Below are 87,959 nucleotides of genomic sequence, written 5' to 3' on the forward strand. Positions count from 1 at the left end.
CACCGTCCGATTGGACAGATAAAATATTCACTAATTTAATTCAACCAACAGGTAATATCTGCTATTTTTGCATACAATTATAAGAACAAACAACAATTATGGAAACAGCAAAAGTTTACTACACAGACCTACGTACCTCTCCTACTTCCAACCTGCTTGACAAGATGGAGCGTCTGGTGAAGCGTGCCGGCATCGAAAAACTACCTCTGAAAGACAGTTTCGTCGCTATCAAAATCCACTTCGGCGAACCAGGGAACCTTGCTTATCTGCGCCCCAACTATGCGGCACGCATGGCAAACCTGCTGCGCACGAATGGCGCGAAACCTTTCCTCACGGATTGCAATACTCTCTATTCCGGCCGTCGTGCCAACGCCGTAGACCATCTGCAAAGCGCAATGGAGAATGGCTATAACCCCATATCCGCCCAGTGCCAAGTGATCATTGCCGACGGGCTGAAGGGTACGGATTGCCGGGAAATCCCCTTGGATGGCGAATACTGCCCAGCTCCCAAGATAGGCGCTGCCATTGCCGACGCCGACATCATTATCAGCATGAACCACTTCAAGGGACACGAACAGGCAGGATTCGGCGGCGCCCTGAAGAACTTGGGCATGGGATGCGCCAGCGTGGCAGGCAAACTGGAACTGCACTCCGCCGCCCAGCCCAAGATTGAGACGGAGAACTGCATCGGCTGCAACATCTGCGTAAAACACTGCGCCCACGACGCCGTACATCTGAACGCCGGACGCAAAGCGGAAATAGACTACGACAAGTGCGTGGGTTGCGGACAATGCGTCGCCTTGTGCCAGCACGATGGTGCCGTGATGGGCGCTGGAGATACCTCCGAACGGATGAACTACAAGATTGCCGAATACTCACTGGCAGTGGTGAAGAACAAGCCGAACTTCCACGTCAGCTTCATCATGAACGTGTCGCCGGAATGCGACTGCTGGAACCATAACGACGCCGCCATCATCCCCGACCTCGGCATCCTGGCTTCCACCGACCCCGTGGCGCTGGACAAAGCTTGTGCCGACATGGTGATTCAGGCACCCATCCTGCACACAGGAAACGCCCTGTCCGCCGGACATGAGCACGACGACCTGTGCGGGCACGACAAGTTCCACCTGATGCATCCGGATACGGACTGGCTGGCAGGATTGCGTCATGCCGAGAAGATCGGATTGGGCACAATGAATTATGAATTGGTGAAGATTTAATGCTTTTTACCCTAAAATGCCTTCATAACAACCATGTAGATACAGAATTTATAGGGATTGATACAATACTTTAAACGGAATGTGTACGCTTCCCCTACTTTTGTATCTCGAAAAGAGACCGATTAATCATCAAATAAAACTTAAATAATAGAATAATGGAAAAGTCAGTTAAACTCTACTCTTTATCGTTCAGTAACGTAAAAACCTATTTGTTCGCACTCCTGTTCGTTGCAGGAAACATCGCATTGCCGCAACTTTGCCATGTGGTACCCCTGGGAGGACCGACGTTACTACCCATCTATTTCTTCACGCTGATTGCCGCCTATAAATTCGGCTTCCGCGTAGGACTGCTGACTGCATTGGTTTCTCCGATGATCAACCATCTGCTGTTCGGTATGCCCGCCGCAGCCGCACTCGCCGCCATACTGGTGAAATCGAGTTTGCTTGCCGGCGCAGCCGCACTTGCCGCACGTCACACCAAGAGCATATCACTGATGGCATTGCTTGGTGTCATCCTGGCTTATCAGGTAGTAGGCACAGCCTTCGAGTGGGCATTGTGTGGCAACTTCTTCACTGCCGTGCAAGATTTTCGTATAGGCGTTCCGGGTATGTTGATACAGTGGTTCGGCGGCTATGCCCTGCTGAAAGCCATCTCCAAGTATTAATCGCAAGACTTACCCCATAACGTATGGCAAAAACAATGGAAGAAGTGATGGAACGCTTCCGCACAATCGAGTTCCACGATGATTTCGACCTCATCGTGGCAATCGCGAACGGCGGAATCGTTCCCGCAGGCATCATCAACCAGCGGCTACAGAAGGAGGTGCACTTGCTACGCATCAACCTGAGAGACGAATATCAGCATCCCAAGTACGATGCTCCCCGCCTGCTGGCACCGATAGATTTCGATTTCAAGGACAAAAGCATCCTGCTGGTGGACGACCGGATAAAGACCGGCTCCACCATCCGCCTGGCATGCGAACTGCTGAAAGGAGCACGTCTGATAAAGACATTCGCAGTAAACGGCACCGCCGATTATGCCTTGTTTGATGAAACATGTTTCAAGTTTCCTTGGATAATATAAGAAAATCACTAACTTCGTGCCGGATTAACTCATGGTAGATTCTTGAAATGGAAACAAGAGAAAACAACCGGTTCACGAAGAAGTACCCCATCGGTTTCGCCCTGAGTGGCGGCTTTATCAAAGGCTTTGCCCACTTGGGGGTGATGCAGGCTTTGCTGGAACATGACATCAAGCCCGATATCCTTTCGGGTGTGAGCGCCGGCGCTTTGGCCGGCGTGTTCTATGCCGACGGTAACGAACCGCACCGGGTGCTGGATTTTTTCGCCGGACATAAGTTTCAAGACCTAACCAAACTGGTCATCCCCAAAGTGGGACTATTCGAGTTGGAAGAATTTATCGACTTCCTGAAGTCCAACCTGAAAGCCAAGACAATGGAGGAGTTGCTGATTCCTCTCATTATTACGGCGACCGACCTTGACCACGGACGTTCCGTCCAGTTCTACAAGGGGTCGATAGCCGAACGTGTAGCAGCCTCCTGCTGCATGCCCGTACTCTTCTCACCCGTAAAAATAGAGGGCACGTACTACGTGGACGGAGGCGTACTGATGAACCTTCCGGTCTCCACCATCCAGAACGTTTGCAACCGCGTGGTGGCAGTCAACGTCAGTCCGCTCATGGCAAATAAATACAAGATGAACATTGTGAGCATTGCCATGCGCTCCTATCACTTCATGTTTCGCGCCAACACTTTTCCGGAACGCGAGAAGGCGGACCTGCTGATAGAACCTTACAACCTGGACGGATACAGCAACACCGAGCTGGAGAAAGCGGAGAAAATATTCATGCAAGGATATGACGTCGCCAACACCCTGTTGGAACGGCTGAAGGAGAGCAAAGGTTCCGTATGGAAAGAAGAAACTATTGTAAAACCATAAAAGTAAGAAGATGGGGAAAGAAGAAAAAATCGTTATCTATCAAGTATTCACGCGCTTGTTTGGAAACAAACAGAATCACTGCATCCACAACGGAAGCATAACCGAAAACGGCTGCGGCAAGATGGCGGACTTTACCAACAAGGCACTGGCCGAAATCAAGAAGCTTGGAGCCACCCATATCTGGTACACCGGCATCATAGAGCATGCCACGCAGACGGATTACCGAATCCATAATATACGTCCCGACCATCCTGCCATCGTGAAAGGAAAAGCAGGCTCGCCATATGCCATCAAGGATTATTATGACGTAGACCCCGACCTGGCAAACGACGTACCGGGACGCATGAGGGAATTTGAGAATCTGGTGCAACGTACACACCGCAACGGGCTGAAAGTGATCATCGACTTTGTTCCCAACCACGTAGCACGTCAGTATCATTCGGATGCACAACCGGACGGCACCTCCCAGCTGGGAGCCAATGACGATTCGGCATACGCATTCAGCCCTTACAACAATTTCTATTACATTCCCCAAGCCGAATTGCACGGGCAGTTCGACATGAAAGGCGCTGCCGCCGAGCCCTACAAGGAATATCCGGCAAAGGCAACCGGCAACAATCGCTTCGATGCCTATCCCAACATAAACGACTGGTACGAAACCATCAAGCTGAACTACGGCGTGGACTATCAGAACGGCGGGACACGGCACTTCAACCCTATCCCCGACACTTGGCACAAGATGCTGGACATCCTCCTCTTCTGGGCGGACAAGCGTATCGACGGTTTTCGTTGCGACATGGCTGAGATGGTGCCGGTGGAGTTTTGGGAATGGGTGATTCCTCAGGTGAAGGAGAAACATCCAGGCCTGCTGTTCATCGCCGAGGTCTACAATCCGGCGGAATACCATAACTACCTGTTCCGCGGCAAGTTCGACTACCTGTATGACAAAGTGGGACTTTACGACACGCTCCGCAACGTCATCTGCGGATATGATTCCGCCACCGCCATCACCCGTTCGTGGCAACAACTGAACGGAATCGAGAAACGGATGCTGAACTTCCTGGAAAACCACGACGAACAGCGCATCGCCTCCGACTTCTTCGCCGGAAACCCGCGCAAGGCAATTCCGGGACTGATTGTCTCAGCCTGCATGAACACCAACCCGATGATGATCTACTTCGGACAGGAGTTTGGAGAACCAGGCATGGACTGCGAAGGATTCAGCGGCAGAGACGGACGGACCACCATCTTCGACTACTGGAGCGTAGACACCATCCGTCGCTGGAGAAACGGCGGCAACTTCGACGGAAAAATGCTGACCGAAGAACAGAAGAAACTGTATGGCTGCTATCAGCGCATCTTGACGCTTTGCAATGAAGAGAAAGCAATAACCAGCGGCGAATTCTTCGACCTGATGTATGCCAACGTCAACGGCTGGCGTTTCAACGAGCACAAGCAATATGCCTTCCTGCGCAAGGCAGGCAATGAGTTGCTGTTCATCATCGTGAACTTCGACCATGTCTCGGTGGATGTAGCCGTAAATGTTCCGGCACATGCCTTCGACTTCTTGCAGTTGCCACAGATAGACACTTATCCGGCAACCGATTTGCTGACGGGCAAAACGGAAAACATCAGCCTCCTGCCCTACAAGGCTACGGAAGTGGCACTGGAAGGCTACAGTGGCAAGATACTGAAAATAAAGTTTTGAAACCACAGTTATTCCGACTGACGGAAACCACCTTTTTTTGCCTCACGGGACGGATTTTTTCGTCCCGTGGGATGAAATCATTCATCTCGTGAGACGGATTTTTTCGTCTCGTAAGGCGAAATCATCCATCCCACGAGACGAATCCGTTCCTATCCCTGTCCTCCTGCTTCCAGCATTTCCTTTATCCGATACAGTCGGTTGATGGCTGGATTATAGAATGCATCCGGATAATGCGCCCGGATATCATACAGGTTCGCTTGTATATACAGCCTCAGATTCACAATATTTTCAGACTCACTGAGTCGCAACTCATTAGGGAACTGTCCGTTTTCAGCCCATTTCATCAGAGCGTTTATGCTCTCCTCATCATATTGATATTCCATACGTTCGCTATAAATTATAGGACAAAGATACGAACTAATGAAAAAAAGTCTTTGTTTCCGCGAACATTTTCTTTGCATCGATGTTATATAGGTGTGTTTTTCATAGTATTAGATATAAGATTAATTACAAGAGACGTACTCGCTTGCGACAAGTAAGTACATCAAAAAAAACAGAAGCGTCTGTTGGATTGATAAATGTGTAAAAAGCATCGGTTTACCAGAGCCGATGCTTTTTTTGTCCCTGTTTGTAGCATGTTAGAAAAATTATGCGTAAATTTGTCAGATAATAAGGAATATATTGTTATGAACATCCCTGTTATTCTCCACTTCTTGAAAGAAGTGTCCGCCAACAACAACCGCGAATGGTTCAATGCTCATAAGGACTTGTACGAAGAAGCCCGCCATGAATTTGAGAACCTGTTGTCGGCTGTCATCGCCCGAATCTCGCTTTTTGACGAAAGCATTCGCGGCGTACAAGCCAAAGATTGCACTTATCGTATTTATCGCGACACGCGCTTTTCGCAGGACAAGACCCCATACAAAACCCACATGGGCGGATATATCAATGCCCACGGCAAGAAATCGGACCACTGCGGCTATTACGTCCATCTGGAACCGGACAATTGCCTGCTGGCAGGAGGCAGTTATTGCCTGCCACCGAAGACCCTGAAAGCCGTGCGACAGGCGATATATGACAACATTGACGAATTCCGCGGCATAGTAGAGAACCCCGCTTTCAAACAATACTTCCCCACAATCGGCGAAGACTTCCTGAAAACGGCTCCCAAAGGGTTTCCCAAAGATTTCGAATACATACACTATTTGAAATGCAAGGAATATACCTGTTATTGCCACCAGCCGGAGAGCTTCTTCACCGAACCGGATAGTCCGGAACGTATCGCGGAAATATTCAAAGAGATGAAGCCCTTTGCCGATTTCCTGAACTATACGATTGATGATTTCGAATAAAATTGTGACTATAAATAACTAACTTAAAACATTAAAGCTATGGTAGTAGATAGATTAGAAAACTTAGACAAATACGTATCGCTGAACCCTCTGTTCGCACAAGCCGTTGAATTCCTGCAGTCACACGACTTAAACGCCATGGAAGTGGGCAAAACCGAACTGAAGGGCAAAGAGTTGGTTGTAAACGTGGCTCAGACCTCTCCCAAGACTAAAGAACAGGCCAAACTGGAAACACATAACGACTTCATCGACATCCAGATACCGCTTTCAGGACCGGAAGTGATGGGCTATACCGCCGGAAAAGATTGCGTGCCTGCCGATGCCCCCTACAACGCAGAAAAAGACATCACTTTCTTCGAGGGGCTGGCAGAAACCTACATCACCGTAAAACCCGGAATGTTTGCTATTTTCTTTCCACAAGACGGACACGCTCCCGGCATTTCTCCCGATGGAGTGAAGAAAGTCATCGTGAAAGTGAAAGCATAACCTATTCCAATCCAAAAAATCATCCTTTATGGAAACATTGAATTTAATCAAAAACGACCCTTGGCTGGAACCCTATGCAAACGCCATTATCGGCCGCCATCAGCACGCATTAACCAAAGAAGCCGAGCTGACAAACAAAGGGAAACAGACCTTGTCTGACTTCGCCTCAGGATATTTATATTTCGGCTTACACCGCACGGCAAACGGATGGATCTTCCGCGAATGGGCACCCAATGCCACGCAGATCTTCATGGTCGGCACGTTCAACGACTGGAAGGAACAGAAGAAGTATAGCCTGAAGCGCAAAAACAACGGCAATTGGGAAATCAAACTTCCCGCCGACGCCATAAAGCATGGTGACTTGTATAAGCTCATTATACATTGGGAAGGTGGTTGCGGAGAACGTATCCCCGCCTGGGCCACCCGTGTCGTGCAAGACGAACAGACCAAGATCTTCAGCGCACAGGTATGGGCTCCGGAAAAACCCTACAAAGTCAAGAAGCGCACGTTCAAACCGTCCACCAACCCGCTCCTGATCTACGAATGCCACATCGGCATGGCGCAACAGGAAGAAAAGGTAGGTACATACAACGAATTCCGCGAGAAAGTGCTCCCGCGCATAGCCAAAGCCGGATACAACTGCATCCAGATCATGGCCATTCAGGAACACCCCTACTACGGCAGCTTCGGTTATCACGTGTCCAGCTTCTTTGCCGCCTCCTCCCGTTTCGGTACACCGGACGAGCTGAAACAGCTGATTGACACGGCACACGGATTGGGTATCGCAGTAATCATGGATATCGTCCATTCGCATGCCGTGAAAAACGAAGTGGAAGGATTGGGCAATTTTGCCGGCGATCCGTGCCAATATTTCTATTCCGGCGGACGCCGCGAGCATCCGGCTTGGGACTCGCTCTGCTTCGACTACGGAAAGAATGAAGTCCTCCATTTCCTTCTCTCCAACTGCAAATATTGGCTCGAAGAGTATGGATTCGATGGGTTCCGTTTCGACGGCGTGACCTCCATGCTCTATTACAGCCACGGACTGGGCGAAGCCTTCTGTAACTATCAGGATTATTTCAACGGCCATCAGGATGACAATGCCATTTGCTACTTGACGCTTGCCAACAAGCTGATTCACGAGGTGAACCCGAAAGCGCTGACCATCGCCGAAGAGGTGTCGGGCATGCCCGGACTGGCTGCCAAAATTGAAGACGGCGGCTATGGATTCGACTACCGCATGGCAATGAACATCCCTGACTATTGGATCAAGACCATCAAAGAAAAGATCGACGAAGACTGGAAACCGTCCAGCCTCTTCTGGGAAGTGACCAATCGCCGTAAGGATGAAAAGACAATCTCCTACACAGAGAGCCACGACCAGGCCTTGGTAGGCGACAAGACCATCATCTTCCGCCTGATAGATGCCGACATGTACTGGCACATGCAGAAGGGTGACGAAAACTACATCGTCAACCGTGGTATCGCCCTCCACAAGATGATACGCATGCTGACAGCGACCACCATCAACGGCGGTTACCTCAACTTCATGGGCAACGAATTCGGACATCCCGAATGGATTGACTTCCCGCGCGAAGGCAACGGTTGGTCTTGCAAATACGCCCGCCGCCAATGGGACTTGGTGGACAACAAAAACCTCACCTACCACTACATGGCGGATTTTGATGCGGACATGCTCAAGACGATCAAAAGCATGAGAACCTTCCAGACGACTCCCATTCAAGAGATCTGGCACAATGACGGCGATCAGGTATTGGCATACATGCGCAGAGACCATATCTTTGTATTCAACTTCAATCCGAAGCAATCGTTTATCGGTTACGGTTTCCTGGTACCTCCCGGAACGTATGAGGTCGTATTGAATACGGACAACCCTGCTTATGGCGGCAACGGATTAACGGATGATACCGTAAAACACTTCACCCTGCCCGACCCGCTGTATGCAAAGGAGAAAAAAGAATGGCTGAAGCTCTATCTCCCTGCACGTACTGCGGTGATACTGAAAAAGGCCAAATAAAAGATAAAGAGGGGTTACACGCTTTCCATTGGAAGAGGGCGTGCGAATAACGCCTGAAGTGGAATATTTACCCCTGCTACAACTATCTATGAACAGCCCCCAAAAGTTAGAGACATAAAACTTTTGGGGGACTTTATGTATAAACGCCATATGGAAAGATTAGTGATGGCAATTTATTTCTGAAAGACATATATTTACGTATCATATCATAAATAAATAGTTTATGCTCAAACTCCGCTGTGTAGTAGAACGAATCACATACCAGAATCCCGAAAACGGATATTCGGTAATGAGAGTCAAGGTCAAAGGATACGATGACCTTGTAACCCTTGTTGGCAACCTGCTGGAGGTACCGGCAGGGAGCGTATTGCTATGCGAAGGAAACTGGAAAGTGGATAAGCGATACGGCAACCAATTCGTGGCAGAGAGCTGGGAGGAAGTCATGCCTGCCACCATCTACGGCATAGAGAAATATCTGGGTAGCGGATTGGTGAAAGGCATCGGCCCGAAGTTCGCCCAACTTATCGTCAGCCGTTTCGGATTGGAAACCATTGACGTGATTGAGACCAACATTGAACGACTCTATGAAGTGCCCGGCATCGGTAAGAAACGGGTGGAAAAGATAGCAGAGAGTTGGGAAAAGCAGAAAGACATCAAGAACGTGATGCTCTTCCTGCAAGGTTATGGAGCCAGCACCGCATACGCAGCCAAAATCTACCGGCAATACGGGAAAGAGAGTATCGATACCGTAAAAGCCAATCCTTACAAACTGGCAGATGACATTTGGGGAATCGGCTTCAAGACCGCAGACAGCATAGCTGCCAAGATGGGTTATGAGAAGAATGACCTGCGCCGTTGCAAAAGTGGCATTACCTACACACTCAGCCATCTTTCCGAAGAAGGACACGTCTATGCCGAAGAGGAGCAACTCCTGAAAGCAGCCATCGAATTGTTGGAAGCCGACGAAGAACCCATCCGTCAGGCAATGGCAGAAATGTTACAAAGCGAAGACTTGATACAAGACGGTGACGCTCTGTATATGCCACCCTTCTATTATGCCGAAGTAGGAACAGCCAATCGCCTGAGTGGACTATTGAATAATACGGAAAGCAATCTCTTCCAAAGGACATTAGACATTGATGCTATTTCCAAAGCCTCCGGCATCGAATATGACGAAGTGCAAGTGGAAGCCATCCGCGAAGCAGTCGCATCCAAGGTAATGGTGTTGACAGGTGGTCCAGGTACAGGAAAGACCACCACCACACAAGGAATCATCGCAGCCCTGAAGAGTATGGGACTAAGTATCCTGCTTGCCGCACCTACAGGACGTGCCGCCAAACGCATGAGCGAGGCGACAGGTATGGAAGCAAAGACCATCCACCGACTTTTGGAATACAATCCGAAAGACGGCTACAAGCGCAATGACGAAAAACCGTTGGAAGGAGATGCGCTCATCGTGGACGAATGTTCCATGATAGACATCATCCTGATGAACAACCTGATGAAAGCCTTGCCTGCGGATATGCGCCTTGTATTGGTGGGCGACATCGACCAGTTGCCCAGTGTGGGTGCCGGAAACGTGCTCCGTGACATCATTGATTCCGAAAAGATTCCCGTCATCCGTCTGACACGCATCTTCCGACAGGCACAGGCCAGCCGAATCGTCATGAGTGCCCATGCCATCAACAAGGGACAATTTCCCGACATCAGCAACGGCAAGCAGACCGACTTCTTCTTTATACAGATAGAAGAACCGGAACAGGTGGCTGAAACTATCGTCAAATTGGTAAAGGAACGCTTGCCCAAAGCCTATAACCGTCCGGCAAGCGACATCCAAGTCCTTACTCCCATGCAGCGGGGTGTGGTCGGTGCAGCCAATCTGAACACAGCCTTACAAGCCGTACTGAACACCTCCCAGTTGGCACTGAACCGCAGTGGCTATTCCTTCCGCCAAGGCGACCGGGTGATGCAACTTCGCAACAATTATGACAAGGATGTGTTCAATGGCGACTTGGGATATGTGGAAAAAGTGAACTTGGAAGACCGAACTTTGCAAGTGGACTTCGATGGCAAGTTGGTGGAGTATGAAGTCTCGGAGCTGGACGAACTGACTTTGGCATACGCAACGACCATCCACAAGTCGCAAGGATCGGAATATCCCATAGTCGTTATGCCGGTTTTGATGACCCACTATGTGATGCTCCAACGCAATCTTATCTATACAGGTATCACCCGTACCAAAAAAATCTGTGTATTGGTAGGGACGAAAAAGGCATTATCCTTCGCCATCCGTAATATGTCGGTGCTGAAACGTAACACGAAATTGAAGGAGCGGCTTAATCCTGCATTGACACAATCCGGCAGTGCCACACAACCTAAAGGATATGTGCTTCCTATGCAAACAGACTATGATATGGTGGCAGAAGCGAGAACCGAATATGGGAAAAAGTAGAATCATCACATCATATTTATATGACACTCGTGAGCTTATAACTTCTCTTGATTTGGGAAAGATAGTAAACAAGAGAAAAGAGTTATTGAGCATTTTTGGAAAAGCCCTCAATGTAACAAGATAAGACAAAAATATAACACCAAGAGCCTGTTTGAATTTTCTTCAACCTTCTTTTGAGAGTTCTTTTTGAAGGAAATTTAAACAGGCTCTAATACTAAATGCAAAAATAGTTGCGTTTAGTAAGCAAAAACACTTCATTACATAGCCGTTTATCGCTTCGATCAGTCCACACACCCTTTTGCCAAAAACCTTGTACCGGATTTTCATTCTTCTCGTCCGTAGATGCCTAAACCGGAGGAGAATACGATATTTCTTCTTAAAAACCGATGTTGGATACTCCTATATTTAATCTGTTCTCAGCTAATTGTCCAGGCTGTATCTTTGCACCATATAATGATTCCCATGACAGCAAAAGGATATTACCAATACACATACTTCTTACACTTATTACATTAATTTTATGGCAACAGTAAAAGCAAAATTCCGCACTTCTTCCAAACCCGGCAAGGAGGGAACATTGTTCTTTCAAGTAATCCACGACAGGATTACAAGACAGATAGCTACCGGCTATAAGATATTCGAACATGAATGGGATACCGCCGGTTCGGAAATCATCCTGACAGACAATGATCCATTGAGACACGACTACCTATTGTCGGTGAAGGAGGCATTGGCTGCGGAATCCTCAAAATTAAGAGGCATCATTACCCGCCTTGATAAAACGGGTAACAACTATTCGGTAGACAAGATTGTAGAACTTTCCAATGGATCTAAAGACGATGACGGCTTCATCGGGTTTGCCCAAAAGCTCACCAGCCAATTGAAACAGATCGGTAAGAAAAGAACAGCCGATACTTACACCACCGTCTTAAGCAGTTTCAAGCGTTTCCGGAAAGAGCAGGACTTATTTTTGGATGATGTGGACTCCGCCCTGATAGTAGAATACGAAACGTGGCTCAAAGAGAACGGAATCTGCAAAAATACGGTTTCCTTCTATATGCGCAACCTACGAGCTATCTACAACCGTGCAGTAGAAAAGAAACTGACCACGCAACGATTCCCGTTCAAGTACGTCTATACCGGAATTGATAAGACCGTCAAACGTGCTGTGACTATAAAAGTCATCCGGCAGATCAAGGAACTCGACCTTACCCTCTCCCCCCTACTCGATTATGCCAGAGACCTCTTTATGTTCTCTTTCTATACGAGAGGTATGTCCTTCGTGGATATGTCATATTTGAAAAAGAAAGACTTGCAGAATGGAATCCTGACCTATCGTCGGCAGAAAACCAACCAACAGCTCTCGATCAAGTGGGAACAACCTATGCAGGATATAATCGACAAATATGATACGGCAAGCAGTCCTTATCTGTTGCCCATTATCCGCGACATGGACAGGGACAAGCGGAAACAATACAAAAACGCCTCGCATTTGGTGAACAACAAGCTAAAGAAAATCGGGGAACAACTTGGCCTGGGGATTCCCTTGACAAGTTATGTCGCGCGGCATACTTGGGCGAGCATTGCCAAAAGTAAAAACATACCGGTTTCCACCATCAGTGAAGCCCTGGGACATGATTCGGAAAGAACCACGAGAATCTATTTGACATCGTTAGACACCTCGTCTGTGGATAAAGCCAATTCGATTGTATTGAAACTATTTACCGACAAATAATCAAAAAAGAAGCATTTTGCGCAATCCAATCAGTCTATATCACAAGTTGCCGTTTTGCAGAATAAAACGGCAACTCTCTCATTAAGAGAAGTATTACAAGCGCAAAATTAGAGAAAAAGACGGAATCGCCCAAAGAAATACATAAAAATTTATATTTTTGAATGTTGACTTGTTTTATAAAAATATGAATATGTTTTGCAAATAATCAAATACGATATTATTTATCCGTTGATAATCAACTCCATTCTACTTTTTCGTACTTCTCTTAATGAGAGAAGTACGAAAAAGAGGGTGTTTTCCCTCGGATATTACCTTATATAATAAGGTGGAATTTATAAGATTGATGAATATGAATCAAACTCGGGCAGAAGCCCGAACTTTTACGACATATGTTTGTAACTGCATAATAATCAATAGATATAGCGATTATGCAGGACTAGAGAATATATCCTGAACCGAAAAAATGCCTACGACAGAGATTGAAAAACAGACACGATGGTTTGTCATGCGAGACTTGAAACGCCCTAACGCCAAACTGCCGGCTTACAAGTTTTTGCGTGAGGAAGGATTTGAAGTATTTGTCCCCATGAAGCCACAATTAATCACCAAACACGGCAAAAAAGTGGTCGAAGATGTTCCTGTAATACGGGATTTGCTGTTCGCCCATACCGACAAGAAGAGGCTTGACCCCATCGTTGCAAGGACGGAGACTTTGCAATACCGCTTCATGCGAAATTGCGGACGTGCACCGATGATGGTCCCCGATGATGAGATGGAACGTTTCATCGTTGCGGTCAGCTCCTCGAATGACACCAAATATTATTTGCCGGAAGAAATTACTCCCCAAATGTACGGGCGTAAAATCCGTATCGTAGGCGGTCCCCTCAATGGTTATGAGGGGAGCCTGATTACCACCCGAGGCTCCAAAGTGAAACGCCTTATGATAAAATTGCAAGATTTCTTTGCAGCAGGCGTGGAAGTTAACCCTGAATACATACAATTTATATGACAATGATTACAAACTGTTTTCCCGGCCTGTCCGCAACTGCCACTTTTTGGATGGCCAATTCCATTACGGTATTCGGAGTATGCGTGCTTTGCACCGGCCTGCTCATTCCGCAAATATTGCTTATATCCTTCCGCAAGCGGTTGTTCGACCAGCCCGATGAACGGAAAATTCACCAAGGGGTAGTGCCAAGGTTGGGAGGTATCGCCTTCAAACCTGTCGTCTTTTTTTCCATAGCGCTCATGCTCGGTCTATGCCAATTCTTTGGCTATGGCAATATGTTCGACGGGGTATCTACGGAAAGCTGTTCTTTGGCATTTAGCTTCTGCTGTGTCATGCTGTTGTATTTGGTGGGGATGGCGGACGACCTGATAGGTATACGTTATAAAGCCAAATTTGCCGTACAGATCATGTGTGGGATGATGATGATAGCCGGGGGAATGTGGATATGCGACCTGCATGGACTGTTGGGAATCCACGAATTGGCAGAGTGGTTCGGTTATCCGCTTACCATACTCGTCATCGTCTTCATCATCAACTCCATCAACCTGATAGACGGCATAGACGGACTGGCATCCGGGCTTTGCGGCGTGGCGACACTTTTCTACGGGATGGTATTCTTCCTGTTGCAGGAATACATCTATGCCGTGCTTTCATTCGCCACTCTCGGGGTGCTTGTGCCGTTCTTCTACTATAATGTATTCGGGGATGCCAATAAGCAGAAAAAGATATTCATGGGTGACACCGGCAGCCTTACAATCGGCATGGTACTCTGTGTGTTGAGTTTAAAAATCCTCCTATGTCCGCCGACAAGTATCCCGGACGGTTTCCCGAATCTGCTGGTCCTCGCATATTCACCGCTGTTCATTCCGTGCCTCGATGTCGTGAGGGTCTATCTGCACAGGGTGCGCAACGGGAAAAACCCGTTCCTGCCCGACAAGAACCATATCCACCACAAGTTGCTTTCTGTGGGAATGCGCCAACGCGCCGCTATGGTAACCATCATATCCTTTTCGCTCCTGTTTACCCTGTGCAACATTTGGCTGTCCATGTACATGGAGATTACCCTGCTGTTAGCTGCGGATGTCGTGATATGGACATCGGCAAATATATGGCTGACACATAAAATTCATAAAATCAACAGGAAACTATAGTTATAATCGAGAATATGAAATTTTGCAAAACGATGATTGTAGCAGCATCCGTCCTTGTATTAGGCGCATGCTCCACTTCTAAAGAGATTACCTATTTCCAGGACCTACGCCCCGGAGAAAGTGAACTGACGCTTGTTTCCCCGACGGAAATCAAGATTATGCCGAAAGACAAACTGTCCATTCTGGTAAACAGCCAGGATTTGAGGCTGACCAACCTTTTCAACCTGCCGGTTGCGTCACAACAGATAGGTCAGGAAACGTCATCCAGCTCAAGCCGTGGCGTGTCCGGCTATACAGTCGATTCCAACGGAAATATAGACTTCCCTGTTTTAGGGGCTATCCATATTGAGGGCATGACCCGCGAAGAGGTCGCCGCGCATATCAAAAAGGAATTACAGTCGCACGACCTGGTCAAAGAACCGGTGGTCACGGTGGAATACATGAACCTGACCGTATCGGTCATGGGCGAAGTGAACAAGCCCGGTCGATACAATATAGAAAAGGACCATGTGACGATTTTGGACGCATTGAGCCAGGCAGGAGACCTCACCATTTACGGCAAACGGAACAAAGTACTGGTTTTACGGAATGAAGAAGGCAAGCAGCGTGTCTACGGGGTGGATCTCCGGTCGGCAAGCCATCTCTATTCTTCCCCCGCCTACTACCTGCTACAGAACGATGTCGTTTATGTGGAGCCTAATGATACAAAGGCTCGCCAAGCCACTGTCAATGGGAACAATGTCCGCAGCACCTCTTTCTGGCTGTCCCTTGCCTCCCTGCTGACCACCATCGCCGTATTAATTGCCAAATAACATTAGAAAATGACTATACCAAAGAATGCTTCTGCACAGAACCAACAGGATTTCATCCGCATACAAGACCTATTTTATCTCTGTCTCAACAAGTGGCACTGGTTTGTACTTTCATTGGCCGTGTGCCTCGGTGCTGCCGTTTGGTATTTGCTGACCACGCCGCCGGTTTATACCCGTTCCGCTTCTATCCTTATCAAGGATGACTCCAAGGGGAAGTCCACTTCCGGCGCGATGGAGGACTTCGCCGATTTCGGCATGTTTGCCACCAGCACGAACGTGAACAACGAAATGGGGACTTTGCAATCCCCCGACCTGATGCGTGAAGTGGTTTCAAGATTGAACTTGAACATGGACTATCACACGGACGGACGTTTCCACCGTCAAACCGTGTACGGGGAACAGTTGCCGGTCAAAACCATCCTTGTGGATTTCCCGGCAAACCAGGCGGCCGCTTTCACCATGCAATTAAAAGATGGGAATGTGACCTTGTTCGATTTCAAGAAGGATGAAAAAAGCATTAACGGAAGTTTCACAGGTACATTGAACGATACCATCTCCAGCCCCGTCGGAAAAATCGTGATACAGCCTGACTCTTCCTACGAAAAAGAGGAAGAAACACTTTTATATGTTTCACATGTACCCATACAAAGTGCCGTAGCGGCTTATTCGATGAACTTGAGCGTGTCACAAAATGATGAAAAGTCCAATATTATCACCCTTACTTTCAAGGATGTTTCCACACAGCGTGCGGAAGATGTACTGAACACATTGATAGCCGTTTACAATGAAAACTGGGTAAAGGATAAGAACCAGATAGCAGTCAGCACCTCCATGTTCATCAACGACCGTCTGGGAGTGATAGAAGGGGAACTCGGCAATGTGGACAACGACATTTCCTCTTACAAAAGCGAACACCTGCTCCCCGACGTACAGGTGGCGGCAAGCATGTACATGGCACAGGCGAACGAGGCGAACGCCAGCATCAAGGAACTGAACAATCAGGCATACATGGCGCGTTACATCCGTAATTACCTGACGGATGAGACCAACAGGTTCCGCCTGCTTCCTGCCAGCTCCGGCATTGAGAACTCCAATATCTCCACACAGATCAGCGAGTACAACAACCAACTGATGGAACGCAACAGCCTTGTCTCCCACAGTAGCGTGAAGAACCCCTTGGTCAAAGAGATGGACGCTTCCCTTCAAGCGTTGCGAAGCGCATTGGTCACCTCCATCGATAATCAGTTGGTGGCACTGAACGCTCAGATAAAGAGTCAGCAGAATTATAGCGGACAGGTCACTTCGCAAATAGCTTCCAACCCCAACCAAGCAAAATACCTGCTCAGTGTGGAACGCCAGCAGAAGGTAAAAGAGTCTCTTTATCTCTATCTCTTGCAAAAGCGTGAGGAAAATGAACTTTCGCAGGCGTTTACCGCCTATAATACCCGTATCATCACCATGCCCGGAGGAAGCATGATTCCTACCGCTCCGGTGAAGAAAAACATCCTGCTGATGGCATTCGCCCTGGGATTACTGGTACCTGTGGTTGTCATCTTTATGATGGAGAACATGAATACGGTGGTTCGCGGACGCAAAGACCTGGAGCACCTTACCATTCCGTTCGTGGGCGAAATACCGCTCAGTTTCCGTAAGAAAAAGAAATTCTCCCGGCAGCCACAAGAAAAGGAATGCGTGGTGGCAGTCAAGGAGAAGAGCCGCAATGTCATCAACGAGGCATTCCGCGTGGTACGTACTAACTTGGAATTCATGCAAGACAAGGAAAGCGAATCCTACGTCATCATGCTTACTTCCGCCAATCCGGACAGCGGAAAGACCTTCATCTCTTTCAACCTTGCCGCCAGCTTGGGCATTAAAGGGAAACGGGTCCTTGTCATTGACCTTGACTTGCGCAAAGGTTCTTTGAGCCAATACGCAGGCAGCCCCAAGAAAGGTATCTCCGATTATTTGGCTGGTGACGTGAAAGACATCAAGGAAATCATTGTCCGGCCTTCCGAAGACGCCAGACTGGAAATTATTCCGGTGGGAACCATACCGCCCAATCCCACGGAACTACTCTTCTCCGAGCGTTTGAACCAATCGATTGCCAAACTTCGTAAAGAGTATGACTATATCTTTATTGACTGCCCGCCGGTTGAAATCGTAGCGGATGCCACCATCATCAGCCAATTGGTGGACATGACCTTGTTTATTATCCGGGCTGGGCGGCTTGATCGAAGCATGTTGCCCGAAATTGAACGCTTCTACACGGATAAGAAATACAAAAACATGTCGCTTATCCTCAATGGAACGGACGGCGGAAGCGGACGTTACGGGTATAAATATGGGTATAAGTACGGGTATACTGGCTATACAAAAGAAGAATAACTACCATGTGGCCTTTCAGAAAGCGTACCAGCCTTGCCGATAGCGGTATCTTCCGGGGATTTACCGACTGGCACTGCCACCTGCTCCCTGGAGTGGACGACGGTGTGCAGACGATGGAGGAAACCTTGCGAATCCTCTCCCTCTATGAGGATTTGAAAGTAAAGGAAATCTGGCTGACACCGCACATCATGGAGGATATACCCAATACGACAGCCGCTTTAAAGGCACGTCTCGAGGAACTGAGAGCCGCTTACCAAGGTAACATTACGCTGCATCTCGCTTCCGAGAATATGCTCGACACTTTGTTCGAGGAGCGGTTGAATAAGAACGACCTCCTGCCGTTGGGAAAAGACGGGAAACATCTATTAGTGGAGACCTCCTACTTCAATCCTCCAATGGGACTGAGCAATATTCTGCTCCGCATCAAGACAAAAGGATATGTCCCCGTATTGGCGCACCCCGAACGGTATGTGTATATGGATGAAAACGATTACCGGACACTGAAAGAGATGAACGTGATGTTCCAACTTAATCTTTTTTCATTAGTTGGCGCGTATGGCACTGGGGTAAGGAAGAAAGCCGGATGGCTGATGAGAAACGGCTTCTACAATCTGGCAGGTAGCGACACGCACAACCTTGCCGTTTTAGAAACAATCCTATACAAACAAAGATTACCACAAACCGGCCACGAACAGGTGTTCAAAGCCGATTTATGGTAATCAAGAGACGAATCAGACAGCCGGTTCAAGATCGCGATACTCCCTGACCGCATCAAAGCCGGGACAACAAGGCTTCTTCGGATCAAGGTCGGAATGGCCTACAATCAGCGCTTTCGGATAACGCTTATGCAAGTCACCGAGCAATTTCCTGAGCGCCGCCTTTTGGGCAACGGTACGGGTGTCGCAAGGAGTCTTGCCGTCACGGGCAAGCCCTCCCACATACGCCACGCTGATGGAGTGTCGGTTATGCAGCTTGCAATGCGCTCCGGTACATTCTTCCGGCCTTCCGGGTTCAATCGCCCCGTCCGTAGGAATCACGTAGTGGTAGCCGCAGCCCGACCAACCAAGGGAACGGTGGTAGCGGTCGATGTCCGCCATCCGCAGGGCACTGCCCACTTTGTTGGCGGTGCAGTGCACGACAATCAGTGTAATGGTTCTCATAAGTTGCTTCCCAGTGCCCCTCCTGCGGCGCCACTGATGATCAACTCGAGGATTCTCACGATGTAGAGCAATATGCTCTTCCAATTTGTTTTCATACGCTTTGTTTGGAAAAAGATAAATAATATGAATTTCATGTCATGAAGGATTAACCGGCAGCAGGCTGTCGAAGCCTGCCGCCTGCATGTTCAGTAATTTCAGCCAAACGGGTTTTCATCCAGGTCTCCATTGCCTCCACCCGTACCGGTAGAACCGGAACCACCGGACGAACTTCCCGTACCGGTCTTGGTAGCAGCCAGGTCGATGATGGTCTCTCCGGCTTTCTCAGCCTTCAGCGTAGCGGTCTGGGCCATGCGGCTTGCCACAGGGTTGAATTCGGCACGGCCGATGAGGTTCTCGAAGTCCGGTCCCGGGTGGAACAGGATTTTCACCGCCTTGATATTCTTGGCAGTAAACTCCTTGGCGGAAGCGGCACCCGTGCTGCTGAGTGAGATACTGAATGTCCCGAGTTCCCCAAGGACAATCTTGTTCCCACACAAGAGCTGTTCTACCAGGCACTCGCAGGAATCGGACAAAACACCTTTCACTGTGCCGCGGCTGTAAACGCCGTTATGGTCGGCAATGTGGCGAGCGAATCTTTCAATCGTCCAGGTTTCATTCACTTGAGCTTTTGCATAAGCCTTTTCAGGCTGTTCCGGTTTCAACGGATTACGCATCATGTAAACACTATAGTCAATCATACATTAAAAGGATTAAAAAGTAAAACAATAAATTATATAACTCTCAACGCGCGTCTCAGAATATCAAAAAACTATGTCAGAAGCATTTGGCAACCGATTGTTTCCTGTTTCTGTTGCAAATCTACAACCATTTCGCACGTTTGGGGAAGAATCGCAAAAAGTCACAAAACATTGCAAGGATTCACAAAAACAGTTACCTTTGAACCTTGGAAATTGTTTTAATTTTCTTTTTAAGAGCCTGTTTAATTTTGTTCAGCCTTCTTTTGAGAGTTCTTTTTGAGGATGTTTTTCTGTTTTTATGAGGAGCATAGCGGGCTATGTGACAAGGGGAAACAGGTAAAATCCGCAAAAAACAACGCTCGGAAGGAAGCTGAAAGAAAATCAAAGCAGTTTCTTACAAAAAGCAAAAAGCGAAATGACGAACAAGGAAAAATACATGGCTGAACTTCGCAATCAACACCCCGATGATCCGGAAGAATTTCTGGAATTTTGCAGCGTGTTCCACAATTACGATAAGGCCAAGAAGTATGGAGATATTCTCTATACCTGCACTACTTATGCCGATATAGCCAACAAGGCGGTTCGCCTTATGTACATCAATGGTGATATAGATGACACGAGAGCCAAAAGCGAGAAGTTCCTCAACTTGCTCATGCCTTTGGCCTGCCTCGACACCAAGGGCAACGGCCATGCCGCCGTATATCACGTCAAACAGATGTTAGACACGACGAATGCACGAGAAGAACGCAAGAGACTCGAAGCCGAACGTCGTAAAATCTGGCAAGCCTCACAAGAGGGAGCAAACACACAGCCGACAGTGCCGTTCAGTAAAATCATCATTGAGATCACCGACCCTGAAAGCATGCGCCTGTTCATCGCCTTCCTTCAGTCGGCAGGAACCAAGTTCAGCGTGACGGAAAACAGGTTTTTCCATGGGCTTACCGCCACAGACAGGCCTAAGGAGTGTATCGCCATTGAAGAGGCATCCCCATGGCTTTTCAGGGCATTCACGGATTTGCAGCTTCACTGTCCCGATGCCGCCACATGGATTTACAGTTTCCAAAGCGACTGGATAACCCGTGACGGCATCACACTCTCAGAAACCGTAGAACTTATCCAGCAGGAATTGTCATGAACACCCTACAAATTCTGACCGACACCCTCCGTAGCATAGAGGAAGAAATGGGCATCCGCATCAGGCTGGCGGAAACCCGTCGTGGGCATCTCTTCCCGGAAGTAGATTTGAATACGGGCGAAGTCACGTTCAATACCAAACTACGTGCCCTCGTCACTCTCTACAACTATATGTTACTCCATCCCGACACGGGTTGCGATGCCATCTCGCTCTATACCTTATATAATATGTATACGGACCGTTGCCAGTACGATGAAGCGGAAGAGGCACTGGCCCGTCTTGCGGAAGTGTTGCCCCTGTTGTTCGCTCATGGCGGCAAAAGAGACAGGCTCACCGCCCAGTCGGTCGATTTGCAGATTGTCTTCATCCTGCTCCACGAGTGTGCCCACCTGCTGTTCCATGTCAATGGCGACTTGCGTGCCAAGATACTCGGCAATGTGCGCCAACGCATAGAAGACATGCAGATAGACACTGCCGGCATCCCCGACCGCATGCGTACCTATATCGAAAGTTTCATCCCCGAGGATTTGCCTGAAGCATTACATAAGGAGATGATGCAGGAAATTTCCGAGAAGATGGAACAATATTCTAATGAGATATTTGATTTTTCTAAATACCTTGACCCCAACGACGATTCCATGCTTGAAGAGTTCGGATGCGACCAGGTGGCGTGTGGTCTTGCCCTCGCACGGTTCATCGGCCTCAATCCCAAAGGCGATGCCGTAATGGAGGCCGCCATAGAGATGTTCATGGCACTCTACATCCTCAACTACGACCGCTGTTTCCGGTCCATCTATGCCGGACAGTGCGAGGAGCGCATGGTGGAGATGCCACGCATTGCAGGCGCACGGCATGCCAACCTGCGCGGTTTCATCTATGAGGTGTTTCTTGAGCATGCTAACCGGGAGATCGCACGTGAGTTCCTTCGTCAGGCGGAAGCCCGTGACGAGGGCGGCAAACGCCTCATGCTCCCGTCTGTATTCGACCATCTGGCAGACATGATGTTGCTGCAACATAGCGAGGAGGGAAAGCCCCAGCGCACCCGTGCCCTGGAGCTCGAGAAGCGCTTTGCTGAGGTAGAGGCGAAGATACTTGCCCTGCTGCTGGATACTTAAGATACTTGGCCAGGTATCTAAAGATACTTGGGCGTTTATCTAAAGATACTTTAGTATTTATCTAAAGATACTTGAGCATGTATGCTTAGATACCTTGTTATTGGAAATTTGTTTGGCCAATCTCTTGTCTTGACGGAATAATTATTTTATATTTGTGTTGCTATAAAACAAAAACATTGGAGAAATGATGATCAGCATTGCAAATCCGATATACGACGCTGTATTCAAATACCTTATGGAAGACAGCCGTGTGGCGCGTACTATCCTGTCCGCACTCTTGAAGCGTGAGGTCGTGGAGCTGGAAATGCGCAAGCATGAATATACCAATAACAATCGGGATAAGATTTCCATGTTCCGCATTGATTTTGGTGCCAAGGTCAGACAAGACGACGGTAGTCTGAAACTCATATTGATTGAGTTGCAAAAAACGTGGGTAGAGACCGAGACACTCCGGTTCCGCCAATACCTCGGTACGCAGTATGCGGATCCTGACAATATGCAAAAGAACGGAAGCTATGCAGAATATGGCATACCGATGGTGACAGTTTACCTATTGGGACACCGTGTAGGAAACATAGAAGAACCCGTGGTTTATGTACGCCACAAGGCATACAATTACGATGGGGAGGAGGTTACCAAAGGGATTCCCGATCCCTTTGTGGAAAGCTTGATTCATGACAGCATCATCGTACAGATTCCCCTTCTGCACGGTTATGTGGGCAACAGGTTAGAGGAGATATTAAGCATATTCGACCAGACGAAGAGGGCTCGGGACAATGCCCAGGTACTCAATATAGACGAGGACAAGTATAGTGGCGATGCTGAGATGGAATATATTCTTCACCGACTTCTGTCAGCCGCTTCCAATGCAAAACTAAGACAAGACATGAATGTAGAAGACGAATATTTCTCTGCTATAGAAAACCGCGATACGGCTATCATGATGCGTGATAAAAAGATTGCCGAACAAGATGCGCAGATTGAAGAGAAAAATGCACAGATTGAAGCAAAAGATGCGCAGATTGAAGAGAAAGACGCACAGATTGAAGCAAAGGATGCAGCCTTGTTTGCCTCTGCAAAGGCTCTAAAGAAAGCTGGTCTGTCCGATGAGCAGATAAGAGTCTTGACAGGACTTACTCTCTGAGCGTACAGGAAAAGAGTTCAAATATATTTTTTCTTTATGAGATGTTTAATCTCTGTACTTAATCATATCTTTTTAGAAAAGTAACTATAAAATTGTGCGTATGATAACCAGTGCAAGTCTTCAAACTGTGAAAATTTTGCAGTATCCCATGGAGGTACAAGAGGCAGCTTTGCCACTTGTTATTTGGCTCATCATAGGAGTATTTGCCCTTTTAGCCGGGATTATCTATGCCACGAAGACAGAACCGGTAAAACTGACAGGTATATAGATATCAACAAAGCGCAAGATGTCATCTTCCAAGACAAGTTAAACTGCATGTTCGAGATAGCCAAACTATTGGGAGTTACTTTCATTGAAGCGAAGGCCACATTTCTGGAAGAGCGAAAAATGGAAATGTCAACGGATGGCGAATTAAAGTATAAATGGGTCGACATGGCTTTGCAGGTTCAAAAGGAGGAACAGCAGAAATATGCCAAAAGATATGAACGGAAAGAAAGATTTTCGGGAGAATTCACCAAGGAAGGTTATCAAAAGGCACTCGAAAAAGCACAAAAATATGGATTAGTCAACGATGCGGACATACAATATCTACTAAGGCAAAGAAACCCGGATGAACCTAACTCCATCTTGCAACAATCCGTCAAAGTCGAAATGACAAAAGAGTTGAATACGCTTTTGGAATGTGCCATAAGCCTGAACATATTGCCCGGTGTTTTTTCGCTGAAAGGTCATACGAAAGAAGTCATTTCCAGCCGAAAGTTGATTGTGCTGGAGTCGAAACTGGTGTTTTAAGGTTATGAACGATCTGGGATGTATTTGGAAGTTCCGAAAAAATATTCTATCTTTGTCAAAACAAGATTCATGTTAATTTATGGGTATGACAATAACAAGGGAAGAGGCTTTAAAGAGATTAAAAGCAACCAAGAAGGCTAAACAGCAACGAATAGAAATCCTAAAGAAGAGGATGTGCGAAAAGTGTAAAGCCAATACTGGGGAAGAGCCTCAACATGTTGTATTTATATGATTCATCCACTTTCATTGGATAATATCAATCGTAAAGCTCCTTACAAAGTTGAACTGGATGAAATGACAGGATCTTATGATTTTGTTACTCATTGTGGCGTACAGATAAGTATCGCCTTTGAAAATGATTTCCTTATACAAACAGATGTATCCTATCAGCTTATTATAGGTAATTCTAATCAGAAAAAATCGCCTCGTGACCATAAATTGCAGTTGACCATTTTGACTATTATTGAAGAGTTCTTTCGTAAGAATCAGGCTGCAATGCTGTATATTTGTGAAACGGGCGATGGAAAATAACAAATGCGTAATCGGCTATTTAAATATTGGTTTGATTCGTATGAGTTCAATTCTAAATTTTCTTTATATACTACCCATATCATAGATGAAGAGGGCGTTCCTAATTTTGCCGCACTCATTCTTAGAAACGACAATCCTAAAATTGTTGAAGTCGTGACAGAATTCACCCAAACAGCAAAGCTCCTTCGAGAAAAGCCTAACGAAGAAAACTGCCAATAGATAGAACCTGTAAGGAGATTAGTAATCGTGGTGTACTTACATCAACTTTAAAGGTTAGTTTAACCGTATTTTCGTAAGCATTCTATTAAGTTTATAATAGTGACAATCGCTATTGTTATATGTAGAAGTTTGATACCTCTAGTTGTTCGAATGCTTACTTTCGAATCTTCGATAAACCATAAATTAAACTTGACGACAATGCCGTAAATTCCAGTTTATTTCGGTAGTCGTGTTTCCTCCGACAAATTGTCAAAACTATATTTTGATTTCCAATTACATACGTCATGGAAAATAAAACCACCACAGAGTCACGTGTGAAAAAGACGTTGCTCAATGCCCGTGTCAACCTTATATTCTATTTCTTGACACTTGCATTAAGTTTCTTTTCGCGCAAGATATTTCTCGACTGCCTCGGAGCAGATTTTGTAGGTTTGACAGGTACGCTTCAGAATTTGCTCGGTTTTCTCAACCTTGCCGAGTTAGGTATCGGTTCTGCTATAGGATACGTGCTCTACAAGCCCTTGTTTGAACGGAACCAAGAGAAGATAAATGAGATTATTTCCGTCATGGGCTATCTCTATCGGTGCATAGGCATCATGATATTGAGTGCCGGATGTGTACTTGCCTGTTTTCTGCCACTGATATTCCCCAATAGTACTACGGGGTTTGATATACCGCTTATCTACTTTGCCTATTTCTCCTTTCTCGCCTCCTCGCTCATCGGTTATTTTATCAATTACCGACAAAACCTGCTTGGAGCCGACCAACGCAATTATGTAGTCACGGCATATTTCCAGTCAGCAAATATCATCAAGACCCTTATTCAGATGTCTCTTGCCTATTATACGCATAGCTTCTATCTGTGGGTATTGATAGAACTTCTTTTCGGTATCATCTATTCATTCATCCTCAATTGGAGAATCAACCTGACTTATCCGTGGTTACGGGCAGAAGTGCGGTTAGGTAAGGCTTTGTTCAAGAAATATCCGGAGGTGATGAAATATACGAAGCAGCTGTTCGTACAGAAAATAAGCTATTTTGTACAGTATCAGACAGCCCCGTTCCTTATATATTCTTTCGTCAATCTTCAGATTGTTGCATTTTATGGAAATTATACAATCATTACCGATAAACTGGCACAATTTGTAAATTCCTTCCTTGAAAGTTCTCAAGCAAGCATCGGAAATTTGATTGCCGAAGGCAACCGAACTAAAATATTGCAGTTATTCTGGGAATTGCTGAATATGAGATACTTTGTTGGAGGTGTATTTTCATTTTCCATTTTCATATTGCTTGAACCATTTATATCCATTTGGTTAGGGCATGAATATATCCTTCCTAAGATTGTGTTATATCTTGTCGTTTTGAATGTGTTCATCAGTTACACACGAGGTGGAGTAATGCAGTTCCTATTCGGATATGGAATGTTTTCTGATATCTGGGCACCACTTGCAGAGATTATGATAAATTTAAGTGTCGCTATAGTGTGTGGCGCAAAATGGGGATTGCCCGGTATATTGTTAGGAGGACTTACAAGCCAAGTATTAATAGTGGGTATTTGGAAACCATATTTTCTATTTTCCCAAGGATTTCGTGAACCTGTGTGGACATACTGGAGAGGATTGTTTATAATGCTTCTATGTGTCATGTTTCCTGCTATTTTGATCATCAAGTTTATAATACCCTTGTTGTCAATAAATCCATCAGAAAATTATTTATCATGGATGTTATATGCATTACTAAGTATCATTAGCTATGCTACAATATTGCTGTTATTAATGTATAGCTTCAATTCTGGAATGAGAAAATTCATAAATAGATTCATAAAAAAAATAGAAGATGTTCAATAGATTAAGAAAATTGTGCGGAAGATATATGCGAGCATTGTTGCCGCGTAAACTTTATAAACTTATTGCCAATGGAGCAATTATTGTACCAGCATATTATAAAGATATTATAGCTGATGCAGAAACAAATTTTGACTTGTCTTTAGAAGATACAGATGACAAGGCAGTTCTATTGATGCGAAAATATGCACATATTATAGATAAAGGATTGCATAGGGTTGATGCCTCGCCTGGTCACAGTAAAAAATATTATTCTATACTTAAAAGTCTTATTGAAAGATTGGAAAAGACAGAGTATGCAACCGATTCTACTCTCACATGGGCTAAAAGCAAAATTGTAGCATACGAACATCTTCAGGTAAAGGATAATTTTATTCCCTTACGAGGCGAGAAGCCAACAATAAATGTATCCTTTGAGCAATTGGAAGGATTAATAATGGCACGTCGTTCCAATCGTTCATTTTCCTTAAAGAAAATTTCTGATGAAGACGTAATAAAATTAAAGAAATTGGCAAACTGGGCTTCCAGTAGTTGTAATAAACAGCCCATTGAGATTTATGCGACCAATAATCCTGAATTATCAAAGGAATGTCTCAAATATTGTAAAGGAGGAACTGGATTTAGTGAATTTATTCCCTCTTTTTGGGTATTTACAGCAAATATAAGGGGATATGTGTGGCCCAGTGAAATCTTTTTGCCATCAGTAGATACTTGTCTTGGGGTTCAAAATATAATGTTGGGGGCAACTACATTAGGTCTGTCTGCAACAATACTTTCATGGGCACAAAAGGATAAGAATGAAGAACGAAAAATGAGAGAACTGCTTCATATTCCTGTTCATCATCAGATTATAATCTGTGCAGTAATGGGGTATGCGAATATTGTTAACCAAACTCCAGAAAGGAAAAATATATGAGAATCTTGTTAATAAATCAATATTCCGGGAATAAGGGGGATAGGGCTGTACTTTATGCAATGTGCCATATTCTTAAATCAATATATCGCGATGTAGAAATAACTGTTTCAACATCAGAACCGGAGTTATGGAATGGGTACAAATACTATCCGTCTGAAGGTATCAGGTTTGTACCATGGGGATGGGATTATGATAGAGTGAAGAAATATAAATTCTATTGGAGATTTCTGAATAGATTCAAAAAATACACATTTACGCTTCTCCGTGAATCTTTTATGAGAAATGTATCTCTTGCTCGTTTTTTGGCTAATCCTGAATTTAACAAAGCATTAAAACAATCAAATGTAGTGATAAGCGTGGGAGGACATCATTTTACTACAATGTTGTCACGCGATTTAGTCTCAAGCATTAACTTTGATGCAATGGTGGCTTCATCATATAGGAGACTGATATGCTTCTCCCAATCTTTTGGACCATTCGATTTTCATAATCCTAAAAATCGGTTACTTACTCAACGTCTATTATCTAATAGTATATTAATGCCTAGGGAAGAAAAATCTGTCGAGGAAATCCACACATTTTTGGGTAAAGAGGAAGCAGCAGTTATACCGACCTACGAAAGTGTACTGACATTGGCAAACCATATACAGTATCTTCCGATAGAGCAAAGAGACAATGCGGTTGGAATTGCTATTTATTGTACGCAATCCCGAACCGTTGAAGAACGAAAGCATTATCAGCAAACAATCGCAAATTTTTGTAATTATATAATAGATAAAGGTTATTCGATACGCTTTTTCCCAATGGAGATAAAAGGCTCTGCTCCTGATGACCGTGGTTTCATTGCTGAAATAATCGCCAAAGTGCTTCGGGCAGATAAATGTTTCATATACGAAGATGATATGGAAACACTGGAGCATTTAGAGGAAGTATCCAAATGCAAGATATTCCTTGGGCATAAAACACACAGTACCATATTTGCCCTTGCTACCGGAACTCCATTAATAGCATTGGCATATCATCCCAAGACAATCAGGTTCCTTCAGCAATTTGATATGGCATTAAATGCGATTGATGACAAACAACTTTCAATTCAAGCTTTAATACAAGTATTTGATAGACTAAATACCAATTTGGATGAAATAAGTCAATTAGAATTCAATCGTTCTCAAGAAAAAGCAAAAAAAATTAGTTCGGATTTAATGACTGCAATAAATATATTATCACGATGAAAACAATAATGTTGGTTTTTGGCACACGCCCTGAAGCCATTAAGATGTGTCCACTGGTTAAGGAGTTTCAAAAGCACACAGAACAATTTAAGACTATAGTATGTGTTACAGGTCAGCACAGGGAGATGCTTGACCAAGTGCTTACTATCTTTGATATAAAGCCTGACTACGATCTCAACATCATGAGACAGGGACAGGATTTGTATGATGTTACGGCTCGTGTGCTTACGGGAATGCGAGACGTACTCAAAGAATGCTGTCCGGATGTGGTTCTGGTACATGGCGATACAACCACCTCCACGGCAGCAGCCTTGGCTTCATTCTATATGCAGGTACCCGTAGGTCATGTAGAGGCAGGGCTTCGCACACACAATATTTATAGCCCATGGCCAGAGGAAATGAATAGACAGATTACGGGACGAATAGCCACTTATAACTTTGCGCCCACACCTTTGTCAGAGAAGAATCTGATAGCCGAAAGTGCCCAAGGGAAAATCTATGTTACAGGTAATACTGTCATTGATGCTTTGCAGATGGTCGTTGACAAACTCAGAAATGATGTGGTTCTTTCCTCGAAGCAAGAGCAAATTCTTGCCACAGCTGGCTACAACATTACGCGACTTGGCAAAGGCAAGAAACTTGTACTTATCACCGGTCACCGACGCGAAAACTTTGGCGATGGCTTTATTCGCATGGTAACAGCCATGAAAGATCTTTCTGAAAAATATCCAGAAGTGGATTTCGTGTATCCCATGCACCTCAATCCCAATGTGCGCAAACCTATCCATGAGGTATTTGGAGAAAATCTCACTCGATCCAATTTTTTCTTCATTGAGCCATTGCAATACTTAGAGTTTGTCCATCTAATGAGTAAAGCTTATATTGTGCTTACCGATTCGGGAGGCATTCAAGAAGAAGCACCCGGGCTCGGAAAGCCGGTGCTTGTGATGCGCGATACTACAGAACGCCCTGAAGCTTTGGAAGCAGGAACTGTAAAACTTGTCGGTACCGACTATGACAAAATTGTTCATGAAGTGTCTGCACTTATCGATAATTCGGAATACTATAAAAAAATGAGCCATGCAATCAATCCTTACGGAGATGGAAAAGCATGTGCCCGGATAGTAAATGCCTTAAGATAATATACGATGAGACTATTGATGATTGCTACAGGGTATCCGCCTTGTCTCTTCTCAGAAAATTTGTGTAATGGGAAATTAGTAATGGCCTTACTGCAAGCAGGGATTGAAGTGGATGTTATTTCACGTATCGATGAAGGTCCTGCATACGGAACTGATTGGACGGAACCATGGGACATGCTTAAACCGACGGCTCACACTATCACTTATGAATCAGGGAATAGAATCCAACGAATTGCGGATGTTGTTTATTCAGGTTTAATAATGGAAGGAAGTTTTGTGCCCGGTGTACGTTGGATGCGACGAGCTTATGAAAAAGCAGTTAAACTCATATCAACCACTCAATATGATGCTATTTTAACCCGTTCTCCTAATGATACAGCACATTTCATTGGCGAAAAGTTAAAAAAGAAAACAGGAATTAAATGGATTGCCAACTGGAATGACCCCGCCGCACCAATATGGCCTGGATTATATAAACATGATTATACAGCTAAAGAGCAGAAACGGAAAATGATAGAGACAGCCCGGTTACTTAAATCTGCTGATATTAATACATTTCCGTCAGATAGCCTTAAACAGCATTTTATAACATTCTTCCCATTTTTGAAGGAACAAAAGACCATAACAATACCACATATTGGCTTGTGCCAGAAGTTTTGGCCTCTATCAGTTCAAAGAACTAATGATTGCAAGTTAAAGTTGCTCCATTCCGGCAATCTTTCAGTGGAACGTAATCCAGAGACGACTTTTCAGGCTTTACGTTACGTTATTGATAGCGGTTTTACTAATTTGGAGTTTCACATAATGGGGCATATCAATGATTATACATCACAATTAATAAAGAAATACAGCCTTCAGGATTACGTAAAATGTATCGGTAGTTTTTCATATATGGAAGCATTATCTAAAATGCAAACTTATGACATCTTGGTACTTCTCGAAGCTAAATTAGAAAAAGGTATTTTCTTCGCAAGTAAATTCACAGATTATCTGCAAACCGGGTTACCGATTTTGGCGATTTCTCCAGCTAATGGATTTGCAGTAGATATGCTACTAAATCAAGAAGGTGAATTTTTAGCCGATAATCAGAGTGTTGATTCCATTGTTGCTTCCTTAAATAAAATAATTGCAAGATGGGAAAAAGGCGTCCTTGCCGATTGTGCCTCCAATAAACTATATGAAAGAGTCTCTCCTGAGGCAGTAGTTAAACTATACAAAACTCTAATTTAGCAAAAAATGTTTGTCAATTGTAAAGGATACAGATATGACATTGCCTTATTGCGCATATTGTGCATTGTAGTGGTGGTATTTTTCCATGGGTATGCACCTTATTCCCTCTAATATTTTCATTAATGGCATTCATCATTTCATGGGGACTGACATGGCTTTTACTTAAAACTCGTTTTGGTAAATTTCTTATAGGATGAAAAATTTGCTCCGTTATGCACATTGTGTATGGTTAAGGATAATGGCGTGTAAAGCGCGAAAGTTTCTACCGGATAGGCATATATTGATTGTTGCTCCTCACCCCGATGACGAAATAATAGGATGTGGGGGATTGATAGCTCGTCTGGTGAAAGAAAATAAAGCACCCCATGTTATAATCATGACTGGAGGAGAAGGCTCTCACCAAGGATGTTGTAGCACTTCATCCGATGACATAGTTACGGCACGTCGCCGACTGACCCGTAATGCTGCTGCCATTGTAGGATTGCCGATTGAGAATATTCACGAGTTGAATTATCCAGACGGAGGCATTTCCATGGATAATGCGGAAACTGACAGGTTGAAAGCGTTGATTGACCAATTGCATCCCGATACAATTTTAGTACCTCATTGGGGAGAAGGTTGGAGTGACCATATTCAAACTGCTGAAATAGTAAAACAGGTAGTACCTCGATCTGCTAAACTTTGGATGTACTGTGTATGGGTATGGTACTATAATGTGTGGCGTGATTTGGATTGGAAAAATGCAGCACAATTATGTATGACTCCTGCCGAACATCGGATTAAACTCGAGGCTATGGATGCTTATATACGCCCTTTGGCACCATGCGGCAAACCGTGGAGCGGAGTGTTGCCGAAAATATTTGTGAAAGCAAACAGTTGGAATAGAGAACTTTATTTTAATACAAAATGAGTAAATTGCAGCAACAGGCAATTGTTATAGGAGATTCGTTTAACAATACGCTTGGTTTAATTCGGAGTCTTGGAGAAGCGAAAGTAGATATCGTCTTGCTGCTTGTGGGTGACGATCGTCTGTTTGTTTCAAAAAGTAGATATTTGAAAAAATCACAGATTTTCCAAATGAAAACTATCAATGACTGCTTACCTACGTTGCTTCGTATTACAGACAAGACGAAACAACAGACAATCATTTGTACAAATGACATTGCAGCCCAATATATAGATGAGTATGAAACCACCCTTTGTTCCCTGTATATAACTCCGATGAAAGGAAAACATTTAGGAAATCTACTAAATAAAAATGAACAATGCCGTTTAGCCGAAAATTGCGGCTTGACAGTACCACAATCAATCATCTATAATCGTAACGAAGATTTCCCTATTGTTTCATACCCAATATTAATGAAACCAGCCAATAGCAATACAGGAGAAAAATCCGATATACATATTTGCTACTGCCCAAAAGATGTCAATAAAGCACTTTCTGCAACATCTACTTGCAAACAATTCATTATCCAAAAGTTTATTGAAAAAGAATACGAAATAAACCTCATCGGTGTCAGTACCGTTAATGGCGTATATATTCCTGGAGGCATTCGGAAAATCCGTCATTATCCTACAATCTATAGCCCATGCTCTTTTGGAGTATTCCAATCAGTAGAAAACTTGAATGTAGATGTTCATCCGATATTAAAATTAATGCAACATGTAGGATATCATGGACCATTCAGTGTGGAATTATTACATAAGGATGAAAAAAATTATTTTATGGAAGTCAATTTCCGTCATGATGGTCTTGCCTATGCCGCTACCGCAAGTGGAGTGAATCTTCCTGCAATGCTGTTCAACAACCAAACTGTTCCCATGACGGTTAACAACACATACATGATGGATTTATCAACAGACTACTGTCATGTCAAGGATGGAACCTTATCGCGCAAATATTGGTTTTATGATTTCAGGAAAACAAAATGCCAATTGAATTTCAATCGCCATGACCCGATGCCTACATTTTGCTATTATATCCATAAATTGAAACATCTTTTTGTGAAATGAATGTATTAGTATGTATCCCTTGCCTAATGACAGGAGGAACCGAAATTCAGACACTTAATCTGGTGGAGGCTCTTATCACCGCAGGACATGAAGTGACAACAGTCTGCTATTTTGAACATTCCACAAACATGGTGGAACGTTACAAGCAAACAGGAAGCAACGTATGCTTATTGAGTCCTGAGGGGAAAAGACCTGTAGGGATAACAAACACGGTTATTTTCTTGTACAAGGGGTTACACCGTGTATTGAGGGAAGTAAAACCCGATGTGGTACATGTGCAGTACATGGCACCAGGCGCCATCCCTATTATCATATTACGTCTGTTAGGCATCAAGCGCATAGTAGCTACGGCTCATACGGCTGCTGACATCTATCCTTCTTTACGATTATTACACTTCGTTTCGCGACATATACTTACTGCATTTCAATGCATTACAGAACGAGCAGAGAAATCGTTCTTCGGAAATTCGCAAATGTATAAAGCTGAAATGAAGTTAACCCGACATGGCAATCATTTTACCATTTACAATAACTTGCCCCCTTATATTTCCATTGCCAATAAAGAACAACGAATCGGCAAAGTGGTAACCATAGGAGTTGTAAGCCGCCTGGAGCCTATCAAGGGAATGGATTTGGTAGTGCCTGCTTTTTCTAAAATTCATGCCATGAATCCAAATACGCACTTGCTGGTAGTGGGTGATGGCTCGCTACGTCCACTAATGGAGCAACAGAAGAATAATGCCGAATTGAATGAAGTCGTTAAGTTTGCAGGCGTACAACCACAGGAGGCTTTGCAAACATATTATGACAGTATAGATGTCTTGTTGATGCCTTCGCGCAGCGAAGGATTCGGACTGACTGCAATAGAAGGAATGGCACGGGGATGTGTAGTGGTTGCGGCAAATACCGGAGGATTACCGGAAGTGGTAAGTGATGGTAAGGTAGGTTTGTTGCATGAACCGGAATCATCGGATTCGCTTGCAGAAAAAGCCATACGGCTTGTAGATGACAGGGAATTGCTTATGACCATGAAGCAGAATGCCATCGATTATGTAGCAAGGTTTTCATTTGCACATTATTCTGAATTAATCAATAACTTGTATTCGAAATTGTAATTATGGCTATTGTCATTAACGCAATAATCACGGTCATACTTCTGTACTATGCCTATAAGTATGCTTCCGGTGGTACGATGATCATAAAACATCCGTTTGAAGCTGGCGCATATTATGAATGCAACCATAACCTGTCATTTATGATATTTAGCGTAATGACGGCAATGGTGTTTTTAGGACCGCTGTCTTTGGTGAAATATGCTATATGGATATTCTTCCTTCTGTTAATGTCTCGCCGATGGGTAAAAAAATGGGATGTCGTGATGACCATATATCTGGCGTTTATTATGTGGAACCTCTATACGCTTACCTATTCCCGTTATGTATTTCAAGGCTGGATGATGATTGTCAAGTTTTGCCTACCAATACTCTATTTCTGGATGGGGTATAATGCCATAGAGGAAGAGCTTGACTTGTGGGTATTCCTAAAGCGTACAATAATAATCTGTGTGACATATTCATTTTTAATCGGTGGATTCTCGGCAAAACTGACAAGTCCGCTTTACGGTTTTCTTTGCTATGGAACCGGAGGAACATTTGTTGCATACGCTTCTTTGGCAGACTTTTATGCAATACTAATAGGCATTCCCGTAATGCTGTATGTTTTTACGTCTGAAAAGAAATATTTATATGCAGCAGGTCTGTTGTTTTTATCATCGATATTGGAGAGTGTGCGAACAGGCATCGGCGCATCCATTCTTGGCCTTTCACTTCTGTTTTTAGTCTATAAAAAAGGACGGGCTGTTCCGGTCGTGATGCTTTTGATAGCACTCTTTGTTGGCTCCGTATTCCTTGTCAAACCCGTAAGAGAGAAAATGTTTGGCAAACAGGCTGAGACCGTTACAATAAGTAATGTAGGCAAGGCTAAAATCGAAACTAGCGGACGCGAATACCTGTGGGAAAGGATAATGAATCACTGCTACAATCCAAATCCCGCGTTCGGTAGTGGCTGTGGTGGAGCCTTGGGATGGCTGAAAGACATAAACAGTAAGGGAGGATTGGTTCTTATTCATTCTGATTGGGTGCAGATGATGTCGGAATCAGGCAATATAGGCTTGTGGCTTTATATTGTGTTTGCCGTATTCATGCTGTTTAAAGTGTTGGCCATCACATGGAGGTATAGGAACAATAAGAAATTGACACTCTTGGGCGGTACAACCGCAGGAGCCTTTGCCGCCTGTTTCTTTTGCATGGGATTTGACAATGTCATCACATACGCCCAACAAGGCTATGTACTGCCGTTTATGCTGTTCGGCATATTTCTTAAGATAGTTGACTTGACTGAGAACGGAGAATTTGAAGAAGAAATAATTCCATAATATTTTGAATTAATGATATCTGTTGTTATACCTTTATATAATAAGGAAAAGAGCATTGCGCAGACACTGGAATGCGTGCTCAATCAGACGTACAAGGATTTTGAGGTAATTGTAGTGGATGATGGCAGTAAGGATAATAGCGCTGCTATTGTGGAGGCATTCAATGACGAAAGAATACGATTAGTGAGGCAGAAGAATGGTGGTGTGAGTACTGCGCGTAATCGTGGCACAGCAGAGGCACGTGGTGAGTATGTGGCTTTTCTTGATGCTGATGATGTATGGAAACAGAATCATCTGGAATCTATTGCAAATCTGATGCATCAATTTCCTAAGAGCAGAGCGTGGGCTACGTGCTATGTCAATAACCTAAATGGGAAGTACCATCAGATTATTCTAAACAAGCTGCCTTTCAATGGAGATACAGGTTTGTTAACCAATTATTTTGAAGTATGTAGTTGCTCCCATCCCCCCGTATGGAGTAGTGCCGTATGTGTTGAGAAGTCCTTGCTACAAGAGATTGGCGGTTTTCCTGTGGGGGTTACTTCAGGTGAAGACTTGCTGACCTGGGCCAGAATTGCAATAAAAACCGACTGGGTATATACAAAGAAAGCGACAGCAGTTTATATGATGCCAGCTACAAATTCATTTACAGAAAGGCCAACTCGCCCAAATGATGAAGGAGACCCTGTTTGCGATGGACTGAAATTATTACTGAAAACGGAGTATTCAAGAAAACATGAATTGAGGCATTTCATAGGTCGTTTCTACAAAATGAAGGCTAGTACGAACTTGCGGTATGGTGATAGGTGGAAGACCATTTGTGAATGTATGAAGTCACTTGTTTATAGGCCGTTTGCGAAAGAAACTTATCCTATATTGCTTCTTGCCTTGATGCCAGGATTTATTCAGAGAAGGATTTTCACCATCCATTCTTACGATAAAGTAGCTGAAATCAAAGATGTAAAAAGACTAATAGGGAGGTAAATATGGGTTTTTCGAATTTAGTTATTCATTGTCTGAATACAATGGAATTAATGCTTTAAAATGAGATAAACGATTAGTATAAAATATGAGTTACATGAACAGAATATGGTATTATGTATTTCGTTGGTATGCTGTAGCAATAAAGCTGATTAGCCAGAAGGGGTATGACAAATGGATTGTAAGAGCCCATAAGAAAGCGGGTGTCATTTTTATTGGAAGTCCGGAATACATTGACTCACATTCGCATTTAGACCCATCTGGAGGATTGACCATAATGGGGGGGGTAGTTATTTCTACTAATGTGATAATCCTTACACATGATTGGTCTTTTCTAAGAGGGTTGATAGCTATCAATAAGGTTAATGAATGTATTTCTTCATTTCATGCTCTTGCTTATAATAGCGTCAGCATTGGAGAAAATAGTTTTATCGGTGCTGGAGCCGTGATATTACCTGGTACCAAGATTGGAAAATCTTGTATCATTGGGGCCGGGTCTGTTGTGAAAGGGAATATTCCTGATTATTCTATTGCAGTCGGTAATCCTTGCTAGATTATCAATGACACGCGAAAGTTTGGGGAAAAAATTTTAGTTCGGTCGAAAGAATCATGAATATCTATTTTAAATATTTACTGTCTTTGCCAAAATCATTATGGTTTAACTTCCGCCACCTGCCACTGAAACAGGCGCTGAAGTTACCGTTTTATGTCCGCTATGGAACACGCGTCAGCGTTAAAGGACGAATAATAATTGAAGATGATAATCATATAGGTATGGCTATGATTGTCATTGGATCCCATGAAGCTGATGTCTCGGACCCCAAGCATACGACTTGCCTGACTGTGGAGAAAGGTGGCGAACTGGTGTTCCAGCGTACAGCCCATATCGGTCTTGGTACGAAAATATTCGTGAAAAGTGGGGCTAAAATGTACCTCGGAGACAATTTCGCCGTAAGTGCCAATTCACAGTTTGTATGCTACAAAAGCATTTCCATGGGACGAGATATACAGTTCGCATGGGACTGTCTGGTAATGGACAGTGACACACATTCTATTTTTAGTGGTGTAAATCCATATCAAAAAATTAATCCTGACAAAGAAGTGAGGATAGATGATAAAGTATGGATTGGATGCAGAGTGACCATATTGAAAGGCACACATATACCGGCTAATTGCGTTGTGGGTGCGACCAGTTTTGTTTCAGGAACACAATTTGAAGCCAATAGCCTTATTCTTGGCTCACCGGCTAAATCGGTCAAGAAAATCGGAGGATGGAAATTATAAACAAGCGCAAGCCGAGAATACTGATGATAGCACCTCTGCCCCCTCCCGTGCATGGCTCCAGCATGGTGAGCCAAAGTATTCGAGACAGCAGGATGCTGAACGAAACATTCAGGATGGATTTTGTGAATCTTTCCACTTCACGCACGATGGAGGAGATTGACAAAAGGTCGAAGATACTGTATGTGAAGAAAGCGATAAGGTTTATGGGAGCATATGCCCAAACCTTTTGGAATTTAGCCACTCGTCGTTACGACCTGTGTTATCTGGCTATCACTTGCCATGGGGTGGGATTTCTGAAAGACGCTCCGTTCGTGCTGTTATGCAAACTATTCGATAAGAAGGTGGTAATACATCAGCATAACAAGGGAATGGCGAAAGACGTGGACAAGGCTGTTTACAAATGGTTGTTCCACCGGGTATATAAGAATTCAAAAGTAATTTTGCTCTCTTGGCATCTTTATGAAGACATAGCGAGAGTGGTTGCGAAAAACAATGTGATGGTGTGCCATAACGGTATTGAGCCTACTGTAGAATGGCCTTTTGAGAAGTACGAAAATGAAAAGCCGCATATCCTGTTTCTGTCGAACCTAATCATTGAAAAGGGGGTGCTTGTGCTCCTTGATGCACTGAAAATACTGAAAGGCAAGGAACTTGGTTTCATCTGTGATTTTGTGGGTAGCGAAACAAAAGATATGGATGCTGTGAGATTTGCCAAAGAAGCAAAGGAGAGAGGGCTTGATGACGTGGCTATTTATCATGGAAGAAAATATGGTAAAGAAAAAAAGAAATATTTTCATCAAGCAGACATCTTCGCTTTTCCAACATTCTATTTCAATGAATGTTTCCCATTGGTCAATCTTGAGGCCATGGAATATGGACTTCCCGTGATTTCAACAAATGAGGGAGGCATACCTGACGAGATAATCAACGGGAAGAACGGTTTTGTGGTGGAAGCTGAAAATGCAGAGATGCTTGCCGGTTCTATTGAAAAACTGATTATTGACAAACCATTGAGAAAGACCATGGGCAAGGAAGGCAGAAAAATGTTTATCAAACGTTTTACCATCAATGAATTTGAGATATCCATGAAGAATTGTCTTTGGAAATGTATTCCAGAAAAATGATTACCAAATACTTTAATATCAACTACGAAATGGAGCGTGCAGAGGTGCACAGAGCCATTGAGCGAAAAGTAAAGGAAGATAAGGCTGATTATATCTGCGTAGCCGATGGAGTCATCCTGAACATCGCCAACAGGAAACCGGAGTATCTGAAAGTGGTGAATGGTGGAATGTTCGCCATCTGCGACAGCAGCTATGTACCACTTTACTTGCGCTGGATTTACGGTAGGCATTATGAGCAATATTGTGGAAGCCAAATCTTCATAGACATTGTACGCTGCCGGAAATACCGGATGATTTTCATGGGAACATCCCAAAACACATTGGACGGACTGAAAGAGAACTTGAAAAAGGAGAACCCGGAGGTGGAAGGGATGCAGTTCGTGGAATTACCCTATAAAGCAGTGGAAGATTTCGATTATGAAGGCATTGCCAAAGAGATAGAAGCCGATGAAGCGGACATCATCTGGATTGCGTTAGGCGCACCCAAGCAGGAAATATTTATGAGCAAGCTGAAACCGCACCTGAAACGAGGGGTAATGATTGCGGTGGGAGCCGCTTTCAAGTTCTATAGCGGAACGGATGTCAAACGTGCCCCACAATGGATGATAAAATGCCATTTGGAATTTGTACACAGGATATTCAAGGAGCCGAAAAAACAGTTGAAGCGGTGCAGCATGATTCTACTGACACTACCCCAACTGCTGGTGGAAGAGACAATGCGTAAACATAAAAAAGAAAATGATATGGAGTAAAAAATAGTATATCCTGAAAGCAGAAACGAGCAAAAAAGATAAACAAATAAACTAACGAATTTGAATGTTAAACAGACTGGAGGATACCAAGCTATTATATATGTCCGGTATCTTCCTATTTATTTTATAAATTAATGAGAGACATTGCATTGATTACAGGCATAACTGGACAGGACGGTTCATTTCTTGCCGAGTTTTTATTAGAAAAGGGGTATGATGTACACGGTACCATCCGGCGTTCATCGGTGGACTATCGGGAACGCATCGCTCATTTGGAGGGGCATCCAAATTTCCATTTGCATTACGCCGACCTCGGCGATTCGATGAGCATCCTACAGGTCGTGAAGAAAGTGAAGCCAACGGAAATATACAACCTTGCCGCACAGAGCCATGTGCAGGTATCATTCGATGCGCCTGAGTTCACGGCAGACGTGGATGCTACGGGCGTATTACGAATATTGGAAGCCGTGCGCCAGTGCGACCTGACAGATACTTGCCGTATTTATCAGGCTTCCACCTCCGAGCTTTACGGCAAGGTGGAGGAAGTGCCGCAGAACGAGAAGACACCTTTCCATCCTTACAGCCCCTACGCTGTGGCGAAACTCTATGGCTACTGGATTGTAAAAGAATACCGTGAAGCATACAACATGTTCTGCTGTTCGGGCATCTTGTTCAACCATGAGAGCGAACGGCGTGGGGAGACTTTCGTAACACGTAAAATCACACTGGCTGCCGCACGTATCGCACAGGGCAAGCAGGATTGCCTCTATCTAGGTAATTTGGATTCACTGCGTGACTGGGGTTATGCTAAGGATTATGTAGAATGCATGTGGCTGATACTGCAACATGACACCCCGGAGGATTTTGTGATTGCCACCGGTGTGCAGCATACGGTACGTGAATTTGCAACGCTCGCTTTCCGTTATGCGGGCATCGAACTTCGTTGGGAAGGGGAAGGAATACAGGAGAAAGGAATAGACGTAAAGACAGGAAAAACAATAGTGGCCGTGAGCGAGGATTTCTACCGTCCGACGGATGTGGTCAATCTTTGGGGCGACCCGACCAAGGCAAAGAACGAACTAGGATGGAATCCGCAGAGTACTTCCTTTGAGGAACTGGTGCACATCATGGTGACACATGACATGCAGAAAGTGACAGCGGAGCATGTGGCCAACGTGATGCGGACAAACTTAGCCGAATATTTGGAGAAAGGAATCGTGAAATGATGGAGAAAGATGCGAAAATATATGTGGCAGGACACCGGGGGATGGTAGGGTCTGCCATCCTCCGTGAACTGCAACGGCAGGGCTACACGAATATCGTCACCCGCACGCACAAGGAACTGGACTTGACCCGTCAGGATGAAGTGGAAAAGTTCTTTGCAGAAGAAAAACCGGAATATGTGTTCCTTGCCGCTGCCAAAGTGGGAGGCATCATAGCCAATCAGTCGGCATTGGCGGATTTCATATACGAGAACATGATACTGGAAATGAACGTCATCCATGCGGCATGGCAAAACGGGTGTAGGAAATTAGAGTTCCTCGGCTCATCGTGCATCTACCCGCGCATGGCTCCACAACCTATGCCAGAGTCGTGCCTGCTGACTTCGGAGCTAGAGAAGACCAACGAGGCATACGCTTTGGCAAAGATTTCCGGGTTGAAGTATTGCGAGTTCCTGAATCGCCAATACGGCACGGACTACATCAGCGTGATGCCCACTAACCTCTACGGGCCAAACGACAACTATCATCCGGAACATAGTCATGTACTGCCGGCCCTTATCCGCCGTTTCCATGTGGCGAAAGAACAGAGACTGCCCTACGTGACCTGCTGGGGCGACGGTAGTCCGTTGCGTGAGTTTCTGTACGTGGATGACCTCGCCAATTTGTGCGTATTTTTGATGAACACGTATAGCAGTAATGAAACAGTCAATGCCGGAACCGGCAAAGAGTTGACGATAAAAGCCTTGACAGAACTGGTGGCAAAAATCATCGGCTATGAAGGGGAAATCCGCTGGGATACTACCCGTCCGAACGGTACGCCGCGCAAGTTGCTTGACGTGTCGAAAGCCACGGCCTTGGGTTGGACGTATAAGACGAAGCTAGAGGACGGCATCCGCCTCGCCTATGAGGACTTCTTGCACAATCCCATGCGAGCGGAAAGATAAACGTTCGATAGTCATTCCAAGATTCGAAGGTGTGTCATAATGCCCGAATTGAAAGAATCACCCCTGCCACAATAGCTGTAGGGGTGACTTTCTTAAAAAAGGCATTTTGACACACCTTCTTTCTTTATTAACTCAATGATATATCGGTTGTACACCCATGTACACCGCCCCAAAAAGTGTGTACACTTTTCCGCGCATTTGTACTCACAAAGTGATGCTAAATGCACGAACCGCTTATAAACAGCTTAGGCTGCAACGCCCTATTACTCAAAGCGTTACAGCCTAACTGTCGGATTATATTAGAGTAGCTCTTACTCTTCGATTGCAGCCTGCGCCGCCGCCAAACGTGCGATAGGCACGCGGAACGGAGAACAGCTGACATAATTCAGACCCACCTTATGGCAGAACTTCACAGAAGAAGGTTCGCCACCATGTTCACCACAGATACCACACTTCAGTTCCGGACGGATGGCACGGCCCTTTTCAGTAGCCATACGAACCAACTGCCCTACTCCATTCTGGTCGAGCACCTGGAACGGGTCTACCTTCAGGATCTTCTTCTCCAGATAGATCGGGAGGAAGGAAGCAATGTCATCACGTGAATAACCGAACGTCATCTGAGTCAAGTCGTTTGTTCCGAATGAGAAGAACTCGGCAGACGAAGCAATGCGGTCGGCAGTCAGGGCAGCACGCGGGATTTCGATCATAGTACCTACTTTGAAATCAATGCTATCCCCTACTTCTTCAAACAATTTGGCAGCCTCAGCACGGATCACCTCTTCCTGTTGCTTGAACTCATAAAGAATACCAGTCAACGGAACCATGATTTCGGGATGTGTATCTACGCCTTCCTTCTTCAGTTCCAGAGCGGCGCCCAAGATGGCGCGAGTCTGCATCTGAGTGATTTCAGGATAGGTATTACCCAAACGGCATCCGCGATGACCCAACATCGGGTTGTGTTCGCAAAGCGATTCTACACGCTGCTGGATATATTGCAAGCTTACACCCATAGCCTCTGCCATTTCCTGCTGGCCCTTCTGATCGTGGGGAACGAATTCGTGCAAAGGAGGATCGAGCAGACGCACGGTCACCGGACAACCTTCCATAGCCTTGAAGATGCCCTTGAAGTCATCCTGCTGGTAAGGCAGGATCTTGGCCAAAGCCTTGCGGCGTCCTTCTGCATCCTCTGACAGAATCATCTCACGCATAGCCTTGATCTTTTCACCTTCAAAGAACATGTGCTCCGTACGGCAAAGACCGATACCTACTGCACCAAAGTCGCGTGCAACCTGTGCATCATGCGGAGTATCTGCATTGGTGCGAACCTGCAATCTGGTATATTTATCAGCCAACTTCATCAGCTCGGCAAAGTCACCGGAGAGTTCAGTAGCCTTGGTTTCAACCTTACCTTTGTATACTTCACCCGTGCTACCGTTCAATGAAATGAAGTCACCTTCTTTCATCACTACGCCGTCTACTTCGACTGTTCTTGCCTTGTAGTCAATATTCAATGCGCCGGCACCGGAAACACAGCACTTACCCATACCACGAGCTACCACAGCTGCATGTGAAGTCATACCACCACGAGCCGTCAAGATGCCCTCGGCTACAGCCATACCTGCCAAGTCTTCGGGAGATGTTTCAATACGAACCATAACCACACGCTTGCCCGCAGCACGCCATTCGGCTGCATCGTCTGCAAAGAACACAATCTGTCCGCAAGCGGCACCCGGAGAAGCCGGAAGGCCACGAGTCAGCACCTTGGCTTGCTTCAGAGCCGACTTATCGAATATCGGATGGAGAAGTTCGTCCAACTTGTTGGGCTCGCAACGCATCAAAGCTGTCTTTTCGTCGATCATGCCCTGACGAAGCAAATCCATAGCGATCTTCACCATAGCGGCACCCGTACGCTTGCCGTTACGAGTCTGGAGGAACCAAAGTTTGCCTTCCTGTACGGTGAACTCCATGTCCTGCATATCGCGGTAGTGATTCTCAAGCTTGGTCTGCAGGGCATCCAGTTCCTTATAGATTTCCGGCATCGCCTCTTCCATAGAAGGATACTTGCTGGCACGCTCTTCTTCGCTCACACCTGCCAATTCTGCCCAACGCTGAGAACCGATCTTCGTGATCTGTTGCGGAGTGCGGATACCGGCAACCACGTCTTCACCCTGAGCGTTGATCAGATACTCACCGTTGAAGAGGTCTTCACCTGTTGCCGCATCACGGCTGAAGCAAACACCTGTAGCAGAGGTATCACCCATGTTTCCGAATACCATAGCCTGTACGCTGACTGCCGTACCCCATTCGTCAGGTATTCCTTCCATCTTACGATAGAGGATGGCGCGTTCGTTCATCCAAGAGTTGAACACGGCGCAGATGGCACCCCACAGCTGTTCGTAGGCGCAGGTCGGGAAGTCTTTTCCGGTCTGTGCCTTTACGGCAGCCTTGAACCGCTTCACCAGTTCTTTCAGGTCTTCCACTTCCAGTTCGTTGTCCAGTCTCACGCCTTTGGCATGCTTCACTTCCTCGATGATGGCTTCGAAGGGGTCGATGTCTTCCTTATTGGTCGGCTTCATGCCCAATACCACGTCACCATACATCTGCACGAAACGGCGGTAGGAATCCCAAGCGAAACGGGCATTGCCGGTCTTGCGGATCATACCCTCCACTACTTCGTCGTTCAGACCCAGATTCAGGATGGTATCCATCATACCCGGCATGGAAGCACGGGCACCCGAACGCACCGAAACCAGCAACGGATTCTCTACGTCACCGAACTTAGAACGCATCAGCGTCTCAACATGGGCAATGGCTGCTTCTACTTCTTCCTTCAACAGGGCTACCACTTTCTCCTGTCCCATTTCATAATATTCTGTACAAACCTCTGTAGTAATCGTAAAGCCCGGAGGAACCGGAACTCCAATCAAGTTCATTTCGGCGAGATTCGCGCCTTTACCTCCCAACAGATTTCTCATGCCGGCCTTTCCTTCTGCCTGGCCGTTACCAAAGGTATAAACTCTTTTTTTGTCCATAATAAAAATTTAAAGTTTTCTAAATGTGATTTTTTCTGTCCGCAAATCTAAGGATATTTCATAGACTACAAAACTTTTTCTACAAAAACTTTCGATAAAAATGCAATTTCGACATTGCAATCCTGAATATTTCCTTTTGATGAGAAATATCACAAAAAAAATGGCTACATTTGCAACATAATTTATTAGACTGGTGTAAAAGTGGCAAGAAAAAGAAAAGAACTTCCCCTGCTGGAGAAGGTGACAATAACGGATGTGGCTGCCGAAGGAAAAGCCATCGCAAAAGTCGACGATTTGGTCATTTTCGTACCCTACGTCGTTCCCGGAGACATAGTAGACCTGCAAATCAAGCGGAAAAAACATCATTATGCTGAGGCTGTGGCAGTGAAGTTTCACGAGTATTCGAGCGAAAGGGCTGTCGCATTCTGTCAGCACTATGGTGTATGTGGAGGTTGCAAGTGGCAGATACTCCCCTATACCGAACAGATCAGGTACAAACAGAAGCAGGTGACGGACAACCTGACCCGCATCGGGAAAATAGAGCTTCCGGAGATCTCTCCCATCCTTGGCTCGGAAAAGACACAGTTCTACCGGAACAAACTGGAATATACGTTCTCCAACAAACGCTGGCTGACCGAAGAGGAGGTGAAGCAGGAGGTGAAGTATGACCAGATGAATGCCGTGGGATTTCACATCCCCGACGCTTTCGACAAGGTATTGGCGATTGAGAAGTGCTGGTTGCAGGACGACATCTCCAACCGTATCCGCAATGCCGTACGCGACTATGCCTACGAGCACAACTACTCGTTCATCAACCTGCGGACGCAGGAGGGCATGCTTCGCAACATGATTATCCGCACGTCCTCCACCGGAGAACTGATGGTGATCCTCATTGCCAAGATAGAGGCGGATGGCGAGATGGTCCTGTTCAAGGAGCTGCTGCAATACGTGGCTGATACGTTCCCTGAAATTACTTCACTTCTATACATTATTAATAATAAGCAGAACGATACTATCACCGACTTGGATGTCTATACGTTCAAGGGCAAAGACCACATCTTCGAAGAGATGGAAGGCTTGCGCTTCAAGGTGGGACCCAAGTCGTTCTATCAGACCAACTCGGGACAGGCGTATAATCTCTATAAGGTGGCGCGCAACTTTGCCAGGCTGACCGGAAAGGAACTGGTGTACGACCTCTATACGGGCACGGGAACCATCGCCAACTTCGTCTCCAAACAGGCGCGGCAGGTCATCGGCATCGAATATGTGCCCGAGGCCATCGAGGATGCCAAGGTAAATGCCGAAATCAACGGCATCAAGAACACCTTGTTCTTTGCCGGAGACATGAAGGACATGCTGACGCAGGACTTCATCAACCAGTACGGTCGTCCGGACGTCATCATCACCGACCCTCCCCGTGCGGGCATGCATCAGGATGTAGTAGACGTCATTCTGTTTGCCGAACCGAAACGCATCGTGTACGTCAGCTGCAACCCGGCAACACAGGCGCGCGACCTGCAACTGCTTGATATCAAGTATAAGGTGACGGCAGTGCAGCCGGTAGACATGTTCCCCCATACTCATCATGTGGAGAATGTGGTGCTGCTGGAACTGAGAGACGAACCCAAAGAAGCGGTACTTTAATCCCCTATAGCCAACCCTTAATTCACCATCAACGTGGCAAGAAAAAAAATAGTAGCAAGAGCCCGTACGCAGTATACGGACTATATGGTAAAGGAACCAATGGAACTTATGGAGTTTCTGGCTGCAAGGATGCCGGACGCCAGCCGTACCAAACTCAAATCACTGCTCAGCAAGCGGGTCGTGTTTGTAGATAAAGTGATCACTACCCAATATAACTTCCCCCTCAAGCCCGGCATGAAAGTACAGATCAGCCGGGAAAAGGGCAAAAAGGAGTTTAACAATAAGTTGCTGAAGATTGTGTATGAAGACGCATATCTCATTGTAGTGGAAAAGATGCAGGGATTGTTGTCCGTCAGCAGCGAACGGCAAAAGGAGCGTACTGCCTACCACATCCTGAACGAATATGTCCAACGCTCGGCAGGGCGTAACAACCGTGTCTACATCGTCCATCGCCTTGACCGCGACACTTCGGGCCTGATGATGTTCGCAAAGGACGAGAGGACGCAACATACCCTGCGCGACAACTGGCACGACATCGTGACCGACCGCCGCTATGTGGCGGTAGTGGCAGGAGATATGGAAAAGGATGCCGGCACAGTGATGTCTTGGCTCACAGACCGCACTCTGTATGTCTACTCCAGCCCGACGGACGACGGAGGTCAGAAGTCCATCACACACTATCGCACCATCAAGCGCGCCAACGGCTACTCGCTGCTGGAACTGAATCTCGAAACCGGACGCAAGAACCAGATCCGTGTGCACATGCAGGACTTGGGACATCCTATTGTGGGCGACGGGCGCTACGGCTTGGAAGACGTCAACCCCATCGGACGCCTGGCTCTGCATGCGTTCAAGCTCTGTTTCTACCACCCGGTGACGGGAGAACTGATGGAGTTTGAAACGCCCTATCCGGGTGAGTTCAAGAAGCTGGTTCTGAACAGGACGGCAAACAGATAAGACAGATAAGGCAAATAAAAACGAATGACCACAGATTGGTTTTGAAACAGAAGAAAGAAACAAGAAGGAATAAGGAATATGTCCTTTTTATTTCCTTCTTCTGTCAGAAAACTGAAAACCTGTGGTCATCCGTTGTATCTGAGCCGGCAGTGTGCCCCTCAGCTTTCGGAAAGCCCGACGCTGTCTCTGCTATTTATAATAGTTTGCATCGACAAACGCCACGATAACTCCGTCCAACTTGCCGGAAAGGTTGTGCTCGCGCACCCATACATTATCGAAAAAGACGCGATCGTTACCGCCATAGTCCAGTATCAAGCCTTCCATTGAGTTGTCTATCCACGCCCAGTCAAAGCGGTAAGAGCTTTCATAAGGCTTACGCCCGTCTATCGGTTTATACTTGAAGGTCTCCTTGCCACTGCCGTTCCGCGAAAATTCAAGATAGTGCTCACAAAGCTCATTGTCATTGGTTTCATACTCCTCGACCCATACCCTGTTGCACAGCTTTTCATCGCTATTCCTCAAGTAATCATCGGTGTAATATTCATCACCGCAAGACGACAGTCCGATAACAACCATCAATAAGAGAAGTATTTTCCCTACATTCAAAGTCTTCATACATTCATTCGTTTAGTTAATACTTGCGGACAAAAATACAAAAACATATCGAAAAACCTCAATATTTTGCCTGATATTTCTTATAGAAAATCAGAAACAGGACAAAACCGACCAGAGCGAAAGGAACTCCTGCCAGTGCCGGATAGCGGTATCCGAAGCCGACCGCCATTCCGCCGACGTAGGCTCCTATCGCATTTCCCAAGTTGAATGCCACCTGCACGCAGGCGGCTCCCAGCATTTCCCCACCCTTTGCCACGCGGATGATCAGTATCTGCTCGGGGCTGGAGACGGCAAACAGACCTGCCGTGCATAGGCACATCAGCAGTGCGGCCAACCCTGCGTATGGCGAAAGGAAGAACAGCAGCAACAGTACCACGGCTATCAGGGCTTGCACCACAGTACCCACCTTGCCGGGTGTATAACGGTCGGAAAGCCGCCCACTGACCAGATTTCCCACTACCATGCCGAAGCCCGCCAGAACCATCAGTCCCGTGATGCTCCCGACACTGAATCCGGAAACATCGGTAAGCATCGGATTGATGTAGCTATACCAGCAGAAGATGCCTCCGTTTCCCAATGCCGTCGCCCCAAGGATGAGCCACGGAGCCGGAGTTTTCAGAAAACGGAACTGTCCTTTGAAACCGGTATCTTTCAGCCCCTCTACATGGGGCACCCAGCGCCAGATATAGTAAAGGATGATCACTCCCCAACAGCCCACCAGCAGGAAGGTTATACGCCAGGAGACCATGCTGCTCAACGAAGTGCCCAGCGGAACCCCGAACAGGTTGGCGACGGTCATCCCGGCCACCATGATAGAAACGGCTTCCGAACCTTTCCCCTCATCGGCCAGTTTGTCGGCAACGATGGAACCGACCCCGAAATAAGCGCCATGAGGAAGACCGGAGATGAAACGCGCCAGCAGCAGTACCCAATAGTTAGGAGCCAGCGCCGCACATATATTTCCTACCATAATCAGTGTCACCAATGCCAACAGGATGTGTTTCAACGGATGTTTTCGTGCCAAGACCAAGGCCGGTGCCCCGACACAGACTCCCAGTGCGTATGCCGAGATGAAATGTCCCGCCACGGGAATACTGATGTCCAAGTCCTTGGCTACGTCAGGCAGGATGCCCATCATGACAAATTCGGCAATCCCCAATCCCAAGGTGCCGAACGCTAATGCAATAAGACTCTTCTTCATACCTATTTTACCTTTTAAAAAACAATCTTTTTTACCGGGGCGCAAAGGTAGTGGTTTTTCGCAACAAACGTTCTTCGGACGAGACAAATATCAGATATCAGACCGCATCTTGCGCACTGAAATTTGCCCATCTCCGATATTCTACGTACTTTTGAATGCATAAATACGCAGAATTATGAAACTGATACATACCAGCGACTGGCACTTGGGCCACACCCTCTATAACTACGACCGCAGCCGCGAGCAGCAAGCATTTCTGGAACAGCTGGCACGCATCGTGGCGGAAGAGAGACCGGATGCAATGGTCGTCAGCGGAGACATCTACCACTACTCCACCCCCTCGGCAGCCACACAGAAGATGTACACGGACGGAATGCTACGGATTCACCGCGCCTGTCCGGAAATGACCATTGTCGTAACCGCCGGAAACCATGACAGCAGCTCGAAGCTGGAGATAGACAGCAGCCTGTGGAACCACTTCGGAGTGAAGGTGGTGGGCAACATCGAGCGGACCCGCGAGGAGGTGAACCTCGAAAAGCACATTGTGCCCGTGGAAGACGAGGACGGGGACCTGAAAGGATACATCGTCGCCGTCCCCCACGTCTACCCGCAGAATTTTCCGATGCTGGACACGGAGACACCGCGCGAGGAGCGGCAGGCACGCTTCTTCCAAACACTGCTGGACGAGGTGGAGAAGATGAACACAGCCGAAGTGCCCGTTGTCCTGACGGCGCACCTCTCCATCGAAGGCAGCGACCGGACCGGCCATGACGAAGCAATTGGCGGAATAGAATACGTCCCCATCGGTTCGCTGGGCAGCGGATACGACTACCTGGCACTGGGGCATATCCACTGCCCGCAGAACATCCGGAGCGACCGCTTCCATGCGCGCTACTGCGGCACTCCCCTGCCGGTCAGCTTCGACGAGACCTATCCCCACTCCGTCTCCATCGTCGAGGTCGGGAGGCAGGTGGCTCCGCAGGTAAGGACCGTGCAGATAGAGAATCCCATGCCGCTCGTCACCCTGCCCCGGGAACCGGCGGACTTTGAAGAGGCGGTCAGGCTGCTGGAAGAGTATCCCGCCGACCAGCCCGCCTACATCCGGCTGAACGTCCTGATAAAGGATTACCTGGCATCCGACTGCAACGAACGGGCATCGAACGCGGCAAAAGGGAAAAGTTGCCGCTATTGTTGCATCAAGCCCAACCGCGAGAAGACGGCTCTGGCCGACAAGGCACACCATCTTTCCCTCCAGGAGATGCAGGAGATGTCGCCGCTCGAGATAGCCAAACTCTACTATCAGGAGACGGAAGGGGAAGAGATGGACGAGGAACTCTGCGAGCTTATGAATGTCGCCATGCGAAGGGTGGCGGAAAACAAATAACCTGCGCTGACACGCACAACCCGGATATGAATCATGAAACTTCAAAAACTGACCATAAAGAACCTGGCATCCATAGAGGACGCCGTCATCGACTTTGAGAACGGGCCGTTAGGCGAGGAATCGCTATTCCTCATCTGCGGCGAGACGGGAGCCGGAAAAACGACACTGCTCGACGCCATCTGCCTGTCGCTCTACAACGAAACGCCCCGCATGGACCGCGCGGAAAACGAGAGGTACAGGGACGTGGGACAGAGTTTTTCCGCCAAGAAAGAGGAGATCGCCATCAACGACAGCCGCCAGCTGATGCGGCGGAATACCAATGAGGCATGGACCGAGCTGGAGTTTATCGGCTCGAACGAGGTGCCCTACACCGCCCGGTGGTACGTGGCACGCGCCCACCGCAAACTCTCCGGCGCCATCCAAGACACCAAGTGGACACTGGAAAACCGGAAGACGGGCATCACGCTTTCCCGGAAGAATGAGATAAAGGCGGAAATACAGGCTGCCATCGGACTTACCTTCGAGCAGTTCTGCCGCACCACCCTGCTGGCGCAAGGCGACTTCACCAAGTTCCTGCAAAGCAAGGAGAGCGAAAAGTCGGACATTCTGGAGAAGCTGACCGGAACCGGCATCTACTCGGAGATAGGCGCCTGCATCTACGCCATCACCAAAGAGAAACGTACGGACTACGAAAACCAGAACCGGAAGCTGGAAGGCATACGCCTCCTGACCGAAGAGGAAACCGCCGAGATAGACCGGAACATAACGGCACTGAATGCCGAAATCAGCGGATATGCCGCGCAAAAGAGTACGGCAACCCTGAAAAGCGACTGGCTGAAACGGCATGCCGAACTCCTACTGAACCTCGAAAAGCAGCGGAAAGAGTGGGAAGCCCGCAAGGCGCAATTGCAGTCGGACGACTTCCGCCGACGGGAACTGCTCGTCAGGGAGTGGAACAGCACCGCAGAGGCACGCAACCTCCTCTCCTCGCTCCGGCAGCAACAACGGCAGCAAGAGAGCGACCGTGCGCACGCCGAAGAGATGAAGCTCCGGTTCGTACGCCTCAGCAACGGGCGCATCTGGCTGGAAGAGAACCGGACGGAGCAACAAGGCAAACTGCTCCGCGCCGAGGAATACCTGGAAGCCCAGGCGCCGTTCCGTAGCATGTACGAACAGAGCCAGTCCATTGCCGCCGACCTCAACCTCATACTCTCTGCCCGCCGGCGCATCGCTGCCTGTGAGAAGCAGGTGTCCGCCCTGACCCGACAACTGCCCGCCACCGAACGGGAACGCACGGAGCAGGAGAACAGCTTCAACCGGAAGAACCGGGAGAACCAAGCCAAGCAACAGGAAATAGACCGCCTGAACGCGCAACTCGCCTCCATGAACCGGAATGCCTTGCAGGCAGAGAAGGATACGTTGGAGGGCGAAAGGGAGAATCTGCAGAAGGCACAGAATGCCTTGCTCGTCCTGAAAGAGAAGCAAACGGCACTGGAGGCGGCCAAGGAGTACGAGAAGTCGCTGGAACAGAAATGGCAGACTTGCCACTCCCGGCACGCCGGACTGCAAGCCGACTTCGACCGACGGAAAAGCGCGTACGAAGAGCTACGGACGCTGTACGACAAGCAGAAAGAAGCCGTAGAGGAATGGGCGAAAGAGGCGCGCGCCCGTCTGTCGGTGGGCGACAACTGTCCGGTATGCGGACAGAAGATCACGTCGCTCTGCAAGGACGAGGATTTCCAGTCCGTGCTCATACCCATCCGGCAATCCTTAGAGGTCAAAGAGAAGGAGTATAAGGAAGCGGAACGCGCCCTGAACAGCAACCGCACCGAGTGCAAGACCTACGAAGAGATGACTGCAAACAGCCGCACCGCCACCGGAAAGGCGCAGAAGAGCTACGACCTCGCCTGCACCGAAGCGCAAGAGAGATGCCGCCGTTGCCTGACCGGCGAGCTGACCGACGGTACCCCTGCCGCATTGGAGCAACTGGCGCAGAAGAACAAGCTGGCACTCGAACAGATCCACGCCCGACTGGACGAAGTGCAGAAACTTGCCAACCACATCGCGCAACGGCAACGCGAGAAAGACGAACACCAGACCACGGTAGAAATCGCCCGAAAAGATTTCGACCGCATCGACCGGAAGCTGACCACGCTGAAGAACGACATCGCCAACCAACAGCTGCTGCAAGAGAACGAGAAAGAGACCATCCGCACCGCCTTCGAGCGCGTCAGCCCGTTGCTCTTGTGGGACGGTTGGCAGACGGAATGGGACGCCTCTCCCACCGCCTTCATCGAGCGCTTGCAGAAGTCCGCAGGATATTATAGGATGGCGCAGGAGAAGCAGACCGAACTGAAATCCGCCATCGCCCTCGTCACCCAAGAGCTGGACAACATATCCGCCGCTCGGGAGATTGTCTGCGAAGCCTTTCCGGAGTGGAGAGACCTCCCCGCCGAAGAGAAACAGGAGACGAAGAACCTGGCAGCAGCCTGGAACGCCCTTGTCTCCGACGCCGGAGGACTGAAACAAAGCATCGTGTCCGTCCGCAGGAACATCGGTGAGCTGCAATCCGGACTGGCAGCCTTCTATGCTTCGCATCCCGACACGGACGAAGCACGCCTCATCGCCCTCTCCTCCCACTCCGGCGAGTACATCGAGGGAATGCGCGCAGAGCTGCAACGCCTCAAGGAGGAAGAAGTCGCCGCGCAGACCGCTTTCCGGCTGACCACCGTCCAGCTGGAAGAGCATCTGGAGAAGAGACCCGTCATGGAAGAGGGCAATACGCCGGAGAGCCTTGCCGAGTTGCTCCGCCTCTTGGAGGAAAAGAGTGCCACAGCGACCCAGACCGTCCTGCGCATGAAAATACAGCTGGAAGAGAACGCCAAGAACATCGCCCTGATCAAGGAAGAAAAGAGGCGCGCGGACGAACTGCGGGAGGTCTACCTGAAATGGGACCGACTGTGCCGGCACTTTGGCGACGAGAAAGGAAAGAACTTCCGGAACATCGCCCAAAGTTTCGTGCTGAAAGAGCTGCTCAACGGTGCCAACTCCTACCTGCAACGGCTGACGGACCGCTACGAACTGGAATGTCAGGCCGGTTCGCTCACCATACTGCTGCGCGACTTCTATCAGGGAGGCGCGGCACGTCCCGCCTGCACGCTGTCGGGCGGAGAGAGTTTTCTGGTCTCGCTGTCGTTGGCGCTCGGCCTCTCCTCGCTCAGCCGCCACAGCCTGTCGGTAGACACGTTGTTCATCGACGAGGGATTCGGCACACTGAGCAGCGACTACCTGAACACGGTGATGGACACGCTGGAGAAACTGCATCAGATGGGAGGAAAGAAAGTGGGCATCATCAGCCACGTGGAGGGACTGCGGGAACGCATCAAGACCCAGATACTGGTGCAGCGCATCGACAATTCGAGAAGTGAGATCAAGACGCAAAGAACGACGTAAACAGTCGCGAAAGCTACATTCCGATTATCCGTTTTGCCTATTGCGGCAATCGGAAAATCCCTTGCTCATCGCTTCTGCATTCTCCGCGGCTGTCATACTTTTGCGGCCAAAATTAAAAGCACTAAAGTATGAACCAATCAATGATTGTATGGTGCATGATAGCGGGAGTGCTATTGTGTGCATTTGTATTCAGAGCCATAGAACAGTATTATGCCGAATGCCGCCGCAACGGACGCAAACCGATGCATTTGTTGGAAATCGGTAAAGAAAGGGAAATATTCTATATTCCGGGAGATGTTGAAGATGATGAGTTCGAGGATTTGTAAGGCGAATGACGTGCCGGGCAACCTCCCTGTCCGCGAAATCGCGGTCTTTCTTGCCGACTATGCCTCGTTGTTATCAGGATGCGGGGCGACCTGCATACGCATAGAAAAGAATGCCCGGAGAATGGCAGCTGCTTTTGGAGTAGGATTCGACATTACCCTAATGCCTACTCATGTATATGTGTCGGTGTGGGGCAAGGATATGTCAGATACGAGTGTGATCATCCGCAAGACTGCAAGTTGCGGCATTAGCTTCAACCTCAATGCCCTCTTGAGCCGTCTGAGTTGGGAGGTGGCGGACAATCATCTTGACTTCCCGACGGCCGTTGAACGCTTTGAGCGGATACGGGAGACCAAGCCGACCGGGAAGTGGGAGGTCCTGTTTCTGACAAGCTTTGCCAATGCCTCGTTCTGCCGTCTTTTCGGCGGCGATGCCGTGGCTATGCTCATTGTCTTTGCATCGACCCTTGCCGGTTACAGGCTGAAACAGATCATGCTGGAGGACAAACGGGATGTGCGTCTCACTTTTTTGTGTGCCGCTTTCTTTTCCGCCGCCCTCAGTGCCGGAGGACATATCTTCGACATCGGCACAACACCTGAGATAGCATTGGGGACGAGTGTCCTGTATCTCATTCCGGGGGTTCCGTATATCAATGCCGTCAGCGACATGATAGACCGCCACTACCTGTGTGCGTTCAGCCGGTTCCTGGATGCCACCATCCTCACCGCCTGTCTGTCCGCAGGATTGTGTGCCGGAATGTTCATATTAGGATTAAAATGGTTTTAGACAGCTTATGTAATTAGACAGCTTATGCGATTAGACAACTTATGTGGAATGATATATTAATAAATATTTTAGAGGACGGATTGTTTTCAGCGATAGCAGCCATCGGTTTTTCCAGCATCAGCAACACGCCACGGCGTGCCTACCTGACCTGCGCCCTGATTGCCGCAGCCGGCCATTCTATCCGTTACGTTCTGACTTTGCCCGAACTTGAAGGGATGCATATTATCCCCGCCAGCACGGTAGCGGCATTTGCCATCGGTGTGCTTGCCGTGCTGTTCGCTTCACGCATCAAGTGCCCTGCCGAAGTCTGTTTCTTCCCGGCTTTGTTGCCCATGATACCGGGAATGTATGCCTACCGCACGATAGAGGCACTGCTCTCCTGTCTGTACCACACGCAGGAGGAAGCCTTCGGGCATTATTTCTATCTACTGACCTACAACGGACTGACCAGTGCGTTCATCATTTTAGGAATGGTCGTAGGAGCCACTATACCGGTGTTCCTGTTCAAAAAACTTTCGTTTACGGCTACGAGATAAACTTATTATCACTATCTTTGTATTATTATGGAATTAAGACAGTTAAGATACTTTGCCAAAGCCGCCGAGACACTGAACTTTTCTGATGCGGCAAAAGCCCTCAACATAGCGCAAAGCTCGCTATCGCAACAGATAAAGCAATTGGAAGATGAACTGAACGTACAGCTTTTCCTGCGAAACAGCCATTCCATACGCCTGACCGAGGCCGGAGAAGAGATGCTGCCCTTCGCCTTGCGAACTATCCATGACGCCGAGACCTGCGCAGACAGGATACACGATTTGCAGAAATTGCTGACCGGCACGCTGAACATCGGCATCACCTATTCTTTCAGCCCGATACTGACCGAAACGGTAATCTCTTTCATGAAGATGTATCCGCACATCAAACTCAACATCATCTACAAGCCCATGAGCGAACTGATGGAGCTGCTTGCCAAACGGGATTTGGATTTCGTGCTTGCCTTCAAGCCTACGAAACCGGTGGCTGATGTGGAATCGCACATCTTGTTCCAAAACAGCCTGTCGGCCATCGTCAGCAGCACTCACCCGCTTGCCTCAAAAGACAAAGTCACTCTGGCAGAGCTTGGGAAATATGAATTGGCATTGCCATCGAAAGGATTGCAGGCACGGAACGCATTCGACAGCCTTGTGACTACGTACAACGATTTCCAGATTCGTATCGAACTGAACGAAGTGAACATCCTGCTGAAACTCATACGCCAGACCCACTTGGTGACCGTGCTTGCCGAAGACTCCATCTATAATGAGTGCGACGTGAAAGCTGTTCCCCTTGACGTACCGGACAACGAAATGATAGGCTGCGTCCATATCCTCAAGGACACGTATCACAAACATTCCATGAAAGAGTTTATACGATTATTGAGCGAATCGCTCATCGTCAAGAAGCGGCAGAACTCATGGATATAACAGCTTTTTAAGCAAAATTTAAACAGCTTCTAAAGCTGCTCTAAGATGAATTACGTACTTTTGCACCGTTATAAAATCAAAGAGACAGATGAAAAAGTTCAGTAAAGGAGTCCGGTTTACTCCTAAAAACTATTCCGACGAAGTAGAAGCCAAGATACAACGCTATAAGAGAGAAGGTTACAAGCTCCCGTTGCGCCATCTGCTGCGCACCGAAGAGCAACTGGCAGGCATACGCGAAAGCGCAAAAATCAATACAGCCCTGCTGGACTACATCTCGGCAAACATACGCGAAGGCATGTCCACCGCAGAAATCGACCACATGGTCTATGAGTTTACGACCGACCACGACGCCATCCCCGCCCCCTTCCTGTACGAGGGATTCCCGAAAAGCGTGTGCGTAAGCATCAACGACGTCGTCTGCCACGGCATCCCGAGCACCAAGGAGTTCCTGCGCAGTGGGGACATCGTGAACGTGGATGTTTCCACCATCTACAAAGGTTATTTCTCGGATGCCTCGCGCATGTACATGATCGGTGACGTGAGACCCGAATGGCAACGCCTGGTGCAAGTGGCGAAAGAGTGCCGCGACATCGGCGTGCAGGCTGCGCAACCGTGGGCACGCCTCGGCGACGTGGGAGCCGCCATCCAGGAACATGCCGAAAAGAACGGCTATAGCGTAGTGCGCGACCTTTGCGGACACGGCGTAGGCATCAAGTTCCACGAGGAGCCGGACGTGGAGCACTTCGGCAAACGGGGCACGGGCATGCTCATCGTGCCGGGCATGACGTTCACCATTGAGCCGATGATCAACATGGGAAGCTACGAAGTCTTCATCGACGAGGCGGACGGATGGACCGTATTCACCGACGACGGACTACCCTCGGCACAGTGGGAAAGCATGCTTCTGATTACTGAAAACGGAAACGAAATCTTGACGGAATAAATATGGAGTTCGTTTTTCTACTCATCGGAATGGCGGCAGGCGCAGGAGTGGGCTATCTCACCGCCGGACGAAAAAGCGCCGCCCTGTCAGCCCAGCTGCAAGCCGCCCGCGAACGGGAAGAGCTGATGGCGCGTACTTCGGAAGAGCGCATCGCCCGCGAACATGCCGTCACCGCCGAACGGCTGTCGGAACAGGAGAAATCGTTCAACCTCAGGCTGATGGAACAGCAACGGCAATGGGAAGAGCGGCTGAGGCTACAGACAGAAGAGGCGGAAGCCCTGCACAAGCGCATGAGCATCGAGTTTGAAAACCTCTCCAACCGCATCTTCCAGAGCAAGACGGAGGACTTCACCCGTCTGAATGCCGAGCATCTGAACTCCCTGCTCCGTCCTTTGGGCGAAAACCTGAAAGACTTCCGCGAAAAGGTGGAACAAGTCTACAGCACCGAAGCCAAGGAGCGTTTCTCGCTGGGCGAACGCATCAAGGAGCTGGTGGACCTGAACAACCGCCTCAGCGAGGAGGCGAACAACCTGGCGCGTGCCCTGAAAGGCGACTCGAAGATGCAGGGCAACTGGGGGGAAATGATTCTGGAGCGTCTGCTTCAGGCATCCGGCCTGATTGAGGGTAAGCACTACTTCCGGCAGGAGTTCCTGAAGGACGAACGGGGCGAGATGCTCACCAACGAGGAGAGCGGACAGAAGATGCAACCGGATGTCTTGGTCAAGTATCCCGACGACCGCGAGATGATTATTGATTCCAAAGTCTCCCTCACCGCCTACAGTGCCTATACCTCTGCCGAAGACAAAGACGAAAAGGCGCGCCTGCTGAAAGCGCATCTGCAATCGGTGCGTGCCCACATAGACGAGCTAAGCCGGAAGGACTACTCCCGCTACGACATCAAGGCACCGGATTTCGTCATGATGTTCATCCCCACCGAAGGGGCTTACTTGCTTGCCATACAGAGCGACAGCAATCTTTGGGAATACGCCTACGATAAGAAAGTTGTGCTGATGAGTCCTACGAATCTCATCAGTGCCCTGCGCCTCTCCCTCGACCTCTGGAAGCGGGAGAATCAGGTGAAGAACGTGCAGGCCATCATCAAACGGGGCACAGCGTTATACGAGAAGATTGTCGGCTTCACCGACACCTTCCTGAGCATCGGCGACAGGCTGACTGGGCTGCAAAGAGATTACGACCGTGCCTTCAACCAGCTTTCCGACGGAAACGGAAGTGTTGTCAGACAGGCGGAAATGTTGCGAAACATGAGCCTCACCCCCAAGAAACGAATATCGGCCAAACTGCTGCCCAAAGATGAGGCGATGGAGGAAGGAGAAGAGACGGCGGACGGAGAGATGTAAGTTGATAAGTTTGTAAGTTGCCGTACTAATGCGAGTAACTTAAAAACTCAAAATCTATTGACCTTTAACTCCTAAGAACAGAAATATTCTCAGGATATTTCTGTTTGACTATAAAATTATTTGTTTGCCAAAATATTCTCCACATCTTTTTTAAGTGCTGGAATATGTCTTATAATCAAACTCCAGAGAAATTCGGTAGTAACACTATCATATCCATGAATTACTCTGTTTCTAGTATGAATAATCGCTTTAGCATTTGGCAGTTTAAAATTAGGGTCAACTTTCAATATTCGATTAATGGCTTCTCCCATGATTTCTACATTTCGTTCAACAGCCCGTTGCCTAAGCATATCCTTTTGAAAATCTTGAAATAGCTTGGAAACATTAGCAAAATAGCTTTCTACTTCGATAGTTGCATTAAGTACATCAATCAAATGCTTTTCAATATATTCATCCATAAACCAACCGTTTAGACTTATCAATATTTTTCCTCAATATAGGATTGCGAATTGCCTTATCTTCCAATAAATCAACTTCCCTGCCCAACAAATCTTCCAATGAAAGTTTAAAATCAAAGTAGTTATCTGCGTAATCCTCCAAATCCACTTTGTCAAAGTCAACAACCATATCCACATCACTTTTTTCGTTGAAACGATTGGTTAGAATAGAACCAAAAACAAATAACTTCCCCACCTTATGCTCCTTGCACAAAGCAATGATTCTCTGAATATTGTTTTCAATCAGTTTCATATAGTTTATCCTTTCGATACAAAAATAATAAATTCTAATGTATCTAACAACTAATCAAAGTGATAAAATACAAATCTTGCATTTCGGAAACACGCCGTTTTTTTCACCTCACGGAACGCTTTTTCTCGTCTCGCGAGACCATTCTTTTCGTCTCACGAGACTATTTTTTTCGCCTCGCGAGACTGTTTTCTTCATCTCACGGGACGAATCTCTTCATCTCCCTATCGAGAAGCATCAGAAGCCCACAATTTTATTTCTTAGGAAGCACCCGGAAGAGTACAATATACCCCAGTATCCCGGCAACGACAGTACCACACAACACACCGAACTTTGCCTGGTTCAGCAGCTCCGGATAAGCACCGGCAAACGACAGGTTGGCTATGAACAAAGACACCGTAAAGCCAATGCCGCCCAGCAGTGACACACCGGCTATATTCTTCCAATTCATCCCCTCGGACATGCGGACAAGCCCGCTCTTGATGGAGAGCCAAGTAAACAGGTAGATGCCCATAAACTTACCCAACAGCAGTCCCAAACCGACAGCTATAGCTACATTTCCGACAACATCTCCACCCCCACTGAACACCACGCCTGCATTGGCAAAAGCAAACAAGGGAAGTATCACAAAGTTCACCGTCCCATGCAGGTTGTCTTCCAAAGACTGCAAAGGGCTGATGACACAGTCGGAAGCCCGCTCCACCTGCTTTAAAGTCGCAATCTGCTCGTTGGTCAGGACGATGTTATCGGACTGCATGACCGGGAAGGTGCCGATAATGGAACGGATACGCCTTATGTATTTGCCCGCATTCAGCCGCGGACGGGCGGGTATGACGAATGCCAGTATCACACCGGATATGGTGCTATGGATGCCCGACTGCAGGAACAGATACCAGATGATCAGCCCAAAGAACAGGAAAAAGATTTTCTGCGTCACGCCCCGCTTACCCATATAATATAGGAAAGCATAAAGCACAGCTGCCGCAATCAGATAGCCGTATGCCACCTCCGCGCTGTAGAAAATGGCAATCACCAGAATGCCGCCGATGTCGTCTACCACGGCAAAAGCCGTCAGGAATATCTTCAGGCTCAGCGGAACCCGATTGCCCAGCAGACTCAGCACACCCAGCGAGAAGGCAATGTCGGTAGCCATCGGAATGGCCATACCCTGTGTCTCGGGCGTGCCGGAAGCGACCAGAAACGAATAGACTATCACGGGAAATATCATGCCCCCGCATGCCGCAATGAACGGCAGGATCGCTTTCCGGAACGAAGAAAGCTCCCCTACCAGCAACTCACGCTTTATCTCCAAGCCTACGGCCAGAAAGAAGACGGTCATCAGGCAGTCGTTGATGAACTCTATCATCGTCAGGTTGTGTCCGCCGTGCGAGAGCAGGTTGAAGTCTCCGACACGCAAATGCAACTCCTGCGACAAGAAGCTCTGATAGATCGGAGCCAGCGAAGAATTAGCAACAACGGCAGCAAGGATGGCCGCCAAAAACAAAATGGTCGCCGCCGCATTCAGCGACGAGAGTTTTTTCAGGGAACGTAGGGTAATCATTCTCTATCAGATTTAAGTATTAATTCAAGTTTCTTAAGTTAAAATATTGTATCTCACCAATTAAGATTCTGCACTTCATCGATCAGCACTCTGCACATCGTTAATTAAAGCTCTACACATCATCGATTAATGCACTGTACGTCATCAGTAAAACACTTATATCATCAATAAAACACGATATATCATCAGTAAGACACTATATATCATCAATCCAGCTTCAAGACGGCAAGGAACGCCTTCTGCGGCACTTCGACGTTACCGATCTGCTTCATGCGCTTCTTTCCCCTCTTCTGCTTCTCCAGCAACTTGCGCTTACGGCTGACGTCACCTCCATAACATTTTGCCGTCACGTCCTTGCGCACAGCCTTGATGGTCTCGCGGGAAATGATCTTGGCACCGATGGCTGCCTGTATGGCGATGTCGAACTGCTGCCGCGGAATCAGGTCTTTCAGCTTCTCGCACATGCGGCGTCCCAGTTCGTAGGCATTGTCGAAGTGGGTCAGCGTGGAAAGGGCATCCACCGGCTCGCCGTTCAGCAGGATGTCCAGCTTGACCAGCTTGGAGGGGCGGAACCCGTGGGCATGGTAGTCGAAGGAGGCATATCCCTTAGAGATGCTTTTCAACTTATCGTAGAAGTCGATGACGATTTCGCCCAGGGGCATATCGTAGTAGATCTCCACGCGATTGCCCGAGATGTACTCCTGCTTCACCAGCTCGCCGCGTTTTCCGAGGCACAAGGTCATGATGGGGCCGATATAGTCGGTGGTCGTGATGACGGAAGCCCGGATGTAAGGCTCTTCGATGCGGTCTATCATTGTGGGATCGGGCATGCTGCCGGGGTTATGCACCTCCGTCATGTGTCCCTGCTTGTCATAGATGTTGTAGGAAACGTTCGGCACTGTGGTGATCACGTTCATGTTGAACTCCCTGTCGAGGCGTTCCTGCACGATCTCCATGTGCAGCAGTCCGAGGAAGCCGCAACGGAATCCGAATCCCAATGCCAGCGACGACTCCGGCTGGAAGGTCAGCGAGGCATCGTTCAGTTGCAGTTTCTCCAAAGAAGAGCGCAGGTCTTCGAAGTCCTCCGCCTCAATCGGATACACACCGGCGAAGACCATCGGTTTCACCTCTTCGAATCCGGCGATTGCCTCCGTGCAGGGGCGAGATATGTGGGTGATGGTATCGCCCACTTTCACTTCCTTGGAGGTCTTGATGCCGGAGATGATGTATCCCACGTCTCCTGTGCGCAACTCCTGGCGTGGCACCATGTCCATCTTGAGCACGCCTACTTCGTCGGCATCATATTCCTTTCCGGTATTGAAGAATTTCACTTTGTCTCCCTTGCGGATCACGCCGTTCACAATCTTGAAATAGGCGATGATGCCGCGGAAAGAGTTGAATACAGAGTCGAAAATCAGCGCCTGCAAGGGGGCTTCCTCGTTGCCTTCGGGATGGGGTATGCGTTCGACCACTGCTGCCAGTATCTCTTCCACGCCCATGCCTGTCTTGCCGGAGGCACGGATGATGTCGCTACGCTTGCAGCCGAGCAGGTCTACGATTTCGTCTTCCACCTCTTCGGGCATTGCGCTTGCCATGTCGCATTTGTTGATGACGGGGATAATCTCCAGGTCGTGTTCGATGGCCATGTAGAGGTTGGAGATGGTCTGTGCCTGCACGCCTTGCGAGGCATCCACTATCAGCAGTGCTCCTTCGCAAGCGGCGATGGAACGGGAAACTTCGTACGAGAAGTCCACGTGTCCCGGAGTATCAATCAGATTCAGAACATATTTCTCACCTTTGTACATGTACTCCATCTGGATGGCATGGCTCTTGATGGTAATCCCTCTCTCTTTCTCCAAATCCATATCATCAAGCATCTGGCCCTCGGTTACCTGTATCGTATTGGTAAACTCAAGCAAACGGTCTGCCAAGGTAGACTTGCCGTGGTCAATGTGGGCTATAATGCAGAAATTACGTATATTCTTCATCTTCTATCTTATTCTTAAAATATATCTTTTATATCATTTATTACTAAACATTCTTGTCCAAGCACCGGCTTTAATCGGCAGGACTCCAAGCACAGCTAATCATGGCTTTATGCCGGACAACTTCCCTTTTTTTCTGCAAAAATACGAAAAGTCTGTAGAAATGAAAATATTGTGTCAATGAAAGTTTGCCGCACGGCATCAATAAGTGCACAGCATCAACAAATGCACGGCAATCCGCTTTATTGATCCGTCCGGATGCGCTGCAGCAACGCCACATCTTCGAAGTGCCCCTCCACACACAGCCAGTCCTTCAGCACTCCGCACTGTACGAATCCGCAGGAGGCGAACAGGTGCAGGCTTGCCTCATTGTCCGTAGCAATATGGGCGATGAGCTGCCTCAGGCGCAGAAAGTCGAAGACATAATCACAAAGCAGGGTCAGCGCTTCCTTGGCATACCCTTTCCCGCGAAACTCTTTCCGGAGCACAATGCCCACTTCTCCGCGCGAATGCATCGGGACGAAATCCGTCACGTCGATCGTGCCTATCGGACGGCCGTCTTCAAGGCGCACGATGATCAGGCGCAGCTGTTTGTCGGCAAACATGTCGCATTGCGAATCTTGCAGGTATTGCTTCATCACGTAGCGCGAATAGGGTACGGTAAAGTTGCTGATATCCCATTCTTGCGGGTCGTTCTCCATTTCGTAGATCAGTTCCAGGTCTTCCGGCTCCATGGCACGGAGGCGGACATGATCGCTTATAAAATAGTTATGTTTCATTGTCGTATATCGTATTCTTTGTCAGATATAGTATTCTTTATTATATGTATTATATGTAGCATTCTTTGTCATACATAGTATTTCTTTGTCTGATGTAACACTTTTTGTCTGATGTAACACTCTTTGTCATACATAGCATTCTTCGGGAGTGACCAGTACGCGGCTCTCCGGATTATAGATTCCGAGACGCAATCCCGTCTGGCGATGGAGGGAGAGCAAACGAATGATTGTCGAGAAAGAGAAGGCGCGGCAGTCATAGACCACGTGCGTAAACCCTTTCAGTGAGATGAACATGCTTCCATGCCCGTCGGCAGAAGAGGTTTCGTTGGAGACTACAAAATGGTGCCTGCCGGTCAGCCCGTTGCGTTTGAACAAGGCACGCAGGCTGCGGACCGCTGCTTCTTCGCCAAAAACAAGAAAACGGGGAGATTGCGGATACTGCCATCGGGTGGTCCCTTTACTTCCGGAAAAGGAGGCATGCTTCAGAGAAAGTAATGTTAGTTTCAGGAAAAGCATCGACAAACGGATATACATTTGCAGACGAATGCCCGCCCGAACCAGCATACGACCGACGGCACCGTATCTCCTGCCATGCTTGCAGAAGAATATGTCCATCGCTCCGCAGAAGACACGCACATGGCGGTAGGTATCTTTCGACGTGCTTTCTCCTTTATAGTGCAGCATCGGGTAAGGCAGATAGTAGTTCTCGTACCCCGCCTCAACCATCCGGCACGAGAGGTCGATGTCTTCGCCATACATGAAGAAGTCTTCATCCAGCAGTCCGGTCTTTTCCAATGCAGACGCCCTCAACAGCATGAACGCACCAGCCAGCACTTCCACCTGATGGACGGCGTCCGGATGCAGCCCGTTGCAGTAGTAACCGCCCAATCCCTTGGAGCGTGGGAAAAGCCTGCCCAATCCGGTCAGTTTGCCGAAAGTGGCAGTCAAGGTAGGATAGCCGCGTTTCGATTCGGGCAGAAAGTTCCCGTCAGACGTCAGCATCTTCGCTCCGGTGGCTCCGGCACGCGGATGGTCGTCCATAAACCGGACTGCCCGCTCCAGCATATCTTCCGGCAGCAGGGTGTCGGGATTCAGCAGCAGCACATACTCGCCCGTGGCTTGCCGGATCGCCTGATTGTTGGCACGGGCAAAGCCGACATTTGTCTTGTTTTGTATATAGGTGAGTTGCGGGAAGCGTCCGGTGAGGTATGTCTCCGAGCCGTCGGTCGACGCATTGTCCACCACCAGCACTTCTGCCTGAAGATTGTCCACAGCTTTGTAGACGGAACAGAGGCATTGCTCCAGATAATGCTTCACATTATAGTTGACGATGACAATAGAGAGCTTCATCCGGTTCTCTCCCCCCTTAATCGATGCACAATTCCTTACGCAGGCGTGCCTCACCGGGCAGGCAGAATAAAGATGCCGTAAGGGCGATAAAGGCACAAAGCACACCGGTGTTGCTCAGCATCAGATAGTAGACGGCAAAGCCTGCCAGCACCGGCAATGCCAGAAGTCCCAGACGCACCTTGCTCCAGAACGAATAAAGACGCAAGGCGTCGGAGATGCCGACCGCGTCAATCTTATGCGTCAGCACCCAGGCAAACAGTTTCAGTGATACGGGTACGCAGACTGCGGTCAGCAAGATGTCCAATGCTTCCGAAATATAAACGGTACGCGCATCGGCGGCATACATGCCTACCCAGTTCTCGCAGTTCTCGCCGATCAGCATGCTCACTATCGGCAGCAACCAAAAGCCGATGAACCATCTTTTCTGGCATGCTGCCACATGTTTTATCTGTTCTTCCATTTCTCTTTCTAAAGTTCTGTTCTTGTTCTAAAGTTCTGTTCTTGGCTTTCTCTTTCTTGAGTCTTGACCATCAGTCTATTGAATCTTGATTATCAGATCCTTGAGCCCTAGCCATCAGGTTCTTGAGCCTTGATTGTCAGATCCTTGATCCTTAACTGCCAGGTTCTCGATTATCAATTCTCAGGTTCTCGATTCTTGATTATCAGGTCCCTGATTTTCCGTTTTCAGATTCCCGACTCTCTGCTTTCAATTCCCCGAAAAAGGAGTCCGGTTCACGATGCTCCGTCCCAGCGTCACTTCATCCGCGTACTCCAGTTCATCGCCTATGGAGATGCCGCGGGCAATCACGCTCAGTTTCACGCCCGTCTTTTCCAGTTTGCGATAGATGTAGAAGTTGGTCGTATCTCCTTCCATCGTGGTGCTGAGTGCCAGGATCACCTCCTTTATTCCACCAGCTGCCACGCGTTGCACAAGGCTTTCGATCTGCAGGTCGCCCGGTCCTACGCCGTCCATTGGCGAAATCACTCCGCCCAACACATGATACAGCCCGCGAAACTGCTGCGTGGCTTCTACCGCCATCACGTCGCGTATGTTTTCTACGACGCAAACCGTCGATGCGTCCCGCTGCGGATTGGCGCAGATGCGGCAGGTCTCCGTGTCCGAGATGTTATGGCAAACCTTACAGTACTTCACTTCATGCTTCAGGGTGACGATGGCATTGCCGAAAGCCTCCACCGCCGCCGTGTCCTGCCGCAGAAGGTGCAAGACCAGGCGCATGGCAGTCTTCCGCCCCACTCCGGGCAGCTTGGCGAACTCGTTCACCGCCTTTTCCAATAATATCGAGGGAAATTGTCCGTTCATACTAAAAATTAAGCTATCAGGAGGCAAAGATAGTGCAAACGAACGTCATGGAAGTTTGCTCACCAATTGCCGGTTGCAACCTATCTTCGTTATTTTAGAGAACAAAGATAGTGCAAAAAAACGAGAATGAGAGAAAATCAATGAAAGAACATCAAGAAAATAAAAAGCCCAACCTATTTAGAGCCTGTTTGAATTTTGTTCAGTCTTCTTTTGAGAGACAAGCCTGTACCGCCAGTTGCTCTATTTTGATGGATTCACAAATATGTTTTCGGATATATCCGATGGCTATCCTGATACGGTTGTCCTTGCAGTGTGGACGAGGTCCTGCTTGCTTCAAAAAAACGTGCCAACAACTGGAGTACAATACCACGCGACTCCACCTTATCGCAAAAGTTACATTGCCTGTTGCGTAGAAGACTGCGTTGTAGTGTAAATTTGTTGTCATAGATGGCAGGGGCGGATTGAGGTAAACTTATGTAGGGATCGATCTCACAAAGACGGCGAATCAACATTAAGTCCATCTCTTCTGCCGGAATCTCTACGGGAAACTCCCATTCGTCAAGCAACCTCTCGTTAAGCCCCGTCTCTTCGTACAAATGGACGTAATAGTGACAGAATAGCCAACCCTACATTCAGTACCATTTATCGATATTATCTCATTAATCCTCGATATTATCCAGCCTTTGTCATACAACAACTTTTTATCTTTGCATTCAGGAATATTTCGGCTTGAGCCAATATTTCTTATCAACCTTATGTATGACAATTTGAACTAATCAGCATGAAATTATGAAGAGAACAATCTTGTTATTGGCAGCATGCCAAGTGGCTGAAAGATAATTCGTCAGACGAAAGTTTTGATTATCAAGGTGGGAGGACAGATATAGTGCCCTGCTTCTTTCCGCAAAAGAGAGGAACAATCGGCACACAGTTCAATCCTGTTTTGACTACAAGGGGTAAAGATAACCAAATTAGGAAAAAGTTATGTCCGTTTCTGAAATAAGTGTTATCTTTGCCACCCTAAGAACAAGGAGATATGCTCCTGCAAGGGTATCCGTCTTTTATCCTGAATGATTTATATGCAGAAGTCATCGGGAGTTTTAAGAATCTTAATTTGACAAGAACAATGAAAATAACCAATGCCGAATTTATCATCAGCAATACAGACGTAAAGAAATGTCCGGCGGGAACACTGCCCGAATATGCCTTCATCGGACGTTCCAACGTAGGAAAGTCCAGTCTCATCAACATGCTGACCGGCCGCAAAGGACTTGCCATGACCTCCGCCACTCCGGGAAAGACAATGCTCATCAACCACTTCCTAATCAACAGCAACTGGTATATCGTCGACCTGCCCGGCTACGGCTATGCCCGCCGCGGCCAACAGGGCGTGGCACAAATACAACGGATCATCGAAGACTATATCCTGAAACGCGAACAAATGACCAACCTCTTCCTGCTCATCGACTCACGCCTCGACCCGCAAAGCATCGACCTTGAGTTCATGGAGTGGCTGGGCGAGCACGGAGTGCCCTTCTCCATCGTCTTCACCAAAAGCGACAAACTGAAAAGCGGCAAGCTGAACGCCAATATCCGGCAGTACCTGAAGAAGCTGGAAGAGCAGTGGGAAGAGCTTCCCCCCTATTTCGTGACCTCCTCCGAAAACAAAATGGGCAGGGAAGAGCTATTGAACTATATAGAGAGCATCAACAAAGAGATAAATGCCAAATAAATGACTCAAGTTTCGCAAGTAATAAGCATGTAGTAGTTAACTACTTTAACTACTACAACTGCGACGCATAGATTTCTTACGAAACTTATAATAAATGATTAGTTAAATGAGGAAAAGAATGTTTTCACTGGCTGTCCTCGCCGCTTTATTGCTGGCACCCGCCGACAGCCAGGCACAATCGTTGAAAGATTTGTTCAACAAAGAAAATGTAGAGAAAGTGGTCAACGCCGTCACGGGTAAGAATACAGTTGACATGACGGGGACATGGGTTTATACTGGTTCCGCCATCGAATTTGAGTCGGACAACCTGCTGATGAAAGCCGGCGGAACCGTTGCCGCCACCACCGCCGAAGCCAAACTGAACGAACAGTTGAGCAAGGTGGGCATCAAACCCGGTCTGCTCAGCTTCACCTTTGCCGCCGACAGCACGTTCAACGCCCAACTGGGAAGCAAGACCCTGAAAGGTACATACACCTACGACGCCAACGAAAAGCAGGTCACCATGAAATTCGTGAAACTGATAAACATGAACGCCAAAGTGAACTGCACATCCAGCGACATGGACCTGCTGTTCAACTCGGACAAGCTGCTGAAGCTGATCACTTTCCTGTCCAGCAAGAGCAGCAATGCCACTCTGAATACCATCAGCTCGCTTGCCAGCAAGTATGACGGCATGATGCTGGGCTTCTCGCTCGACAAGGAAGGGCAGGCACAATAAAGAAGAACAGGCATACATAGAGACTCAATAAAGAAGAACAAGCATACATAAAGGTACAATAAAGAAGGACAAGCATACATAGAGAATAACCGTGCACCCTTTTTTTTCTATATTGTTGGGGCATTGTCACTTGAAGGCAATGCCCCAACGGTATATTAAGTGGCAATGTCCCAACACCTTTTCTCCGTTTCCGATTGATTTTTCCAGAGATATGGATTATCTTTGCCGCTTAGAAACGAAGAGCGGCTGCACCCCGGCACAAAGAAATGAACAGATTCGTTTTATTTTATTCCCGGTTTGCACTATCTTCGCAAAGAATATCATTTTTTATAAAACAACAAAAGCAATGAAAAAATTTACCTACCTGCTCGCTGTGGCTGCCATGATGACTGCCTGTAGCGGAAACAAAGGTTATGTAGTGACCGGAACTGTAGAAGGAGGTGCCGACGGCGAGACCGTGTACCTGCAAAAGAGAGAAAAACGGAATATGGTGAAACTGGATTCGGCTGTCATCACCAACGGAACATTCACCTTCAAAGGCACGCAGGACACAGCTATGAACTGCTACGTGATTTGGGCACCCGAAGGCAAAGAGAATCTCCTGATGAACTTCTTCCTCGAAAACGGCAACATCAACATCGAGCTGACCCGGAATAATGACTCGGCAACCGGAACACCGAACAACAATGCATATCAGGAAATCAGATCTCAGATAAACGAAGTAAACAGCCAGCTGAACGAGCTCTTCAAGGCCATGTCCGACACCGCCCTCACTGCCGAACAACGCGAAGCCAAAATGAAAGAGGTAGAAGCCCTGACGGAAAAGATGAGCGAAATCAACAAGAAAGGCATCTTCAAGAACATCACCAACGCTGTAGGTATCCAACTGCTGAAAGAAAATTATTACAACTTCAACGTGGAAGAACTCGATCCGCTGATGCCGCAAATCCCGGCACAGTTCGAAAACGACGAGATGATCATCCTAATCAAGGAGAACGTAGAAAAGATGAAGGCTACCGCCGTAGGACGCACATTCACGGACTTCGCCATGAATACCCCCGAAGGAGAACCGGTGAAACTCTCCGACTACGTGGGCAAAGGCAAAGTGGTGCTCGTGGACTTTTGGGCAAGCTGGTGCGGACCCTGCCGCCGCGAAATGCCGAATCTGGTAGAAGCGTATGCCAAGTATAAAGACAAAGGATTTGAAATCGTAGGCGTATCCCTGGATCAAAACGCCGAGGCTTGGAAAAGCGCCATCGAAAAGCTGAACATCACCTGGCCGCAAATGTCCGACCTGAAATACTGGAACTGCGAAGGCGCACGCCTCTATGCAGTCAGCAGCATCCCCCACGTCGTACTGATCGACGGCGAAGGAACCATCATCGCACGCGGCCTGCATGGCGAAAAGCTGCTGGAGAAGCTGGCAGAGGTGATTAAGTAAGATTATTATAAGATATATTTGAAGAAGTAAAATTATATCTGAAGGAGTTATCGGGTTGAAGAAGCCATTACTTCCGATAACTCCTTCAACCGAATAACTACCTCAACCGAACAGCTCCTTCAACCCAATAACTACCTCAACCGAACAACTCCTTCAACCCAATAACTACCTCAACCGAACAACTCCTTCAACCCAATAACTCCCCCCTAAAAAATCCTCCCCTCCCCTATCTTCCTATCAGTTAGAGTTTTCCATTTTGAGCAATTTCGAAAAAGCAAGAAAAACGCAAAGTTCTCCAAAACAAAGCAGAATACATCTAACAATCAGCCGATTAATACATTTTAACTACAGAAAAGTTTTCCAAAACAAAAAACTTGGGGATAAGTTTATACCTTTGCAAAGTCATTTTTCAGACGAACAATTCCATAAAATAAGAAAACGAATAACCCCTTTAAAAACAAATCATGATACAGACTGTAGTCAAAAGAGACGGACGCATAGTCGGCTTCAACGAAGAGAAGATTATCACCGCCATCCGCAAAGCCATGATGCACACGGAGAAAGGCGAAGACATGCAACTGATAAGGCAAATCACCGACCACATATCTTTCAAAGGAAACGCACAGATGACGGTGGAAGCCATTCAGGATGCCGTAGAAATGGAACTGATGAAAAGCAGCCGCAAAGATGTAGCACAGAAGTACATCGCCTACCGCAATCAGCGCAGCATCGCCCGCAAAGCCAAGACCCGCGACATGTTTCTGGAGATTATAGACATCAAATCGAACGACGTCACAAGGGAAAACGCCAATATGAACGCCGACACTCCGGCAGGCATGATGATGAAATTCGCCAGCGAAACCACCAAACCCTTCGTAGACGACTACCTGCTGAGCGAGGAGGTGCTGGAGTCCGTGAACAACAACTATCTGCACATCCACGACAAGGATTATTATCCCACCAAGAGCCTGACCTGCGTACAGCACCCGCTGGACCGCATACTGAGCTGCGGATTCTCTGCCGGACACGGTGAGTCGCGCCCTGCAAAACGCATCGAAACCGCAAGCATCCTGGGCTGCATCTCACTGGAGACCGCCCAAAACGAAATGCACGGCGGTCAGGCCATCCCCGCATTCGACTTCTATCTGGCTCCCTACGTGCGCAACAGCTACATCGAAGAGGTCAAGAACCTGGAGGAACTGAACGGGAAGGACTACTCACACCTCTATCAGAAAGAACTTAACGACTACCTGCAACAGCCGCTGGACGGCCTTGACGGCGAAGAGAGAATCGTGCAACATGCCGTCAACAAGACCGTGGCACGCGTGCACCAGTCGATGGAAGCGTTCATCCACAACATGAACACCATCCACTCGCGCGGCGGCAACCAGGTCGTGTTCAGCTCCATCAACTACGGAACGGACACCTCCGCCGAAGGACGCTGCATCATCCGCGAACTGCTGAAAAGCACCTATCAGGGCGTGGGCAACGGCGAAACCGCCATCTTCCCCATCCAGATATGGAAGAAGAAACGGGGCGTCAGCTATCTGCCGGAAGACCGCAACTACGACCTCTACCAGCTTGCCTGCAAGGTGACGGCACGCCGCTTCTTCCCGAACTTCCTGAACCTGGACGCCACCTTCAACCAAAGCGAAGAGTGGAAAGCGGAAGATCCGAAACGCTATCAACACGAAGTCGCCACGATGGGATGCCGCACGCGGGTATTCGAAAACCGTTTCGGACCGAAGACCTCCATCGGACGCGGAAACCTTTCGTTCTCTACCATCAACATTGTACGCCTCGCCATCGAATGCATGGACATAGCCGATGAAGAGACGCGCATTGCCAAGTTCTTCGCCAAACTGGACCGGATGCTCGAAGTGACCGCACGCCAGCTGCACGAACGCATGGAGTTTCAGAAGACGGCATTCGCCAAGCAGTTCCCGCTGCTGATGTCGGCACTGTGGGTGGGATGCGAAAAGCTGAAACCGAACGACACCATAGCTCCGGTCATCAATCAGGGAACCCTGGGCATCGGCTTCATCGGACTGGCGGAATGTCTCGTGGCACTCACCGGAAAGCATCACGGCGAATCGGAGAAGTCGCAGGAGTTAGGCGTGCGGATCGTGACCTACATGCGCGACCGTGCCAACCAGTTCTCCGAGCAGTACCAGCACAACTACAGCGTGCTTGCCACGCCTGCCGAGGGCTTGTCGGGCAAGTTCACACGGGTAGACCGGAAGAAATTCGGCGTACTGCCCGGCATCACGGACAAGGATTATTACACCAACTCCAACCACGTGCCCGTCTACTATAAGTGCAGCGCACGCCACAAGGCGGAAGTCGAAGCGCCCTATCACGACCTGACACGCGGCGGACACATCTTCTACGTGGAGATAGACGGCGACGCGACCCACAATCCGGAGGTCATCATGCGCGTGGTGGACATGATGGACCAATACAACATCGGTTATGGCTCAGTGAACCATAACCGCAACCGTTGCCTCGAATGCGGCTACGAGAACTCCACGCCCAACCTGGAAGTCTGCCCGAAGTGCGGCAGCAACCACATCGACAAGTTGCAGCGCATCACCGGCTACCTCGTAGGTACCACCGACCGCTGGAACAAGGCGAAACTGGCGGAGCTGAACGACAGGGTTGTGCATGAGTAAGTATTTGATTGAATTCAAAGATACACTCCTTCTAAATTTTAAATTAATTTCAAATCGTGCTTTCAATACTTAACATCATAGAAGATACCACAGTGGACGGTCCGGGATTCCGGACCTCCATTTATGCGGCAGGTTGCCCTAACGGGTGTCCCGGCTGTCACAATCCCGAATCTTGGGACATCAACCACGGTCATTGGATGACCACGGACGAGATCGTGCAGAAGGTGCTTGCCGACGACTTTGCCGACGTGACCTTCAGCGGCGGCGACCCGATGTACCAGCCGGAAGGATTTACCAAAGTGGCACGCGCCATCAAAGAGAAAAGCGACAAGAGCATCTGGTGCTATACGGGCTACACCTTTGAGCGGTTGTTGCGCAATCCGCGGCAACATCAGTTGTTGCAATACATCGACGTACTTGTGGACGGCAGGTTCGAGAAGGAACTTCGCGACGAAAGCCTCTGCTTCAGAGGCAGCCGCAACCAGCGTCTGATCGATGTGCCCGCTTCGCTGAAGAAAGGGGAAGCCGTGGTATACAAATACAACCCTCTTCCCGTCGCCTGAACCGGCCGGAATGTGGCGCGATAGATACATACGTATGTATGGAAAACAATACGATGGTACGGAGTTCCAGCCCGATGGCTACCTGCTGATGTTCCAGCCCGACCTGTTGCACAACACACCGCTCGGACGGACGATGCGCGAATACTCGTTCTTCTCTTACGAAGCCAACGAAGCTCTGCATGAACGTAGTCTTTGCCTGACAGCCTCGCTGTCGTTGGCTACATCTTTCGAGGTAAGATGCCGGATTCCATAGGCTATCGCTTTTCGTCTTTGTCGATGTTTCGAATATGCCTTGCCGGTACGCCTCCTGCAACCGTATTGGCTGCCACGTCTTTCGTCACCACCGATCCGGCGGCGATAATGGCGTTGTCACCCACGGTCACACCCCGCAGGATGGTAGAGTTTGAACCGACCCACACGTTTTTGCCGATAAAATCAGAATATTCTTCGACATGGTTTATCTGTTCATTTGTTTTTCAAGTGCAAAAATAGCGGAAATCATAAGACAGGACGGTAGATGAATTACAGATATTATAACCCCAATTACATAATTTCCGGGGAGAATGTACGAAATCTATACTGAGGTTATATCAGGTGTATATGCCCTGTTCCTAAAACTGGAAAAGGCGTGCGACATCAAGTACGGACGCCAGAAGTACGATTACGAAGAAGGAACCATTGTCTGTTTCGCTCCCGGACAAACGGCAGATACAACACCTGAAGCAAAAAGAATTATCCCGTGAGGCCGAAAAATTGTTCCGTAAGACGAGAACCGTTCGTTCCGTGAGACAATAAGAATTGTCCCGCGAGACGAAATCACTCGTCCCGTGAGGCGAAATCGACCGTCTCACGAGACGAAACAAAACACCTCACGAGACAAGACCAACCGTCTTACATAACAACGTAAAAAAAAGGCTGCCCTGAGAAAATCAAGGGCAGCCTTTCGCTTTTCTATAAATTTATGTCGTCACGAAGACAATCGTTTTACACGAAGATACAATCGTTTTACACGAAGACACGCTCTGCCTTACACGAAACAACTCTGTCTTACATATACACACTCTGTCTTACATTACACAAACCAACGAACGTAGCAGAAGTCCTGACGGTGAGGCAGGTCGGCATTCTTCGGGAACATACGGTAGGATACCTTGAAGCTACCGGCGTTCTCCAGCTTATGCTTCACCTGGAAGGTGTAGAGGTCGCCCTCTTTCTTCACTACATTGAACGGCTCTACGGAATAGATGTGCTGCTTTCCGTCGGCAGCAGTGTAGATAGTCACCAGCTCCAGACCGACTGCGTCGTTCAGACCCTTCTCGTCGATCACGTAAGTGATGGTGTACTCCTTACCGCTCTCGATGGAGCCTTGCACGAGCTCTTCTGCCTTCTCGCAAGAAACCACTTCGATGCTGTCCCACTTGGAAGCCACTTCTTCTTTCCATGCAGCCAATGCCTTTGCCTTAGCATTGTCGTTGGCAGCGAGTTTCTTGAAGCGTTCGGCCATCTTGGTGTAGAACTTGCTGTAGTAGTCGTCCAGCTGGCGCTTCATCGTATAGTGAGGAGCGATCTGTGCGATGGAGTTCTTGATGGTTCTCACCCAGCCTTCCGAGTAACCCTTCTTGTTGCGGGCATAGTAGAGCGGCAGGATTTCCGTCTCAAGGATGCTGTAGATCGTAGCGGCATCCAGCTGGTCTTGGTGTTCCTGGTTCTGGTAGGTACGCTTTTCGGTCAACGCCCATCCTGCACCTTCGCGATAGCCTTCGAGCCACCAGCCGTCGAGCACGGAGAAGTTGACAACACCGTTCATCAGCGCCTTCTCGCCGGACGTACCGGAAGCTTCGAGCGGACGTGTCGGAGTGTTCAGCCAGATATCTACACCGGACACCAGACGGCGTGCCAGCTGCATGTCGTAGTTCTCCAGGAAGATGATCTTGCCCAGGAACTCCGGACGGCGTGAGATTTCGATGATACGCTTGATCAGTCCCTGACCTGCGCCGTCGTGCGGATGCGCCTTTCCGGTGAAGAGGAATTGTACCGGATAGTCGGGGTTGTTCACGATCTTGGCCAGACGCTCAAGGTCAGTGAACAGCAGGTGGGCACGCTTGTAGGTGGCGAAACGGCGTCCGAAACCGATCAGCAGTGCATTGGGATTGATCTTGTCCATCAGCGAAACGATGCGTGAAGGATCGCCTTGGTTCTTCAGCCAAGTTTCACGGTATTGCTTGCGGACGTAGTCTATCAGCTTGTTCTTCAGCGCCATGCGTGTCTCCCAAATCTTTTCGTCGGGCACGTTGTAGATGGCTTCCCAGATCTTGGCGTTAGACTGGTCGTTGAGGAAGTTGGCGTCGAAGTTGGCAGCGTAGAGGTGCTTCCACTCGGTTGCGCTCCATGTGGGGAAGTGTACACCGTTGGTCACGTAGCCCACGTGCATCTCTTCGGGGAAGTAGCCCTTCCAGATGGAAGAGAACATCTCTTGCGATACTTTTCCGTGCAGCCAGCTCACACCGTTCACTTCCTGTGAGGTGTTGCAAGCGAATACGGACATGCAGAAGCGTTCGCCCTTGTCGCCCGGATTGTTGCGGCCGAGGTCCATCAGTTCGTCCCAAGTGATGCCCATCTTGGCGGGATAACCGCCCATGTACTTGCCGAAAAGGCCTTCGTCGAAGTAGTCGTGGCCGGCGGGAACCGGAGTGTGTACTGTGTAGAGTGAAGAAGCACGCACCAGCTCGATAGCCTGGTTGTAGGACATGCCTTCAGCCACGTAGTCGCAGATGCGCTGAACGTTGATCAGTGCGGCATGGCCTTCGTTGCAGTGGTACACGTCTTTCTTGATGCCCAGTTTCTTCAGGGTCAGCATACCGCCGATACCGAGCAGGATCTCCTGTTTCAGACGGTTTTCCCAGTCACCGCCATAGAGTTGGTGAGTGATGGGGCGGTCGAACTCGCTGTTCATCTCGTTGTCGGTGTCCAGCAGGTAGAGGGACACACGGCCTACGTTCACGCGCCATACGTTAGCATGCACGAAGTAGTCCAGATAGGGCACGTCTACCACAAGCTGGTTTCCGTGTTCGTCCAGCACGCGGTCGAGGGGCAGCTGTCCGAAGTTCTGAGCCTCATAGTTGGCAATCTGCTGTCCGTCCATGGAGAGGGTTTGCGTGAAGTAGCCGTAGCGATAGAGGAAACCTACTGCGCAAAGGTCTACGTTGCTGTCGGAAGCCTCTTTCAGATAATCACCGGCCAATACGCCCAGACCACCGGAATATATCTTGAGTACTTGGTTCAAACCATATTCCATACTGAAATAGGCAACGGAAGGACGTTTCTTGTCAGGCTCTACATCCATGTATGCCTTGAACTTGGAATACACGGCATTCATTCTCTTCAGAATGACTTTGTCACCTGCAAGGGCTTCGAGTTTCGCATAGCTCATTCTTTCCAGCAGAAGAACCGGATTATGGCCGACTTCTTTCCACAAAGCAGGGTCAAGGTCTCTGAACAGCTCGGTGGCTTCATAGTTCCACGACCACCAAATGTTACGCGCCAATTCTGACAATTTCTCCAACTCGGCTGGAATGTGAGACTTCACATTCACATCTTTCCAGTTTGGAGTGTTTACATTACTAACTTTAATCTTCATTGTATAATTACTTGATTGATTAATAATTCTTGTTTATGTTTTCGCTCTCGCTCATTGATATATTCTTTTTTGCCATTTCATTGATATATCCGCATTGGTATATCCTTTATTGATATATTCTTATTGATATATCCGCATTGACATATCCGCATTGATATATCCTCTTTCACTCAGCCCAACAGGCGCTCTTTCGCACGGCGGAGCGCAAAGTCGTAGGCTTCGTAATAATATTCAATGAAATGTTTCCACAAAGCCTGCTCGGCAACCTGTGCGGCACGCTTGCGTATCTCTTTCACTTCGGCCTCTGTCTTGGCGGAGAATGCCGAAATGGTGTCCTTGATGCCGTCTGCCACCTCGGAGTAGTTGTAGTCCGAACGGTGCAGCACCTCTACCCCATCGTCGATGCCGTGCTGGTTCTTCAGGCTCTTCACCCAAAGTCCGAAACCGGCAAGGTCGGTCGTGATGGTGGGCACGCGGAAGGCAACGCTCTCCAACGGCGTGTAGCCCCACGGCTCGTAGTACGAGGGATAGACGCTGAGGTCCTGACCCAGTATGAGGTCGTAGTAGTGCTTGTTGAGGATGCCGTCTTTGCCGTCGAGGTAGCAGGGGACGAAGATGACTTTCACCTTATCTTCCGGACGGTTGCCCATGCCCATGTATTTCAGCATGTCGAGCACTTGGTCGTGCGTCATGTTGTGCAGCCAGTGGGTGATGAAGGGCACTTCCAGCGGAGTGGTGAACTTCTTCTTGCTCTTCAGACGCTGTTGCAGGTCTTCGCGGGCATCGCCCACCCATCCGGGCACGTTGATGAAGGCAAGGATATTCTTCTTCAGGTTTTTGTCGCGGTTCAAGCGGTTCAGCGACTCCAGGAAGACGTTGATGCCTTTGTTGTTGAACTCATAGCGTCCGCTGGTACCTACCAGCAGCGTGTCGTCGCCCAGGTTCGTGCCCAGCAGGCAGTTTGCCGTACGCAGTAGGGCGGCACGTGCACGTTTGCGCTTTCCGCTGAACGTGGTTCCCTTCGGTACGAAATCGTCCTCAAAGCCATTCATCAGCACAACGTCGGCCGGCTTGTCGAGCAGCTCTTTGCATTCGTTGTTGGTTATCTGGCTCACCGTGGTGAAACAGTCCACGTAGTGTGCGGTCTGTTTTTCGATGGAATGTTTGGACTGCATGTTGAGTTCTCCTGCCATTTGGTCGCCGTTGTAGGCGAAGAGGTAATCGTAGAGGGGTTTTCCGTTTCCGGCGATGGAGCGTCCGATGGACGTGGCGTGTGTGGTGAAGATGGTGGCTATCTCGGGTACGGCGCTTTGCAGATAGAGGGCGCCCATACCGGTCATCCACTCATGTGCCTGATAGACCACTTTGTCTGTTTCCATCAGGTTGTAGCGGTAGAAGCTTTCCACCACTTTTCCGGCGGCATACGAGAACATGGAGGCTTCGTCATAGTCGCCGTACGCATGCAGCGAATCTACTTGGAAACGGTTCCACATTTCGGTATAAATCTCATTCTTCTGTGCGAAAAACGGTTGAAAATCAACCAGTATAACAATCGGAGCGCCCGGAATATTCCAGCGTCCTACACGGACGGAAAGGTTATCTTTTTCAGCAGCATGCTTTCTCCATGCCGCACAAAGGTTGTCGGACTCGATAAACAAAGGATTCTCTCTTCCTTGCCAGAAATCCGGTCCTATAAAAAACAATCTATCATGAAATTTTGCCTGCAACGTATTTGCTCGCGTAGACAAAACTGTGTAGATACCGCCAACCTTATTGCATACTTCCCAACTCGATTCGAAGATGTAATCGGGGGTTAACAGTGCTTTTGTCATATTACTTTTAATATCTATTACTTTATTTCGGCTGCAAAATTACATATTATTCTTTGAAAAATAGCCTATTAATCAAAAAAACTAATGAAATATAGATAAACAATCGTTTGCGGTATGAGATAAGGAATCGGAAAATCAATCTGCAAATGCTCCATAAAGGGGCTGATTGCATAGCTGACGGGATTACAAAAAAAGGCTCATTTATACGTAACTTTCAAAATTTGAGCGAGATACATTATTGGGCAATTGCCTATAAAGCAGATGACCGCAGATAGAATCAATCTAATCTGCGGTCATCCCCAAAATCTATGTCATTCTATGTTATTCTCTGCTATTCTATGTTCCTTATACCAGGAAGGTAGCCACCAGTGCCAAGATAGCATAGAACTCCGGAAGAGCTGCGTAAATCATCGTGTTGGTCTGCACGTCGTGTCCTTGTGACACACCTACGATACCGTTTGCGCAGACTTGTCCCTGACGGATAGCCGAGAACAAGCATACCAGTCCTACGCCCAGTCCTACACCGAACCACAGCGCACCCGTCTCAGCCGTCACCTTACCGAAATGGAGCAGGAAAGCCAAGAAACCGTAAAGACCCTGCGTAGCGGGAAGTGCAGAAAGAATCATGTAACCTGCCGACTTGGAGGGATCTTTCTTCAGAGCACCTTCTGCGGCATTACCGGCAATTGTTGTACCATAACAGCTGCCGATACCGGCAAGACCCAACATGAGGCCCATTCCTAAATAACCTAATAATTCGTTCATAATGTTTTCTTCGTTTTATATTTGTTTATTATTTCTATATTGTTTTATCTCTTAAAGGATTGATATCCTGTTTATTTCTTAAAAGGTTTATATTGCAAACCTTTTCCTTGATAACCGGCATTCTTGAAATATTCCACAAACGTCAGACGCAACGGATGCACAAACGCACTCAAGCAAGACATGGCGATGTTCAGCGTATGGCCCACCAGGATGATCAGCCCGAAACCGATCCAACCGAACACGGCAGACACGCCTTCCGTTCCATCCACCACCATCAGTGCCAGATTGTTGAACGTCTGTCCCAGCATACCGCCTGCCAGACCGAGGGCAAACAGACGGATGTACGACAACGTATCGCCCAGCAGTCCGGACGCCATGTTGTAAGTGTCCCACAGTCCTGCGCCGATATTCACCAGCACGTTACGGCGAAGGTTGTTCAGCAGGTAGATGCCTACCGCTCCCACACCGGCCACGGCTATGAATGCCCATTTGGACACCTCTGCCGGAATGATGCTGAGGAAAGAAAGCGTACCCACTACGACACCTCCCACGATAAACAGCCACCATCCCCATGCGCTCAGCGACTCCTTGAAGCCGTAGAACACCGTACTGTTGATGGCCTTCACCGTCATGGCTATCGAGATGTGGACCACGCCGATTCCAAGCGCCAGTATCATCTGCTTGTCATACGTCGAACCGAACAGTTCCACGTTGCCTGCGATGATGAAGTTCTTCAGGTTCTGAGGCAAGTCGGAGTCGATCAGGCTCATGCCGAAGAACGTCCCCAAGAAGGCTCCGAAGACCGTTGTGAATATACCCAAGGTAATCACCAGATTCATCATGCCTGCCATCTCCTTACCCAGCTTCTTCTTCAGCAAGAAGCCCAGCAGGATCAGAATCAGACCGTACCCGGCATCGCCCATACAGAATGCAAAGAACAGCGAGAAGAACGGAGCCACAATCGGTGTCGGGTCGAAATCCGTGAAACTGGGCATACCGTACATCTTGGTCAGCACCTCGTACATGCGTGTAAAGGCGTTGTTCTTGAGTTTCACAGGCACGTCGTCCTCACGGGTCGCATTTCTGGACTCGTAGTACACGCAGCTCTCGTCGAGATACTTCTTCAGCTCTTCTTCCTGATCGGCAGGCACCCAGCCTTCCAGCAGGGCAACTGCTCCTTCGGCAACTTCCTCGCTGCTCAGCTTCACCTTCATCCAGTCGATCTCGCCGTATAGCTTGCTTTCGCCCTCTTTGAGTGTAGCGTAGTTTGCCTTGCAGAATTGCTTCAGGTCTTCGTCCGCTTGCCGCAGGGCTTTCTCGTTCTCCGCCTTGCCGGCTTTCAGTTCCGAAAGGTTCCGTGCCGGAAGCCGCAACGGGTCGATGTCCAGGGCCACAGGCGAACAGGTCACCGTCACAAACCGGATCAGATTGCCGTCATCGCCGACGATGATCGCGTTGTGCTCCTCTTCCCAAGCGGTATCATAGTCTTTCTTCGGACAGGCATAGAACTGCACGTGCCATCCTGCCGCCTCCAGCTTACGCACGACCTCCCAGTCGAAGTCGCCCCAGACTTCCATCTGGTCGATCTCCTTGTCGAGGACGGACGCCTGCTGGTTCAGATTCTGAATCCGGTTCTTCAGGTCTTCGTACTGCTGCACCAGCGCATCGGGCGCCAGTTCGCTGTGCACATGCTCGTCCGGCTGTTTGTCCGCCAAGAGGAACATCGACTGAAGCACACCTTTATAGAGAGTCTGCTTGCGGAGTATCAGTTGCAGCGAGTCGTCCATTTCGCCCCACTGCTTCTCTACCACGTGCACCACTCCCAGTTCCCTGATCCGCTCCAGGAACATTTCATACTCCTTATGATAGACAAGGAATGTCAGCTTCTTCATTTTTGTAATCATGCCTCTGCCTCCTTCCTGCTTTCCTGATGGGATTTCATGATTTTCTGCGACGATTTGGAGAGGTTTTCCTCATCCTCCATGAAGCGCTTGATCTTTCGCAGAGCATCCTGATAGCCAGGAATCTGCACTTTCTCAAAAAGATTCACCTTTTGGGTGGTCTTCTTACGTGCATGTTCCAGCAAGCCCAGCTTGGCGACGATGAACTCCCGTTCGACAGCCGTATGCGCCAGTGTCTTGAGCAGATATACCCCATCCGCATACCACTTGGGCGCATTGAACAGGCTGTATGGCCGTATCTCGAAATCCACGCTTTCGAGCAACGGTACCCGCACGCCGGCAATCTTCTTCACCCCGAGATGGACATCGTTGACCCTGATCAGCGATGGGTCGAACTCATTCCAAAGGGCAAACATTGCTTCATAGGCCTGGATTTCCCGTTCCAACTTCTCGTCCAGCACGGCAGCTTCCGACTTGCAGCGCTTCACTTCCATGCGCAGCGCGCTCTCCTTGTTCTTGATGATAGGCAGAGTACGCACCCGCACCTTCAGTTGCTTTTCCAGCTGCTGGAGAGAGGTTTTGTTATATTGAAACTTAATCATACGAAACTAATTATTAAAGATTGGATTTCTCTCATTTCGGCCAATACTGGTCCACGAGTTCCTTCTTGATGTTCACCTCTTCGGGACGGAAGTACTGACCGAACAGGCTCCACGCCACGTCGAGCATCTCCGTCGTGTCGAGGTTGACGTCAATGGCAAGCAATTGGTTGGAATAATCCTTGGCAAAGGCAAGCGTACGTTCGTCGTAGTTCGTCAGGTCGAAACCGTTCTCCAGCTTGGTCTTCGCATTGGCGGCATCGGCATACAGACGCACGGCGGCATTCATCACCTGCGGGTGGTCCTTACGCGTCTTCTTTCCCGTAACGAGCTGTTTCAGACGAGACAACGAGCGGAACGGGTCGACGATGACCTTGCCTATGTCCGTGTCGCGGCGCAAGAAGAGCTGTCCCTCCGTGATGTATCCCGTATTGTCGGGCACGGCATGTGTGATATCGCCTCCGGACAGGGTCGTCACCGCGATAATCGTGATGGAACCGCCGCTGGGGAACTGCACTGCCTTCTCGTAGATCTTCGCCAAGTCCGAATAGAGCGAACCGGGCATGGAGTCTTTCGAAGGGATCTGGTCCATACGGTTGGACACGATAGCCAACGCGTCGGCGTAGGAGGTCATATCGGTCAACAGTACCAGCACTTTCTCGTTGTTCTTCACTGCGAAATACTCAGCTGCCGTCAGTGCCATGTCCGGAATCAGCAGACGCTCAACGGGCGGGTTCTCGGTGGTGTTCATGAAGCTGACGATGCGGTCGAGCGCACCGGCATTGGAGAACACGTTCTTAAAATAGAGGTAGTCGTCGTTGGTCATACCCATACCGCCCAAGATGATCTTGTCGGTTTCGGCACGGAGCGCCACGTTCGCCATCACCTGGTTGAAAGGCTGGTCGGGGTCGGCAAAGAAGGGAATCTTCTGTCCGGACACCAGCGTGTTGTTCAGGTCGATGCCTGCGATACCGGTTGCAATCAGCTCGGACGGCTGTTTGCGTCGTACGGGGTTCACAGACGGTCCGCCGATCTCCACTTCCTCTCCCTCAATGGCAGGTCCGCCATCGATCGGGTCACCGAAAGCGTTGAAGAAGCGTCCGGCAAGCTGCTCGCTCACCTTCAGCGTAGGCGACTTGCCCAGGAATACAATCTCTGCATTGGTGGGGATACCTTCCGTACCCTCGAACACCTGCAAAGTCACGTCGTCACCGGCAATCTTCACCACCTGGGCGAGTTTGCCGTTCACGGTTGCCAGCTCGTCATACCCCACCCCCGTCGCTTTCAGCGAACAAGTGGCTTTCGTTATCTGAGTGACCTTAGTATATATCTTTTGAAATGCTTTTGTTGCCATCTTATTCTTAAAGTTATGCTTTACGTTCTTCTATCAATTCCTGCAACTGCTTGCGGAATCCTTCGTACTCCTCGGACTTGAACCTTGAGTAGTTCATCTGCTTGCACACGTTGATCATTTTCTTGAAGTACTCCATCACTTCATTGAAGTTGTCGAACTCAAATTCCGTATGGCAGATGTCGATGATCATGTTCAGAATGTCCTCCTGACGTTCCATCGGCGTCACGGCGTCAATCTCGTCGAAGGCATCCTGTTGCAGGATCACGAAGTCGATCAGTTCCGACTTCCAGAAGATCACGTGATATTCCACGGGCACACCGTCGTCGCCGAGGATGTTGATCTGTTCGGCAATCTCCTTTCCGCGTTGCAGGCGGTTCTTGATTTCGTTCACCTTGCCGATCCATTCGCCGTTGATATGTTGCTTGATATACTCCTCAAATTCAGGATATTCGATATACTTGGAGTAGGAGTCGATCGGGTTCACGGCAGGATAACGTTTCTTGTCCGCACGGTCCTGTTCGAGGGCATAGAAGCAGCGTGCCACCTTCTTCGTGTTCTCCGTCACCGGCTCTTTCAGGTTACCGCCGGCAGGCGACACCGTACCGATGAAGGTGATGGAACCCGTCTTGCCGTTGTTCAGCACCACGTATCCGGCACGCCCGTAGAAGTTGGATATGATGGAAGACAAGTCCATCGGGAACGCATCCGGTCCGGGCAGCTCCTCCATACGGTTCGACATCTCACGCAATGCCTGCGCCCAACGCGAAGTGGAGTCTGCCATCAGCAGCACCTTCAGTCCCATGCTCCGGTAGTACTCTGCAATCGTCATGGCCGTATATACCGACGCCTCACGGGCAGCCACAGGCATGTTCGAGGTGTTGGCGATGATGATCGTACGCTCCATCAGCTTGCGTCCCGTATGCGGGTCCACCAGTTCGGGGAACTCCGTAAAGATCTCCACAACCTCGTTGGCACGCTCACCACAGGCGGCAATGATCACGATGTCCGCTTCCGCCTGCTTGGAGATGGCATGCTGGAGCACGGTCTTTCCCGTACCGAACGGGCCGGGGATGAATCCCGTACCGCCTTCCACGATGGGGTTCACCGTGTCGATCACGCGCACACCCGTTTCCAGCAGTTTGAAAGGACGCGGTTTCTCCTTATAGTTTGTCATGGCGCGTTTCACGGGCCATTTCTGTATCATGTTCACCGGTACGTCGTTACCCGCTTCGTCGGTCAGCACGGCGATGGTATCCTCGATGGCATACTCACCTTCTGCCACGATCGACTTCACGGTGCAGACACCCTTCTGCGTGAAAGGCACCATGATCTTCAGGGGCTGGAAGTTCTCGTCCACCTGTCCGAGCCAGGCAGCGGCTTCCACCTTGTCGCCCACCTTCACCAGCGGCACGAAATGCCACTTGCTTTCCTTATCCAGCGGATAAGTATACTGACCGCGTTTCAAGAAGACGCCGTCCATTTTGTCGAGGTCATTTTGCAGACCGTCATAGTTCTTCGAAAGCATACCCGGGCCCAATGTCACCTCAAGCATGTGTCCGGTAAATTCGGCTTCGGCGCCCACCTTCAGTCCGCGCGTGCTCTCGAACACCTGCACGTACACATGGGTACCTACCACCTTAATCACCTCCGCCATCAGTCGGTCGCCTCCGGTCGAGATGTAGCAAATCTCGTTCTGTGCCACCGGCCCGTCAACGACGAGGGTTACCATGTTGGCTATAACGCCATTAACAGTTCCTTTTGTTGCCATATAATCATGTTATTTGTTTTATCTGAATTCTGCGGGAATCTTCACTTCGTCCTTCAGCGTGGCTATGATGCTGCGGAACATCCGATTACCCTTTTCCTTATCCAACGAAATCCACCGTTCTATCATCTCCAGTTGCAGCAGGAAGACGAAGAGGCGCTCTATCGTGAAATAATCGAAGAAAGAGGCTTCCTCCATCCATTTCCAACGCAGCTGGTCTATCTTCTTCTCCCTTTCCAGCAGTTCGGCGGTTTCGCTGATCTTCACCAACTGCTCCAAGATGTCCACTTCCCCCGCCAGTCCGAAGTCGCGCGAAGTCGACGTGCGCAAAGCCTCGCACACCTCCGTATCGCCCACGATCAGCGGCGCCACGTCCATCTTGAATTTCCGTGCCGTCAGTGCCACCAGTATATTGTTCATCGTCATGTTGAACTCAAACCAAGAAGATACGAAACGGTTCCCACATTTCATGGCATAGCCGTAGTAGAGTGCGGCCAGACGGTCTTCGTGCAAGAAGCCCTCTTCGGCAGGAGTTGCGAAATATTCGGAAATGAACGTAGAGAGATAGGAAGGAAATGCAGAATCGGGCACCTCGTCACCCTCTTTCAGCAACGAGATGACCTCCAACAGTTGCTCTGCGGAGTACACTCCACGGGGATCGATAGCCGCATCCCGGTCTGCCAGCAGCTTCAAGACGTTCGCATTGTCAAACTTCAAGTAAAACAAGTCGACCAGTCTTTTGTCTTCGTCCGACAGGCTCGGATACAGTTCCGTTTTGAAATCAGCTACCGTATAGCTCAGCTTACTGTCCTCCAGCGTAAGTTCAGGCAAACCGGCCACCAAGTAGTAATAGCATTTACTCATATCCAGTGCAGATTTTTAGAAGAGCATTTCCACTAACTGCGGACGCAGGAATTCTTTGAAATAGTTCATGAACTCTTCTTCACCGAAATTCACCTTATAAGAACCGTCGGCGGGCGAAACCGAGAACAGAGCCTTGTTGCCGTTCACCTGCTCGATGCTCACGCCTTTGTCCAACAAATCCTTTGCCTGTGCGGCGAAATAGTTCTTCAGTCCTTCCGCATCGTCGGTAGAGATGACGATCGGCTCGTTCACGCTCCATTTGGAGGCCAGTGCCACGATAAATGCGTTCAGGTAGTTTTTGTCGGCAGCGAAAGCCTTTACGTCAGCCGTCACGATCTTGTCCGTCACCAGAGTGGCGATTTCAGACTTCAACGCGTTCACGGCCTGTCCGGCAAACAGTTTCAGTTCCGACTTGGTATTTTCCGCCAGTTCATCGGCAGACTTGCGTGAAGCAGCCACAATTGCTTCGGCCTCCTTACGAGCGTCTTCCACAATTTTCTTGGCTTCATCTTGAGCGTTAGCGATAAGTTTCTGAGCCTCGGCATTGCCTTTCTCGACTCCTTCACGGTAAATCTTATCAGTTAACTCTTGAATTTTGTTTTCCATATCTACAGGAATTATTTTAATAATTATATAATTGCGATTTTTTCCTCTCTTATTAGATTCGACCTCAAAAGTAGTAAAATCCCTTAGATAAAAAGAAGAAAGAAGAAAATAAAAACAAGATAACCGCTAAAAAAAGTTTTTTATCCTCTTTTTATTCCTTAATAATACAAATGAAGCGACAAAACAAAGAAAATATGGCGGGAAAAGTAAAGCAAGAGATTCCGAAGGAGTTATTGGGTAACCCTTTTTGGGGTGCGAGAGCTTCCTCTTTCCATTATCAATTATTAAATTCCTAAAAGAAATTGAAGTATCTTTCCATTGTCAATTATCAATTGTAATTGTCAA

75 protein-coding genes and 3 pseudogenes are annotated in these 87,959 nt (G+C 48.1%); 53 read left to right on the top strand and 25 right to left on the bottom strand.

Annotated features, from left to right (window positions below; all coding sequences use genetic code 11):
• Window positions 1-98 precede the first annotated feature (98 nt).
• The 5 genes from QZ323_RS04185 (at window position 99) to QZ323_RS04205 (ending at window position 4,887) form a co-directional block, all read left to right on the top strand.
• Window positions 99-1,220: a DUF362 domain-containing protein gene (locus QZ323_RS04185; protein ID WP_294633069.1), complete on the top strand. Its 1,122-nt coding sequence runs from the start codon at window positions 99-101 to the stop codon at window positions 1,218-1,220.
• 155 nt (window positions 1,221-1,375) lie between these two features.
• Window positions 1,376-1,885: an ECF transporter S component gene (locus tag QZ323_RS04190; protein ID WP_294633071.1), complete on the top strand. Its 510-nt coding sequence runs from the start codon at window positions 1,376-1,378 to the stop codon at window positions 1,883-1,885.
• A gap of 23 nt (window positions 1,886-1,908) precedes the next feature.
• Window positions 1,909-2,304 carry a phosphoribosyltransferase gene (locus QZ323_RS04195; RefSeq protein ID WP_294633072.1) on the top strand — a complete coding sequence of 132 codons (396 nt, stop codon included), beginning with the start codon at window positions 1,909-1,911 and terminating at the stop codon, window positions 2,302-2,304.
• 47 nt (window positions 2,305-2,351) lie between these two features.
• Window positions 2,352-3,179: a patatin-like phospholipase family protein gene (locus QZ323_RS04200; protein ID WP_294633074.1), complete on the top strand. Its 828-nt coding sequence runs from the start codon at window positions 2,352-2,354 to the stop codon at window positions 3,177-3,179.
• Between the two features lie 10 nt (window positions 3,180-3,189).
• Window positions 3,190-4,887 carry an alpha-amylase family protein gene (locus tag QZ323_RS04205; protein WP_294633076.1) on the top strand — a complete coding sequence of 566 codons (1,698 nt, stop codon included), beginning with the start codon at window positions 3,190-3,192 and terminating at the stop codon, window positions 4,885-4,887.
• Window positions 4,888-5,036: 149 nt separating this feature from the next.
• Here the strand turns inward: QZ323_RS04205 and QZ323_RS04210 are convergent, their stop codons facing one another.
• A complete protein-coding gene (locus tag QZ323_RS04210) occupies window positions 5,037-5,270 on the bottom strand; it encodes a hypothetical protein (RefSeq protein ID WP_294633078.1) in 234 nt (77 codons plus the stop codon).
• 303 nt (window positions 5,271-5,573) lie between these two features.
• On the opposite strand from QZ323_RS04210, the gene QZ323_RS04215 reads away from it, so the two are divergent.
• The 10 genes from QZ323_RS04215 (at window position 5,574) to QZ323_RS04260 (ending at window position 19,026) form a co-directional block, all read left to right on the top strand.
• Window positions 5,574-6,239 (top strand): DUF2461 domain-containing protein, encoded by a 666-nt coding sequence (locus QZ323_RS04215; RefSeq protein ID WP_294633082.1) that lies wholly within the window; start codon window positions 5,574-5,576, stop codon window positions 6,237-6,239.
• Between the two features lie 39 nt (window positions 6,240-6,278).
• Entirely contained in the window at window positions 6,279-6,725 is a 447-nt protein-coding gene (locus tag QZ323_RS04220) for a YhcH/YjgK/YiaL family protein (RefSeq protein WP_294633083.1), read from the top strand.
• A gap of 28 nt (window positions 6,726-6,753) precedes the next feature.
• Window positions 6,754-8,763, top strand: coding sequence for an alpha amylase C-terminal domain-containing protein (locus QZ323_RS04225; RefSeq protein ID WP_294633085.1), 2,010 nt, complete (start codon window positions 6,754-6,756; stop codon window positions 8,761-8,763).
• 223 nt (window positions 8,764-8,986) lie between these two features.
• On the top strand, window positions 8,987-11,215 hold the full coding sequence (locus QZ323_RS04230) for an ATP-dependent RecD-like DNA helicase (RefSeq protein WP_294633086.1): 2,229 nt from the start codon (window positions 8,987-8,989) through the stop codon (window positions 11,213-11,215).
• 520 nt (window positions 11,216-11,735) lie between these two features.
• On the top strand, window positions 11,736-12,950 hold the full coding sequence (locus QZ323_RS04235; RefSeq protein ID WP_294633087.1) for a site-specific integrase: 1,215 nt from the start codon (window positions 11,736-11,738) through the stop codon (window positions 12,948-12,950).
• 463 nt (window positions 12,951-13,413) lie between these two features.
• Window positions 13,414-13,959, top strand: coding sequence for a UpxY family transcription antiterminator (locus tag QZ323_RS04240; RefSeq protein WP_294633088.1), 546 nt, complete (start codon window positions 13,414-13,416; stop codon window positions 13,957-13,959).
• A gap of 50 nt (window positions 13,960-14,009) precedes the next feature.
• The gene (locus tag QZ323_RS04245) at window positions 14,010-15,110 is read left to right on the top strand and encodes an MraY family glycosyltransferase (RefSeq protein WP_294633194.1); all 1,101 of its coding nucleotides are present in this window, start codon (window positions 14,010-14,012) and stop codon (window positions 15,108-15,110) included.
• Between the two features lie 14 nt (window positions 15,111-15,124).
• Complete coding sequence (locus tag QZ323_RS04250) at window positions 15,125-15,922, top strand: polysaccharide biosynthesis/export family protein (RefSeq protein ID WP_294633090.1); 798 nt, start codon at window positions 15,125-15,127, stop codon at window positions 15,920-15,922.
• Between the two features lie 9 nt (window positions 15,923-15,931).
• A complete protein-coding gene (locus QZ323_RS04255) occupies window positions 15,932-18,307 on the top strand; it encodes a polysaccharide biosynthesis tyrosine autokinase (RefSeq protein WP_294633092.1) in 2,376 nt (791 codons plus the stop codon).
• A 5-nt stretch (window positions 18,308-18,312) separates the two neighbouring features.
• The gene (locus QZ323_RS04260) at window positions 18,313-19,026 is read left to right on the top strand and encodes a CpsB/CapC family capsule biosynthesis tyrosine phosphatase (RefSeq protein ID WP_294633095.1); all 714 of its coding nucleotides are present in this window, start codon (window positions 18,313-18,315) and stop codon (window positions 19,024-19,026) included.
• A gap of 12 nt (window positions 19,027-19,038) precedes the next feature.
• Here the strand turns inward: QZ323_RS04260 and QZ323_RS04265 are convergent, their stop codons facing one another.
• Entirely contained in the window at window positions 19,039-19,467 is a 429-nt protein-coding gene (locus tag QZ323_RS04265) for an N-acetylmuramoyl-L-alanine amidase (RefSeq protein ID WP_294633097.1), read from the bottom strand.
• A 194-nt stretch (window positions 19,468-19,661) separates the two neighbouring features.
• Window positions 19,662-20,204 (bottom strand): HU family DNA-binding protein, encoded by a 543-nt coding sequence (locus QZ323_RS04270; RefSeq protein ID WP_294633099.1) that lies wholly within the window; start codon window positions 20,202-20,204, stop codon window positions 19,662-19,664.
• Between the two features lie 415 nt (window positions 20,205-20,619).
• Here QZ323_RS04270 and QZ323_RS04275 point away from each other — a divergent pair, with 415 nt between their 5' ends.
• From QZ323_RS04275 to QZ323_RS04375, 21 genes and pseudogenes are all read left to right on the top strand, one after another.
• Window positions 20,620-21,339 carry a hypothetical protein gene (locus tag QZ323_RS04275; RefSeq protein WP_294633101.1) on the top strand — a complete coding sequence of 240 codons (720 nt, stop codon included), beginning with the start codon at window positions 20,620-20,622 and terminating at the stop codon, window positions 21,337-21,339.
• Complete coding sequence (locus QZ323_RS04280) at window positions 21,336-22,454, top strand: hypothetical protein (RefSeq protein ID WP_294633103.1); 1,119 nt, start codon at window positions 21,336-21,338, stop codon at window positions 22,452-22,454. Before QZ323_RS04275 ends, QZ323_RS04280 begins: the two co-directional genes overlap by 4 nt.
• Window positions 22,455-22,638: 184 nt before the next feature.
• A complete protein-coding gene (locus tag QZ323_RS04285; RefSeq protein WP_294633106.1) occupies window positions 22,639-23,598 on the top strand; it encodes a hypothetical protein in 960 nt (319 codons plus the stop codon).
• A 315-nt stretch (window positions 23,599-23,913) separates the two neighbouring features.
• Window positions 23,914-24,390: a hypothetical protein gene (locus QZ323_RS04290; protein WP_294633108.1), complete on the top strand. Its 477-nt coding sequence runs from the start codon at window positions 23,914-23,916 to the stop codon at window positions 24,388-24,390.
• Between the two features lie 294 nt (window positions 24,391-24,684).
• Window positions 24,685-25,140: pseudogene (locus tag QZ323_RS04295) on the top strand (DUF6169 family protein).
• A gap of 284 nt (window positions 25,141-25,424) precedes the next feature.
• On the top strand, window positions 25,425-26,990 hold the full coding sequence (locus QZ323_RS04300; protein ID WP_294633109.1) for a sugar transporter: 1,566 nt from the start codon (window positions 25,425-25,427) through the stop codon (window positions 26,988-26,990).
• Window positions 26,980-27,903 carry a nitroreductase family protein gene (locus tag QZ323_RS04305; RefSeq protein WP_294633110.1) on the top strand — a complete coding sequence of 308 codons (924 nt, stop codon included), beginning with the start codon at window positions 26,980-26,982 and terminating at the stop codon, window positions 27,901-27,903. The genes QZ323_RS04300 and QZ323_RS04305 overlap by 11 nt, the downstream gene beginning before the upstream one ends.
• Complete coding sequence (locus QZ323_RS04310; protein WP_294633111.1) at window positions 27,900-29,135, top strand: polysaccharide pyruvyl transferase family protein; 1,236 nt, start codon at window positions 27,900-27,902, stop codon at window positions 29,133-29,135. The genes QZ323_RS04305 and QZ323_RS04310 overlap by 4 nt, the downstream gene beginning before the upstream one ends.
• Entirely contained in the window at window positions 29,132-30,277 is a 1,146-nt protein-coding gene (gene wecB / locus QZ323_RS04315; protein ID WP_294633113.1) for a UDP-N-acetylglucosamine 2-epimerase (non-hydrolyzing), read from the top strand. The genes QZ323_RS04310 and wecB overlap by 4 nt, the downstream gene beginning before the upstream one ends.
• 6 nt (window positions 30,278-30,283) lie before the next feature.
• Window positions 30,284-31,507 (top strand): glycosyltransferase, encoded by a 1,224-nt coding sequence (locus tag QZ323_RS04320; RefSeq protein WP_294633115.1) that lies wholly within the window; start codon window positions 30,284-30,286, stop codon window positions 31,505-31,507.
• A 238-nt stretch (window positions 31,508-31,745) separates the two neighbouring features.
• Window positions 31,746-32,417 carry a PIG-L family deacetylase gene (locus tag QZ323_RS04325; RefSeq protein ID WP_294633116.1) on the top strand — a complete coding sequence of 224 codons (672 nt, stop codon included), beginning with the start codon at window positions 31,746-31,748 and terminating at the stop codon, window positions 32,415-32,417.
• Complete coding sequence (locus QZ323_RS04330; RefSeq protein WP_294633118.1) at window positions 32,414-33,520, top strand: ATP-grasp domain-containing protein; 1,107 nt, start codon at window positions 32,414-32,416, stop codon at window positions 33,518-33,520. Before QZ323_RS04325 ends, QZ323_RS04330 begins: the two co-directional genes overlap by 4 nt.
• Window positions 33,517-34,635, top strand: coding sequence for a glycosyltransferase family 4 protein (locus QZ323_RS04335; protein WP_294633120.1), 1,119 nt, complete (start codon window positions 33,517-33,519; stop codon window positions 34,633-34,635). Before QZ323_RS04330 ends, QZ323_RS04335 begins: the two co-directional genes overlap by 4 nt.
• A gap of 2 nt (window positions 34,636-34,637) precedes the next feature.
• Window positions 34,638-35,954 carry an O-antigen ligase family protein gene (locus tag QZ323_RS04340; RefSeq protein ID WP_294633121.1) on the top strand — a complete coding sequence of 439 codons (1,317 nt, stop codon included), beginning with the start codon at window positions 34,638-34,640 and terminating at the stop codon, window positions 35,952-35,954.
• Between the two features lie 12 nt (window positions 35,955-35,966).
• Window positions 35,967-36,938, top strand: a complete 972-nt coding sequence (locus QZ323_RS04345; RefSeq protein ID WP_294633123.1) for a glycosyltransferase family 2 protein — start codon at window positions 35,967-35,969, stop codon at window positions 36,936-36,938.
• A gap of 94 nt (window positions 36,939-37,032) precedes the next feature.
• Window positions 37,033-37,488 carry an acyltransferase gene (locus tag QZ323_RS04350; RefSeq protein ID WP_294633125.1) on the top strand — a complete coding sequence of 152 codons (456 nt, stop codon included), beginning with the start codon at window positions 37,033-37,035 and terminating at the stop codon, window positions 37,486-37,488.
• 56 nt (window positions 37,489-37,544) lie between these two features.
• Window positions 37,545-38,219: an acyltransferase gene (locus QZ323_RS04355; RefSeq protein ID WP_294633127.1), complete on the top strand. Its 675-nt coding sequence runs from the start codon at window positions 37,545-37,547 to the stop codon at window positions 38,217-38,219.
• Entirely contained in the window at window positions 38,207-39,343 is a 1,137-nt protein-coding gene (locus tag QZ323_RS04360; RefSeq protein WP_294633128.1) for a glycosyltransferase family 4 protein, read from the top strand. Before QZ323_RS04355 ends, QZ323_RS04360 begins: the two co-directional genes overlap by 13 nt.
• Window positions 39,343-40,095, top strand: a complete 753-nt coding sequence (locus QZ323_RS04365; RefSeq protein ID WP_294633196.1) for a WecB/TagA/CpsF family glycosyltransferase — start codon at window positions 39,343-39,345, stop codon at window positions 40,093-40,095. Before QZ323_RS04360 ends, QZ323_RS04365 begins: the two co-directional genes overlap by 1 nt.
• A 134-nt stretch (window positions 40,096-40,229) precedes the next feature.
• Entirely contained in the window at window positions 40,230-41,321 is a 1,092-nt protein-coding gene (gmd, locus tag QZ323_RS04370) for a GDP-mannose 4,6-dehydratase (protein ID WP_294633130.1), read from the top strand.
• Complete coding sequence (locus QZ323_RS04375) at window positions 41,318-42,262, top strand: GDP-L-fucose synthase (protein WP_294633131.1); 945 nt, start codon at window positions 41,318-41,320, stop codon at window positions 42,260-42,262. The genes gmd and QZ323_RS04375 overlap by 4 nt, the downstream gene beginning before the upstream one ends.
• 311 nt (window positions 42,263-42,573) lie before the next feature.
• Here QZ323_RS04375 and ppdK read toward each other — a convergent pair whose 3' ends face one another.
• Window positions 42,574-45,294: a pyruvate, phosphate dikinase gene (gene ppdK / locus QZ323_RS04380; protein ID WP_294633133.1), complete on the bottom strand. Its 2,721-nt coding sequence runs from the start codon at window positions 45,292-45,294 to the stop codon at window positions 42,574-42,576.
• A gap of 201 nt (window positions 45,295-45,495) precedes the next feature.
• On the opposite strand from ppdK, the gene rlmD reads away from it, so the two are divergent.
• Entirely contained in the window at window positions 45,496-46,938 is a 1,443-nt protein-coding gene (gene rlmD, locus QZ323_RS04385) for a 23S rRNA (uracil(1939)-C(5))-methyltransferase RlmD (RefSeq protein WP_294633135.1), read from the top strand.
• 33 nt (window positions 46,939-46,971) lie between these two features.
• On the top strand, window positions 46,972-47,895 hold the full coding sequence (locus QZ323_RS04390; RefSeq protein ID WP_294633136.1) for an RluA family pseudouridine synthase: 924 nt from the start codon (window positions 46,972-46,974) through the stop codon (window positions 47,893-47,895).
• Window positions 47,896-48,084: 189 nt separating this feature from the next.
• Here the strand turns inward: QZ323_RS04390 and QZ323_RS04395 are convergent, their stop codons facing one another.
• Window positions 48,085-48,510 (bottom strand): hypothetical protein, encoded by a 426-nt coding sequence (locus QZ323_RS04395; RefSeq protein ID WP_294633137.1) that lies wholly within the window; start codon window positions 48,508-48,510, stop codon window positions 48,085-48,087.
• A 58-nt stretch (window positions 48,511-48,568) separates the two neighbouring features.
• On the bottom strand, window positions 48,569-49,711 hold the full coding sequence (gene araJ, locus QZ323_RS04400; protein ID WP_294633138.1) for an MFS transporter AraJ: 1,143 nt from the start codon (window positions 49,709-49,711) through the stop codon (window positions 48,569-48,571).
• A 175-nt stretch (window positions 49,712-49,886) separates the two neighbouring features.
• Between araJ and QZ323_RS04405 the strand changes: the two genes are divergently transcribed.
• From QZ323_RS04405 to QZ323_RS04440, 8 genes are all read left to right on the top strand, one after another.
• The gene (locus QZ323_RS04405; RefSeq protein WP_294633140.1) at window positions 49,887-51,095 is read left to right on the top strand and encodes an exonuclease SbcCD subunit D; all 1,209 of its coding nucleotides are present in this window, start codon (window positions 49,887-49,889) and stop codon (window positions 51,093-51,095) included.
• Between the two features lie 33 nt (window positions 51,096-51,128).
• Complete coding sequence (locus tag QZ323_RS04410; protein ID WP_294633142.1) at window positions 51,129-54,548, top strand: AAA family ATPase; 3,420 nt, start codon at window positions 51,129-51,131, stop codon at window positions 54,546-54,548.
• A 128-nt stretch (window positions 54,549-54,676) separates the two neighbouring features.
• Entirely contained in the window at window positions 54,677-54,874 is a 198-nt protein-coding gene (locus QZ323_RS04415; protein WP_294633144.1) for a hypothetical protein, read from the top strand.
• Window positions 54,843-55,658 (top strand): threonine/serine exporter family protein, encoded by an 816-nt coding sequence (locus QZ323_RS04420; RefSeq protein WP_294633145.1) that lies wholly within the window; start codon window positions 54,843-54,845, stop codon window positions 55,656-55,658. The genes QZ323_RS04415 and QZ323_RS04420 overlap by 32 nt, the downstream gene beginning before the upstream one ends.
• 41 nt (window positions 55,659-55,699) lie before the next feature.
• Entirely contained in the window at window positions 55,700-56,194 is a 495-nt protein-coding gene (locus QZ323_RS04425) for a threonine/serine exporter family protein (RefSeq protein WP_294633147.1), read from the top strand.
• 27 nt (window positions 56,195-56,221) lie between these two features.
• Complete coding sequence (locus QZ323_RS04430; RefSeq protein ID WP_294633148.1) at window positions 56,222-57,121, top strand: LysR substrate-binding domain-containing protein; 900 nt, start codon at window positions 56,222-56,224, stop codon at window positions 57,119-57,121.
• Window positions 57,122-57,209: 88 nt separating this feature from the next.
• A complete protein-coding gene (map, locus tag QZ323_RS04435) occupies window positions 57,210-58,064 on the top strand; it encodes a type I methionyl aminopeptidase (RefSeq protein ID WP_294633149.1) in 855 nt (284 codons plus the stop codon).
• A 2-nt stretch (window positions 58,065-58,066) separates the two neighbouring features.
• Window positions 58,067-59,422 (top strand): DNA recombination protein RmuC, encoded by a 1,356-nt coding sequence (locus QZ323_RS04440; protein ID WP_294633151.1) that lies wholly within the window; start codon window positions 58,067-58,069, stop codon window positions 59,420-59,422.
• Between the two features lie 116 nt (window positions 59,423-59,538).
• Here the strand turns inward: QZ323_RS04440 and QZ323_RS04445 are convergent, their stop codons facing one another.
• The 9 genes from QZ323_RS04445 to QZ323_RS04485 all read right to left on the bottom strand — a co-directional run bounded on the left by QZ323_RS04445 (window position 59,539) and on the right by QZ323_RS04485 (window position 67,761).
• Window positions 59,539-59,880: a HepT-like ribonuclease domain-containing protein gene (locus QZ323_RS04445; protein WP_294633152.1), complete on the bottom strand. Its 342-nt coding sequence runs from the start codon at window positions 59,878-59,880 to the stop codon at window positions 59,539-59,541.
• A complete protein-coding gene (locus tag QZ323_RS04450; RefSeq protein ID WP_294633153.1) occupies window positions 59,873-60,172 on the bottom strand; it encodes a nucleotidyltransferase domain-containing protein in 300 nt (99 codons plus the stop codon). The genes QZ323_RS04445 and QZ323_RS04450 overlap by 8 nt, the downstream gene beginning before the upstream one ends.
• 250 nt (window positions 60,173-60,422) lie before the next feature.
• Window positions 60,423-61,730, bottom strand: coding sequence for a Na+/H+ antiporter NhaA (nhaA, locus tag QZ323_RS04455; RefSeq protein WP_294633154.1), 1,308 nt, complete (start codon window positions 61,728-61,730; stop codon window positions 60,423-60,425).
• Window positions 61,731-61,936: 206 nt separating this feature from the next.
• Window positions 61,937-63,718, bottom strand: a complete 1,782-nt coding sequence (gene lepA / locus QZ323_RS04460; protein ID WP_294633156.1) for a translation elongation factor 4 — start codon at window positions 63,716-63,718, stop codon at window positions 61,937-61,939.
• 239 nt (window positions 63,719-63,957) lie between these two features.
• Window positions 63,958-64,494: a GNAT family N-acetyltransferase gene (locus QZ323_RS04465; RefSeq protein WP_294633157.1), complete on the bottom strand. Its 537-nt coding sequence runs from the start codon at window positions 64,492-64,494 to the stop codon at window positions 63,958-63,960.
• 126 nt (window positions 64,495-64,620) lie between these two features.
• Window positions 64,621-65,844 carry a glycosyltransferase family 2 protein gene (locus QZ323_RS04470; RefSeq protein ID WP_294633159.1) on the bottom strand — a complete coding sequence of 408 codons (1,224 nt, stop codon included), beginning with the start codon at window positions 65,842-65,844 and terminating at the stop codon, window positions 64,621-64,623.
• Between the two features lie 16 nt (window positions 65,845-65,860).
• On the bottom strand, window positions 65,861-66,304 hold the full coding sequence (locus tag QZ323_RS04475) for a hypothetical protein (protein ID WP_294633161.1): 444 nt from the start codon (window positions 66,302-66,304) through the stop codon (window positions 65,861-65,863).
• Between the two features lie 246 nt (window positions 66,305-66,550).
• Window positions 66,551-67,165: a recombination mediator RecR gene (recR, locus tag QZ323_RS04480; RefSeq protein ID WP_294633163.1), complete on the bottom strand. Its 615-nt coding sequence runs from the start codon at window positions 67,163-67,165 to the stop codon at window positions 66,551-66,553.
• Window positions 67,166-67,419: 254 nt separating this feature from the next.
• The gene (locus QZ323_RS04485; RefSeq protein WP_294633164.1) at window positions 67,420-67,761 is read right to left on the bottom strand and encodes a hypothetical protein; all 342 of its coding nucleotides are present in this window, start codon (window positions 67,759-67,761) and stop codon (window positions 67,420-67,422) included.
• A 530-nt stretch (window positions 67,762-68,291) separates the two neighbouring features.
• Between QZ323_RS04485 and yihA the strand changes: the two genes are divergently transcribed.
• From yihA to QZ323_RS04515, 6 genes are all read left to right on the top strand, one after another.
• Window positions 68,292-68,897 carry a ribosome biogenesis GTP-binding protein YihA/YsxC gene (yihA, locus tag QZ323_RS04490; protein ID WP_294633166.1) on the top strand — a complete coding sequence of 202 codons (606 nt, stop codon included), beginning with the start codon at window positions 68,292-68,294 and terminating at the stop codon, window positions 68,895-68,897.
• Between the two features lie 106 nt (window positions 68,898-69,003).
• The gene (locus QZ323_RS04495) at window positions 69,004-69,615 is read left to right on the top strand and encodes a DUF4923 family protein (protein ID WP_294633168.1); all 612 of its coding nucleotides are present in this window, start codon (window positions 69,004-69,006) and stop codon (window positions 69,613-69,615) included.
• 346 nt (window positions 69,616-69,961) lie between these two features.
• On the top strand, window positions 69,962-71,056 hold the full coding sequence (locus QZ323_RS04500; protein WP_294633169.1) for a TlpA disulfide reductase family protein: 1,095 nt from the start codon (window positions 69,962-69,964) through the stop codon (window positions 71,054-71,056).
• Window positions 71,057-71,520: 464 nt separating this feature from the next.
• On the top strand, window positions 71,521-73,728 hold the full coding sequence (locus tag QZ323_RS04505; RefSeq protein WP_294633171.1) for an anaerobic ribonucleoside triphosphate reductase: 2,208 nt from the start codon (window positions 71,521-71,523) through the stop codon (window positions 73,726-73,728).
• A 56-nt stretch (window positions 73,729-73,784) separates the two neighbouring features.
• On the top strand, window positions 73,785-74,291 hold the full coding sequence (gene nrdG, locus QZ323_RS04510; RefSeq protein ID WP_294633173.1) for an anaerobic ribonucleoside-triphosphate reductase activating protein: 507 nt from the start codon (window positions 73,785-73,787) through the stop codon (window positions 74,289-74,291).
• Window positions 74,292-74,325: 34 nt separating this feature from the next.
• Window positions 74,326-74,544: a hypothetical protein gene (locus QZ323_RS04515; protein WP_294633175.1), complete on the top strand. Its 219-nt coding sequence runs from the start codon at window positions 74,326-74,328 to the stop codon at window positions 74,542-74,544.
• A 1-nt stretch (window position 74,545) separates the two neighbouring features.
• Here the strand turns inward: QZ323_RS04515 and QZ323_RS04520 are convergent.
• Window positions 74,546-74,722, bottom strand: a pseudogene (locus tag QZ323_RS04520) (DapH/DapD/GlmU-related protein); the annotation flags it as partial.
• A 162-nt stretch (window positions 74,723-74,884) separates the two neighbouring features.
• On the opposite strand from QZ323_RS04520, the pseudogene QZ323_RS04525 reads away from it, so the two are divergent.
• A pseudogene (locus tag QZ323_RS04525) lies at window positions 74,885-75,010 on the top strand (AraC family transcriptional regulator); the annotation flags it as partial.
• A 353-nt stretch (window positions 75,011-75,363) separates the two neighbouring features.
• On the opposite strand, the gene QZ323_RS04530 reads toward QZ323_RS04525, so the two are convergent.
• From QZ323_RS04530 to QZ323_RS04570, 9 genes are all read right to left on the bottom strand, one after another.
• Window positions 75,364-77,928, bottom strand: coding sequence for a glycosyltransferase family 1 protein (locus tag QZ323_RS04530; protein WP_294633177.1), 2,565 nt, complete (start codon window positions 77,926-77,928; stop codon window positions 75,364-75,366).
• 170 nt (window positions 77,929-78,098) lie between these two features.
• Complete coding sequence (locus tag QZ323_RS04535; RefSeq protein ID WP_294633179.1) at window positions 78,099-79,760, bottom strand: glycogen/starch synthase; 1,662 nt, start codon at window positions 79,758-79,760, stop codon at window positions 78,099-78,101.
• A 345-nt stretch (window positions 79,761-80,105) separates the two neighbouring features.
• A complete protein-coding gene (locus QZ323_RS04540) occupies window positions 80,106-80,525 on the bottom strand; it encodes an ATPase (RefSeq protein WP_294633181.1) in 420 nt (139 codons plus the stop codon).
• Window positions 80,526-80,596: 71 nt separating this feature from the next.
• Complete coding sequence (locus QZ323_RS04545) at window positions 80,597-82,429, bottom strand: V-type ATPase 116kDa subunit family protein (protein ID WP_303034410.1); 1,833 nt, start codon at window positions 82,427-82,429, stop codon at window positions 80,597-80,599.
• On the bottom strand, window positions 82,426-83,028 hold the full coding sequence (locus QZ323_RS04550) for a V-type ATP synthase subunit D (protein WP_294633185.1): 603 nt from the start codon (window positions 83,026-83,028) through the stop codon (window positions 82,426-82,428). Before QZ323_RS04550 ends, QZ323_RS04545 begins: the two co-directional genes overlap by 4 nt.
• 31 nt (window positions 83,029-83,059) lie before the next feature.
• Window positions 83,060-84,379: a V-type ATP synthase subunit B gene (locus tag QZ323_RS04555; RefSeq protein ID WP_294633186.1), complete on the bottom strand. Its 1,320-nt coding sequence runs from the start codon at window positions 84,377-84,379 to the stop codon at window positions 83,060-83,062.
• Between the two features lie 13 nt (window positions 84,380-84,392).
• Window positions 84,393-86,147 (bottom strand): V-type ATP synthase subunit A, encoded by a 1,755-nt coding sequence (locus QZ323_RS04560; RefSeq protein WP_294633188.1) that lies wholly within the window; start codon window positions 86,145-86,147, stop codon window positions 84,393-84,395.
• A gap of 18 nt (window positions 86,148-86,165) precedes the next feature.
• Window positions 86,166-87,008: a DUF2764 domain-containing protein gene (locus QZ323_RS04565; RefSeq protein ID WP_294633190.1), complete on the bottom strand. Its 843-nt coding sequence runs from the start codon at window positions 87,006-87,008 to the stop codon at window positions 86,166-86,168.
• Window positions 87,009-87,023: 15 nt separating this feature from the next.
• Window positions 87,024-87,614 (bottom strand): hypothetical protein, encoded by a 591-nt coding sequence (locus tag QZ323_RS04570; protein WP_294633192.1) that lies wholly within the window; start codon window positions 87,612-87,614, stop codon window positions 87,024-87,026.
• Between the last annotated feature and the right edge of the window lie 345 nt (window positions 87,615-87,959).

This window comes from uncultured Bacteroides sp., assembly GCF_910585845.1.
In the GTDB taxonomy this organism is placed as follows: Bacteria; Bacteroidota; Bacteroidia; order Bacteroidales; family Bacteroidaceae; genus Bacteroides.

Coding starts and splice junctions, on each gene's coding strand:
- QZ323_RS04185 (WP_294633069.1), top strand. CDS start 99: ATGGAAACAGCAAAAGTTTACTACACAGACCTACGTACCTCTCCTACT.
- QZ323_RS04190 (WP_294633071.1), top strand. CDS start 1,376: ATGGAAAAGTCAGTTAAACTCTACTCTTTATCGTTCAGTAACGTAAAA.
- QZ323_RS04195 (WP_294633072.1), top strand. CDS start 1,909: ATGGCAAAAACAATGGAAGAAGTGATGGAACGCTTCCGCACAATCGAG.
- QZ323_RS04200 (WP_294633074.1), top strand. CDS start 2,352: ATGGAAACAAGAGAAAACAACCGGTTCACGAAGAAGTACCCCATCGGT.
- QZ323_RS04205 (WP_294633076.1), top strand. CDS start 3,190: ATGGGGAAAGAAGAAAAAATCGTTATCTATCAAGTATTCACGCGCTTG.
- QZ323_RS04210 (WP_294633078.1), bottom strand. CDS start 5,270: ATGGAATATCAATATGATGAGGAGAGCATAAACGCTCTGATGAAATGG.
- QZ323_RS04215 (WP_294633082.1), top strand. CDS start 5,574: ATGAACATCCCTGTTATTCTCCACTTCTTGAAAGAAGTGTCCGCCAAC.
- QZ323_RS04220 (WP_294633083.1), top strand. CDS start 6,279: ATGGTAGTAGATAGATTAGAAAACTTAGACAAATACGTATCGCTGAAC.
- QZ323_RS04225 (WP_294633085.1), top strand. CDS start 6,754: ATGGAAACATTGAATTTAATCAAAAACGACCCTTGGCTGGAACCCTAT.
- QZ323_RS04230 (WP_294633086.1), top strand. CDS start 8,987: ATGCTCAAACTCCGCTGTGTAGTAGAACGAATCACATACCAGAATCCC.
- QZ323_RS04235 (WP_294633087.1), top strand. CDS start 11,736: ATGGCAACAGTAAAAGCAAAATTCCGCACTTCTTCCAAACCCGGCAAG.
- QZ323_RS04240 (WP_294633088.1), top strand. CDS start 13,414: ATGCCTACGACAGAGATTGAAAAACAGACACGATGGTTTGTCATGCGA.
- QZ323_RS04245 (WP_294633194.1), top strand. CDS start 14,010: ATGGCCAATTCCATTACGGTATTCGGAGTATGCGTGCTTTGCACCGGC.
- QZ323_RS04250 (WP_294633090.1), top strand. CDS start 15,125: ATGAAATTTTGCAAAACGATGATTGTAGCAGCATCCGTCCTTGTATTA.
- QZ323_RS04255 (WP_294633092.1), top strand. CDS start 15,932: ATGACTATACCAAAGAATGCTTCTGCACAGAACCAACAGGATTTCATC.
- QZ323_RS04260 (WP_294633095.1), top strand. CDS start 18,313: ATGTGGCCTTTCAGAAAGCGTACCAGCCTTGCCGATAGCGGTATCTTC.
- QZ323_RS04265 (WP_294633097.1), bottom strand. CDS start 19,467: ATGAGAACCATTACACTGATTGTCGTGCACTGCACCGCCAACAAAGTG.
- QZ323_RS04270 (WP_294633099.1), bottom strand. CDS start 20,204: ATGATTGACTATAGTGTTTACATGATGCGTAATCCGTTGAAACCGGAA.
- QZ323_RS04275 (WP_294633101.1), top strand. CDS start 20,620: ATGACGAACAAGGAAAAATACATGGCTGAACTTCGCAATCAACACCCC.
- QZ323_RS04280 (WP_294633103.1), top strand. CDS start 21,336: ATGAACACCCTACAAATTCTGACCGACACCCTCCGTAGCATAGAGGAA.
- QZ323_RS04285 (WP_294633106.1), top strand. CDS start 22,639: ATGATGATCAGCATTGCAAATCCGATATACGACGCTGTATTCAAATAC.
- QZ323_RS04290 (WP_294633108.1), top strand. CDS start 23,914: ATGTTCGAGATAGCCAAACTATTGGGAGTTACTTTCATTGAAGCGAAG.
- QZ323_RS04300 (WP_294633109.1), top strand. CDS start 25,425: ATGGAAAATAAAACCACCACAGAGTCACGTGTGAAAAAGACGTTGCTC.
- QZ323_RS04305 (WP_294633110.1), top strand. CDS start 26,980: ATGTTCAATAGATTAAGAAAATTGTGCGGAAGATATATGCGAGCATTG.
- QZ323_RS04310 (WP_294633111.1), top strand. CDS start 27,900: ATGAGAATCTTGTTAATAAATCAATATTCCGGGAATAAGGGGGATAGG.
- wecB (WP_294633113.1), top strand. CDS start 29,132: ATGAAAACAATAATGTTGGTTTTTGGCACACGCCCTGAAGCCATTAAG.
- QZ323_RS04320 (WP_294633115.1), top strand. CDS start 30,284: ATGAGACTATTGATGATTGCTACAGGGTATCCGCCTTGTCTCTTCTCA.
- QZ323_RS04325 (WP_294633116.1), top strand. CDS start 31,746: ATGGCGTGTAAAGCGCGAAAGTTTCTACCGGATAGGCATATATTGATT.
- QZ323_RS04330 (WP_294633118.1), top strand. CDS start 32,414: ATGAGTAAATTGCAGCAACAGGCAATTGTTATAGGAGATTCGTTTAAC.
- QZ323_RS04335 (WP_294633120.1), top strand. CDS start 33,517: ATGAATGTATTAGTATGTATCCCTTGCCTAATGACAGGAGGAACCGAA.
- QZ323_RS04340 (WP_294633121.1), top strand. CDS start 34,638: ATGGCTATTGTCATTAACGCAATAATCACGGTCATACTTCTGTACTAT.
- QZ323_RS04345 (WP_294633123.1), top strand. CDS start 35,967: ATGATATCTGTTGTTATACCTTTATATAATAAGGAAAAGAGCATTGCG.
- QZ323_RS04350 (WP_294633125.1), top strand. CDS start 37,033: ATGAACAGAATATGGTATTATGTATTTCGTTGGTATGCTGTAGCAATA.
- QZ323_RS04355 (WP_294633127.1), top strand. CDS start 37,545: ATGAATATCTATTTTAAATATTTACTGTCTTTGCCAAAATCATTATGG.
- QZ323_RS04360 (WP_294633128.1), top strand. CDS start 38,207: ATGGAAATTATAAACAAGCGCAAGCCGAGAATACTGATGATAGCACCT.
- gmd (WP_294633130.1), top strand. CDS start 40,230: ATGAGAGACATTGCATTGATTACAGGCATAACTGGACAGGACGGTTCA.
- QZ323_RS04375 (WP_294633131.1), top strand. CDS start 41,318: ATGATGGAGAAAGATGCGAAAATATATGTGGCAGGACACCGGGGGATG.
- ppdK (WP_294633133.1), bottom strand. CDS start 45,294: ATGGACAAAAAAAGAGTTTATACCTTTGGTAACGGCCAGGCAGAAGGA.
- QZ323_RS04395 (WP_294633137.1), bottom strand. CDS start 48,510: ATGAAGACTTTGAATGTAGGGAAAATACTTCTCTTATTGATGGTTGTT.
- araJ (WP_294633138.1), bottom strand. CDS start 49,711: ATGAAGAAGAGTCTTATTGCATTAGCGTTCGGCACCTTGGGATTGGGG.
- QZ323_RS04405 (WP_294633140.1), top strand. CDS start 49,887: ATGAAACTGATACATACCAGCGACTGGCACTTGGGCCACACCCTCTAT.
- QZ323_RS04410 (WP_294633142.1), top strand. CDS start 51,129: ATGAAACTTCAAAAACTGACCATAAAGAACCTGGCATCCATAGAGGAC.
- QZ323_RS04415 (WP_294633144.1), top strand. CDS start 54,677: ATGAACCAATCAATGATTGTATGGTGCATGATAGCGGGAGTGCTATTG.
- QZ323_RS04420 (WP_294633145.1), top strand. CDS start 54,843: ATGTTGAAGATGATGAGTTCGAGGATTTGTAAGGCGAATGACGTGCCG.
- QZ323_RS04425 (WP_294633147.1), top strand. CDS start 55,700: ATGTGGAATGATATATTAATAAATATTTTAGAGGACGGATTGTTTTCA.
- QZ323_RS04430 (WP_294633148.1), top strand. CDS start 56,222: ATGGAATTAAGACAGTTAAGATACTTTGCCAAAGCCGCCGAGACACTG.
- map (WP_294633149.1), top strand. CDS start 57,210: ATGAAAAAGTTCAGTAAAGGAGTCCGGTTTACTCCTAAAAACTATTCC.
- QZ323_RS04440 (WP_294633151.1), top strand. CDS start 58,067: ATGGAGTTCGTTTTTCTACTCATCGGAATGGCGGCAGGCGCAGGAGTG.
- QZ323_RS04445 (WP_294633152.1), bottom strand. CDS start 59,880: ATGGATGAATATATTGAAAAGCATTTGATTGATGTACTTAATGCAACT.
- QZ323_RS04450 (WP_294633153.1), bottom strand. CDS start 60,172: ATGAAACTGATTGAAAACAATATTCAGAGAATCATTGCTTTGTGCAAG.
- nhaA (WP_294633154.1), bottom strand. CDS start 61,730: ATGATTACCCTACGTTCCCTGAAAAAACTCTCGTCGCTGAATGCGGCG.
- lepA (WP_294633156.1), bottom strand. CDS start 63,718: ATGAAGAATATACGTAATTTCTGCATTATAGCCCACATTGACCACGGC.
- QZ323_RS04465 (WP_294633157.1), bottom strand. CDS start 64,494: ATGAAACATAACTATTTTATAAGCGATCATGTCCGCCTCCGTGCCATG.
- QZ323_RS04470 (WP_294633159.1), bottom strand. CDS start 65,844: ATGAAGCTCTCTATTGTCATCGTCAACTATAATGTGAAGCATTATCTG.
- QZ323_RS04475 (WP_294633161.1), bottom strand. CDS start 66,304: ATGGAAGAACAGATAAAACATGTGGCAGCATGCCAGAAAAGATGGTTC.
- recR (WP_294633163.1), bottom strand. CDS start 67,165: ATGAACGGACAATTTCCCTCGATATTATTGGAAAAGGCGGTGAACGAG.
- yihA (WP_294633166.1), top strand. CDS start 68,292: ATGAAAATAACCAATGCCGAATTTATCATCAGCAATACAGACGTAAAG.
- QZ323_RS04495 (WP_294633168.1), top strand. CDS start 69,004: ATGAGGAAAAGAATGTTTTCACTGGCTGTCCTCGCCGCTTTATTGCTG.
- QZ323_RS04500 (WP_294633169.1), top strand. CDS start 69,962: ATGAAAAAATTTACCTACCTGCTCGCTGTGGCTGCCATGATGACTGCC.
- QZ323_RS04505 (WP_294633171.1), top strand. CDS start 71,521: ATGATACAGACTGTAGTCAAAAGAGACGGACGCATAGTCGGCTTCAAC.
- QZ323_RS04515 (WP_294633175.1), top strand. CDS start 74,326: ATGTATGGAAAACAATACGATGGTACGGAGTTCCAGCCCGATGGCTAC.
- QZ323_RS04530 (WP_294633177.1), bottom strand. CDS start 77,928: ATGAAGATTAAAGTTAGTAATGTAAACACTCCAAACTGGAAAGATGTG.
- QZ323_RS04535 (WP_294633179.1), bottom strand. CDS start 79,760: ATGACAAAAGCACTGTTAACCCCCGATTACATCTTCGAATCGAGTTGG.
- QZ323_RS04540 (WP_294633181.1), bottom strand. CDS start 80,525: ATGAACGAATTATTAGGTTATTTAGGAATGGGCCTCATGTTGGGTCTT.
- QZ323_RS04545 (WP_303034410.1), bottom strand. CDS start 82,429: ATGATTACAAAAATGAAGAAGCTGACATTCCTTGTCTATCATAAGGAG.
- QZ323_RS04550 (WP_294633185.1), bottom strand. CDS start 83,028: ATGATTAAGTTTCAATATAACAAAACCTCTCTCCAGCAGCTGGAAAAG.
- QZ323_RS04555 (WP_294633186.1), bottom strand. CDS start 84,379: ATGGCAACAAAAGCATTTCAAAAGATATATACTAAGGTCACTCAGATA.
- QZ323_RS04560 (WP_294633188.1), bottom strand. CDS start 86,147: ATGGCAACAAAAGGAACTGTTAATGGCGTTATAGCCAACATGGTAACC.
- QZ323_RS04565 (WP_294633190.1), bottom strand. CDS start 87,008: ATGAGTAAATGCTATTACTACTTGGTGGCCGGTTTGCCTGAACTTACG.
- QZ323_RS04570 (WP_294633192.1), bottom strand. CDS start 87,614: ATGGAAAACAAAATTCAAGAGTTAACTGATAAGATTTACCGTGAAGGA.